The following is a 115,343-nucleotide window of genomic DNA, read 5'->3' on the forward strand; positions in this document are numbered from 1 at the left end:
ATAGCCTTCCTCATATAACTGCTTCGCGCGTTTCAAACAATTATTTAATAATACTTCCCCACCTCGACTTACTGGGTGGAAGTAGATTTGCCAATACATTTGGTAACGACTCATAATAAAGTTTTCTACTGCGTGCATACCACTTTCTTTAATAAGCACTTCATCTTTAGATGGGCGCATTAATCTTAAGATACGTTCCATATCAAACTGGCCATAAGATACACCTGTGAAATATGCATCACGCTGTAAATAATCCATTCTATCTGCATCAATTTGTGATGAGATCATAGAAATCACTAATTTATTCTTATGCGTTTTATTAATTACATCTGCAACTTGTTGCGGAAAATCCTCTGAGACACGCTTTAATACTTCATTTACTTCAGTTGGTCCCGTAATAATCGCTTGTGTAAATGCTTCGTGATCCGTGTTAAAAATTTTTTCGAAACTATGTGAAAATGGTCCATGCCCTAAATCATGTAATAAAGCAGCACATAAAGCTAAAGGTCTGTCATCATTATCCCATGCTTCGCGACCATCAAATGAATCATCAATCAATCTACGTACAATTTCATATACACCGAGCGAATGCCCAAATCTACTATGTTCTGCCGTATGGAATGATAAATATAATGTGCCTAACTGCTTAATACGACGCAAGCGTTGAAATTCTTTCGTCTTAATTAAATCCCAAACCACTTGATCTCTGACATGAATGTACCTATGAATCGGGTCTTTAAAAACTTTTTCTTCAGGTAACTTTTGTGTAGCATAAGTTGTAAATGTCAATGTAGTCCTCCTGTTCATACCCTATACTTTGCAGATCATTTTAATGGCTTACGTAACAACGCTAAGTCCATTGCTTCACCGTACATTACATGTGTGTATGAGCGTACTTTTTCAAAACCTTTTTGTTGGTAGAACGTCATAGCTTCTTCATTTTTATTATCTACTTCTAAATAAACTTCATTATAGTCATCTTTAAAATAATGAATACCTTCGGACAATAGATTAGAACCATAACCATGGTGTTGCCATGATGGGCTCACATAATGTGCAGACAAGAATAATTCAGTACCATAAATAAATATAGCAAAGCCAATAATATTTTCGTCTTCTTCGACTACTAAAAACAATTGATCTTCTAAACGTTTTAGTAAATGTTGTTCATTATATGAAGCAGCCAATAATTCATTTACTGTCTTAGCTGCATAAATATTTAAATACGTATTATACCAAGCTTTTGTTGCTACATCTCTGATGCTGACAACATCTTCTGCAGTTGCTTTTCTTACTTTGTGCATGTTGCTCTCCCCCTATTTAGATAGGTAATAATAGCTACATTATAACATAATTTTAGTATTCAAAATACTTTATCTATCTAGAATAAAAATAGTTTGAACAACATAAATCATTTGCTCAAACTATCTTTAATATATTTACTTTTGGCCTAATGTTTGTTGCCATTCTTGTGCACGTTTTAATGCATAAACGTCCTTTTCAATATCGCCTGGCTTTTCAGCAGTACCAATAATATAACCTGATAACGTTGCGCCAATAAATTCCAAGCTATATTTCACTTGTGTGATACATGGCTTTCCTTTAACTTTCGGGAAATCTCCACCAACGATGATTAATCTAAAATCTTTTTTCGCCATTTCTTCTTTAAAATTTTTATAATTTGGGTCCATTAATGTTTCAGACCAATGATCGAAAAATGCTTTTACTGATGCCGATAAACTGTACCAATACACCGGCGAAGCAATAATAATCGTCTCACTCGCTAATACTTTATCAATAATCTCTTTATAGTCATCATTATATGATTCTATTACCTTATTATCATGTCTTACATCTCTAACTGGATTTAATTGATATTGTGTTAAATCTATCCATTCGTAGTCGTATCCTGCTATGGCCGCTTTAGTTAAATGAGCAGTGTTTCCCTCTGGTCGACTGCCCCCGAATAAAACTGTGATCATAATAATCTCCTTCTACTACTAAATTAATAATATATCTGTTGAGCTTTATAATTATACATTTTGACTATTTAGGTAAACTTAATTAATAATCCTACACTAAATAATGGAATTATTAAACAGAAAAATGAAAATACATTAATAAATTAAATTGTTTGCTCAAAAATAGTACTTTTCCAACATACTATTTATCTATATTTTTAGGTTTAAAGTTTATAAATATAAAAAGTAGATAAACACTACATGGTTCATCTACTTTAATGTTATTATTCTATTGGAAATAACTGTTCTATTTTTTCGATTTCCTCATTTGTTAATTTAAAATCAAGGGTTATTAAATTATCCACGACTTGGTTTGGTCGTTTGGCTCCCGGAATAATAACATCTAATGATGGTTTAGTAAGATAATACGCTAATACAACATGTACTACATCTACTCTATGATTATCAGCAATCACTCTGAGTTGATCTACTTTTTCTAAATTTTCTTGATATCTTTCACCTTGAAACTCTGGATTTTCAGCACGAAGATCATCAAATTTCGTGTTCTCTGTATATTTACCAGCTAATAGACCTGATACTAATGGGAAATATGGAATAAATGTAATATTATTTTCTGAAGTATATTCTAAAATCGCCTCATTTTTACGATTCAATAAATTATATTCCATTTGAACGACATCTACGTATCCATCTTTATTCGCTTCTTTTAATTGTTCTAAGCTGAAATTCGAAACGCCAATTGCTTTTATTTTGCCTTCGTCTTTTAATTCTTTTAAAGCTGCTACGGCTTCATTTTTAGGTGTTGATTCATCTGGAAAATGAATATAATACAAATCAATATAATCTAATTGTAGACGTTTTAAACTTTGTGCCACCTGCTCTTTTAAGAATTGCGGATCATTCGAGACTTGTACATTTCCGTCTTCATCAAAATAATGTGCACCCTTCGTAGCTATCGCAAATTCTTCTCTCGTAAATTCTTTTACTGTCTCCCCGACAAGTTCTTCTGAACGTTCAGGTCCATAGATAAATGCCGTATCTAATAAATTAATATCATTTCTAATTGCTGTACGTACAGTTTCTTTCCCTTGTTCTTCATCTAAATTATTATAAAAGTTATGACCACCTACTGCGTTCGTTCCTAAAGCAATGGGTGATACTTTAACATCTGATTTACCTAATTGTACTTTTTCCGCCAAACTTCTTCAGCTCCTTATATTAAATATGAATCGCGTATTTTAAAATACGCTTTCTATATTTATGCTCGTTAGCCTCGCAATATTATTGAACAACCTTTTGCACGTCTTTATAAATCAATAGCTAAAAACCGGTGTGCAAAGAACCATTAAAATTTAATTGTTTCACTAACTTCATAATTTGTATTTACCCTTTTCAGTTCATTTTATATGTGTTTTCATAAATAAATTGTATTTTTAAACCATTTCATTACTTTTATCAACAAATGAACCAAATATAATACTGTCTTTATAGAATTTATCATGATAATTCTAATATATTAAATAAATTGCTTGGACCAGAACAACACTAATTGCTATAAAAAACACAAAAAACAGCAGTGCAACTTAAATTCATAAGTCTCACCACTGCTCATTCACTTTCAAATATTATCAATATAAACATTGCATCTATATGTTATTTCGCACTTTTTCGCTGTGCGAGTTTCTCTTTCAATTTTCTATCTTGTTCTTCTTTACGACGTTTACGCAACTCATTACGCTGTCTCAAGCGCTCTTCTTCTTCTGGATCTCTTGGTTTTTGTAACTGTTTCATTACTTTTTCCATGAGTTCTTCTTCTGTTAGTGCAGCCAGCGGACGGTTATTAACAAACGCAAATGTTTTTCGTCTGCCTGGCCCACAATAGGATTGACAGCCAATCTCTATTTCAGCTTCAGGGTCTAATTTCGTCAACTTTTTTTCTAATGATTTACAATCCACGCCCTGACAATCATCACAAATCAGAAACTTATTTTGCAACTACACCCTCACCTTTCTAGTAATATACAGAGTCAAAAATCCTATGCTAATTTAATATGTATAGGTGCACGCATTCACATTTTTTGTATTTACAACTCTAATTATTTTACTCTTTTTAGTAAAAATTTCAAGTTTTTAATTATATTGTTTGCCTATTATGACTTGATTCAAGTTGTCTTATAAATAAAAAAGTGAACTTAGTATATGCTTTTATATTCGCATACTAAGTTCACTTCATCGACTTTTAAGTCCACCATAAATCTGGTGCAGGATTTTCTATATTTACTGATTTCAAATTATTTACTGCTTTAGTAAAACCTTCTTCAATCGACATAATCGGATCTTCATGTTCGATACTTACGACATAATCATAGCCATTGATTCTCAATGCGCTAATGATTTCTCCCCATACTTGTGGGTTATGACCATAGCCTACAGTTCTAAATGTCCAAGCACGCGTTTGTACATTGCCATAAGGTTGCATATCCGTTAAACCATACATATTTACATTTTCTTGATCAATGTATGTATCTTTAGCGTGAAAATGGTGAATTGCATTTTCACGACCTAAAATTTTAATTGCAGCAACTGGATCGATACCTTGCCACCACAAATGACTAGGGTCTAAGTTAGCACCAATCGCATCATTTGTCGCTGCTCTTAATTTCAACAATGTATAAGGGGTATGTACTAAAAATCCCGCATGTAGTTCAATTGCGATTTTGACACCTTGTTCTTTTGCGTAATCTGCTGCTTTTTTCCAATATGGAATTAGTTTTTCTTCCCATTGCCATTCTAATATTTCAGAATAGGCTGTTGGCCATGGCGTTACTGGCCAATTAGGATATTTTGCTGTTTCATCCGAACCAGCCACACCTGAAAAAGTATTAACCACTGGCACATTTAATAAAGCCGCTAATTTTATTGTTTTAAACAAAGTATCATGCGCATCTTGTGCATGATCTTGATTTGGTGAAATTGGATTATTGTGACAGCTAAAAGCACTAATGCCTAAACCACGTTGTTGTATTTTTTCTAAATATTCAGCTCTTTTACTTTCATCTTCTAATAATTCATCTAAAGGGCAAAATTGATTACCTGGATTACCTCCAGTACCTAATTCAACCATATCAACACCCGCATCAGCTACATAGTCCAACATTTCTTCAAAAGTCTTATCTTGAAATAATACTGAGAACACACCAATTTTCATAAATTAAACCCTCCTCAAAATTTTAAAACATTACAATCGAATACTATGTCCTTCTGTGCTGCTTTGATATATCGCATCTATTAATATATTAATTTTTTGCGCTTGTTCAGGTTGTACGACTAACGCTTCATGCCCTAGACAACTGTTCACAAAATTAAGTGCTTGTCTCTGGGCTGCAATTTCTTCATCATGTGCTGCATCGGCTTGTTCTGTAAAAAACGTGCCAAACCGTGGTTGGTATATTTCAAAGGGATATAAACTTATGCCACCGTCCACACCTGAAATACTTATATGTTTTGTATCTTCTTTAATATTTGCTGACCAGGAACATTCAAATTGCATCGTTGAATGATTTTCAAAAGTAATGAAGCTCGTGACATGATCATCTACATCAAACGTTTCATGATCAAATTCTCCCCAGTCATTGATTTGATTCGGCGTTTTGCTTAGTCTGTTATATGTTTTACCTAGGACTTCAATGGGTTCAACATCTTTTAATAACCATAATGACAAATCTAACAAGTGACATCCGTAATCGATCAGACTACCGCCACCTTGCAATGTTTTATTCGTAAACACACCCCAACCTGGCACTTTTCTTCTACGTAAGGCTTGTACACGTGTGACAAGCGCATCACCAACCACGCCCTCATCCACAGCATTTTTTGCGGTAATCGCAGCATCCGTAAATCGATAATGATAGCCTATAGCCAATAATTTGTCAGCACGCATAGCAGCTTTAACCATCTGTTCGCATTCTAATTGATTCATCGCCATCGGTTTTTCACAAAACACATGGACACCCGCTTCTAAAGCCGCAATAGAAATTTCTGCATGGAATTTATTTGGTGTGCAAATAGCTACGGCATCAACCTTTTCAAACATAGCTTCATAACTTTCAAACACTGTACCAATTGCGAATCTATCCGCTACTGTTTTTGCCAGTGTTTGATTGACGTCTTGCACTGCCACAATTTCAGCAAGATGACTTAAATTTTGAAATGCAGGAATATGTCTGCCTTGCGCAATACCACCACAACCAATAATCCCGATTTTCAATTTTTCCACATTCTCCATAGTAATCAAACTCCCAACCCTATTTTTCTTTTATTTCTTCTAACGGTTGAGCATTGCCATATTGATGTTTCGGTGTATTGGAATTACATGCCCATTTCACACCATTTTTAATGACTTGTTGGATGTTGGCATTATAATATGTCGGATAACTTTCATGACCTGGTCTGAAATAGAATATTTTGCCATTACCCCTTTTAAAAGTTGCTCCGCTTCTAAAGACCTCTCCGCCTTCAAACCAGCTAATAAAGACTGTTTCATCAGGTGCTGGAATATCAAAATGCTCTCCGTACATTTCTTCTTTTTCTAATTCAAAATATGAATCTAAGCCTTCAGTAATCGGATGTGTCGGATCAACTACCCATAACCTCTCTTTTTCATCTGCTTCTCTCCACTTAAGGTCACAAGTGGTACCCATTAAGTTTTTGAATATTTTCGAGAAATGTCCAGAATGTAACACAACAAGCCCCATGCCATCCAATACACGTTGTTTCACTTTTTCGACAATGACATCTTCAACTTCATCATGAGCTTTATGCCCCCACCAAACTAATACATCTGTGTTTGCTAATACATCATCTGTCAGGCCATGTTCAGGTTCGTCTAGTGTCGCTGTCTTAACTTGGTGTTCAGCCTCTAGAAAAGAAGCTAATGCTTTATGAATGCCTTCTGGATAAACTTTTTTTACTTCAGCACTTTCTTGTTCATGACGAAATTCATTCCAAATTGTAATATTCAATAGTAAGCTCCCCTTTGATTAATGTTTATTTAAGTATACCGCTTTTCCTGTTTTTGCAGATTCATATATCGCTTCTAATATTTGAGTCACTACAAATGCTTCTTTCGGTTTTACGACTGGCTCAGTATCATGAATAATATTATTTATCCAAGCACGTGCTTCTTCTTCAGCTTCATCGATTTTTTCACTTTCATAAAAATCAACACCTGCATTATCTACTTCAATTTGAGATGTATATAAAGTGCCGAATGATTCACCATGGATGCGCAAACCATCTTTCATATCAGCGCCACCATGCGTACCTGACAATGCACATTTCGCTTCATCCACGTCTAATGAATTGAGTGCCCAACTAGATTCTAAGATAATCGTTGCGCCATTACGCATCTTAATAAAGCCAAACGCTGAGTCTTCAACAGTAAATTTATCTGGATCCCATGATCCCCAAGCATTTGCCGCATTGTCTTGTTTACCTAATTTATGAAAAGTAGATCCCATAACAGACTCTGGCTCGTAATTATCCATCATCCATAATGTTAAATCTAAGGCATGTGTACCAATATCAATTAATGGTCCGCCTCCTTGTTTCTCTTCATCTAGGAACACACCCCATGTAGGAACTGCACGACGTCGAATTGCTTGTGCTTTACTATAATAAATATCTCCTAAGTCTCCACGTTGCGTCACCTTCCGTAGATGTTGACTGTCTGCTCTAAATCTATTTTGATAACCAATTGTTAATTTTTTATTATTTTGCTCCGCTGCATCAATCATTTCGCGTGCTTCGTCTGAAGTTTTAGCCATTGGTTTCTCACACATTACATGTTTACCCGCATTTAATGCTGCGACTGTAATATCCTTATGTGTATTATTCGGCGTACACACATGTATGACTTCTATAGATTTATCTTCGAGTAACTGTTTGTAATCTTCATATATTGCAGCATTGTTTATACCATATGTTTCCGCTGCAGATTCAGCTTTCGCTATGTCTATATCGCAAAAAGCGACCATAGTTTCTTCTGAAATTTTTTCTAAACTTGGCAAATGCTTACCATTAGCTATGCCACCGCATCCAATTATTCCAATTTTCACATTCATAAGACTCATCCCTTTATATTAAATTTATCCAACCTTTAAAGTAACCGCTTACAAAATTTCGTATTACATTTAAGCTTTATTTCTTTTAAAAGCTTAATACATTAGTTTCATATTAAAATACAATATTAAAAATACCAATAAATTTGACGTATTTAGATTTTATATATTAACATTAGAATATATTTTTAAATTTCGGAAAATTTTCCAATGAATAGGTGGAATCTGCACATATGGTACTTGATCATCTTATAAATAAACACTTTGAAGAATTAACTGAAAATGATTTACATATCATCAATATCATACGTCAAAATATGGATGACATGTCAGCTATGAAAATTCATGATTTAAGTAAACTGACGCATACTTCCATCTCAACGATTCATAGACTCGTTAAAAAAATGGGGTTTGAAGGCTATAGCAACTTTAAGTTTTACTTAAAAATGGAAAACAACACGCAACCATCACATTTAGCAAACACTGACCCGATTGTCGAAGATGTGCAAAGAACCGTAGAACACCTTGAAATGTTCGACTATAAACTTTTAAACCGTTTATTAGAAGATGCACCTTTCGTCTATATATTCGGTACAGGCATGGCTCAGCAAAATGTGGCTCGGGAAGCCCAACGTCATATGCTTTCTATCTCTAAACGCTCTATTGTAGTTAATGATGAAAATGAATTGCGCTTAGCAATAGATCAAATGTCTCCAGAAGATTTACTTTTCATCATCTCTCTATCTGGTGAAACTAAAAATTTAAAAGAACCTATTCAACTCATTAAATCACGTGAATTGCATTACGTCTCTATCACAACACTACATGACAATTATATTGCCAAAAATGCAGCATTCAATATTTACGTCAACAGTGCGCCAATGCAATTTTTTAATAATACGGAATATTACAGTTTCACTCCATATTATGTGGTTTTTGATTTTATCGCTAGAACATATCACAACTACAAAATTTCCAAATAATGATACAAATTATATGATGTAAAGCAACGATAGTGTTGACTTTACATCATATTTAATTTTGTAGCCTTACGCATCGTGCTTAATAATTTGCTCTGCCGCTTCTCTCACTTGTGGAACCGAAAGCCCTACGATGACTTGCACGTTTTTACCACTTTTCACAAGACCATGCGCGCCACCTACTGTTTTAAAATAATCAGCTTCTTCTACTTTTTCAGGATCTTTAACAGTCACACGTAATCTCGTTGCACAATTTGTTATATCAGCAATATTTTCAGTGCCACCCAAGCCTTCTAAATAAATCGCAGCTTTTGTTTCATATTCGTTTTTATCACTATTTTTTTTATTTTTATTTTCCTTATAATCACGCTTCGTATAGAGCTTAGCATCTATATCATCATCCTTCTCTCTACCTGGCATAGGTATATCCATTTTTAGTATGATAAATCTGAATAAATAATAATAAATGAATATGAATATAATACCTATAATAAATTGAGCAACGTAAGTTCCCCAATGAGAACCAAATAGTGGAATCCAATTGGTTGCTGCAATTTCAATGAAGCCACCACCTAAATTACCTACGAGACCAAACCCATGCATAATTGTTACCATTGTTGCTCCAAGTATAGCGTGGATTAAAAATAGGAACGGTGCTATAAAGATAAACGTAAATTCTAAAGGCTCTGTAATACCTGCAAACACAGCTGTTAAAGTAGCCGCTAGTAATAATGCCCCAACTTCTTTCTTTTTATGTGCTTTTGCTGTTGAATATATCGCAAGTGCTATACCAATTGAACCGAACATTTTAATATTACCTTGTAATAAAAATCCACCACCGGGGAAAATTTCTTTTAGTGGTTTTGTTGTTTGCGAATACTCAGTTAAATGAGAAATCCAGTATGATTTTATACCACCATCGACCACTGCCGGTCCATATTCAAATGGTGTATATATGAAATGATGTAACCCTGTCGGAATTAAAATTCGTTCTAAAAAGTGGAAGAGCCATACGCCCACATAACTTGATGAAGCTAAAAATACTTGTAACGAAGCAATCCATCCTTGAACAATAGGCCATCCCCAACTTGTTAAAAAAGCTAAAGGTATCATAGCAAAAAATGCAATCATGACAACAAACGGCGAACCTTGGAATATTCCTAAAGACTCTGGCAATTTCTTATCATAATATCGATTATGTAACCAAATCGCGATGCCTGAGATGATGAGTGCACCGATAATATTTGTATCTAACGTTTTAATACCTGCAAGTTCCGTAATACCTGTGACTTCTCCAGCATCACCCTTAAAGTCCACGCCAAAAGCAGGTCCCCATGTCGTTAATATGCTATTTATAAAATAATTAAACATCATATAAGTTACTACCGAAGACATTACTGCATGACCAGCTGATTTTTTAGCTAGTGAAATAGGTAAGCCGATAACGAAAATAAGTTCTATATTTTCAAATACAGTCCATCCACCATTTTCAATTAATGACCATATTTGAAACCATAAACCATTAGGATCAGCTAGCTGACCCATAATCGCCTCGTTTTTAAACAGTGTAGCTATACCAATAATAATCCCGAAAAATGGAAATAGTAATACTGGAACAATCATTGCGCCACCAAATCTACGAATTGCATCTCCAAACTTACGTCCGAAATTCATAATAATCACCCTTCTATCACCGCACTATTGTAAGCGCTTTCTTAAGATGATCGTATGCTTTAATCTCAATGAGTTCAATAACATTTGTACATTTAGACAATTGATTTCTACAACTGAATTTATTTCCATTAAGAGGTAAATTTTCCATAGAGTGATATTAGATGTATTCTGACTAACGACTACGTATTATGAGTTGATTAGCAATGGTCGATGGGTTTGGTTTATGGGTTTGGTTTATGGGTCTGGTTGATTCGCAGTTTACTTTTATTCAATTTCAGCAAAAAAAAGACAGTAATGAGCAGGACATATATTTATGCCTCAGCTTCATACTGTTCATTTTCATTATTGACCGTGATATATATTAAACTCCAAAGGTTTTACTTCATTTTCTGACCATTCATCGTAAATGCGTTGTTTATTAATACCTTTATTGATTATCGTGATGCCACAATCTCCACCGCCTGCACCTGATGTTTTGGCAGCACCGCCATATTTTTCAGCTACAGAACACAACACTTTTAAATGCGCAGTTTCAATATCAACTGTCGCTTCTTTATCCATAGATTGAATAATTTCACGGTTGATGCGAATCATTTGTTGCACACCTTTAATATGATTCGTTTTAAAAGCATGTATCAACTTCTCAACACATAAATGAGAGCGTTCCAAGAATTTACCATAAAAGGTAGGGTCTGATTTCAAGCGTTTCACTTCACTCACTAAATGGTGTGATGAAGCTGGTGAGCCAGTCCAACCTATAAGCACTTCCATATTCTCTGGTGGCTGTAATGGTTCGATATGAAGTCCAGGCCAGTTTTTATTCAATACATCATTAACTGACGTATCTTCGATTTGCTGTGATACCCATTCATGATCAAACGTACTATAAGCTAACCAGCCAGTATAAACACTAACAGCAATATCACCACAAGAACTTAAACTCTGTAACTTCATATTTGCAATAACTGCAAGTTTGTAAATATATAAATTAGATAAATGCATACCATAAAATTCATTCAAAGCTTTAACCACTGATACCAAGACAGCTGCACTAGAACCTAAACCATATTTATGCCCATTTGTATCGTCTAAATTACTATCAATTGTTAAATTGAAATGTTTTAAAGGCATATTATTACTTCTTACAAATTGTTCAAAGATTTCAATTGCTGTGATGACATACTTCAATTGTTTAGCCGCATTTAAATCTGAAACTACAATTTTATCTTCACGTCTTTGAAATGTGACTGGTTCATGATGTAAAGTCTTAGAATGTATCGTGCCTTGAGTTGTATTTGAATCTTCAATAGAAGCAGTTACAAAGCGATCTACTGCGATTAATATTGATTTATATCCAGGTTCGACAACTGCGTATTCACCTGCAATGTATAGCTTCCCTGGTGCTTTAACTTGAATCATTTCATCTCTTCCTTACTCAATAATTTCTACGCCTGTACGTGTAATGTCGCTCGCAATGATTTGGTCTTCTTTAAACGATTTATGTAATGCATCAATAACCGCTTGTTTATTTTTCTTTTCTACTAAAATTTTAACATTAGGGCCTGCGTCCATCGTAAAGTAACAAGGATGACCCGCCTTACGACATTGGTCTACGATATCCATCACTAAGTAACTGTCATCGACCATATAAGTGAACGGCGGTTGAGCACCTAAGTTTGTTGCATGCATGCGTAAACCATTGGCTTCAATCACTTCACCTAATTGTTTAAAATCTTTTTGATTTATTGCATGTTTAACTGACGCTATGTCCTCATCCACATGGTCTAACCAATATTGATAAAAACGTGATGTATCACGTGTAAGTGACATACCGGCACGACTTGAAACTTTTTTCGATTTATTATTAATGACTACAAATATCATTGCTAAATCGTCTTCCCAATTATCTGCTTCAACAGGAACACTGTACGATGTCTCATCATCATACCCTTTTTCCCATTCTACAAAACCGCCATAGATACTTCTAGAAGCTGATCCTGACCCCCTACGTGCCAATCTAGATAACGCTTTGCCTGTTAACCCAAGATTCAAAGCTGCATCACAAGCTGCTGCTAATGCCGCATAAGCACTTGCTGAAGATGCTAATCCTGCTGCTGTAGGGACATAATTATCACTTTCAATATAGGCAAACATTGAGGTTTGACTTAAGTCGCGGAACACATCCATAAAACGGTGTATCTTAGCCGCTTCTGCGTCATTGACTGCTTGACCATTCAAAATAAGCGTATCTTTAGTATAGCTTTCATCAAATGTCACTTTAGTTTCAGTATAAAAGCGATCTAATGTAACCGACAAACTATTATTCATCGGAATAATATAAGTTTCATCAGCTTTACCCCAATATTTTATTAGCGCAATATTTGTATGTGCACGTGCTTTACCACTATTAACCAACGTCATTAACCTCCTAAATATTCAATCCATGTGTGATGTGCGCCTAAGTCTTGCGCACTTTCAACAATTTTCTCAGCCACTTCTAAGGTTGAAGCAAGTACAATCATACTACCACCGCGACCGCCGCCAGTTAATTTTCCAGCAATGGCGCCTTGTTGTTTACTTGCCTCAAGTAATGTTTCAATTTTATTATGGCTTACCGTTAATGTACGTAAGCTTTCTTGACACAAATTAAAGATAGAGGCTAATTTTTCGAAGTTATGATGCTCTATAGAGTCACTTGCTTCATATACAAGTTGACCAATATGTTTCACATGTTCTAAGTACGTACTATCTTCTTTACATAAATTATGTACATCTTCAACTGCTTGTTTCGTAGAGCCGAGTACGCCAGTATCAATAACAATCATGTAACCATGCAATTCTAATGGCTTTAATGTCGTTACTTTACCTTGCTTAAACCATACTGGCTTATTCGATACAATCGTTTGTGTATCAATGCCACTTGGTTTACCGTGTGCAATACGTTCCGCCCAATTAGCTTCTTCTATCAACAACTCATCAGATAATGGTTTGTTGAGGTAATCGAAACTTGCACGCACAAAAGCAACCGCCATTGCAGCACTTGAGCCTAGTCCTCTAGATGGTGGTAAGTTTGTATCAATCGAAACTTTTATAGGTGTTTGGATTTCATATTTTTCTACAAAACGAGTAATTACTGCCTTTAAATGTTCAGGTGCATTAATTAACTCACCTTCATATACATCACTTTTAATACATGAAGAAAGAGGTTCTTCTATAGATTCTATTTTCGCTCTCACTTTCCCGGTCGTAAATGGAATCGCTATTGCTGGCTCGCCAAATGTAACAGCATGTTCACCAATTAATATTACTTTTCCATTCGCTTCCCCATATCCTTGTTGTGTCATATTCTCAATCACCTTTAGTATTTTCTTTAGTTTTATATTTTAAGTAAGCTACACATTACAGACAACACTGATTTTAATCATTTCAGAACACCACAATGCATTCTGCTTGAAATTTCCCAGGAAATTCCGTGTTTTAAAGTCTCGTTGTTAGCCAATCTAATATGTCTTTTATCATTATTAATTTGAAAAGACTGCTCGTATTCTATAGGAAAATACTCAACCTTAACTAATTTTACACACATTATTATACATTATCTCATAAATTTTATATTATGCCATACAACTCTAGTCATAGTTACTTGGTTTATTTTTAATTAAATAACAGAAAGTGCTTTTTCAAAAGTTAATACCTGCTACTAATTATAATCAATACTTTTCCATTATAAAACTCTATAGTCTTATATTCAAAAAGTTAACATGATTTTACGGAAATTTATTTAAATTAGTTAGTTTTAAACTACACTTTTCCTATATTACTTATTTAGTTTCTATAATTCAACAATTAGAAAGATTTATGTCAATATTTTTTATATTAACTCTAAAAAAGACCAGAGCCGTTACTTTAATAAAAAAGTACCGTTTCTGGTCTTAATAATGATTTAATCCATTGCTTGATTCATCTTAGCGTTACGTTCAATCATTTTTTCAAAATAACATTCATAGCGTTGCCATTCATCATCTGTTATAGGTTCCATATTTAATCGTCCACCTAAATCTTTAAGCGCGTATAATAACTTAAACATTACGTCTTGAACAGTGATTGCTTTGCCTAATAATGACTCTAATGACGCCATGCATTGTGGATCTATATTTGGATAAGTAAATTTTGTTTCTTCATCCTTTAACGCGCGTTTATAAAAAGACTTCATCATATCGGCGCGTTCACTGCCATCACCTTCTACACAAAGATATACTTGTACAGCAATGCCGCCACGTACTCGCCTTTGTGAAATGCCTGCAAATTTTCGTCCATTAATACTTAAATCAAATTTCCCTGGACAATATGAACGTTCAATTTCGTGTGTTTCAATCTCTACGTCTTCATCTTCAAACATTTTTGAAACCAATAAATACATTACTGTAAAAGCTTCGTCTATTGTAATGTCATGTTTACCTTTAAATAGGAGAGAAATATTGAGTATACCTTGGTCTAAGACGACACCTAGGCCACCTGAATTTCTAACAATCGCATTATAGCCACGTTCTTCAGTAAGATAACGAATACCATCTTGTAAAAAAGGTAGGCGTGAATCATGGATACCTAAAATGATTGTATGTTGGTGTATCCAAGTACGTACAACATTACATGATAAATCTTTGCCAACACTTTCCGAAAATGTATCATCGAATGCAAATGATTGCATAGGCGCTAACCCAGAAGAATGGTCAATATAACGCCAATCTATACCATTAAAGTATTTGCTTGCTAAATCCATTATTGTAATGTTTGCGCAGCAGTGATGATTGATAAATTATACACGTCTTCTGTTGAACAACCACGAGATAAATCATTCACTGGAGAATTAAGTCCTTGTAGTACTGGACCTACTGCATCAAAACTGCCTAAACGTTGTGCAATTTTGTATCCAATATTACCGGCTTCTAAACTTGGGAAGATAAATACATTAGCATTACCTTGTATTTTTGCGTCTGGTGCTTTTTTCTTAGCAACTTCAGGTACGATTGCTGCGTCAAATTGGAATTCACCATCTACAACAACATCTTCAATATTGTCAGTTTCAATTTTCTCTTGCGCTAAGTTCACTGCATTTGCTACTTTTTCAACATCGTCTGATTTTGCAGAGCCTTTTGTTGAAAAACTTAACATTGCTACACGCGGTGTCATGTCAAAGCTTTTAGCAGTTTTTGCACTCTCTACTGCAATTTCAGCTAAGTCTTGTGCTTCAAGTGTTGGATTGATTGCGCAATCGCCGAAGATATATTGTTCTTCTCCTTTAATCATAAAGAAAACGCCAGATGTTTTTGAAACGCCAGGTTTCGTTTTAATAATTTGTAACGCTGGGCGAACTGTATCGCCTGTAGAATGTGCTGCACCGCTGACTAGTCCTTCAGCTTTACCAGTATAAACAAGCATTGTACCAAAGTAGTTTACATTTTTTAGCATTTCTTGTGCTTGTTCTTCAGTCGCTTTACCTTTACGGCGTTCAACGAAAGCAGTTACTAATTCTTGTTTCAATTCACTTGTTTCTGGATCGATAATCTCAATGTTAGTAATATCTAATCCTTTATCATTAGCTAAAGTCTTCACATTAGCTTCATTACCTAATACTACTGGTGTAACATATTCTGTATTTTGTAATTGTGTTGCTGCTGTTAATACGCGTTCATCTTCACCCTCAGGTAATACGATTCTCACATTTTTTCCTGAAAGTTTTTCTTGTAATACATCTAATAAAGACATAGGGGCCTCCTCGAAATTTAAATCTATTTATTTACACTATATAGTATACGTTATTTTTTTATAGAATTCCATGTCACCAATTTGTAATCATTTACTTATGTTTTAACAGTTTCTTTATGGTAGAATTTTATAGTGAAGACATAGAAATTTTCACAAAGGAGCGATTTACAATGCCACAAGTACCAGAAACGTTAGACGGTTGGTATAGTTTACATTTATTATATGCTATTGATTGGACTACTTTACGTTTAGTTCCAGAGGAAGAACGTCAATCTCTCGTGGAAGAATTACAATCGTTTTTAGATAAGCACGAAGAAGCACGCACAAATAATGCAGGAGATCATGCATTTTATAATATTAATGGTCAAAAAGCAGACCTTCTTTTATGGGTATTACGTCCAGAAATGAAAGATTTAAATGCTTTTGAAAATGAATTTAATAAATTGAAAATTACAGATTTCTTAATTCCAACATATTCTTATGTTTCTATCATAGAATTAGGTAATTATCTTGCAGGAAAATCTGATGAAGATCCATATGAAAATCCTCATATTAAACCAAGATTATTCCCAGAATTACCTCGTACTGAATACATTTGTTTCTATCCAATGGATAAACGTCGTGGTGAAACATATAACTGGTATATGTTACCACTTGAAGATAGAAAGAAACTTATGCATGATCATGGCATGATTGGTCGCCAATATGCAGGTAAAATCAAACAATTCATCACTGGATCTGTTGGTTTTGACGATCATGAATGGGGCGTAACACTTTTTGCAGAAGACCCACTTCAATTCAAAAAAATTGTTTATGAAATGAGATTTGATGAAACAACTGCACGCTACGGCGACTTTGGTAGTTTCTTCGTAGGTAATATCATCACAAAAGATGTCTTACAAGATCTATTTTCATTATAAAATACAATAAACGTTTCCGTTCATATTAATGGAATTGTTTAAGACTGTCGGCAAAGTATCTAACTTTGTCGACATTTTTTATACATTTTCATAATTCGTTACTTGTTCTTACTCGCTCTTACTCGCTCTAGATTTCAACATGTTGTTACTTAAGGTTCGGAAGCTTACGCTTGCATAACTCGCTCTAGCATTCAACTAGTCGAATGCAGAGCGAGTAAAAAAAGGCCCACTTGCTATTGAACAAGTGTGCCTGAGTCTGTGTAGTGTGTTTGGGAGAACTTTAATCACTACTTAATTTAATATTAACTGTTAAATATTGTCGCTACTCAATATTTGTCTGAAACAGCTAACTAATATTATTTTAGCCTATTTGCGAAATTTGAAACATATTTAAATTACTTAAATTGTATAAAATGTTATATTTTAAATTTTATAAAGCGTATAAGTTACTTTCTGATTCTTCTAACAATTTTTAAGAGTAAAGTGTTACAATAAAAATTATTAACTCAATAACTTATTCCTATGCTATGAATACAAAAACATAGCTTTAGTTAAATACTTCATTATTGGTGATTAAATGACAATATACAATCAAACAGTTGAAAGTTACGATGAAAGAATGGCGAAAGATGTTATTTTGCTCGCAGGACGTATCCTGTTGGAATCTGGTGCAGAAGGTTCCAGAGTTGAAGATACAATGACTCGAATTGCAACTACATTAGGCTATCCAGAAAGCAATAGTTTCGTAACAAATACAGTAATTAACTTCATGTTACATAACGAATCTTATCCTAGGATTTTCAGGATTAAAACACGAGATACAAATCTTCATCGCATATCAAGAACAAATGGCATATCTAGGCGTCTTGCTTTAGGTGACATTTCACTTGAAGATGCCTTTCAAGAACTGCAAAAAATATATCACGAACAAAGCATTAACCATGATCTAATTTTCAAATTTATAGCTGCCGCTATTATCGCAGCGAGTTTTTTATATCTTCAAGGTGGCATCTTAACAGATGTACTTACTGCTATTTTGGCTGGGTCCTTTGGCTTCATTGTTGTAGAAACGCTTCAAAGAAAACTACATGCTCAATTTATCCCAGAATTTATGGGCGCAATTGTCATCGGCCTCATAACCGTTTCAGGGCATCATTTAATACCCGGTGGTTCGATATCTACTATCATAATAGCTTCAGTGATGCCTATCGTGCCTGGTGTATTAATCACGAATGCCATTCAAGATTTATTCGCCGGTCATATGTTACTATTTACCACTAAATCACTAGAAGCCCTAGTGACTGCTTTTGGTATAGGCGCCGGTGTTGGTACTATACTCATTATTTTTTAGGAGCAATGTCTATGTTTTGGATTTTAAATTTAATATTTAGTTATACTGCTTCCCTTTTCTTTGGTGTGATATTTGATGTACCAAAACGCCTATACAACACAGTTGGTATTGTAGGTGCGTGTGGGTGGATGTTTTATATTTTATTTTATGAAGGTTTTCAATTCCATACTATATATTCTAGTTTCTTTGGAAGTATTGCGTTAGGTATGCTGAGTCACATCATGGCTCGTTATAAAAAGGAACCCGTAATTATATTTATGGTTCCAGGTATTATTCCACTCGTTCCTGGTGGCCTTGCATTCGATGCAACAAAAAACTTAATCTTATTAGAATTTAGTAAAGCCATTAATACAATGCTAGAAGTGACTTTAATTGCTGGTGCTATCGCTTTAGGATTACTTTTTGCTGATCAAATATCAAAGCTTATTGTATCTGGTACGAAAATACGTAAAAAAAGAATTTAAAATGCATGATACTAAATCAAAAACCTGAGAAAAATCATTTGTAATAATGATTTTTCTCAGGTTTTTTGTTACTCGCCATTTCTATAATCAAACCTCTAATAATAAAAGCCCTCCAATATAAACACTTTTAATGTGTCTGTATTGAAGGGCGTATATGAAATTATATAATCCAAGTTTAAATGTTAGAATTACATAATTTTACATGCAAAAAACATGATTATTATTCACAAAAATAACTAGGTGTTCGCTTTATCTGATTTATTTTTATTAATTAAATCTACTATTTCATCTTCTGATTGATTTAAAATAAGTTTACTTAATCTGTCATTATCCATATTTTTCAGTTTTGGATAGCGTACAACAAAGAAAATCAAACCAATGATTAACCAACCGCCTAATGCGATATAAGATGGTGTTGAAAGTGCCGCTGGTGACCCAGGAACTAATAATAATAGTAAGAATACAAATGAAACGATTGAACCTAATATCGCAAATACTTTGTATACAGGTCCGTATGTGTTACTTGATTTATCAAAACTAAAGAGTCTTGCTGCTGATAAACATGTAATAAAATAAGCAATTGATACACCTGTTGAAGACATATCAACAATCCATGTTAATGCAGTACGACCTAGCCACGGTGCAATTAATGTAACAGACACTAAAAAGAAAATTGCAATATAAGGTGTCTTATATTTTTTATGCAATTTACTAAATACAGAAGGCATAATGCCTGAGCGTCCCATTGAGAATAATAAACGGCTTGAACTCATCAAGAATCCATTTAAACCAGTGAATATCCCCATCATAATTGCGATTGCTAGCACTGCTAAACCAATGTAACCAAATGCCTCTTGTGTCACAGCACCTGTTAACCATAAATTACCGTTTAAACTTGTAGATGAGCTACTTAACCAACTTGTGTATAAAATCATTAATACATAAGTAAATGCTGCGGCAAGTAAACTATAAACGATTAATTTAAATGTTTTATTCGGCGCAAAATCAAATTCTTCTGCTGTTTGTGGAATATTATCAAATCCAACATATGCCCATGGCGCTACTGCCACAATCATAATAATGGATGTAAACCAACCTTCTTTTTCATTCGTTAACGGTTGTAAATTTTCAAAAGAGAAGTTATTCCCGAAGAATGAACCGAAAAATAGTAATACGATTGTTATAACCATTGCTACACAGAAATAAAATTGTAGAGATCCTGATACACTTGCACCTTTAATTGCTATAAACATAAAGACAATTAATAATAACGATGCGATAAGAATCTCAGTTATATAAACATCCCATCCTGCAATAGTATATAACTTACCAGTTTCTAATATATCTGGTAGTAAGAACTTAATTAATAAACTAAATGCTGTTGCGTTTAAAGCTACAACACATATATATCCAAAAGTTAAAAACCAGGATGAGAAGAAACTAACGTACCTTCCAAATCCTAAAAAACTAAATGCAAATGCTCCACCTGAAACTGGAAAACGTTCAACTAAAGCACCATAACTTACTGCAATCAGTATCATTAATAATGCACCAATTACAATACCTATCGCTGCAGATATAGGGCCTGATTGACCAATCCAGTCACCAGGTAGGATAAATGCACCCCAACCTATACATGAACCATAGGCTATAGCCCATACAAATTTCTCAGATAAGTTTTGTTTTAAATCTCCTCTATCTATTTGCTTATCATTTTGACTCATAAATAAAATTCACCTCATGGACTGTATTATACCCACAAGATGAATTCTATAACAATTAAAAATTTATAATTTAAATGTTCCGATAATAAGCATTAACCAACCTACTATGAATAAAACCCCACCGATTGGCGTAATTGCGCCAAGGATACGAATTTGAGTTAATGCCAAAATGTATAATGAGCCACTGAAAAAGACAATACCGAAGAACATGAGCCAACCTGCCCAATTCACGTTAATTGAAGTTGTACCACTAATGATACCAAGCGCAAGTATGCCTAAACCATGATACATTTGGTAAGTCGTTGCTTTTTCCCATACTGATAAATATTTTGCTGATAGTTTATTTTCTAAGCCATGTGCACCAAATGCGCCAGTTCCTACTGCCATCATTGTGTTCAATGCACCTAATATAATAAATACTTTCATCATGCTATTTACTTCCCTTCTTAATTAAAAATCAAATATTGAATCTCCATTACCTATTTCATCATCTGTAACCAACTTGTTAGCTGTAAGTGATGTGTCAGAAACGCTATTTTGTGGCGCTGGTTGTGATGTTTTACCGCCCATCGCTCGAATCTCTTCCTCAGATACAGCTGGTTTTTTAGAAGCTGATTGGGTTTTTGAAGTACCATTACTTACTATAGTAGATGTTTGAAATGACGAAGAAACATCATACGTATTATCTTTATAACTTTTATGCTGACTTGTCGACCCTGTAACAAGTGAAGTCAACGTATGAATAGCATAAATATGCTTTTCAAATTCAGCATTATTATTTGCTTCGTCCGCTGCTACTAATTCTTGCTCAATTAACTGTATAACCTTATCTTTTTCCATGTTTATGCCTCACCTTCACACCAATTCACTGGTGCTTTACCATTTTCTTGTAAATACATATTTGTTTGAGAATATGGTTTTGAACCAAAGAAACCACGATAAGCAGATAAAGGACTTGGATGTGGAGACTTAATAATATGATGTTTTGATGTATCTATCAATTTGACTTTTTGTTGTGCGGGTTTTCCCCATAAAATAAACACAACATTTTCTAATTGTTCAGATACTGTTTTAATCACTTCATCTGTGAAAAGTTCCCAGCCAATTTCTTTATGTGAATGTGCTTCACCTTGGCGAACAGTCAGAACTGTATTCAATAACAAAACACCTTCGCGCGCCCAATCTTGTAAATGTGGCGTTGTTCTTTCACAACCTATGTCCTCTTTAAGTTCTTTATACATATTACGCAACGAAGGTGGAAACTTAGCATCTGGTTGTACTGAGAAAGCTAAGCCATGTGCTTGATTCGGTCCGTGATATGGATCTTGACCTAATATGACAACTTTCACTTGTTCAAATGGTGTTAAATCAAATGCTTGATAAACATTCTCTCTATCTGGGTATACAATTTCTGTTGTATATTCTTTTTCTAAAAATTCGTGCATCGCACTAAAGTCATGTCGTGTAGTAATTTCATGAAAAACATCTGACCATTCCATATTCCCTCTCACCTCAGTTTGTATTTTAACATATAAAGTGGTTCTTCTTGTATTCACAAGAATAGAACCACTTATGCATGAACTTCAGCTCAGGTAATCCTTTTAAAATCCACGTGCAAGAAATTATGCGCGTGAAGAAGTAGTTCTTGCGTTAGCAAGTTTAGCGCTACTTATGCAAGTGCCTTAGCACTTGTAAACCTTTAAACCAGCGCAGGCGAACCATTATTTCTACTTTGTATTCACAAGAATAGAACCACTTATGCATGAACTTCAGCTCAGGTAATCCTTTTAAAATCCACGTGCAAGAAATTATGCACGTGAATAAGTAGATCTTATGCATGTAAAGTAGTACTTCTTGCGTTAGCAAGTTTAGCGCTACTTATGCAAGTGCCTTAGCACTTGTAAACCTTTAAACCAGCTCAGGCGAACCATTAATTCTACTTTGTATTCACAAGAATAGAACCACTTATGCAAGTGCATCAGCACTTGTATAACTTTAAACCAGCTCAGGTAACCCTATTTCTCTTCATCAAAAATAAAATTAATCTACCTTATACAAAGTAGTTAAATATTGCTCGCTATTTAAAAGGTCATTATTTAGAATACTCGACAAACGTGGTATGATATGTACAAAAGAAATTTAGGAGTGAAGATTCATGGCATTGAAAAAAACATTAACGATTGCAGGTTCAGACACAAGTGCAGGGGCAGGTATGCAAGCAGATTTAAAAACATTTCAAGAGTTAGAGACATACGGCATTGTTGCTCTGACATCAATCGTTACAATGGATAAAGCGACATGGTCTCATGACGTAACGCCAATTCCATTTGATGTATTTGAGAAACAATTAGAGACAGCAATCTCAATCCACCCAGATGCTGTGAAAACAGGTATGCTCGGTACACAAGAAATAATCAAACGTGCTGGTGAAGCATATGTAGAATCTGGCGCCGACTACTTTGTCGTTGATCCAGTAATGGTCTGTAAAGGCGAAAACGAAGTATTAAATCCTGGCAACACTGACGCAATGATTGAACATTTATTACCTAAAGCAACTGTCGTAACACCAAATTTATTTGAAGCAGGACAACTTGCAAACCTAGGTACTTTAAAATCAATAGATGATATGAAAAAAGCTGCTAAAATCATTCATAAACAAGGCGCACAGCATGTCATTATTAAAGGTGGAAAAGCTTTAGATCAAGATAAATCTTATGACCTTTACTATGATGGTGAACACTTCTACCAATTAACTACTGATATGTTCCAACAAAGCTATAATCATGGTGCAGGCTGTACTTTTGCTGCAGCAACTACTGCGTATTTAGCCAACGGCAAAACACCAAGAGAAGCAGTTATTGCTGCCAAAGCTTTTGTTGCTTCTGCAATTAAAAATGGTTGGAAGATGAATGACTTTGTAGGTCCGGTTGACCACGGTGCATATAACCGTGTTGAACATATTGATGTTGACGTTACAGAAGTTTAAAAACAACGCTATCAATAAAATAAACCAAGTAGAAATTAAATATATTTCTACTTGGTTTTTGTATATTAAATATGCTTTATGATACTGTCACACTCGTTACATAACCATCACTCATATGAAATACGATATAACCTTCGCCTACTTTATACCCATACAAACCATCGGAGCTATTTACTTTGTCCCCATGAAGCGGTGGTTGATATTCAAAGTTTTGTCCAAATTGCACTCTCATATCTTGTAAACTTACTGCATCTTCCGCTATCTCAAATTCTACTGAATTAGCTTTATTACCATTTACTTTTTCAAATTTTTGATCATAAATTACTTTGCTCTCAGAACCTGAATCATATTTACTATTCACTTTAATATCGTTAAAAGTAACATTACCTGCTTTCAATCCATTATAAAATGCTTGATCTAATAAAAAATCTCCACCTTGAGCTGTGTAGCCTTGATACTCATAATAAGGTTGCGTCGTTTCTGCTTGTGCTTCACTTTGTGATATGTCTTCGTTAGCAATGCTTAGGCCTACTGTAGTTCCAAACACAATACTACATGCTACAAAAGTCTTTGCAATTTTTTTCATACATTATCACTCCAAGCTTGAATTTTAAAACACGATACATCTCAGTTACAATTTACACTATGATTCAACAAAGTTCAATTCTAACCCTTTTGCTTCACTCACCATTTTCACATACTTTTTACTTTTTAAATCATATACGACATAAGACCGATACGAAGTTGATACTGAAGACTCATGTATTTTCCAAGTAAATCTATTAGTATATTAAGTGTAGAGAGAAAAAGGAGGGAATCACAGCATGATTATCTACAAACAGGCTTTTGAAAATGGTAACCCAATATATGAAATTAACACTAAAACTTTCAAAACAATTTCTGTTAAATTTGATGAAAATTTCAGCATGAATGAATTATATAAGTTACTCTCTCTACTTGAAAGTGATGTTGATAATATGAAACTAACCTATTAATAACATTTACTTTACACCTAAGACTTTTCAAAATTTAGCTTTAAACAGATTACAGAAGAACATATATGCAATAAACTCCCCTTTAGAAATTAGAAGTTTAAAAAGAATAAAGGCAACATAAGTTGTCCCCTTATGTTGCCTTGACTAACACAACCCTATAAACACTCACCCTATGAGCGGTACACAGTTAGACAAAGATTGTCCCCTTTGTTGTGCTTGGAGAGAATACTCGAAGCAGTTCTAACTTATGTACCGCTCGTTTTTTATACATACAATAACTTAAATTCTTCACACACCATGATTTCTGATTCATCAAAAGGAATACCTAATTCAGCATAATATGATTCGAAAAATTCGATATGTGCTTGGCGCCAATATGCCAATGACTTATCTCCTTCACCTTCAAGATATGCATGATGTTCAGTAACATCATTAAATGGCGTTTGATAAACACGTGTAGTTTCAATGATACATTGCGGGTTTCCTTTTTCATTTAATACAACACTGATATCACCGACTTGTGGTAACGCTTCTTCCTCTACTTTATAAGACGATAATCCACTTGTCGTCGCAGTTTTCATGCCCTTTTTCACTAAATCAGCTAATTCATCTTCGTCAACACCAAAAGACCAAGCATCAAATTGCACACCTTTATATTCAGGAAATGCTTCGATAAAAGATCTCCAATATGTTTCTACTGTCATAGTTATCCTCCTAGTATACTTGTTACTTCACTTATTATTGTATCGTACTCTTTTAAATTAACACAAAAAAGTACTCGCCAATGCATTATATACTCATCATTTGTATACACCTTGAACACCATAACTAATTCAACATTTATATTTTCACAATAAAAATTTTTACATCACCGCTTTGATTAGAAATAACCATTTTTTCGTTTGTTACAAGTTCAGAATTTAAAGATTCATTTATTTCAACCGATGCCATGTATTTCACTTTGTATGCTACCCATGCTAATTTTTTGTTTGTAAGTGCTAGCTGCACAATCAATTGACCAGGCACTATATGTTGATGCACTGGGTTTTGATCATTAATTAAGCCTAAATATTCATTCACTTGTTCTGTTGTTATTTGTATCATACTATAGCTGCTCCAAAAATATTTGTTTAATAGTGATATAGTTTTCACTATTTTTATGTACATCTAATTTAAAAGTATATTTCATAAATGATTTTATTTTCTTCTTCTCTATCATACACATATGCGCTAGATATGTTTCATTCGTTTCAAGCGATTTTGTATGGTCTATTTCTGTTTCTTTCAGCAAAATATTGCGATTAGCATATTGCTGAAACAACTGAAATTCTGGCCATAACTTAGCACAATATAGTGGCGGTACTTTATTTAATGGATATTGATTAAAATATTGATTATAAGCTATGACATCATCTTCATTAAATATGATTTCTTGCTCTTCATGTCCATCTTTCAAACAATAATGCATTGCCCATGCCGCCTCCTATTCCCATAGTAGCAATTGTTCTTTGATATTCATCCATGTAAAACAAGCGCGTCACTAAAGCTGCACCACTTGCACCGTAGGGGTGCCCTGTAGCGATTGCGCCGCCATAAATATTTAATTTCGCATCAGTTAATCCCAACATTTCTTGACTTGCTAACACTTGTGATGCAAAGGCCTCATTCAATTCGACCGCATCAATTTCATCAATAGTATAGTGATTTTTTTCTAGTAGTCTTGTCACTGCTGGTGCAGGACCTATGCCTAAAACATTCGGGTCTACGCCTACAGTTAAGCCATCAGTAAATGCTAACCCGCTATTAAAACCACATGCTTTGGCAGTTTCTTTTTCCATAACCATTAATAACACTGCACCATCATTTTTCATACAACAATTTCCAGCAGTAACTGTGCCTTCAGGTAAGAGTGGTTTCAAACGATTCAGCGTCCGTTCTGTTAACTTTGGTTTAATACTTTCATCTCGCTGAAATGTTTCACCCTTAACTTGCAATGGCATTATTTCTCGGGAAATGATTTGATGTTCATATGCAGCCATTGTTTTTTGATGGCTCATCCATGCATAATAATCTTGTGCCGTTCTTGAAATGTTGTAAGTTTGAGCTACATTTTCAGCCGCTTCAATCATTGAAGGGTCCTGTCTTTCTGGAGCAAATGATGCACGTTCAAAAAACTCTGGTAATTGGGTATCATAAACAGATTGCGGTCGCTTTATTTTCCAAGGTGAACGGCTCGTACTTTCTACACCGCCTGCCATATAAATTGTACCTGCGCCTGCTTGTATCATTCGGCAAGCTTGTAATATCGCTTCTAACCCTGAACCACACTGTCTATCGATAGTTACGCCCGGGATGTGGTGATCTAGTTCTGCTTCAAGTAAGGACTTTCTCGCCAAATTACCTCCATTACCTACGACATTACCTAGAATAACGTCATCAATATTTGACATCACATGGGGGAATGTTTCTTTGAAATGTGTAAATAATGGCTTTATGAGGTGTTCTGGCTCTATATGTTTAAGCTTTCCTCCATATTTGCCAAATGCTGTACGTTTTGCCGCAACAATCACTGCTTCTTTCATTATTTAAGCTCTCCTCCTAAGTAACGTTCCTTCATTTGTCTACGCGCTATTTTCCCACTTTGTGTATAGTACATTTCATCTATTTTAATCAATTTAGATGGTATTTGATATCTTGCCAAATATGATGACAAAAAACTTTTCAAAGATTGATAAGACACATATCGTGTACCTGTATAAAGTAGTACTGCAATCTCTCCGAACTTCGAATGTGGTTCACTCACTATGCACACTTCGTTAAAATATTCATATTCTTGGGCTACACGCTCAATTTCAGTTGGATAAACATTTCGACCACCAATAATCATGCGGTCACTCTGACGTCCGTGCAAATAGAGATATCCGTTATGATCAAGTGATGCAAAATCACCAATTTCCAGCCATTTATCTCGTGAAATATCTTGATTTGCATAACCACTAAACACCATATTACTTTGAATATGTAACACGCCTACACCCTGTTCATCCTGATGTGCCAAGTGTATTTTCACATTTGGAAAAGGTAAACCCACAGAATGATACGGTGCTTCATTATTGTAGTTATAACTTATAAAGCTTGCTTCAGATGTTCCGAAGAACTCTATTAATATAGTTTGCGGCATATATTGTTGAACTTTATTTCTTATTTCCAAAGGTAACTTATCACCTGTAGAAAAAATATAACGCACTGACTCCATTTTAATATTTTCAGCCAAACACGATGTTAACATCGTCGGCACTAAAAACATGGCAACTGTTTCAGATACTTTTTCAATCGTTTGTAATAGCAATGGCGCATCAAATTGACGTTGTCCTATAAACGTTCTGCCACTATACAGCGCATAGATACAAGTATATAAAGACAACGAATGAGATAAAGGTCCAGGTGCAACGAGTATACTAATCGGCGTTCCTAAAAGCTTTTCGTTTTCTTTGTATGAATATAGCCATGATTTTTCATTGCGATAATAAGCTTTTGGTAAGCCTGTCGTTCCTGAAGTAAAACCAACATGTAATAAATCATCATGCCACTTCAATTGATTATTTTTAATATGCTTACTTATTATTTCTTGTTCCTCATTGATTACATAAGAAATCCCATAATGGTTTAGTAATGTGTCTATCTGCGCTTGTGACCATTGAAAATCTAGTATGCATGGAATACAATTTTTCTTTAACAATGCACAATAATAGATGATTGTTTCCATAGGGTCTTTCATTATGACTGCTACAAATTGATGACTAGGAATACGCGCTATATCTTCAAGCACTAATTCGATATTTATTTTTAATTGTTTATAATTGCACTTTAAATCATCAAATTGCAACGCAAGGCTTTGTGGCAGTTCTTGAGCGTGTTGATCAATCTTTTCTAATATTTCCACTTTCATGTCACCCTTTGAATTGTAAACTTTAATATAATATATATTAACATTAATTATAGTTGTTTACCTTTACACAATCACTGATAAATTTTAATCGTGGAGGCTTAGGTCATCTTCTTTCCAATTTCATTGAAAATTAAATGAAACTTTCAATCCAAATCCCATTAGCAGATTAAATTTTCCAGAAATGAAATATCCAAACCCAATTTTTGAAAAATCTGCGTACCAAAAATCCCTCACTGCATTTTGTAGTGAGGGACCTTATTTTTAATAGAACAACTTATTTATAGTTGTTAAAGAAATCTATAGTTAGTGATTTTACTTTTGGTGAAAGTATAAGGACAGCAATAACGTTAGGTATAAGCACAATTGCAAGTGCTAAATCTAACAAATTCCATAGTTGTGTTGCTGCACCCAAAGCACCTACGACTAATGATAATACGTAGACGACTTTCATAATCCAACCACCTGTTAATCCAAATAAGAATTCTGCCATTCTAGAGCCGTAAAAAATCACGACGATGACCGTTGAAAATACGAAAAATACCATCGAAATCGATACAATCATACTTCCAAATTGTCCAAAAGCATCTTCAAACGCTCTGGCTGTGAGCGCTGCAGATTGTGATTTTGCGTCTTCTGCTGTCCAGACACCAGAAACAAGTACAACGAAAGCAGTCGTACTACATACGACAAACGTATCGACTACAATTTCACTGACACTCCAAAAAGCCTGACGTACAGGATGATCCGTTTTAGCAGCTGCATGAGCAATAGGTGATGTACCAAGACCTGCCTCATTAGAATATATGCCTCGCGCGAATCCCCAACGGATGGTAGTTGCGAGCGCTGCACCGAATGTTCCGCCTAATGCTGCACTAGGATTAAACGCTTGTTCAACAACAAGTGCAATAATATTAGGCACTTGAGTGATATTCATTACGACAATAGCAAATCCTAACAAACAATATAAACCTACCATGATTGGCACAATCTTCTCAGTAAATGATGCGATACGTTGAATACCACCAAATACGACTAATGCTGCAAGAATAGCTAGAACGACACCAGTTACACCCATATGTATATTAAATGTATCATGAACAGTCCTTGCAGCCGAATGACCTTGTACCATAATACTTGGAATAAGCTCAAGCATCAGCGCAAAAGCAAAGACGATAGAAAAAATAGCGCCTAACTTTTTATTTTTAAAACCTTTCTTCATATAATATGTAGGTCCACCAACAAATTCGCCCTTTTTATTTTTTCACGATAATGTACACCGAGTACGTTTTCACTGAATTTTAAAGCCATGCCTAGGAATGCAATTACTATCATCCAAAAGACTGCACCTGGTCCACCCATCATAATAGCCGTAGGTACACCAACAATATTCGCAGCGCCTATCGTAGATGATAACGCAGAGGTCAATGCTTGCCTCGGTGTGATTGTACCCTCACCCTTAGGCGTTTTATTGACACTTCCAAAGGTCTGTTTCATCATATAAAAGAAATGTCTAAACTGAATAAATTTCAAGTTTATTGTTAAATATAAACTTGCAACTAATAATAATGTAACTAAAGGAAATCCCCAAAGCCAATCTGAAAAAGCAACGATTTTTTCCATTATATCTCCCCTTTAATAATGTATTAAAATCAAATTGTCATAGATCTACGTGAAAATAGTCTAAAGGTAACTAAACTATTTTTTTATAGTATCCCCTATTTGTTTTATTATTAATCATTAGTTGCCATTTTAAAATTCGTTTTTAGATTCTAATTAACTTTCTTCTATAGTTTTTAAATTTATTATTTTTAATATTAAAATAAATTGTAGTATCAAAGTCTCAATACTCTATACTTTGTTATCAATCAACTGTTTAGCATAGCTATAACACTTACGCTTTAGCTGAGTTTGATTAACAAGTAAACATCAGGGAAAAGGTAACATACAATAAATTTTTATCACGTCTATTTATTGTGCCTTTTTCAAAATAATAACTAGTTTAAAACGACCTTAATGTATTGTAATTCATATAAAAACTTAAACAGTTAGGATGATTAAAATGAAGAAGATTTTAACTATTAACATCATCGTTTCACTTGCAATAATCGCTTTTATAACATGTAAACAATGTATAGATATGACACAAGAAAATAGTATGGAAGATCATAATAGAGTTCATTTAGATTAATTTTAATATACAGAAATAAAAAGAGAGAGGAAACTTAAATTTAGTTTCCTCTCTCTTTTTACTTTTATTAACACTTATATTTGGTTATTCCAAATTTGCGTGGTTTTGTTGCATTGCTTCTTCATCAACTTTTAACTTAGTCATTAAGTCTAAAACAATACTATCTAAAAACACTTGTGATGCTTGTTCAAATAGGCTACCTAGGGGTTGTGCTGAACCTTCAGCATCATATTTCGTCCCTGCCGGTAATTCAATAACTGCATTTGCAAGTTCACCTATCGCTGAAGCCGGGTTTGTCGATAATAATACAACTTCTGCACCAACAGCTTTAGCTTTATCTGCTAATAATCTTAAATGCTCTGTCGAACCTGACCCAGAGATAATAACAAACAAATCATTTTCAGTAATAGACGGCGTCGTAGACTCACCCACAACATGCGCGTATTTGCCTAATTGATTTAAACGCATTGCAAAACTATTTGCTACAAAGCCAGAGCGACCTTTTCCTGCAACAAATATTTGATTCGCTTCAACCACTTGTGTTAAAAACGTTTTTGCTTCACTATCTTTAACGTGTGATAGTGTATGGTCTAATTCATCTAATATTAAACGATAATTTGTAATTTCAGTCATATTATCTGCCTTCAATCGCATCTCTACATTGTTTAGCAGCTTCAACTGGATCGTCAGCGTTAGCAATACCGCCACCAACTACAACCAAGTCTGGTTCTTCTGCTACAACTTCTTTAATTGTATCTGGTTTAATACCACCAATAACAGCTACTTTAGAATTAGAAATAACTGATTTAACTTTACGTAAACTTTCTAAAGGAGATTGACCTTCAGCTTGTAAGTCATAACCAGTATGCACAGCGATATAGTCTGCGCCTAAATCGTCTAATTCTTTAGCACGTTTTTCTAAATCTTGTACTGCAATCATATCTACTAACAATTCTTTACCACTTTTATGTGCTTCTTCAACTGCTGCTTTAATTGATGCATCTTCAGCAACACCTAAAATTGTTATTACGTCTGCACCAAATTTAACTGCTTGGCTTACTTCATAGTCTGCAGCATCCATAATTTTTAAGTCTGCAAGTACTTTTACGCCTTCTATATTATCATTTAAATGTTGAACCGCTGGTAAACCTTCATTAATAACGATTGGTGTACCAATTTCTACGATATCTACATAATCTTTAACTTTATTCGCAAGTTTTGCCGCTTCCTCTTTATTCAATAAATCAATTGCTAATTGTAATTCCAAAATGATCATCCCTTCTTGAATTAAATTATAGAGCCATCGTTGTGACTTAACTTACTATATAATGTTGCACTTAAGCTATTTACCCTTAGTTTTATATATTAAACGAGTAAAATAACACGATAAACACTTGTATATCCTCTACCTAAAATGAATATACCCGTTACCACCTATGTTAATACTATGTTTTATTGTTAAAACTACAGTCATAATAAATTGATTGTTATGCAAATTATATATAAATTTTATTACACTTATGCATTATACTTCTTTTATATCTTTTTAACAGGAATTGGATTCCACCTCTATTTAACTATTAAATTGAGACTTTTTAATATAAATTGAGCAGAGTGATACATTTCTGCTGTGCTTTTTAGTAGAATGAAGAGATAATCAAAATATAAAATACAATTCTTAAATATAAAATACAATTCTTAGATATAAAATTCACTTTTCTGGTAGAAAATGTATACGAGTCGGTTTACACTAAAGTATAGACTTATATCATAGAAATCTATTGTGTTAAGTAAATATAAATAATTGAATTTTGTAATGTTGGGTTTGGAAGCAAGGAGGCAAAATTTTGGAACAAATAAACAATGAGGAAGTACAAGCATTACTTTCTTCATATGAGCATAAACCTGTATACTTACATGTTGAAACAACAAATGGTGCATATGCTGCTCACTTTGACCAACGTGTATTTAATGCGGGAACTTTTTTGAGAAATATTCAAGTGACTTACGAACACGCTCAACTTAAAGGTGGCAACAAAGATCCTTTCCGTGTCGGTCTTAAATTGAAAGATAGCGGTTGGGTCTATGTCCAAGGATTAACACATTATGAAGTGAATGAGAATGGTGAGTTTCTGCTAGCAGGGTTTAACTATGAAGGTCAATTAGCTGCTGCTTTAGAAATTAGTACTCAACCGTTCAAAGCATAAGGAGGGCGTATCATGGCAGAGGAAAGCCAAGTATTAGTAATTTTTCCACATCCAGATGATGAATCATTCTCATCTGCAGGCACATTAGCACGCTATATCGATAATGGAGTTCCAGTCACGTACGCATGTTTGACACTCGGACAAATGGGACGCAATTTAGGCAATCCACCTTTTGCTACGCGTGAGACATTACCAGATATTCGTGAAAAAGAATTAGAAAAAGCAATGGAAGCAATAGGCATAACTGATTTACGTAAAATGGGTTTACGAGATAAAACTGTAGAGTTCGAACCACATGATGAAATGGATGCAATGGTTAAATCCCTCATTGATGAATTACAACCATCTGTCATCATTTCTTTCTATCCGCAGTTTGCTGTTCATCCTGACCATGAAGCTACTGCAGAAGCAGTCGTGAGAACGGTTGGTCGTATGCCAGCATCTGAAAGACCACGTTTACAGCTTGTAGCATTTAGTAATGACGCACATGAAAAATTAGGTGCACCAGACATTCTAAATGAGATCAGTGATTATAAAGAGGTTAAACTACGTACATTCGAAGCACATGCATCTCAAACAGGTCCATTCCTGGAGTCACTTGCAACACCTGACGTACCTGGAGAAGCACACAGTTTCTTAGAAGTAGAACCTTATTGGACTTATAACTTTGAATCTTAAGTGGAGGCAATAGCATGACAGAATTTGACTTATCTACTAGAGAAGGAAGATGGAAGCACTTTGGTTCTGTTGATCCTATCGAAGGTACGAAACCAACTGAAAAAGAAAATATGAAAGACTTACAAAGTACACATAAAGATTTCTTGTTTGAAATCGAAGAGGTAGGTATTAAAAACTTAGTTTACCCAGTACTTGTAGATCGTTTCCAAACTGCTGGAAACTTTAGTTTTTCAACCAGTTTAAATCAAGACGAAAAAGGCATTAATATGAGCCGTATATTAGAAAGTGTCGAAAAGCACTATAATAATGGCATTGAATTAAATTTTGACGCACTTTATCAATTATTACGTAGTTTACAAGTTAGCATGGAACAAAACTCTGCTGGTTTAGATGTCTCAGCTAAATGGTTCTTCGACCGTTATAGCCCAGTCACTCAAATCAAAGCTGTTGGTCATGCCGATGTAACTTATGGTTTAGCGATTGATAAAGATGATGTAACCCGTAAAGAGATTACAATCCAAGCTGCGGTGACTACACTTTGCCCTTGTTCAAAAGAAATTAGCGAGTACTCAGCACACAACCAACGTGGTATTATCACTGTAAAAGCTTTTCTAAATAAAGATGTTGATTTAATAGGTGATTATAAAGAAGTCATTTTAGATGCAATGGAAGCTAATGCAAGCTCTATTTTATATCCTATTCTAAAACGTCCTGATGAGAAAAGTGTTACAGAACACGCTTATGAAAATCCAAGATTTGTAGAAGACCTTATCCGTCTTATCGCTGCAGATTTGGTAGGTTTTGAGTGGCTTGATGGTTTTGAAATAGAATGTCGCAATGAAGAATCTATTCACCAACACGATGCTTTTGCTAAATTAAAATACCATAAATAGTTAAATACAATTTAACTCATACGCTTTATTTATTATAGGAGTACTAATATATATTTATTAGTACTCTTTTTTTGTTCAAAATTTGAATATCTCTAGTAAATGTAATTTCAATTTTTCTAGATTATCTATTTGACGTTATGTTTTTAATTATTAAAAAGTAAAATTTTAAGCGTTACTATTAAATTATTTACTCTAAAATCTAAACTCGCATATTAATTTTAAAATAATGTGTATCAAGAGTTAAATTTTGTTAATGTCCGATATACACTTTTCGTATTAAAATTATTATAGAAGAGATGCTTCTTAGTATATTGGCGTGGTGAAATAAATAATGGATTATGATTTAAAGATATATAATAATAAAACATCCAATTTTAAATGTTTACGTACTAACCATTTTTTAAATATCTATTTCATTTTTGATGGAGCAATTACAATACTAAAAAATAACGACTTTCAACATTATCGTACAGGAGATATATTTTATATTCATGACTATGAATGTATTAATGATATCAACTTTGAAGGCACGTTATTATGTCTATCTATAAAATAATTACTATTATTATAAAATTTTGAATAAGTATGCTCAAAATGAACATAATATAATAGATGAAGATAGTCCCGATTTAAAAACACTTTATAACGACGTCATTTTATCAATGTTAAATCAATCAAACACTAAAGATATAGAACGAAAATTATTATATTTAATTAAAGCGACTTATCTTAATACCATAAATACAACTCCTCGCTCTAAATCTGAACGGAATTTTAAACATATATTGATTAGAGACGTTATTCAATATATTAATAACAACTGTGAAAGAAAATTAATTTGCCAAGATATTGCGCATCAATTTTTTGTAAATAACAGCTTTTTATCGCGTGAATTTTCAGCACTTATGTGTTGTACCTTATCAAACTACATTATTGCTTCAAAAATTCACTTTTCAACATGTGCTTTATTAAATGGTGATACTTTAGATTTTGTATGGAGACAGTATCACTTCCATTCACTTAAAGATTATATATATCATTTCCAAGCAATCAAAGGTGTAAGCCCTTAAGGATTTAATAATAAACAACCTATTATAGAAGGTATTAAAAATTTCAAAATAATACAACAAAGAACAAATAACTTAATGTGGTGATAACATGAATATAATAACTTACGAAGAAAAGAGAAAATTAATTAAAAAAGTAGTAAAACAAAATTTGAACCTTACATTTGCTGAAATAATTATATTGGATAAATTACTTTATATTAACAAAGAAAGTATTGAAGCGGTAGAACTCAAAAGGTTGTTGTATAGTCACAACACACCCATTTCAATACAAATCAACAATCTCATTGAGTTGGGGCTATTAAAAAAATCTAGAGATGCATATGATGAGCGTTGCATTCATTTACATAATATAGACCTACCTAAAATAAAGTCGATTTTAGATCAATATCATACAATCGTAACTTCTATTTTAAAGCCATCAAGCTCAAAATAACATACATAAAAATAACTGTTAGGCCCTATTTAGAAACCTAACAGTTATTTTAGTATAATTTAATCATTTAACTTATTTTAAATGTTCATAAGGACTATTTTTAACAAAAGAAATGATTTGATCTACAAATAATCTAGCACGTAATTGGAATTCTTCATTATCTAAATATAATGTACCATCGTCTAATTTTTTATAATCTGTATCATGCGTAGCAATTTGTGTTGGTACTGCAATACCTAATAATGTACGTACAATTAAACGTAAATGTGATAGCGGTTCTGAACTTACGATGCCTCCACTATTACCAATAAGGCCTACAGGTTTCATTTTGAAATCATCCATAGTTAAATGATCTAAAGCATTTTTTAAAATACCAGAGTATGAACCGTGATAATTCGGAGATCCTAAGACGAAAAAGTCCGCTTCTCTTGCTTTAGCTTGTAATGTACTTAAATTATTTTTATATGTTTCACTTGGACTAGAAGCACCTGAAACATCAAGTTGGTGAATTGGATGTTCTGCAAGATCAAAAATTTCAACTTCAAAATCATGTTCTTCAAAATGCCCTTTTAAATATTGGGATAGCGCTGTTGTATGTGAACCTAATTTCGCACTCCCTACAATGATTAAACCTTTCATAATACACTTCTCCTCATACTAAATTTCATTATTTTCTTTGAGCAATTTCATAATCGCTTTTCCGACGCCACTTTGCTCATTTGTGTCTGTAGCATACTTAGACACTGCTTTTACTTCAGGCGTTGCGTTATCCATCGCTACAGAGTAACCAGCACGCTCTAGCATAGAAATATCATTCATGTTATCACCTATTGCCATAACATTTTCCATATCTATATTAAGACGCTCTGCAATCGTTTCTAACGCGATGCCTTTTTGTGCATCTGAGTGTGTAATTTCAATATTGCCTCTTGAAGAAGAAGAAATTGCAAGACTTTCTGATTGTGCTAGTTTCTCACTTGCACGGTCAATTTTTTCTAAATCACTGTCAAAAGCAAGGATTTTCATAACAATTTCTCCAGGGGTATCTTCAATCTTGTCATAATTATCTACAACTTTTAAAGTACCATTATCAATTCGTTTTTGAATACCAGCTTTAATTTTTTCTACGTCTGCTTTTTGACCAGCTCGTTCTGCAATATCTATATATATTTCTAAATCGCGTTGAGGGTTTTCAGTGTAGATACCTAAGTTTGTATAAACTTGATAATAAATATCTTCCTTATCCATCTCAGTTGTAATTCTATTAATTAACTCACGATTCAATTTAGATGTACTCATGATATTAAAAGATTCATCTCTCACTTCTGCACCATTTAAACAGATGTAAGGCACTTTCAAATCTGTTTGATTTACAGGTGAATTGGCTTCATAAAAAGCACGTCCCGTAGCAATAACTACTGTTATGCCTTGCGATTGTGCATATTGAATCGCCTTAATATTCTCTTCTGATATCTCATGTGCCGCATTTAATAATGTACCATCCATATCTGTTGCAATTAATTTTATCATTAATTTACCTCGTTTCCTTCTATGATCGATAACACAATCTTAATTACACACCATTCTCATTTGCCACAAATTTGTAACACACTCATATTCTACCAAATCTTTAGTGATTTGTATTATCGGCTGTTTGTATGATTTTTTTATTTTTTCTTAAATTTTTAAAAAATGTTTTTAATAATTGGCTACATGCTTCTTCTAATACACCTGTTTGAACCGTTGCACGATGATTAAATCTTGGTTCTTGTAACAGGTCCATGAGACTACCTGCACAGCCACCTTTGGGATCTTTGGCTCCATAAATTACATACGGAATACGGCTCATTACAATCGTTCCAGCACACATCACGCATGGTTCTAGCGTGACATAAAGTCGGCAGTTTTCTAAGCGCCAACTACCGACGACAGCAGCAGCTTTCTGAATTGCAAGATGCTCAGCGTGTGCAGTTGGGTCTTGTGATGATTCTCGCAAATTGTGTGCTCTTGCAATCACTTCATTATCTCGAACAATGACAGCACCAATAGGCACTTCACCAATATCCCCTGCTTTTTTTGCTTCTTCAATCGCAATTTTCATAAAATCTTGGTCAGTTGTCATGTGTCTTACACCTCACATATGGTACAATATTTATTGTCTATTTTAACATTGGAGCGGTAAATATGAAAAAACAATTTATTGCTGTTGAAGGCCCGATTGGTGTCGGAAAGTCTTCTTTAGCGCACAAACTTAGTCAAACTTACAATTACTATGAAGAAAAAGAAATTGTAAATGAAAATCCTTTTTTATCAGATTTCTATGAAGATATTTCTAAATGGAGTTTCCAAACAGAAATGTTCTTTTTATGTAATCGTTACAAACAATTCCAAGATCTTGTTTCAAATGAAAGTGGTATCGTTAGTGATTATCACATTTATAAAAATAAAATTTTCGCACATAATACCTTAACGAGTGCCGAATACAGTAAATTCTCAAGAATTTATGATATTTTAACTGAAGATCTGGAAATGCCCAATATTATCATCTTTTTAGATGCAGAATTAGAAACTTTAAAGGACCGTATAGCACTACGTAACCGCAGTTTTGAACATCAAATTGAGGATGACTACCTACTTAATTTAAAGCGTGATTATAATGCCTATTATAATTCGTTAAAAGCTGACGGAGAACGCGTCATTCGCATCGACACGACACGCCTTGATTTTGTTAAACACAATGATGACTATAATTATATTTTAGAATTAGTGAAGCCACTGATTGGAGGACAAATGCATGAATAAATACGGTATCCCTCAAGATGCTGTGATTACTATCGCTGGTACTGTAGGCGTAGGAAAATCAACATTAACAAAAGCTTTAGCCGAACGCCTGAATTTTAGAACTTCATTTGAAAACGTGGACCATAACCCTTACCTCGATAAGTTTTACAACGACTTTGAGCGTTGGAGTTTCCACTTACAAATTTATTTCTTAGCTGAACGTTTTAAAGAACAAAAACGCATGTTTGAATATGGCGGTGGTTTCATCCAAGACCGTTCGATTTACGAAGATGTCGACATTTTCGCTAAAATGCATGAAGAACAAGGTACAATGAGCCCAGAAGACTTTGAAACATATTCAGAATTATTTAACGCCATGGTCATGACGCCTTATTTCCCTAAACCAGATGTATTGATTTATTTAGAATGTGATTACGATGAAGTCATTGATCGCATTAAACAGCGTGGTCGCCAGATGGAAATGGAAACTGACCCAGAATATTGGCAAAAACTATTCAAACGTTACGACGACTGGATAAGCGAATTTAACGCATGTCCTGTTGTACGTGTGAATATTAATGAATATGATTTACATGAAGATCCAGACTCATTAAACCCAGTCATTGATAAGATTCGTCATATTATTGAGACACATCGTAAAGTAGATCAACGCTAATACAAATAAAGTGTCAACAAAGCATCTGACTTTGTTGGCATTTTTTTGTGCATATTTTTCTTAAATTCCGTTCCGGCTTTTCTATTTATTTCATACTCACTTGCCTAGGACACGGTCTCAGTCTGTAGTCTTTTACTATCGTTTTATTAACTCACCAGGAGTTGGCCAAATCACTGCCATCATTTAAACAAAAATTATCAAGAAGAAAAAACAGCTATAAAAAACAATGGAGTGGGACAATTATTATGTCTCACTCCTTTTTCATTGCTATAACAATGTACTACTCAATATGTCGGCGGTAGATTATTTTTTCAATTTCGTCTTCTGTCACATACTTACTATAATAATGTTCATCTGTTTGATCTAATCCAAATGAACTCGCTTTGTCTTGATCTTCTGTCCCAATATAAAGTTGTTGTTCTGTATCTTGGTATAAATCAAAAACGGCACCTTCATATCTCGCTTCTTGAAATAACGCATAAAGCTCATCAACATCATCTCTCGGGATACGTTTGAAATATAATGTATGCGCTGATTGATTTGCTGTTTGTGCTTCAAAACCATGTTCCAATGCCTTTTCGTCTTCTGTTGCTAGCACCAATTCATTACCAACAATTTCAACTACTTTATAAGTTTCGCCTTTATAATCTGCGTATTTTCCATCAATCATACAATCACCTCTATGTTTATATTAAAGAAAAAAGTCATAATATACGATACGTATATTATGACACAATTTGTGAACTACGCATATTGATTTAATATTCCTAGAACGTCATTCGCGTTATCTACAATATGGTCAGCTTTATTAAGTTCTTGTTCTAATCCTACGCCCGTTAGTACAGCAATCTTAAGGCCTAACTTAGCATTTACACCTGTTTGTATATCATTGGCGGTATCACCCACGATGATTACATCTTGTGGTGATACGTCGTAGTTGTTAAACAAGGGATTAAGCACTTCTGGATTAGGCTTTTCAACTGCATTAGCCTCCGTAGATATGACTACATCAAAGAAATGATCAAATTGAGTTACTTCTAAAAATTGTTCTACGCCTTTTTTAGAATCACTTGTTACTATACCCATTTTATAACCTTGGTTTTGTAGCGTCTCCAACGTTTCATAAATACCTTCTACCAGAACATTTTCTGGCACTCTATTATCAACAAGTGTTTGGCTCCTTTTTTGTGCCCACTTCGAAACGTCCTGACCAGCAATATCACATAACGCTTTGACCATTTCTTCTAAAGCGCCTGAAGCCATTATTGTTCCAGGTTGAATTTCTCCATCTACGATACCTAAATGCTTATATGCTGCATCTATATCATGTATATCGTCCTTGTATGCTTCCATAAAATCGTCGACGAGTTGTAAGCCAATCTTCATCCAACTACCGTCAAAATATATTAACGTGCCATCTTTATCAAATAAAATCCATTTCATCGCTTGAACAGCTCCTATGTAATAACTTCATACTAAATTATATCGCACTTTATTTTAATATAAAGATATAGCGCTAAACAAATAATGAAACTGAGAGAATAATATTATTAAATTCAATGTTTTAGAGAACGTTGAAAAAACATCTCTTTATGTTAATATTATTTCAAAGTTAAGTTAATTTTTTCTTGATATTTAATTTTTATAAAAAGGAAGATGATATATGATATATCTATTCGTAATCATTGTAGTCGCAACGTTAATTGGCATGTTTTTTTTAAAGAGACAAAAGCCTACGTCTCCCAAAAGTTGGCTTAAGGGCATTGGATTAATTATTCTTTCTATCATCATTGTAAATGGCTTTTATCATATAGATGAAATTTTAAACGGTGCTAAGAAAGAGCAAGAAGATATTCAAAATAGACAAAACCCAAAATAAAAAGTATCACTGCAATAATTACAGTGATACCTAAGCTTTCTAAAAGCTCATATTTTTAAATAATTTTCATACATTGATTATAAGACAAGTTTATGGATTTAAATAATCAAGAAAACCTTCTTTGTCACTTTAAGAAGCTTTGTGTCAAAATCGAAGGTTTTAGTAAAAACATAATTATTATTGTGTTTCCTAATTTAAAATTCCTACAATTAAATTATTATGTTAAAATATATAGTATAAAAATTATGTTAAAAGCTTACCAATTTTATTTGGAAATGAAACTAAAGTATAAATTTTTTGAAAAAGGGATGAGAATTATGTTTTGTTCAAACTGTGGAACTAAAGTTGATAATATGTCTAAATTTTGTCCTAACTGCGGTAATGAATTGATTTTAAATAATTCAAATAAAAATTCAAGACAACAATATGAAAATGAATTTAACCGTTATCCAAATTCTAATATTTACACAGGAAATCACCAAAGAAACCCTTGGGAATTATATATAGATGGTTGGAAAAATATTTTTAATTATCAAGGATTGACTTCACGTAGAGGGTTTTGGTGGTTTTATTTATTCTATTTAATATCAATAGTTATTTTAGAATTCTTCTTAGTAGCTGTATATGCTCAAGAGACTTTCTTAGACCAATTATTATTAGCTGTTTTATACTTACCTTTAATTTCAATAAGTGCAAGAAGAATGAGAGATGTTAGCAAATCTATATATTGGGGAGTTATCCCTTTATCTATTCAGTGGTTTGCCCAACCATATATGGTTGGTGATAATGTTAGTACATCGATTCAAGCTTTACTACTTCCTTTTGCTATTGTATTTATAGTATTTGCATGTCAAGATACAAAGACAACTGAAAATAGAATTAGAACTAGCTAAAATATACAAATTAAATAAAGACCAGTAATTTTCTGGTCTTTATTTATAATAAGGTTTTGTTGCATAGTCTGAAAATAAATAATTAATCCATCATTTTAAATTAGTCTTTACTTAACTGAGTAACATGAAATTAATTTCATGGCAAGGCGAAAAGCTGTAGACTTGAAGAGACCTACAGTTCTTTTTATATAAGTCATAAACACACTCAATACCTTTAATTGTGTTTTTAGCGGTATTCAAACTTTTATATCTGTTTTTTCACTTTAATATGACAATGATTTTGTTCAATTAAGTTATTAAGATATTTAGAAGTACAATGGCAATCTTTATTAAGTTTAAAATTTTTAGTCAATTTAAATATAGCTACCTTCATTGAAGGTGCGTGATCGGTAACAATAGTTTGAGGTCTAGCAAATTGTTTGATAAGACGCTTAATAAACGTATAAACTCATTTGTAATCACATTTTTACGAAGCCAACGATAAATAGTTGAATGATGAACGTTAATATCATGCTCTCTCAATATTCCAGATATATCACGATAACTGAGGGCTATCTTAAGTAGTAGTTAACGGCTATAGTAATTACGTCTTAATCGAATTGTTTATATCTGAAATGATTCATATAGTCCCCTTCTTTTTGTTAAAATTATAATATAATTCCAAATTTGCAACAAAACCCATAAAAATATAAAGATCGAGTGGCAATAAAACGATGCAAGCGTAATTTATCATATTTATAAATTGGTGATTGGATATAAAATTATTTGAAATAAGCTCTAATTTTTGTATTTGTATCTAAAAGCACCTCGCACATTAATATGCGAAGTGCTTTTTATATATATTCTAAACTATTATTTGACTTTAATAAGTCTATTCATTTGGGTCAGTTTCAGTGATTTTTCCGTTTTCTTGGTCGATGTATACTGCATCATGTGCGTGACTTGCATTACCTTCACCGTAGTTAACTCTATAAACTCCATTATATTCATCGACTGAATGAATCCAATAATCTTCATAATTCTTGGTAAGATAGGCATCAGCAAGATTTTCAGCTTGATATTTACTATCAACCTCATCATTATCTGAAGTGTCTGAGTCATTTCTCGCAATTTGATCTACATTTTCTATACCAATTACTTTTCCACTTTCATTAACATATACTTTAATAGTGTAACTGTTATGTGCATTATCATCATAAATAACTCCACCTTCGTCAGCCTTCATGGTAGGATCACCGTGGTAATCTTCAAATTGATATATACTAAGATCATCAGGGATTATAAAATATCTAGAAACTGTATTTTTATTATACTGTATTGCTATATTCCCATATTTTTTTGCTGAAATACCTGCTATATTGACGTTACCTTCAGAATTTCCAAATTTATTATCTATTTCAGATTTACTCATTCCTAAATTAACATAACCAAATCCATTTCTACGATCTTGATTCATAAAATTGGTACTAAATGTCTCTGACAAAACGTTAATCGATGGATAATCTTCATCTTCGCTATTATTGGATTCATCGTAACTATTATTGTTAGAATTACTAGAGATAGAATCATCATTGTCTAAAAATAATTTATAAGCCCCGAATAATAAACCGCCTAATAATAATAAAGTTATTAAAATTAATACTATTATCATCACTATTTTTCCAGAATTATTATTTTTTGGAACTTGTGAGTTATAATTTGCACTAGTATAAGTGTGCTCATTAATATTATTTTTTTTAATATCTACATTCTGGCCACATTTATCGCAAAACTTTTGTTCATTCTGTAATCTGTTTCCACAATTATTACAATATTTCAAATATACATCTCCTTTTTATATAGTTATTAATATCTCTTCTTTAATTAAAAACATTATATAGATGTCTCACTACCTAATTTTTGCTAACAATTAAATTTCATTAATTTATATTTTCATTTAAGGATTGTGCTTCTTCTTGTAATATATTTACTTGTTTTAAACCAGCTTTCATTAGTATAAAAACTAACAACCAAATTATTATTGTTAATACTATATATTTAAATGAAAAACTACCAAATAATGAAAAAGAAGTGTCCCAAATACCATGTAATACTACTGATGAAAAGAAAAAAAATAAAAAACGTTTATCTGTAATATTGTTGTATTCAAAATTTTTATTTTCCTTTGTTATAACGATTGCTGCACCAATAATTGCAGACCAGACTAAATGAGTACCAATAGCAGTCCATGCCCTTGTGAATACTACACTAATTATTCCATCACCAAACATTTCAGCATAACTCAATATGTATCCAGCAGATTCAAACATTGCAAAACCGGCCCCAATGGCTCCACCAATTAATAATCCATTCAAAATTTTATTTGTTTTATATTTATTCGTAAAGTAGACAATTATTATAGCTTTTCCAGTTTCTTCCACTAGTCCAACTATCCCTGCATCAAGTATAGTCATAGAACCAAATAAATAATATTCATCACTAAATGTAACAAAGTTATATAAAATCATTGTACTGATTAAAGATAAAACGCCACCTAGAAAAAACATTTTTAAAACTTCAAATAAGCTAATATTTTTAAAAGCATTAGATTCAAAGAAAAAGAACAAACCTGTTAATGGAACTATTAAAGCACCTATAAATATTAAACCAGGTATTGCTAAAGTATTTTCGAATATATCACTTAATACCCATAACGCAGCAAAAGTAACTGCAAACGCTAAAAATACTCTTGAAAACACCCAAGGCTTCCCCCATTCTTCTGATACTTCATCTAAAAGTGGGGTTGTACTACTAGTCCCAGCTATAAATATTTCATCTGATTCATCTTTAGAATGTGACTTGAATACTTCAGAAAACATATCTTTTAAATTTAATTTTAATTTTTCATCACTACCAGCTAATCTGCCTATAGTTTTAGTTGTATTTTCAAACAAATTTTTAGCTTCATATTTAAGATCAATAGTATCCTTTGCTTGTTTTTCTGAGATTTTCTTACTTTGATTAATATTTTTTTTATCATTTTTTAATACTTTCAAACTATGACCACAGTACATACAAAATTTATCTTCACTATCTATTTTTGTTTTACAAATAGGACATTTTTCATTATGTATCTTTGTTTCATTTTTTATATTATTACTTTCTAATCTATGACCGCAATGCATGCAAAACTTATCATTTTTTTGAACATGTCTTTCACAGTTTGTACATATCATAAAATCCCCCCTCTCATATCATTATTAAGTCTATATTATAATAATATATTGCAAAAGAAAATTATATTTTTAATTTAAAACTAAAAATGATTTGTATTAGTTGTGTTTTCAAATTATTCAGAGATTTTTCTAGTCAATATAATATTTCTTTTATAAGCATTTTATACATTGACGATTTAATACACCCTAACCATACAAAAGGAATCAGCATTTTATAAGGACGTTCTATTATTTAATTAGGGTAGGCTCTAAATATACGAAAACACATCTTCTTATGTTATTAAGAAGATGTGTTTTTAAATCAATTAAATTATAAAAATTCATTAAATGTTTCTATAATTAGATGTATATTCAATATACTTAATATGATTGTTAAAACCCAAGCAATAATATTAATCCATGTTTTATTTGTAAATTCTTTTCCCATTATCTTAGGGTTATTTGTTGCTAACGTTAAAGGAATAATACTAAAGGGTAATGCAAGACTTAAAAACACTTGTGTGAAAATTAATAGATCTTCAATTTTAGAAGTACTTGAACCATATAACCATAAACATATGAATACAGGAATCACAGCGATTAATCTAGTAACTAATCTTCTTGCCCATTGAGGAATTTTTATATTCAAAAACCCTTCCATGACAATTTGTCCTGATAATGTGCCAGTAATGGTTGAATTTTGCCCTGAAGCTAGCAAAGCTATGGCAAATAATGTACTCATAACAGCACCACCTATAGCTCCTGCAAAATCTGATTCTTGTAAGGCATTATATAAATCATAAAATCGTCCTAAGTCTTCACCATTACCAAAGAATAGAGCTGCACCTAATATTAAAATTAAACAATTAATAATAAATGCAATTGAAAGTTGTATATGTGAATCAATAATAGCATATTTAATAGCCTCTTTTTTCTTGGCTTTACTTTTACGTATATAGTTACGTGATTGGACAATTGAAGAATGTAAATACAAATTGTGAGGCATGATTGTTGCACCAATGATACCTAAAGCTATGTATAACACACCATTGTTGGTAGCTATTTCTGTACTTGGAATAAAGCCACCTAAAACAGCACTCCATTCTGGAGAAGCAAAGTAAACTTCAAATATAAAGATAAAAAGTACTGTAAAAATTAATACACCTACGATAGCTTCAATCTTTCTAAAACCGAATTTAATAATTACTAGTAAAAGTAAAACATCTAATACAGTAATAGTTACTCCCACTACTAAAGGTATATCAAAAAGTAGATTTAATGCTATCGCACTACCAATGATCTCTGCAATATCTGTAGCCATAATTGCTAATTCTGTAACAATCCAGGATGCTATCGACAACGGCTTATTACTCATGTGTTTAGTTACTTGAGCTAAGTCCATACCACTCGCAATACCTAAACGAGCGCACATACTTTGAAGTAACATGGCTGATAAGCTAGATAATAATATTATAAATAATAATGTATATCCAAATTGTGCTCCTCCTGCCATTGAAGTAATCCAATTACCTGGATCCATATAGCCTACAGCAACAAGAAGTCCAGGGCCTAAATACATTATTAGTTTCTTGATACCATTTGCTTCGCTATCAAAAGAAACTTTTCCATTTATTTCTTCTAAACTTTTCTTCACTTTAAAAATCTCCTCATTGAACATTAAATTTATCAATGAATATTATAGCATAAATTAGGTCAACCTAAAAATTATTTTGCTTATACTTAAACTTTTAGTTGTTTAATTTCTGATGATTTTAATTAATCTTTGCCCATTATTTTAAACGACCTTTTATATTAGACTTCTTATTACCTTTCAGAAAATAAGTTGCTATTGAACCCGTTATTATTCCAACTAAACCAATACCAAAAAACATCAGATAAACACTTGCTTGATATCGCGGTCTAAGGTTTATGATTGAAATATATTCAAAGGAGGTTATATAATATGGGTAAATTTAATAGTTTACAAGACAAAGTTGTAGTTATTGCTGGTGGTGCTAAGAACCTTGGCGGCTTATTAAGTACTACTTACGCTAAAGATGGGGCTAAATTAGTAATCCATTATCATAATGAAAAGTCTTTAGATGATGCTAAAGATACACTTTCAAAAGTTGAAGAACTAGGTGGACAAGGCACATTATTTTCTGGTGATTTAACTAAGGTTAGTAATGTCCAAGCTTTATTCCAACATGCTGAAGAGACGTTTGGAAAAGTTGATATCGCAATAAATACAGTAGGAAAAGTACTTAAAAAACCTATTTCAGAAACGACTGAAGAAGAGTTCGATAGTATGGCAGACATCAATGCAAAGTCAGCTTATTTCTTTATTAAATATGCTGAAAAATCTATGAATGATAATGGTAAAATTATCACTCTAGCGACTGCATTGCTTGCTGCTTATACAGGATTTTATTCAACTTACGCTGGAGGAAAAGCGCCCGTCGAGCATTATACACGCGCAGCATCATCAGAGTTTATGGATAGAGGCATTTCAGTTAACGCGGTGGCTCCTGGACCAATGGATACACCTTTCTTCTACCCTCAAGAAGGCGAAGATGCTGTGGCATTCCATAAATCTCAAGCACTTCATAATCAGCTTACAAATATTGAAGACATCGCACCGATTATCACTTTCTTAACTTTAGATGGTTGGTGGATAAATGGACAAACATTATTTGCAAATGGCGGTTATACGACACGCTAGTTAACTTTAAAGAATAAGGAGGTCATTTTGATATGTATTACTTTTTAGCAATATTTAAAGAAAATGAAACAGATATTAAGATTATTACGGAAGAAAAGGTCATAGATGATAAGAACGTATCTTTGCCAAGTAATAATTACGTTAAATCTTTAGCTGAAGAAATAATTGAGCTATCTCATCAAAATAATTTATTCCATAATGACATTAAACGAATTGGTTTAAAAATAGATGATCCTGAACTCATTGGTTATAACACTGTGGAGTCATTAAAGAGTGATATGGTATCAACATTTGGGTTTGAAGCTATTATCCATAATGACTATGAAGATTTACTAGTTCAACTTATTAAATAGACCAAAAAGGTGACTTTATAAAGTCACCTTTTTTAGGAGGTAAATTATGCAAGTAAAGCAAGTAGCCGATAATTTAGGCATCAGTGAACATACTATTCGATACTATGACAAAGCAGGGCTTTTTCCATTTGTTACCAGAAATAAGAATGGCTATAGAGATTTTTCAGTAGAGGATCTATATTGGATTGAGTTTATAAAATGTATGCGTCAGACACATATGCCTGTATCAAAGTTAAAAGAAATTGCTGAATTGTATCATCAAGGAAGTTCTACCAAAATGAAACGAAAAGATATATTTTTAGAACATCAAAAAAATTTAATAGAACAAAAAAATATTATAGATAAAGGGCTTCAAACATTAGAAGATAAATTTAAATTGCTGGAAAGCGAATAAGTAAAAGTACAGTATTAGAGGGAGGAGAAATGGAGAAAATATAAATTGCTCCTTACACTTTTTATAGTTCTTTAACTTCATATAAAAAATTGCGATTTAGTAGAGAAAATTTATGCCATAGAAAATGAAAATTTCAATATTAATCTTTTACTTTCAAGTATTATTGTACCGACCTTTAGTAATTACATTAATTAATAGATATAAGTATAGCAAAAACACATACATAATATGTATGTGTTTTAATCGTTTCAAAATCAGAATGTGTCTCAATAATGAAGTGTTTTTGAACTAATATTACTAGCTTTATCTAATAATATTAGTTTGATATAGTCAGAGATTAGGTCTTTTGTTAAAGAGAACTTTTAGTTCCCTTCCCTTCCAATAACTCCTGTGCCTTTTTAGGGACGTTATCAGCATCTACCTCTTCATAGGTAATCACTTCATCTTTCTTGTAATAAACTTTTAAATAAGACTCTTTTTCAACTTGGTTTTCAGCTGTAAAAGAGAGTCTTTTTAACTCTCCATTTTCATCAAAACCCGTCATATTATATTTATATCTGGAATAACCTGATTCTTTATATTTCTCACCATCATCAACAATTTTTACATAATATTTAGTTGAACCAATTGTTTGCAATGTCTGTGGCGAACATGCAGTTAATAAGCATATGGCAAATCCTACACTTACAATAAGTAATTTTTTCATAAAAACAATCCTCTCTAATTAACTATAATTCAATTATAATAAAGAAAATAAAAAAGCAACATCGATTTTCCTTACAAAAACCTTTCAAAATTGACACTTTATTAGATAATGATCTTAAGGAGTCCCTTACGAACAACACTAAATTCTTAAAGTGGTAATTTAATAAAAACTCTATTTTCTAATGAATTGACCTGTTCGTATTATAAGATTAACCAGTCATTTCTGCTTAGTCTATTTTTAATAGGTTTTATGGATAAGGTAGCCAAGGTTGGACGGCTTGGCCTATGAGACATCAATATCGTCGGCAATCTTCTCCAACTCCTAATTATAGAAACTCTTTTGAAGGGGGGTGGTAATTAGATATCGTACAACGCTACTTTATTAGTATTTCATACTATTAGTCTTTTTAAGTTGAAAGAGAGAAGGAAGCTTTATGCTATTTCAATTATTAATAGATTTTAAGATTGAAAATATATCTATATATATTCATAAAATAGACCTTTTTGAAAAAAGTCAATTAATCATTTCAAAATCAAATTCTTTCTTAATAATGATTGTTATACTATTTAATTCTTTAACTAAAGTTCTTAAAATCATCTTTAAAATATAAGAGTCTTAAACTATTTATAATTACAAGAATTGTGCTGCCTTCATGTCCTATAACACCAAGAGGTAAATTAATTAATTGAAGAATATTGGTGAAAATCAATATTACTATAATGCTTAATGAAAAAATAATATTTTCTTTAACAATTTTTTTTAACTTTAATGATAGGCTTATTGAAAAAGGGATTTGAATTAAATCATTTTGCATAAGAATTGCGTCTGAAGTTTCCATTGAAATATCTGTACCATTTCCCATTGAAAATCCGACATCAGCAATTGCAAGAGCTGGCGCATCATTAATCCCATCTCCAACCACAGCTATAGTTTCATATTCATTTTTAATTTTTTTTGCAATTTCCGCTTTTTCTTGAGGAAGTTTATTTGCATAAACTTCTTTAATTCCAATAGTTCTTGCAACTTCATTTGCTGTTTGAAAATTATCCCCTGTAACCATAATTGTGTGTATATTCATTTTATTCAACTTAGAAATAGCATCTATAGTATCATCTTTAATTTGATCTGATAGTGAAAAATAAGCTTCTAACTTATTATCTTTAGAGACATAGACTTGTGTTGAAACTGGGGGAATGCTATTTATTTTTTGTTGTATATCTAAATCCAATACCCTGTTTGTGACAAATTCCAATTTACCAATGCGCCATTCATGATTATTATAATAAACTTGTAATCCTTTTCCTGTGATATTATTTACATAATCAAGAGGTATTATGTCAACGTCATTTAAATGTTTTACAAGTGCTTGAGCTATAGGGTGTGTTGCTTCGTTTTCTGCTGATTTTAATATTTTTTTTAATTCTTTTTGTTCGACATTAGACATATAAAATGATTCCTGAACAGTAGGCTGTCCTATTGTTAGTGTTCCTGTTTTATCAAATATTATTGCTTTAACTTGATTGAGTACATCTATTGCATTTCCGCTTTTAAATAGCATATTTCGTCTTGTAGCACGACTGATTGCAGATAATGTTGCGGGAGTAGCGCTTGCAATAAGTGCACATGGCGATGCAACAGTCAATAAAACCATGCCCCTATAAAAAGCTTGTTCCCAACTCCAATTCAATATAGATGGAGTCAATAAGATAAATAATGGCACACCAAGAAGTATTATTTTGACATAAATACTTTCTATATTTTCTATAAAACTTGCAGTATGTGAAGGAGAAGACTGAGCTTCATCGACAAGTCGAATTATTTTTGAAAACAATGTATTATCGATATTTTTTGTAACTTGCATCTCAAAAGTTTCACCTTCGTTGAGCGTCCCTCCGGTTAAATTTTCCTTGTTCTTTTTTTCAATAGGAATAGATTCTCCAGTTATAGCCGATTCATTAATGACAGCATATTCAGAAGTTAATTCACCATCTATAGGAATAGTTTCTCCCTTTGGCACTTGAACAAACATACCTACTTCCAACTCTTGTGTGGAAATAATATCAATTGTCCCATCTGTACTTATACGTCTAGCGAGATCTGGTGTGATTTTTAAAAGTTCAGTCATTGTATTTTTTGTTTTTTCTTCAGCCATCTTTTCCATTGTTTCAGCTAAGGAGAATATAAATATCAACAAAGCTGCTTCCATCCAATAACCAATTACTGACGCACCAATTGCAGCTAAAATCATTAATAAATCAACATTGAAATGTTTGTCTTTAATTAATTCATTCAACCCTTCTTTTGCACTTAAGAATCCTCCAATGATAAAAGCTAATAAATAAATTTTGATAGAATAAGTAAATAAATCTAATGAGTTTAAAATAATTCCTACTAAAATTAAAAATGCACATATTATAGTATTGATTAGTGCAGCATGTTGTTTATACTTTCTAAACATATAAAGCCTCCCCAACAAATTATAATAAATCTAAATTACAATATAATATAGATTATAATTATTATAATCTATATTACCATATAAATCCCTTTTAATCTAATTTAAATACCGTTATCAAAGGATATTCATTCTCATTTGAGGATTGAAAATATTAGTAACATTATACTATTTCGTAAAATTTAAAATATATTTTTTTATAAATGATAAAAAGCAGAACTATTGTCTATAAAGACATAGCTCTGCTTTTTTAAAATTTTTACTTTTCTAAACCATTGGTTAAAACATCTAAATTATACTCTAAATATTTAAGATAAGTATCAGCTACACCACCTTTTTTACTAATTTCATGGTTCTGTTGCAAAGTTGAATTTATAGTATAATTTTAACAAAAAGGAGTCTTCTGTATGAACTATTTCAGATATAAACAATTTAACAAGGATGTTATCACTGTAGCCGTTGGCTACTATCTAAGATATGCATTGAGTTATCGTGATATATCTGAAATATTAAGGGAACGTGGTGTAAACGTTCATCATTCAACGGTCTACCGTTGGGTTCAAGAATATGCCCCAATTTTGTATCAAATTTGGAAAAAAAGCATAAAAAAGCTTATTACAAATGGCGTATTGATGAGACGTACATCAAAATAAAAGGAAAATGGAGCTATTTATATCGTGCCATTGATGCAGAGGGACATACATTAGATATTTGGTTGCGTAAGCAACGAGATAATCATTCAGCATATGCGTTTATCAAACGTCTCATTAAACAATTTGGTAAACCTCAAAAGGTAATTACAGATCAGGCACCTTCAACGAAGGCAGCAATGGCTAAAGTAATTAAAGCTTTTAAACTTAAACCTGACTGTCATTGTACATCGAAATATCTGAATAACCTCATTGAGCAAGATCACCGTCATATTAAAGTAAGAAAGACAAGGTATCAAAGTATCAATACAGCAAAGAATACTTTAAAAGGTATTGAATGTATTTACGCTCTATATAAAAAGAACCGCAGGTCTCTTCAGATCTACGGATTTTCGCCATGCCACGAAATTAGCATCATGCTAGCAAGTTAAGCGAACACTGACATGATAAATTAGTGGTTAGCTATACTTTTTTACTTTGCAACAGAACCATTTTTTATATAGGTTAAATATATATCAATTAGACGCAGTGTACAATTACTATAAATTGAAAAAATAAACCCTTTTAATCGTGTTCATTAAAATTATGTAATAGACGTATTATCTTAAAATGTTGGTTGTAATTTTATCAATAATGTCTGTTAAGTCGTTTGGAGTTTCTTGTTTACATTTATCAATCTTTTCTTGAAGTACGTCTAAAACAGCGTTACTAAAAATACCAAAAGTAATAGTAACTTGTAACAAATAACATGTTACTATTACAATAATAAAGAGTTTAATAGATGTCAGTTGTAACTATTCGTATTAGTTATTGGACTTTTTGATGTACCAACTATAAATTATTATCCAATTTTTTCAAGATACTAATTCATGTTATTTAGGGTGTGTGAGAAAGGGCGCTTAAAATGATAGTCGGATATGCAAGATTTTCGATCATATATCAGAATTTAGATAGACAAATCGAAAACCTACAATCTTTTGGTGCTGAAAGAATATTCACAGAAAACAATCGAGCAAATCGATTGAAAATAGACCTGTTTTTTTAAAAGTATTAAGTTTTATACTCATGGGAGATTGTTTAGTTGTAGAATCCATCGACTGATTAGGTAGGAATTATGATGAGTTTATTCAAACGGTTAACTATTTAAAGGAAAAAGAAGTTCAATTCATGATTACAAGCTTGCCCATGATGAATGAAGCAATTGGGAACCCATCATTAGATAAGTTCATGAAGGATTTAATTATTCAAATTTTAGCAATGATTTCTGAACAAGAAAGAAATGAAAGCAAGCGTCGACAAGCACAAGGAATTAAAGTAGCAAAAGAAAAAGGAGTATATAAAGGCAGACCTGTACTTTATTCTCCCAATGCTAAAGATCCCCAAAAGCGTTTAGTCTATCACCGCGTTATAGAAATGCTGGAACGAGGAATTTCTATTAGTGAGGCGAAATAATCTAACTAGGCGGTTGTATTTAAAAAAGTTTTAATAAATCACTTGCTTGATATCGCGGTCTAAGGTTTATGATTGAAATATATTCAAAGGAGGTTATATAATATGGGTAAATTTGATCATTTATGAATATTAAAATATTATTACAAATACGGTTCTAATTCTTTTGTTATCTCATTATACATATTAAATATTTTTTTAGACAAATCATCAAAATCGTTTTCAATTTTCAGCATATCTTCTTCTGAAATATCTATCCATTCACCTCTGTGTCCATATTTATTTCCATAAGACCTAAATTTAAAATGTACTTCATCTTTTAGAAAAATTTTATGATCTTCAACAATACGTATATATTCTGATAAACTTTGTAACATATTATCTACATTATGCTGAACAGATTTATTTAAATATTTCTTTAAAGGGTCTTGTTCACCATAATATTCACAAAATTTATTAAGATCTAAAATTGAAAAAATGGATATATAAGAATTGTTTTCATAGTTTTTTTAATTATATTTTTTACTTTTACTAAATCTTCTCTTTGTTTTTTGTATAATTCAATATCTCTGTTACTTTTTTCTATTAAAAAATCCACTTTAGAATGGGTATTTTTTACCCAACCACCACTCCAATTTTTTTATTATCAATAAGTGTTTTATATACCACATTTTTTAAATTATCTAGATTATTAATGTCCATTTTAGCGTATTGTTTTAGAATTTTATCTTTAAATAATTTATACTTATCTTTATTGTTTTTTTCAAAAATATCTAACCCTGAATACTCGCCTTGTTTTTTATATAAATAAGCATCAGATAAAACAAAAATGTATGTTGGTATTCCTTTTATTTGTGCATAATTATATTCTTTTTCAATGTAACTAATATTTTCATCACTTGCTAAAGTACCATATCTACCACCTAATAAAAGAACAAACACATCTGATTCATCTATCCAATGTTTTATAATGTTCCATTGTTCAACATTTTCTCCGGTAAACAATTCCATACCAGCAGGTATATTACTACTTTCTATAACACTTTCTACAACTTTTTGTCTTTCATCAATTAAATCAATATATGTTGAAGATATAAAGATTTGATGTTTTATTTCGGACATACTTTGTCTCCTAACTAGTTTACATAATCGATGATTATCAGAAGTACAAAATAGACTCCTTTATGCATAAGGAGTCTATTAATCGTTTCAAAATGAAATGTTGTTTTAATAAAGAACGATATTGATTCTACAAAAAAGTCACTATTGTTTAGTATATTTGAAAAGTTTTAAATCATCAGTTATCCTAGCCTCTCCATATTTTCTGAAACCTAAAGATTCGTAAAAATAGTGGTTTTTAAAGTTTTTATGAGGTGTATATACAGTCCAATATTTTTCTTTCGATAATATATTAAACATTTTTCTTACTATATTTTTGCCTATTCCCTTACCTTGTTGTTTCTCATGTACAAATAATTTATATAGATGATATCTATCCCTTGCTTCTTTTACTTCAATTACTCCAATAATTTTATTTTGAGCTACAATTGTAAAATGATGATTTTGTATAATCCCCAATTTTATATCGTCTATATTCTCGCAATATGGACTCGTTTCATCGTCTTGATAAAACATATAATCATCTTTAAAACATTGTTTTTGTAATTTTAGAATTACTTCAGCATCATTTAAACTTGAATCTTTTAAAGTAACATCCATTTTTAATATATCTCCTTTATAAATTATGATTCAATTTCTACTTTAATAGTATTTGTTATTTCTTTATAGCTCATAATGAAAAACACAACACTAATAAGTGAAATAATAGATAAAATGCTAAATAGTTCTATACTATTATTAATTTTATCTAATAACACTCCACCAATAAGTGGCGCTAAAAGTGCGCCTATTTTTTGTAGACCTGCTAGTGAATAATAACTACCTTTATAATCTTTTTCAGATATTTGGTCAATTCTTATATCAATCATCGTAAATACTAACATCTCGCCCAAGGTAAATAAGATCATAGCGGTAGCTTGAAATACAAAATTGCTTAATGTTCCCATAAAAAACAAACCTATTGGCATTAAAGTACTACCGGCTATGATAGCTGTTTTAATTGAGGTTATTTGACTAAATTTAAAAACAAAATATTGGCAAGTTAAAACTGTAATACCATTAACAGATAATAGAAGCGCAAATAATTTAGAAGCCTCTACTTGTGAGTTATCTATAGCAAAAAATTGCGGCAGTATACTAGTCATTACATTGTAGCCGAATACAAATAATATTTGGCCAATGATTAACAATAAAAAAGCCCTATTCTTTAGAGCAATTAAAATTAAAACTATAAAAGTACTTTTTTGCGTCATAGTTGAGGTTTTAAAATTGTTTCTTTCTTTTAAAAAAGCATAAGTAAATATAGCGGTATTTATAAAGTAAGCAATAACGATAATATTGCATATTACACCTACACCTAAATGTTGTATCTGCGTAGATAATAATGGCGCTAAAACTGCAGATATATTGATAATAAAGTATCTTATATTGAATACTAAATGCTTATGAGTTTGATCAACAAGCTTAGCAATCATCATTTTGTATGTAGGGGATAATAAACTATTTCCTATACTATTTATAATAGAGAATAATATAAATCCTGGAAAATGATTAATTAAAGGGAACACTGCAAAACTTAAGGTTGCTAAAAATAAGCCTATGTAGATAATCATACTTTTATTTGTCTTATCGATAAATGGAGCTGCGAAAAAACTCATAAATAAAGCTGTAATAGCAAACATAGAAATAATGATTCCGATTTGAAACCCACTAAAATGAAAATTCTTAGATAAGTATATCGATAGAAATGGAATGATTAGAAAAAAGCTAAATCTTTCTAAAAAAGTAGCAATTAATAGTGTGTAAATAATATTGGGTAACTTCACCTTATCCTCCTTATAAATAATGTAGTGATTATCGTACTATTTTTTATAAGTTAAGAATAGTATTTTTTCTGAATTTTCAAATATATTTTAGGGTTTTTCCGATTGAGTATATAGCTCTTCTTGATAGATGTGACACATTAACCTTCCCTTTTATTAAAATATTATGAAAGCGCGATAAGTGTCAGGTTCTTGTCATAATGCTGTCGTTCAACTGTCGTGGTCATTTTTTGAATAAGACGGTATACTAATTTTATGAATAAATCATTAGTAGCAAAAATCAGAAAAAGTAAGTCTTTAACACAAGAAGGTTTAGCAGAAAAAGCGCACGTAACAGTTAGAACAATTCAAAGAATAGAGGCAGGTGAAGATGTGAGTAGTGAAACTTTAAGAAGTGTGTCTAACGCTTTAGATGTAACTGTAAGTGAATTGTTCGAATCTGTAGAATCTCATGAAAAGGAGATTGAGTTAATGGAATATTCTCAAGAACAACAAAGACAACTCAACCAAAGAAAATATGAAATGAACGCTATAAGACTGGTGGCTTGGGGTTTTGCGTTTATGATTTTAGCGATATCATTTCTATATGTTGATAATGATGATGTAGTAACTAAATCTATTCGTTTATTTGTATGGATATTTCTCTTATGTTTACTCATAGGTGGACTGAATTACTTTATCAATGTATTTATATCTAAAAAATTAGATACTAAATATCCGATGACAATTGGGTTACATAACAAAAGAAATAAACAAAATGAACCCATTCAAAATGTATGGCAATTACTTGCTAAAAGATGGTGGATTATATTTCCTATTGGCGGGTTCTTAAGTTGGCTTATCCCTCATTTAATGGGTAAGTAGCGTTTACATTTTTAAAGGATCTTCGACAACTGATCTTTTATGAATACTTAGGATTTATAAAAGATGGAGAACTTAAATTATTTAAATATGTTAGTTAATCTAATATTAAGTAATCAGGGTCCAGTAAAATATAATCGATGATTACCATATCTTATATTAAAAGCCTCCTTATTCAATAAGGAGGCTTTTAATCGTTACTTTTCTTTATATCTATAAATTAATAAAAATTCTCTTAATAATATATCATTTAAATTCACAATGATTTATTATTGAATTGTCATAATTTTCTATAAAATGAAAATGTATAGATATGATACAACGAACGCAGTATAGATAATGTACCTAAAGCATATAGAGACTAACTATGATTATGAATTTATCAAATATTCCCTTGTAATAATAGGATAGAGTTACAAGGAAATTCACAAATTTATTAGGAGGTATTATATGAATTACGAATATCATTGTGATACAAAAATAATAATGGGCCCTGGTAAATCAAAGGATTTACCAGAAATCATCTCGGAGTATATAAATATAGGTGAGACTGTAATGGTGGTGACGGATTCTGGTATTAAAGATGCAGGATTAGTTGACCCAATAGAAATGAATTTGAAAAATTCAGGTTATAAAGTGATATCTTATAATGAAATATCTCCCAATCCAAGAGATACAGAGTGTTTAAAAGGTGCATCACTTTATCAATCAACAAACGCATCAGCTGTTATTGCAGTAGGAGGCGGTAGCCCAATGGATACAGCCAAAGCTATTGCCTTACTTGGTCCAAATGGAGGTTCACCTGAAGAATATAATAATGGTGAGAGAAAATATGCCAATATATCCCCTGTTATTTGTGTTCCAACAACTGCTGGGACAGGTTCTGAAGTAACACGGTCTTCAGTAATTACATTAGAAGAATCACATACGAAAATTACACTTAAAAGCCCTTTACTTAGACCAACAATTGCTGTTCTGGATCCCGAACTTACCTTAAGTGTGCCAAAATCTATAACTGCAGCAACTGGAGTAGATGCATTAGTTCATGCAATTGAAGGCTATACATGCACTGTGACAAACCCAATCTCACAAGCAATGGGAAAAAGTGCGATGTCTATTATCGTTGACTACCTACCGAAAGTATATCAAGATGGAAAAAATCTAGATGCCCGGTATAAAATGCAAGAAGGCAGTCTCTTAGCAGGCCTATGCTTTGGATCTGCTGATGTTGCAAGCGTCCATTGCTTATCAGAAGCATTAAGTAGCTTATATGACACACCGCATGGCGTTGCGAACGCAATATTTTTACCCCATGTAGTAAAATTTAATGCTGTTGAAAATAAGCCACTTCATGCTGAAATTAGCAAAATCATGCAGTTTGCAAAGCAGAATGACACTGATGAAATAGCAATTGAAAAGTTGATTAAAGGGTTATATACATTAACAAACGACTTAGGAATCCCATCGTTGAAAGAGTTAGGATACGTTAAAACAGAACATTTTGAACAAATGGCTAATCTAGCTAAACAAAATAATTCAACACCAAGTAATGTCAGACCAATAACTGAAAAAGATTATTTAGTTATTTTAAAAGAAGCCTATTAAAAAAGAAGTTCCTTAATCGCTTTAAATATTACTCAGCTTGATATAAATAATTGGAGTTTAATTGTCCTTAATTTTTATAACTATCAAAAACTGTGGATTAAAAAGCAAAATAAAAATCACCCTATGCTGAGTAACGCCAGGGATACATTGTACTTCCTTATCTTCTTTACATAATAAATGAATTATCAGAAGTAAAAAATAGACTCCTTATTCATAAAGGAGTCTATTTATTGTTTCATAATCAAATTTTGTAATAATAACAATGATTATAGGAACTAGAATTGTATATGTTTTAAAGATTCTTATTACACCGAATTTTTAAGACATATTTACTTATTTATTTTTTATTGTTATCTTATAATAGAGTTTTAAAATATAAATATAGGAATTTTAAATATGTATAAAAAATAATTGTTATGTCACTTTATTTTTTGGTTGTACTTACAACCATTTTTAATTCTAATGGTAGTGCTGAGACATCAGATAATCAGCTCTCTCAAGATGACTTAGAAAAAATTAATCTGAATGACGTCACTAATCTTGATTCAACATTATCAAATTTGGGGTTAAGTAAAGATACTTTATTAGATAACAATAATAGAGTGAAAGGTGAAAAATCTGGTTTTATAAATGCAAAAGATAAGAATGGTGTGTATTATAACTTTTATCTAAACGAAAACACTATAGAATATTATAGTATTCAAACAAAAAAAGATAATGGAAATGCCACATTTGAACTCTATGATTTAAATAAGAATAGACTTTTAAATTCAGAAGTAAAGAAAAATGGAGAATTAATAAAAGAACAAACAGAAGATCAAAGTACAAATGGTGTTACTAGAGAAGCTGGCATAAATAAAGCTGCTTTTAAATGGGCTTGTATCTTTTCTAGTTACGTAGCTTGTGTAGGTGTTGCTGGCGCTGCTGGAGCAGGTGGTGCATTAGTTAGTGGACCATTTGGTGCTGCTGCAGGATTTGCTGGTGGAGCTGCTTGTAGATATATATTCCAAACAGCTGTTGATAAATATGGAAGTAAAGAAAAAGCATGTAGTGTGCTTGGATAAGTGAGAGTGATATGATGAGTAATTTGAAAGAGTCATTAAATGGTATGGGTTGGTTGGACTTAATATTTTTAGTACCAATGTTTTTATTATTTTCATACTTACCTGCACCTAACCTTGTAAGCATATTATTAAATATAATCATTGTAATTTTCTTTTCTTTTGGATTAGCATTTTCAACACATTTGATATGGAATTACATAAAAAAAGATCGAGATTAATAATCTCGATCTTTTTTTTGTAATTTTAGTTCACTTTCATATTCCACATACAAAGGATTACTTTTTAATTTTAAAGAGGGAGCAAACTTTTAAAGTTACATTAATTCCAATGCGTATTTTTGGAGTCAGTACATTAGTTTCAAACCATTTATTACATATAATCGGCAAATCTATCTCTAAAACGCATATGTAGGATTGATCCTAAACTAAAGATTAGAAGACAAAGGAAGATATTATACAATGCTAGTTCCCAATGCGTAATAAAATACCATTCGTGATGCAATATGGCTGCCCTATATCCTCCAGCTAAGAAGTATATTGGATTATATTGCATGACTGTCCCAACTATTTGGTTATTTGGTAAATAGAGTATAGAAGAGACGAAAAATATCATTCTCATTAAAGCTTGTAGAATTAAATGTATGTCTCTAATTAACATACTTAATGTTGATGCTAATAATGCTATAGCGTTGGTTAAAACTAACGCATAAAACAAATATATAAATAATTGTAAAGTATATATAGATGGCTTATATCCTCCAATGAAACAAACACTCATAACAATTACTAGTAGGAAAATATGACCATAGAATTTACTAAAAACGACATAACTAGGAATAATAGAAAGTGGGAAATTCATTTTAGCTACTTGATTAAATTTTGAAGTAATGGACTTACTACCCTCTAGCACACCTTCATTTACGAAAAACCACATACTAATACCAACAATCAGCCAATATATAAATGGGACGCCCTCCATTATCTTATTGCTTCTTAGAGCTAAACCAAAAATAAACCAAAAAACCGCAATTTGCATGGTGGGGTTAATTAATTCCCACGCCATTCCTAAATAATTCTTTTTGTTAGAAATTCTTAATTGAAATTCGGCTAATCTTCTTATTAAATATAAATTTTTCAATTGTTCTTTTAATACAAACCATATTGAATTCATTTAAACATATCACTCTTTCTAAATATAACGTCGATTTTACAAACAAATTAAATATTGATATATTTAATTTTAAATATAATTTTATGAAAAATATTTGTTGTTTATAATAATTATTTTATTAATTTTAAATTCTCTAATCATGTTTTTTAGCATTACTAAACTTTACAATAACTTAATAAAAGACACAACTATTTAAATATATAAAATAAATAATAGGTAGGTAAAAAAATGAGTATCGCTGTTAATATTCAAAATGTAAGTAAAGAATATCGAATTTATCGTAATAATAAAGAACTTTTTTTAAACTTTTCTATTTTAATATTGTGTTATTTAAAACATCTCTCAATGCTTCTACCATCTCATATTTTTTCTCTGTTGTGAATGAAACGTGGTTCCCTGGTACAGTAACATAAGGTTTATCTAGCTTTTCAGCAAGTACCCGAGCTGTTCTCGCATAATAAGCATCTTTACTGTCTGCGCCAGCCATAAATACGAGGGGCAAATTGTCTTTTTTTATTTTTTCTAAATCTGGTGTTTCACTCGAAATATGGGCATATTCATGTGCAAAAAAATATTCAAGCGAGTTTGCAATCATCCCATCTTTATCATCAATTACATCGTTTTCGCTTCCTGCAGGATTAAAACCAACAAGTGAGTTACTGAATTCTTTCATTGCAGCAAAAGGTCCCTTTTCTTTATAAGTGTTATAAACGAAATCAACATATTCATCCCACTTCTCAGCATCTGGTAAAACTTTCATAATCGCTGGTTCATGTAAAAACCCACCAGCAATAACCTCCGGATAATCTTCAATGAGTTTCAAACCAATAGCGGCCCCACCACTGTTCGCAAATAACAATACTTTTTCAATTTTCATATCACGAACGATAGCAAGGGCATCTCTAGCCTCTTGTGACACATCAAGATCTGCATTAAAATCTCCAGTACTTCTAGAATTGCATCTTCTATCGTAACGTACGACAGTATATTCGTCAGACAAAATAGAAGATAAATCGGAGTAAGTATCTGCATCACCACCAAATCCTACTATAGTTAATAGAATAGGACCTTTCCCTTTTACATCATAAAATATTTCTGCGCCTTCGGTAACTACACTTTTTGTATATGACATTTTAACCAGCTCCTGTTCAAATTTAACTCAAATTTATTTTAGCCTTTATATATACTCCTAAACAATATGCATTGTATCTACAATTGTTTAAAAATATACACTAAACCTATAAATGTTTAGTAACGTACAATTTCATCTAAAAATCCACAAAAATAAATAGCACCCTAAAACAATGTTTGGGTGCTCTACTTTAAGTGATTCATTCAATATTTGTTCTACTTAGTGGGAATAAAGCAAAGACACTTTGGTTGAATAAATCACAGAATATTAATTTAATGCATTTCATATGTTTTAACTTTTTATTTTTGCTAAAATTTAGTCAATAGCGTTAAGGAGGAATGAAATACATGTTCATAGCACAAGCCAATTTTACAGCTTCTTTAGAAGATAGAGCGATTTTGGATAACAAAATAAGCCATGCTAAAGATGATTTTTCAGGATATGATGGTTTAATAGACGTAGAAATTTGGAAAAACGAAACAAAATCTAAAATTTCATACTCTATCGTATCGAAATGGAATGAAAAAAAGGATTTCCAAGCATGGGTGTCACGTCCAGCACATGTTGAAGAACATAAAAATATGCGCAAGGAAGAAAAAGAAAATACTAAACCTACAAGTATTGAAAAACAAATAAAACAATTTGAGTTACTAGATATATAAAATATAATCGATAATTATCACGATAATTATCATAAGAGACACTTCTTTTAAAAAGAAGTGTCTCAGAGTGCCGACACAGTTTCTGACTGTGTCGGCATTTTTTGCACGTTTTCTTAGGACCAGATTCTGTAGTATTAGTATAGTGCTTTATTAACTGTTCAGAAATAAATATGAAGTGCTTTCTATATCCGTATTAATTTCTAGTAATCACTTACTACGTATAGTAGAAACTATCTTATATTTAATTTTCATTATTTAAAAAGTATATTTATCCCCATCGTTTGGTACTTTAAGTTGTGAAGAAAATTGTTTTTCTTTTGCGAATTGCTTTAAATACTCTCTTGAAAGGTTCCAATGATTTACAGCTTCCATATGAACAACGATGATCTCAGATGATGGCATTAATTTAGCAACTTCATAAATATCATTTTCATCCATAACCAACGAACCGCCTTCATTAAATTGGTTATCTCCACCATTAACAACTATGATTTCAGGGTTATAAGTTTTTAAAGTTTTTTCAACTTCTTCATACCAAACTGTATCGCCAGCAATGTATAATGATTTTTCATTATCCTGTTGAAATATCAAACCACACACTTTACCTGCAATTTTCACTATATCACCACGACCGTGTTGACCTGGTGTTTTAATCACTTGGATATCTCCGATTTGATTTGTATCTTCTAAAGCTTCAACATCTGTGAACCCAACATTTTTTACTTCTTCAGCATCTTCACTGTTCTGTGTGTAAATTTTAATATCTATTCTGTAAGTTATACAAATATTTAAGTTTTATTTTTTTATTCTCAATAATTATAAGTAGACATGTTAAGAAGAGACTGCTTTTTTCTGTTATGTTCCCTTCAAAGTAGACACTTAAAAAGTGAAATCTTTGGAGGGTCTTTTTTATGTCTCGTAAACTTTAAGTTGAAAAACATTAGCAAGAAGTAAGCTCGATTTTAAAAAGGTAGCTCTTAATCATTTAATATATCATTAAGCTTTTCAGAGAATATTGGTGTATACAAATATCGGTAACCCTTTTGTGTTGGATGGGCATCATCTGCCATCATCGTTTTATCATCTTTAGCTAGTTTATTTATTATCTTGTCTCCCCATACATCAATAATATGGATATCCCATTTATTTTTTATTTCTAATAGTTTCTTAATCAAAAATTCCTAATAAGGGTCTTTATCACGTATACAAGTATAAAATACAATAGGACAACCCCAATTTTCTTTAATATATGAAATAATAAATTCGATGGCACCTATGATTGTTTCCGTATCAAAATCATTAATACTATAAGATTCACTGATTGATCCTATAGGCTTGTTGAATCTTGCGTCATTTGTAGATAACTGACATACAAAGGCATTTAATTTGTTATCTGTAGAAACATTGCTTTTTAATCTTTCTACATAACTTGATTTTTGTTTACCAGCTAGTGTTGTACCTGATTGAGCTTCTTTAATTGTATCCACACCATATTCTTTATTTAAAAATGCTACAAATGAATTACCTTTAGCTGCAGCACCATAAGTAATTGAAGAACCTAAAAACAATATTCTTTTATTATTCAAATTACTGTTTTTATCTAAATAACTTTCATTTGGTCCAAATTCATCTTTGTTACCTTTAATTATATTCGGTGTATTTTTGATTAAAGAGATTAATGTGCTTGTCGTCTGCATAATTGTTCTGAGTTTGTTCATCTATATGCCTCCTATTTATCCTGCTATTGTTCTTGAATTTCCTTTTCTATTACTTTGTCGTTAATTTCTACTGAATGCACTAGCTACTTTCTTCGTAGAAAAAACACCTCCGCATAAATTCATTTTAAGATGAATTCAGCGAAAGTGTCTTTGTTTTACTGCCACTCATTGGAGTCCGTTCACATCACCAAATAATATACACATATACCGGTCTCGGTAGTCAGTAATTTCCGACCCTGTTTCTGCACCAATAACTCATACTTTTTATTTTGTACAAAAATAATAAATCCATTCGCTATATTAAGCACATATGTAAATCCTACACAAGTAGCGTTAATATCAAGCACTCCTGCATTTTTTATCTAGTTTAGCTAATACATATGAACCCTGTGCAGTTATTTTGGCAATTTACTTTATTAATAAGTACCCATGATAGCATCTTTGACTTTTTCTTTGTAAAAGTTTTTAATTTTTAAATTTTCGTCCTCTGTGAAAGATTTAGTATCTAATGCCTCTAAATTTTGTTTCACTTGTGTCACATTTCTAAACCCTGGATTAATACAAGATATTTCTTTAGCATCTAAAATCCATCTTAATGCTGTACTTGCCATGGAAGAACGACCTTCTTTAATCCATGTTAGTTGATCGGATAATTCGACCCCTTTTTGAAAACCTAGTCCAGAAAATGTTTCACCTACATTAAAAGCTTCGCCATTTTCATTAAATTTACGATGATCATCTTCAGCAAATTGAGTTTTCGTTGTAAATTTTCCTGTCAACAATCCACTTGCAAGTGGCACTCTCGTAATGATGCCTACACCTTGTTGGTAAGCTTTAGGAATTAATTCCTCTAATGGTTTTTGGCGGAACATATTAAAAATAACCTGCAAGCTTGCTACATTAGGATATTCTAAACATATTAAACCTTCTTCAACTGACTCAACACTCACCCCATAATGTCTTATGAGACCTTCTTCTTTTAATTGGTCTAATACGTCAAAGACACTACCCTCTTTTAAAATTTCAGTAGCAGGGCAATGGATTTGAAACAAATCAATTGTATCTCTGTTTAATCGACGAAGACTATCTTCACAGTATGACTTTACCGTTTCATAACTATAATTTTGTGGGTCAGCAATATCCCCTTGTCGACAGAATTTTGTTGCAATATAAATTTCATCTTCTTTGCCAGCAGTCGCCTTAGCTAATAATTCTTCACTATGACCATCTCCATAAACATCAGCTGTATCAAAGAAATTCACGCCTTGATCAATTGCATATTCTAAAGCACTTAATGCATCTTCATCATTTGTTTCACCCCATGCACCACCTATTGCCCATGTACCAAAACTAACTTCACTGATCATCATACCTGTATTACCTAACTCGCGATATTTCATAAAATTTTCCTCCCCTTAAAATAAAAAAATAGTTCACCATCTCTATTTATATGCTTAATTTCATTTTTGTATAATTCTATGTTTTACACATGTTCTTTACCCTTTATTAGTAAAAGTAATAAGCATTAACTATTATTTTATATCTTTGTATAAATTAAAGTTATATTGTATTTTTTAAAGTATGATACATTAAATTTTGAAAAACAGACAATATAATTTGAATTACTAGATATATAAAATACAAAAGGCGCTTCTTTTAAAAGAAGCGCCTTTTGTATTTTATTAATATCTTGGTACAACGACTCTCCAACCTTGTGGGTCTTCAAGTTTACCACTTTGGATACCAGTGTAGTTGTTATATAAATCTTGCGTGATTTTACCAGTTTCATTGTTATTAATTACAATTTCAGTTTCGCCATATTTCAATTGTCCTACTGGAGAAATGACTGCTGCTGTACCTGTACCGAATACTTCAGTTAACTCACCTTTATTATGTGATTCAATCAATTCATCAATTGATACACGACGTTCTTCTACTTCATAGCCTAAATTGCCAGCTAATTCAATGACTGTTTTACGTGTAATACCAGGTAAAATACTACCGTTTAATTCTGGCGTTACAAGTTTGCCATTCTCTACGAAGAAGATGTTCATACTACCTACTTCTTCTACATATTTTTGCTCTACACCATCTAACCAAAGCACTTGGTCATAACCTTGTGCAGAAGCATTTGTTTGTGCTAATAAACTTGCCGCATAGTTTCCTGCGACTTTAGCGTGACCTACGCCACCACGAACGGCACGTACATATTCATCTTCTACATAAATCTTAGTTGGGCTTAATGACTCGCCACCATAATAAGAGCCTGATGGTGATAAAATGATAAGTAATTTATAAGAGTATGAAGGACGTACGCCTAATATACCTTCAGTCGCGAAAACGTATGGTCGTATGTAAAGTGATTGACCTTCACCCTCTGGTACCCAGTCACGTTCGATATCTACTAATTGTTTTAGACCTTCTAATACAACTTCTTCATCAACTTTCGGCATATCTAAACGAGATAAAGAGTCATTAATACGTTTAAAGTTCTCAGATGGACGGAACAAATCAACTTCGCCATCATGTTTATATGCTTTTAAGCCTTCAAATACAGCTTGCCCATAATGAAGTGCTTGAGCTGCTGGAGAAAGTTCAATTGGACCATAAGGCACAATCTTTAAATCATGCCATCCTTGATCAATATCGTAGTCGAAACTTAACATATAATCTGTGAAGTATTTTCCAAAACCTAAACCACTTGGATCCGGTTTTTCTTTAAGTGTTTCTCGTTGTACAAATTCAATTTTTTCTGACATGATTTTTCCTCCTAATGTTATTTCCTTGAGTATTACTTTAAATTATACCAATCCACAGGGCACTGTTCAATAATTTTCAAATAATTTAAAATATACTAAAAATGCACACTACTTACTTTCAAAAGTATTTTGTGATTAATAATATCCCAATATGTCTATAAAGCACTCGTATATCAACAATACCTATGCAAATATTGATGAATAATTTTTGTTTTAAAAAATGGCAGAGATTTGGGTCTACTCTTGCGTAAAAGCACTAAGCGAAGACTACAAGCTTAAAGCCCCCACTACTGTATGAGTGAGGGCTTTAAATTAGATTATCTTACTGTTTCTTTATCTTCTATAGCCTTTAACATCGTTTGAGTCATTTTAGTTAAATCATATTGTGGATTGAATCCCCATTCTGCACGTGCACAGCTAACATCTATACTGTTTGGCCAACTATTCGCGATAGACTGTCTTATTGGGTCTACATCATATTCTAATTGAAACTCAGGATAAAATTCTTGAATTGCTTCTTTCACCATTTCTGGTTCAATACTCATTGCACTTAAGTTATATGCATTACGATTAATTAATTTAACGCCGTCCGCTTCCATAAGTTGAATAATGGCATCTATGGCATCTTCCATATACATCATATCCATATATGTGTCTTTTTCGATAAAGCTAGTATAACGACCTTCTCTCACAGCTTTGAAATAAATATCTACCGCATAGTCTGTCGTACCGCCACCTGGTTCTTTTATGTGAGAAACTAAACCTGGGAATCTCACACTACGTATATCGACACCAAATTTATCGAAATAGTACTGACATAATAACTCTCCAGCAACTTTATTCACTCCATACATAGACGTTGGTCGTTGAATCGTCACTTGTGGTGTATTCACTTTAGGTGTTGAAGGTCCAAATGCGCCAATTGAACTTGGTGTAAAGAATTGCAAGTTGTGTTCACGTGCTGTTTCTAAAGCGTTCATTAAACCACCCATATTTAAATCCCAAGCAAATAATGGATTTTTTTCAGCAACGCCTGACAATAATGCTGCCATATGCATCATTGTGTCTGGCTTAAATGTCTCAACTAACTCAAACATACACGCTCTATCAGTAACATCTAATATTTCAAACGGCCCATCTACAATCGCTGAATCTGCTTCTGGTTGTTTAATATCTGTAGCTAAAACATTATCATTTCCATATAACATTCTACATTTCACTACGAGTTCGGTTCCAATTTGTCCTAAAGCACCTGTAATCATAATTTTTTTCATATTTCTATCTCCCCTTGTGCATTACAGAAACTGTAATGTTTTTCTCGTGCGTACACAATCCTTATTTTCAACTAAATTATACAATAAAAGCGCTTTATCGTATACATTGAGTGTACATTTTTTAAATGTTTTAGTATTTTAAATTTAAAACACACTCATTCAAACGTAAAAAACCCCCTTGCTACCATTAATAGCTAGGGGGTTAATGCACCAACATACTAAACTTTTGCCAATTTAGTTTTAACACCTTAGACTATATTATTGGATTGAACACACAGTATAATTGAGTTCCGTTCATTAGCTATGCAAACATAATGTTTAATACCCTGTTAATATAGATATTTTGATCATCTATACCACTTTCACAAAATTCATCTCAATAACAAGTACTTTAATGTATATTTTGAACAATAACTGATATTATTAATAAATAAATATGCAGTGAGAGGGATGACATAATGACTTATTTAATCATTATTTTATTCGCTGTTTTAATCATGTCATTAGTTTTAAGTTATTTTTGTTTTAAAGAAAGTAAAGCTGAAATTGACCAAAGTAAACAAGCGAAGCGTAGCGAAAACGAAAGAATAGGCGTAAAGCAACAGTCACATAAAGTACTAACCCTAGCCATCGTGTTACTTGTTTTCAGTGTACTCGTTTTAATAGGTATTATTTGGATTCTAATAGCAATGTAGATTCATTTATAAAAATTTAAAATGATTTAAATTTACAAATATATTTAAAAAGACGACCTTTTAGTTATAAGATCGTCTTTTTTGTATGCGATAAGCAGCTTTTTTACTTGTCATTTTCTAGTTTTATTTGCGCTTCGATAACTTCATTTTTACTATCAAAATCATAATTTTGAGAATTGAGCGGTTTCCCCGTTTCTACAATACTTTTTATACTTTCCATATGGAATTGCCAACCTGCAAAATCTATGATGATGTGTGGAAATTCAAATGGTAAATATTCAATAAATGTTAGTTCCGTTTGTTGAACTTTGTTATTTAATTCAAACTTCACATTCCCAATATCCCATGTAAAGCCAATCGTCTTATTTTCTTCAAGATGTGTGATTGTCATTTCTAAATCGTCTTCTTCCTCTAAATGGAAGTACATTTTTCCATTCACTTCTCTTTTTTCAAATGACAATTGTGGAAACCATTGCTGTATTCCTTCAGTAGTACTCAAATAATTAAATATCGTTTCCTTATCTCCATCTATATCTATTTGCAATGTTTGATAAACGCCTTGTCCATCTTTTGAATATTGTGTTTCCATATTTAAAGTTCTCCTCTCAATTCAAATATTATCTAGGAAAAATTTAAATTCTTAATTCTTCATGCTAATTTACCTAGACTCATTTAATACGTTTTACCCTTTTTCGTTATAAACTATTACTAATTCACATATATTTATTATGTGTCTCAACCAAATTTAATATGAGTAAAAAACTGAAATGACGCTATCCATGACCATTTAATTAGCTGCAATAGAGAATTAAATTTACCTATATTTTTCTCTTCACTCCCTTCTTTAATGCATCTTTTGCGTTTTCAAATTTCTCATTATTTTAAATTTTTCAATTTTTTTGTATAAATGTTTGTAAATTTCTATTTATTTATATACACTTAGTGAAATACTGGTGAGAGTATGTACTCTATTTTCAACTTATTCAGTAAAAGAAAGTTAGGTGTATATGGAAAAAGATAAGAAAAAGATGTTGAACAAAATGGTAAAACCTTTCGCAAAAACTAACTACACAAAAAGTACAATACAAATTATAAATACATTACTTCCTCTTATTGCAATTTTAGTAGTAAGCGGACTTTTATATAATGTGCATTGGTCATTAGCAATTATTAGTAGTATATTCGCGTCTATATTTTTAATTAGAACATTCATCATTTTTCACGATGCTTGTCACGGATCATATTTAAAAAAACAAAAGCACAATGATTTACTCGGAAACGCAACTGGTTTCCTTACGCTGTTTCCTTACAGAAAATGGCGTAGAGAACATTTAATTCACCATGCTGGTAGCGGTAATTTAGAAAAACGTGGTATCGGTGATATCTGGGTTATGACAGTAGAAGAATATACAGAAGCATCTAAATTCCAACGTTTAACGTATAGAATTTATCGTAACCCACTTGTGATGTTTGTATTAGGACCGTTCTTCTTAGTATTTATTTCTAATCGCTTTAATTCTAAAGACGCTAAAAAGAAAGAACGTATCAATACTTGGATGAACAACATTTTATTATTAGTCGTATACGGTGGTCTAATTTATCTATTAGGCGTAGGTCATTTCTTTGCAGTATTTGCACCAATGATCTTCATTGCTGGCATGTTAGGTATTTGGTTATTTTACATCCAACATACATTTGAAGATTCTTATTTCGAAGAAGCTTCTGAATGGGACTATGTAAAAGCAGCAATTGATGGTAGTTCGTACTATAAATTACCAAAAGTACTACATTGGGTTACAGGAAACATAGGTTATCATCATGTACATCATTTGAATCCTAGAATTCCTAACTACTCTTTAGAGGAAACACATGAAACTGTTACACCTCTACATCATGCAACATCTATTACGCTTAGAGAAAGTCTGACATCATTAAAATTCAAATTATATGATAAAAGTCATAAACGCTTTATCACTTTTAAAGAATTTTCACTTAGAAATAAACAACCATCATAAACACTTAATATTCAAACAAACAACAAAGGAGAAGTGCTTGTTAACCCAAGCACTTCTCCTTTTTCTATTTTGAAACTTCAATTTTAGTTAACTCATGCTATGTTTAATCTTTTTAATGTCCTCTGGTGTTGTTTGACAACATCCCCCTATAATTTGAACACCTTCCATTAACCACTTCGGAACTTGTTCAATAATTTCATCACTGTTAGCATCATTTTCCCATTTTTTGCTATCCGCATTATAATGAGAACCTCCATTAGGATACAACGCAATTGTCTGACTCAAACTAGCTAATCCTTTGTCTAATGATCGATTGATTCCTTTAACTGAAGAACAGTTAATACCAAAAATCGGAATAATAGTGCCCTTCTGTTTAATATAATCAATTAGTTTCTCGAATTCTGTTCCATCTGATAAATTTCCTGTGTCATCGACAGTTACAGAGATCCAAAATGTTTGTTCTTCGGTATAACTCGGTATAATATTTTCTATAATTGCTTGAATCTCTTCAAAATTAGGAACAGTTTCAAACACAAAATCATTTATCCCCCTTGAAATCAAAGCGTTTATGCGTTGTTCATGAAATTTAAAATAGGCTTCTCGACTTATTACATAATTCCCTGTATATTCTGAGCCGTCGCTTAAATATGCGCCATATGGACCCAAACTACCTACAACCACTTGATTATTATTTGTTGCATCCATAACTTGCTCTACCGCTATTGTAAAAAGGTCATCAATTTCCTCATTCTGCATTCCTATATCTGTAAATGTTTGATAACTTGCTTGATATGTACTTGTTAAAATAATGTCGGCACCTGCATTTGTAAAATCTTGATGGGCTTGCTTTATTTTAATTGGTTGATGTCTAAGTACTTCACTAGACCATAACGAAGAATTCAAATCACAACCAGCTTGTTCTAATGTAGTTGCTAGTCCGCCATCTAAGACAATTAGAGATTGTGTTTTCACTTTTTCTAACAGTCTCATCTATACTCCTCTTTTCTTATTAAATTTAACAAAATAATAAATTAACGCAATCGCTGCAAATGGTAGCCCGAAATAAAGTGCAGGTGCTTGATTAGGATCAAAAAGCATTCCAACACAAGAAATTAAGCATAATATAAACCCAATAATTGGAATCGATTGGTGTACTTTTAAGCTTCGGTCAATTTTTTTAGCATTAAAATATGCAATACAGATACTCATCCACACGATAACAACTGCTAAACCAGCAATTGAAACTAGAATTACATATAATGTATCTGCTACATACACGCTAGAAAATAAAGCCAATAAGCCACCAATCATGCTAAATAATGTTGCATTCACTGGCATATGATGTTTATTTAGCTTTCCAAACCATTTAGGAAACACACCTTCATTCGACAAACTCCAAATCATTCTGCTCGCAGCATATAACCCTGAATTAGCTGCAGATAACAAAGCTGTTATAATCACTAAATTCATAATGTCACCCGCATAAGGGATTCCCATTTTTTGAAAAATAACAACAAATGGACTTTCTAATGACTTACCTTGATAACTTGGTATTAAAATAGAAATAATAACCATTGTACCTATAAAAAAGACAATAAGACGCCATAACGTTGCTCTAATCGCTTTGGGTATTACTTTTTCAGGATTCTCTGTTTCACCAGCAGCAATGCCGATTAATTCAGTGCCACTAAATGCATAATTCACAGCTAGCATTGTTAAAAACACAGAACCTATACCATTAGGAAAAGTAGGATTCGTATATCTATCAGCAATTGTGTTTAAACCTTCATAACCATCGTAGTGAATAAATCCGATAATTACCAAAAGACCTAAAATAATAAATACGATAATCGCAATAACTTTTACTAAAGAAAAATAAAATTCAACTTCTGCATAAAACCGTGTCGATATAATATTAAATAATAAAATTAATATAATTGCAATCGTAGCAAAAATATAAACGGGGGTTTCAGGCATCCATTTCTGCATCAAAATACCCACTGCTGTAAATTCAGAACCTAATGCTACGGTCCAAGTTAACCAATAAAACCATGCTACGATATATCCAACAGATGGATGAATGTAAAGACTTGCATATGTATGAAATCCACCTGTAACAGGATGTTTGATCGCTAATTGCCCTAGACATAACATAACGAGATAAACTAAAATTGAGCCAATTAAATAAGATAGTACCGTTCCAAATGGACCTGCTTGTTGCAAAGTATATCCAGAACTTAAAAATAATCCTGTTCCAATAACACCACCAAAGCTAAGTAACATAAGATGACGTTGTTTCATTGCACGTTTAAATGATGGTTGTTCCATTAATGTTCTCCTTATCTTCAAGTTCTACACTTTTTAAATATAATTATTCATTCTATTAATTTCTGAAAATTTAGTCAATGTATTTTTTTCTCAATTCACTTCCCGCTCATATATTGTCTTTAATGATTCTTTCGTTTTCAAAGAAAATTTCATCTATTTATTCACTGAATTTTCAAACTTTTATAAAAATTCAATCTCTAGTATTGATTTTCAGTCGTAAAGTCTATAACATTTATAGATAAGTAAGTACAAATATTATAAGTAATAGATAGAGGGGAAAATATAATGACAGAACATAATGACTTAGTGAAATCTACCCAAGAAATTACAAAAGAAGCATTACATAAATTAGGCTTTGACGATGGCATGTATGATTTAATCAAAGAACCTTTAAGAATACTAGAAGTCCGTATACCCGTCCGCATGGATGATGGTACTGTTAAAACTTTTACCGGTTACCGTGCGCAACATAATCATTCTGTTGGTCCTACTAAAGGTGGCGTACGTTTCCATCCTGATGTAAATAAAGAAGAAGTTAAGGCACTTGCAATGTGGATGACGATGAAATGTGGTATTACTAACTTACCATTTGGTGGCGGTAAAGGCGGCGTCATCTGTGACCCACGTCAAATGAGTAATCAAGAGCTTGAAAATCTATCTCGTGGTTTTGTTAGAGCTATATCACAATTCGTAGGTCCTGCGAGTGATATCCCAGCACCAGATGTTTATACTAATCCACAAATCATGTCTTGGATGATGGATGAATACAGTAAAATTAATCGTTCAAATGCTTTTGCCTTCATCACTGGCAAACCACTCTCTTTAGGTGGTTCAGAAGGTCGTAACCGTGCCACTGCGCTTGGTGCTGTAATTACTATTGAAGAAGCAACAAAACGTAGAAACATTGATATCAAGGGGTCTCGTGTTGCGATTCAAGGATTTGGTAACGCTGGTAGTTTTATTGCCAAAATCTTACATGATATGGGAGCAAAAATTGTAGCTATTTCTGAAAGTTATGGCGCTTTACATGATCCAGATGGTTTAGATGTTGACGAGCTTGTAGAGCTTAAAGAAAAACATGGCCATGTTACACACTTATTTGAGGGCGTCATCCCTAATAAAGAATTATTTGAAGTCGACTGTGATATTCTTATCCCAGCTGCATTATCAAATCAAATTACTGAAGAAAACGCACATGACATTAAAGCAAGCATCGTTGCAGAAGCAGCGAATGGTCCTACGACAAAAGAAGCGACACGTATATTAACAGAACGTGGTGTGTTACTTATACCTGATGTACTTGCGAGTGCTGGTGGTGTAACTGTTTCTTACTTCGAATGGGTTCAAAATAATCAAGGCTATTATTGGTCTGAAGAAGAAATAAACAGTCTACTCCGTGAAAAAATGGTAGAAGCATTCAATAAAATCTATGACTTAGCTGAAAGTAGAAAATTGGATATGCGTTTAGCTTCCTATGTTGTAGGTATCAAACGTACAGCTGAAGCTACACGTTTCCGTGGTTGGGCATAAATTATCACAATATATCAATGTAATAAACATTGTCTTTTCAAAAGCTACACCTTCATTGGTGTGGCTTTTTATTATTATATTTATCTATACAGCTTTCAACAAACCTTCCTAATCCTTTTCATCCACCCTTTCATCTTCATAATCTAATAAAAATTTATAAATAATCCTCTAATTTATATATATTTCGAATTATTAAATCAGCGAATTTTCTGATTTATTTGAAAAATAAAAAAATACTCTATATAATTATCTACAATAAAGGGGAGGATATAAATTATGAAAAATAACATTTATGGGAATACACCATGTTTTTTAAATAGTAAAAATTTAAATCAATCAAATACTTTAGATACAGATGTAATTGTATATGGAGTACCTTTTGAAGGCGAAAGCACTTGGGGAGATTATACAGGTGTAGAACTTGGTCCAAAGCAAATTAGACTGTCCTCTGCACGTTACAGTCAATATCTACCAGAACTAAACCACATTGATATTAGTGAACACTTATCTATGGGGGACGTCGGTGATGTGCCATTTGTCGCTCATGACAATAAAGAAAGCTATGACAACATTACAGATTTCACTAAAAAACTATGGGAAAGCGAAAAATTCTTAGTTGGCTTTGGCGGCGAACACGGTGTCACTTATCCTATTCTTAAATCATTAACAGAAACTGGTAAAAAAGTCGGCATCATTCATTTAGATGCACATTATGATAATATGCCAGATTATGAGGGTGAAGCTTATGCCCGTAATACACCTTTCATGAGACTTTATGAAACAGACGGTGTACGTAACGAAAGCATTATTCACACTGGTATTCACGGTCCTAGAAATCATCCATCAACAGGACGTTACGCTGAAGAAGCTGGTGCCGTAACGATAACAATCAATGATATCCGTGAATCAAATAATATAAAACAGTTTGCCCGTGACATCTACGCTCAAGCAAGTGCCGATGTAGATGTCGTATATTTAACAATATGTAGTGACGTATTGGATTTTGCTTATAATCCAGGTGGTCCTGTCGATGGTAATGGTCTAACGTCCTATGAATTATTAACGATGATTCACGAATTTGGTGCGCTCGGCCTATGTGGTATGGATTATGTAGAAGTTTATCCTATGAAAGATGCCAATCAGAATTCTGCCCATTTCGTTTCTACAGCAGTATTATATGTACTTGCTGGCCACGTCGCTTATTTAAATAAATTAAAATAATCTGAGGAGTGGTTAAATGTTTAAACACGCGGGTAAGATTTTACGATCGCTTGGCCCTGGTATGATTATCACTGCTTCATTCATTGGCCCTGGTACAGTAACAACCATGACTCAAGGTGGCGCAGGATTTGGCTATAGTTTACTATGGGCAGTTGTCTTTTCAATCATCGCCACGATCGTGTTACAAGAAATGATTATTCGTTTATCTCTCGTTACACGTGAAGGCTTAGGTGAAGCAATTCAAGATTTATTTTCTAATAAAATTGGTAAGCTAATCATCGTGTGGTTCACACTCATTGCTGTAACCATTGGGTGTGCTGCCTATATTAGTGGTGACTTGATTGGTACCTCACTTGGGGCATCTTACTTACTTAATTTACCTGAGAATTGGGTTGCTCCAGTTATCGGCGTTATTATATTACTCATTGGATTATTTGGTAACTATAAATTTTTAGAAAAAGTTATGCTTGTACTTATGGTTATCATGGGCGCAATATTTATCACTACGATGATTGTTATAAAACCAGATGTTATGGGCATTTTAAAAGGTGCCTTCATTCCAACAATACCAGATGGTTCTATTCTTACTGTTATCGCTCTAATCGGTACAACCGTTGTGCCATATAACTTTTTTATCCACTCAACAGCTGTACACGAACGTTTTAATGGTGTTAAGGAGTTGAAATTTGCACGTTGGGATACAATTATTTCAATTACTGTCGGTGGTGTGATTTCTGCTGCAATATTAATTTCAGCAGCCACTTTAATTAAAGGTGAAGAAGTATCAAGTGTCATTCAACTTGCTGGACCGTTAGAACCTGTTCTTGGCGATGCTGCACCTATAGTGATTAGTGTTGGGTTATTCGCTGCAGGTCTGTCATCAGCCATTGCTTCTCCAACGGGTGCCGCTGCAACAATTAGTAGTCTACTCGGTTGGAAAGGCGGCATGCAAAGCAAGAAATACAAACTTGTCTTTGTTGTGATTATCATTATTGGAATTATTACTTCAGCACTTGGTTTTGAACCGCTTCAAGTCTTACTTATTGCGCAAGCGTTAAATGGTATGATTTTACCTATTATTGCAATACTTATCTTTATTATTATTAATAAGAAAAATCTAATGGGCCGCTTTGTAAATACACTTTGGCTCAATATTATCGGAGGACTCGTTGTTTTAACCGTTTCCTTCTTAGGTATCTATAGTTTTATCGATGCTATAACAAGTTTCATTTCAGGCTAAATTTATTTATAACAATAACCCAGATGTAACGTATCATCACTGATATATTACTTCTGGGTTATTTTAATTAAACATTTAATTCTCTTACATCAATTTTGCAACATCACGCATAATGCTCGCTTTTTTATAGCCATGTAAGTCATGCAGTGATTGATATGCGTTAAATAACTTTTTATAGATTTCCACTTTATCCGGTTGAGGTTCAACAGTATATAATACGGGTTCTTTCATTGCTTCGACCGCCTCACTAAAGTCCGTATGCGCCCCACCACATATTGCGCCTAAAATAGCTGCGCCAATTGCTGGTGCATATTCGCTATCAATAACCGTCACTCGTTTGTTCAGCACGTTCGCATAGATATCCATGAGTAATGTATTCTTTTTAGGAATACCACCACAAGCAAATACATGATCCACTTCCATATGCCATCCTTCATACTGTTGCATAATCATTTTAGTACCAAATGCGGTTGCCTCCATGTACGCACGATAAATTTCTTCATGTTTCGTATGTAATCCCATGCCAAATAAGCAACCTTTCAAATTACTATCACTAAGTACACTTCTATTGCCGTTGTGCCAATCTAATGCGATAAGTCCACTTTCGCCAGGGTATAGTTTAGCGGCCTTTTCATTTAATAATTCAAAAATTGAAATATCGCGTAACTTCGCCTCTTTGACATCATCATACGGCGTTTGTTTCGCCACGTACTCAAATAAGTCACCTACAGCAGTTTGTCCTGCCTCGTATGCATAAAGTTCTGGAATAATGGCACCTTTAACTGAACCAGAAATACCAGGCACCTTATGTTGTTCTTTATTAAGCATTAAATGACATGGACTTGTGCCCATAACCATAGTCATTTCTTTATCTCTTTCTGAACCTATCCCTAATAAGCTTGCATGTGCATCTATAATAAATGGACTAACTTGCGTTTCTGGTGAAAGTCCCAGTTTATCTGCCATTGTCTGACTAACCTTACCTACAGTTTCACCTATATTAACGACCGGTGCTTCCACTTTCTCTCTTACAATAGTAGATAAATCATTATCTACTTTATCAAACAAATCATAATGGAATCCTGTGTCCGCTTCCCAAAACGATTTAAACCCTAAGCCACAATTTGATCTGACGTTTTGATCAGTGAGTCGATTGACAATCCAGTCCCCCGCCTCCATGATATACGCACTCTCAGCTATCACTTCAGGCGCCTTATTGTTTACTTCCATAATCTTAGGTATCATCCACTCACTACTCACATTAAAGCCATAAAAGCCTAACCAACGATTCTTCTCTTCAAGTGCAGTCTTAAATAATACATCTGCCTCGTCTTGCGCACCATGATGCTTCCATAATTTAACGTAAGCGTGTGGATTATCTTTAAATCCTTCCTTATTATGAATAGGCTCCATATTTCCATCCACAAATACCACAGTTGACGATGTAAAATCTATACCGATACCGACAATTTCGTTTGGCGCAATTTGTGTTTTTGCTAAAATAGCTGGAATGCCTTCTTCAATGACTTCCATATAATCATTCGCATTTTGTAATGCATAACTTTGAGGTAGTTTTTGACCATCAAGTTCTCCTTCTATCGTGCCATGTGTATATGTTTTAATAAATTGCTCTACAATTTCACCATTCTCTGTATTTATAAGAAAGGCTCTACCTGAACCTGTTCCAAAATCTATCCCTATACTGTAAGCCATACTTTAACCCTCCAGATCTTCCCATACGAAAGAAAGCGCTTTCTTAAATCATAATTAAGATTCTCTAAAAATACAAGGGAGCGGGATAGAAATCATAATTTGATTTCGTTTGCCCGCCCCCATAATACTCACTATTATAATCACATTAAAACATTTTAAAACGTTTCAACTTCATTAAACTGTGATAAATAAAGTTGTTTATAGTGTCCATTTTGTTGCATTAATACTTCGTGACTACCTTCTTCTAAGATTTCGCCATCTTTGATAAAGATAATACGGTCTACGTCTTTAATTGTTGATAAACGATGCGCAATAATGAGCGATGTTCTATTTTCAGACAGCTTTTTAAATGCCAATTGAATTTTATTTTCTGTTTCTATATCTAACGCACTTGTAGCTTCATCTAAAATAATAATAGACGGGTCTTTTAAAAACATTCTAGCGATGGAAATACGCTGTTTCTGTCCACCAGATAATTTCGTACCTCTTTCACCTACGAGTGTATCCAAACCAAAGGGTAAGTCTTCGATAAATGTTTCTAATTGCGCATTTCTAACTGCGTCCCATATTGCAGTTTCGTTAGCTTCTAAATGGCCATATACAATATTATCTCTTAAAGTACCAGAGAAGAGGAATACATCTTGCTGTACGACACCAATTTCTGCACGTAGTGATGCTAACTGAATCGATTTGATGCTTTGGCCATTAATTAAGATATCACCGTCATCTACTTCATAAAATCTCGGCAATAAAGAACTGATTGTCGTTTTACCACTACCACTCGGTCCAACCAATGCAATCTTCTCACCATGCTGAATATCTAAATTTAGTTTTTTTAGAATTGGTGTTTCGCCATATCCAAATGTTACATCTTTATATTGAATCGTCTTAGGATCACTCGGCATTTGAATCGCATCTGGTGCATCCTGTATTTCTGGAGTAATGCTTAATATTTCGCTAAAGTTTTTAAATCCTGCAATTGCTTTTGGAAATAGCTCTATAATCATATTAATTTGTTGTAATGGTTTAAAGAGTACATTCGTAATCATGATAAATGCAACGATACCACCATAAGATAAATCACCATTCAACACAAAATAACTTCCTACTACTAACACAATAATTAATGTCAGATTTTGGGCAATATGACTAATTGTAATATTCCAAGACATATAATTATATGCTTTTAATTTTGTAGCTCTAAAATTATCGTTTATATTTCTAAATTTCGTTTGCTCATGTTTTTCATTTGTAAAGGCCTGTACAAGTCTTATGCCCCCCACATTATCTGCGATTAATTCATTAAAACGTGACACATTTGTAAATAGGTTCTTAAATGCACGAGACATTTTTTGACTGAAAAAAATAGCCAAGATAAAAACAATAGGCACCACACAAAACGTAATGAGTGCTAATTTCACATCAATCGTTAACATGATGACAAATGCACCAATCAGCGTCATGATAGATAAAAATACATCTTCGGGACCATGATGGGCAGCCTCACCAATATCCATCAAATCATTCGTCAGTCGACCAATGAGCTTTCCAGATTTTTGGTTATCAAAATACTTAAAATTCAATTTCTGAATATGACTATATAAATCATTACGCATATCATGTATATGCCTAAATCACCATTAATGAATGTATAAAAGCCTATTAAATCAACGTTTTATATTCTCACACGTGCCATTATTTTTAGTTTTTCCATTCCATTATGTCACAATTATGTCATGACAAAACTTATAAGGAATCACTTTAATCAATGTTTATTTTGTGTAAAAAACCTCTGTCTTTTAATTTTTGTTGAGCGTTACCAACGTCTACAAATCTTCCATCTTCAAATTTAATGTATCCTTCTGCAATTAAACCATCTACTACTAATGTCATATCTTCATCGGTATATTTAGATCCCATTAACGAATAGTTTAAGCTATCAAAAGTACGATTATTAGAAAGAAATAATGAACCACATATATTTTCAACAGAACCTTTTTCTAATTCATTTAACCAACCCATTAATAATTCCCCCTTATCTTTAATACCCCAATTATACACTAAATTATAAAATATTACTCATAACTAAAAGCTATCAAAAATACCAATATCTATAGTTATATGTTATAATAAACTTGTCTTTGAATTTCAATTGGCATATTTCCTATAATAATGTGATTTGTGAGATTTCATTTATTTGTGGAGAATGACCTTTGATTAGTTCCCACCACTAGGCTTATCACCTAGTGGTTTTTTGTGTATCAATATCCACTTTATCATTTCTCGATGCAATACAGACGCTCTCACAGAACGGAAAAATACCCCTACCCTGAATTAAGGTAGAGGTTGGCGAAAGATTGAAAATCTCTATTTTGATTTTACCACTTTTACTATACTAAGAAAATGCTTTAGCAAATATAGTTAGCGTTTGATTTCTTCCATCATCATTAGTTACTGAATGAATATTATAATCTTTATTTCCCCACTTGATACGTTGTGTAGTGTCTATGCCTTCACGGTAACGAATAATAAAGCGTGTAGGTTGCTCACTAGCAGTCACACCTTCGTAATTGTATTCAGAACCTTTTAACGTCTTAATGTCTGCCCACGGACGACCTATAATTTCTTCTCCATTTGCACCGGGAAGTGGTCCACTGCTTACTTCTTTATATACTTTAATCCTGTTATTAAAATGATATGCCATTTGTTTCACCTCACTTATATATTTTCGACGTCGAAAGATTTGAAATTCGTGTACGTACATGAATTTGTTTTGTCGACAAAACATTTGCGACGACGTCGTCGTATTTTACTCGCATGCGAGTAATTTGAAATTCTGATACGTACCATAATTTTACATACGGACTTTTTTGTCCGTTTGCCGTTACTTTTTTGAGCAATAGTACGCGCCCTTTTTTGACCGTGTACTTTTACATATTGGTTAAACTTTTTTGTCCGACCAAAACTAATAATTGAGCCGTGTGATTCCTTAACTTTAAGGACTCTGAATATCGAAGCGCTTCTACATTTTAACCGAGCCAAATACGGACTCGTTAATTCAGACAATCCAAATGTAGATTCTCTATCAAAGCCCAAATTTGGACTCTGAAGTCGTGTTTCGCTACATCGCCCTCAAGAATTGCTCGTAACTATCAAACAATCCTACATAAGCATCTAACATGGACGCTGTGCCATCTATTCTACGTTTTGGTGATTGATTCTTAATAGGTACGATGTTTCCGTTCCTATCTGTTTCTACACCTGTATTAGTCAAGCACCACTTCAATATTGGATTATTATTATAATTGATTTTATGCTTCTCTAAATCTGCGCCCATATTCTGCATTGGTAAACTTAATGTTTTAGCCCCTTGTGGTGTACGAACCAATTTAAAACCGTATGCTTCCATTTCATCTACCCAATACCTAGCCGAATAGTTATCGTAATATATCCACAGTGGCGTAATATCAAAGTCATTTAACATTTCTAGGAACCAGTCTGTGATGTCGCTGTAGTCGATTGTATTGCCACTACATAGCCTTAATAATCCCTGTTCATGCCATTTGTCATACGGTATCTTATCCTCGTCTACACGCTTTCTGAGGTTGTCCTCAGGCAACCAATACATTTGATGAACGTATCTTATTTCAGTTTCAGGGTCTATAAATAATAATGTGGCACAACTTAAATCTGTAGTGATTGAAAGGTCTGCTCCTCCAATCGCATAAGTACCTGCAAAGTCTTTAATATCAAATGTACTTTCGTTATTGATAGCTTCAAACGTAAGCCATGCACTATTGGTTACTTCACGTATATTGAAATCTTTTGTTAAGATACCCGTTAAGTCATTAGGATTATTCTTGGCACGTGCCACCTTGCGCTCTAAGTCATCAACTTTTTTAGATACACCTAATGCAGGATTGGACTTTTGCCATCTATCAGGCATTTTATATTCTGCCTTATGATCTAACTCATACATAATAGGCAAGAAATTATCATCTTCAAAATTACCATCTACCACATTACAAGCGTACTCGTACAAGTCATCAAATATTGTGCCACGATGTGTGCCTGCTGTTGTAATCATGATTAGTAAAGGCTGTGTACGTGCTGACTGTGACTGTTTCATTACTTCGTATAAATTTCTATCTTGGATTGAGTGCAATTCGTCAATAACCACAAGATGAGCATTAAGCCCATCAAGTGAGTTAGAATTTTTACCTAACGATTGCATCTTACTGAAATTGTGAGCGAAATATAAATCACTCTTACGCTTACGAATATTTTTATTTAAATCAGGGCTTTGCTTAATCATTTCATGTGCTTGGTCGAATAGTATATTTGCTTGGTCACGCTTAGATGCCACAGAATACACTTCTGCGCCACTTTCACCGTCTGCAATCATCATGTACAATGCAATTGCGCTCAACATAGTTGTCTTACCATTCTTACGACCGACAAAGAAAAATGATTCAGTGTAACGCCTGTAGCCTGTTTCTTTATCCACAAATCCAAAGAGAGCCGAAATGTAGGCTTTCTGGAATAAGTCTAATATCAAAGGCTTACCAGCTAACTCACCTTTTGAGTGCCTACAAAACATTTCTATAAATTGTATTGCTCGATTCGATTTAGCTTCATCAAATTTGTATTTCGGGTGGTCTTTCATATCCTGAACGAGTTTCTGATATTGTTTCTTAACTCTATTTGAAACAGTAATATTACCACTTTCTATTTCTTGGTAATACTGTTCAATGTAGTTGTTTGATCCGTTTAGTTCAGCTGAATCAAACGGTGTATTTTCATTAGGCATTGCTTACAAAGTCCATAAATTTATCGGATTCATCAGACTGTTCAGGTAGTAAGGATAAGAGTTGTTTTAGTGTTGCGTTGTACTTCGTCACAGTGGCATTGTAAGACTTCATAGCAGGGTTTTCTTTGAGATACTCTTGTTCTCCCTGTTTGAATATATACGTGGCACCATGAAGCTGTACGGTAGCTTTAAGCTCGTCCATTGTTTCTTTCATGAATGTTAATTCTTCCAGTAGATCATATGCCACTGGTTTATTGATGTTTTCTTCTTGGTCAATTTGTGCTTTAAAATCTTCTAAGTTAATTGATTTATATAATTTTTTCATATAATTCTCCTTTTAGTATACTTTTTATACCTTTAAATATTCTAAATATCGTGTGGAGGAGAAATTAACTCCCCACCTCGTTCCCCGAGCTACCTTTTTCAAAAATTAAAAGTGGGGGGACTAAATATTTTCATAAAATTAATTTTTATTTTTATAAATTATTTCTTTGTTAAGTTTCCATTACTATCAAACTTTAAATCTTCACGAGTTGCTGACACTTGGAAATGCTCTCTGTTATGGCAGTCTTGACATAATGCTTCGAGATTATCCCAATTCAAAGTTACCATTGGATCATTCGCATTGGATTGATTCAACCAAACTTTATGATGGCAAATTGTCGCAAGTCCTCCACATCGTTCGCATATAAAATGCTGTGACGACATATAACCGTATCTGCACTTCTCCCACTTACTGGACTTGTAAAAGGATTCGTTTATACTCCTAGCCATCGTATGAGCGTCCTAATGCTGTTAATGATACCAATAAGCCATCTATTGTACGTTTAAGCCTCATACTGTCCTGTGTCTGTGGGTCGAACCATAACTGCAATATAAACTTAGCTGTTGTTTGTGCTAATGGATTCGATAGTTCTCCATCGTCCCAATCTTTACCAGTCGTTAAGTATAAGTAGTCTGGTATCGATTCTATCAATGGCGTTATAATATCATCATTGTAATCACCATCTATACGCAAAGCATTGCGCCCTTCTTCTATTGTTATAATCATGTACTCACTCCTTATAAGAAAGGACACCAGCTTTAACTGATGCCCTAACTGTTATATATTAGACTTCTGGTGTAGCTGCTGCTAACTTAACAAATGCTTCATCTACTAATGGCTTACAATCTGCAATAGCCATTGCTCTAAAGTCAATCAAGCCACTACGGAATGATGATTCAGTTGATTTCTCTAATGCAATGCCTTGTGGTAAGTTAAAGCCTGCATATTGGAAGTTACCTAATAGAATCGTGCCATCTTCGATATGGTCATCTAGGATTACCTCTTTGCCGAAGATATAGCCAACACTTTCATTTTGAGCATCTTGGATAAATATTGGGCGTTGGTTTGCGTCCATCACACCGTATACAGTGTTATATAAAGTTGCGTTACTCATAGCAAATTTAGCACCTGCATTATATCCACGTTGCATTAACGCTAATGCTTTTGTGAAGTCTGTATATGCACCTGTAAGCTCTACAGTGTTTGATGTGTCCCATGTGATACCAGTTAAGATGCCTTGACCTTGTTCTGTACCTGTACCGTTCACAAGTGCATAGTCGATTGTTTCCACGACTGCTTGCGTTAATTCTTGAACAAGATATTGTTCAAATGCTGAAATACTCATTGTTTGAGCTTTCACACTGATTGAGAATACTTTTACAATCTCATTGCCTTCAAATTGAATATTCACAGTATCAGGGCGTTCTGCTTGTACTTCTTGCCCCTCAACGTGCCAGTTAGCCATTGATGACGGTGTACCAATTGGGATACGAATCTTAGTCGGAATATTAAAGTTGCGTACATGTGAAATTAATCCACCTTGTTTACGTGCTTTAGAAATTACTTCATTTAACGTTTGTTCTGGTAAAACTGCGCTTGAATTACTTGAAGATGCAAAACCTTCGGCACGTGTTTCAACCTCTTGTGCTGTATTAAATGCACGTTGTTCGATATTTGATAAGTCTTGTCCTAACATTGTTTTAAAGAATGCTGAACGATATTCGTTAGATTCAAAAATAGTATCCTTATTGATTTCTTGCTGTCCTCTGATTTGTCCACCTGTAATTGGGTTGTATGAACGATTTTCCACGTTGCCATCTCCTTTACCTTCATTATTTCCTTTATCTTGAATATTTGCTTTAGCTTGGTTTAAGCCTTCGATTTCTACATTTAATTTTGTAACATCTGCATCAGGGTCATTCTCGATTGTGCCTTTAATTTCCCCTGCACGTGATTCGATTTCTTCTAAACTTGAGTTTCTATAATGGTTAAATGCTTCTTGTACTGTATTAAAAGTCATATTATTTAATCTCCTTTGTAAATAACTTATTTAAGTTAATTTTTGCTTGGTTAATTTGTTGCTGTCTGATTTCTGCATCTTGTATTTGATTTCGAGCTTCTACAGATGTTTCTGAATAAGCAGGAAAGTTTACTACAGAAAACTCTAATACTTTATCAATTTTAGTTATCGTGCGTGTTCGTCTTTCAACATCGTATTGACTGCCGTCTGATACAGTGAATCCGAATGACACGCCACCTAAATCACCACGTTTGATAGATTCATATACGGAACGTGCTTCACTAGTGTTTGCCAACCTAGCCCTAAAATGCATACCTGCATCATCTTTCCATATATCCATCGTTTTCGGTGATTTAGCTAATGGTAGACGATTAACATCATGTGACACTAAAAGACGTGTGTCATTGAATTTCAATCCGTCCAGCGCATTACGTTTCACAACTTCGGTATAACTGCCATTTGGTGTATTAATAAGTGCAGGTTTATCAAATACAATTGCTGTACCTTCAAGAATCATTTCATCATCTGAATTGGTTTCTGCTTGTATTTCTGCTGATCTAATTTCCTTCATCGGTGTTATCCCCCTTATCTCCCATTTGGTAATTCTTAGCTAGCGTCTTTTCAATATAATTAAGTGACTGTATACGTTCGTCCCCATCTTCTACATTAGGTAAGTTGAGTAAATCCAACGCTTGGTTAATCGTGAGTACGCCCAACGGTAACAATTCTTTAATAACATTCGTTTTCGATTTATTACTTGCATACTGTAATTTAGATGATTCAAATACAATACGATTCGCAAACGCCTTTTCACGTTCACTAAATATCTTTTCAGTTAATTCTGATGATATTTGTATCGCAAAAGGTTCGACGATAGACTCGAAAAATGCTTGCCATTGGTCTTCGTTATAGTTACCAGTCACAATTGATTCATTAATACCGAGATAGTCGTATATCTTTTGTTTAACTGCATCTACCTGTGACGTGTCTATTTGCACATCTGATACATTTAACGGTTGGTAATCCATTGACTGATCTATTGGCACCACGCCGCCATTATTAGCCATTGAAAAATAATTATTCATAAATTCTTCTTTAGCTTCTTTTAACTTACTTGGACTTAATGCTTGGTTGTATTTCACAATGCCACGTATTTGAGCCGAGTTTTTAATTGCTTCTTGCAGACCTTGATTTTGCGTATGTGCCAATTCTAAGGCTCCCATAATCGCATCGTTACTATCGCCTAGTAGCTCGTTACTGTTAAAGTGTCGGCGTAATATTGCCACCTCTGATATATGGAAGTGAACAATCTTACCTTCTTTGAACAGACATTTGATATATACTTCGCCTGCACCATCTACCACAAACTCAACACTATTCGGTGTAAGTGGGTATAGCCCCGATAAGTTACCTCGATTATCCTTTTGTACTAATATAAAAGCGTTATTGTATAAAAAGTATTGTGTTGTAATCTTGTACAAGAAATCGTAACCACTCATATATGGATTCGGTCTATCTTGTAATAATCTATTTAATTTAGAATTTTTCGTTTCATTTTTAGAATTATCAATCACATGCTTACCACTTAACTTAGCAACGTGTCGTGCGATTGCATCTACTGCTGAACGGTATATATCATTGTCATATGCTTGTCCTGTAAACGATGATAGTGATTGAAAACCACCACTCAACATTTCAAAATTCTTCGTCTGTTGTTCCTTATATTGTTCTAGTCCTAGCATTTTATCTATCCATTTCGGCACTTGCTCACCTACTTTTATTAATTTTTATACTTGATATACTTTTTATACTTATATTCATCTATATTATACCACATCAGGGTATACAATTCCATGTTTGTCAAGGGTTTATACCCTATTTAGATATAAAATGTCTTGAATATCTTTAAATGTCGAAGCGCTTCTACATTTGAGATTAAATTTAGTGTTATTTATTTAAATGGTACTCTTTTTCTAATCAATAATTCTTCATTTCTTTCCCCTCTTTTTCCGTAAGTTTTGAAAGTGTACTTTTTAAAATATCGTGTATTTTTTTGAGTTTCAGTCCATAAACAAACTGGAACGTTTATTGTGTCAGCAATTTTTATCACACTGTTCATTAGTTGCTTACCATGACCTTTTTTGTTTGAATGTAAAGCATCTACTTCTATCATTAGTGGAACATTAAAACATTCAGCGTGATTCTCGTTAGGTCTACGCAAATTAAACGCTATAGTCCCTTTAAAATCTTTTGTAAATAGTTGTATGGTTTTACCAAGCGGCAAAATATAGAAATCATTATCTGCTAATTTTAACAGTTCTAAAATAAAATTAGAGTCGATTTTTTTGGAACTATTCACTAATATTTTTAATAAACCAGATTTAAATGTTTCTTGGTTAACCTCCACATTGTTTTTAAAATTATTATTTTTAACCATACGTTCAAAGATATTATGTTCAATTTCAGTTATAGTCATATTAAAATCTCCCTTTTTATATCTTGTAGCATTTTAACGCTACAAAGCTACAATCACGCTACATCTCTAAGCCCTTTCACATCAACGTTTACAGCGTTTTTCGTAGCGAAACTACAAATTTCTATACTCGCTCAATATATTTATATATATTTTGTTACTATAAATATATTCATTTGATAAAAAACTACGCTACAGCTACAATAATCCTTTAACCTGTTGGTGTGACTGACTTCAAGCGTGTAGCGCATGTGTAGTTTTTGTAGAATTACCTTCATTTTTCGCTACATTTTATTATTTTTTCTTAAATCCAGCTCTAACAACTTCTTTACCACTAATGATATATCGAACTGATTTTTTCCAAACAACGCCTAACTCATTCTCGATTAATGTTCTGAAATCAGATTTATCTATTGGGTTTCTTACATAATTACTACTACACCATGCTTTATAGTCTGTGTATGTGTCTGTGTCTGGTGTGTTTAAAAAGTAGTTTAAATCTCGATTTTCTAGGTACTCGCTCAACGGATTGTTATTATCTTTAAACGTTTCCATAGTTCTATCTGAACGCTCATTTTTAGTGATACGTGATCCAGAACGTTGTAACATTTCGGCTAGTGTGTCGATAGCTAATTTCAATACGTACTCTTTAGCACTTTCACTATAAATTTTATTAGTACTTTCAGAAACAGATAATCTTTCTTCATCTTTAAAACTGTGTTCAAATGGTATAATGTGCAAACGTTTATTTATTTGTTGGCCACTTTCTTTAAATTTAGGATAGTGATTACTCGCAATTATAAAAGGTGTTTGCATTCGGACAGAACGGCTACCTTTACCCTTTTCTTCTATTTCGAGATATCCTCCAGTAACGGCAGCTTTGATATTTCCACTGTCCTCAATTTCAATATTTGGTAAATCATCAACAATATTTGCCATTTTTCCGTATACACTTGAACCTGCAAAATTATTATTTGCTAAACGTTGTGGGCTAACTGATGATATTTGACCTCCAGAATCAAAAGTCGCACTTATCATATGTTGTACAGTTGATTTCCCGTTATCTGCCACAGTACCCAATAGATACAGTATTTGGTCGATAAGCAATTCTGGATATAATACCTGCGCAAACATTTCGTGAATGTTTTTGATGGTTTCTTCATGCTCACACGACACTTTATTTATAGTTTGATCTATAAATTCATCGTAAGCATCTGGATTATATGCTGTCGGTAGTTTGTCGATAATAAAAATGTCTGGTGTAAATTCTTTAAATGCTTTCGTTTTATAGTGAATTAGTCCATTTTTAGCAGCTACATAATTAGAATTAACTTCAGTTTGAATTTTGCAAGTATCAATAATATAGTTACGTACTTCCTTCACTGCGTTATCTTTTAATATTTCTAAACTTCTGATAATCTCACGTGTTTTACGCCCAGTTTTATCTATTTCATAAATACCACTTTGAGGATTATAGATATAAATTTCACCGTCAGCGTCTGGATATCTTACAAATTTATATTCTTGTAACACGTATTCAGCCATAACTGTATGAGCGAACGTTGGTTTTCTGTTTGTGTCACCTTCTGGATAAATCCACCATGATTTCTTTTTGATTACTCGTGATTTAACTAAATTTATTTTGAAATCATCTGTTAATTTTTTATACACTTCATTTTGATTACTAATAGCTTTATCCAGTTCTAATTTCCCCCACGTTGTACTACCACGCTTACTATCCCATTTATCAGTTAAGTTATTATAGTCTGTGAATATACGTTCCATCTGTACCTTATCTTTACCAGTATAGAAAGCCAAATAGTGTAGTAAACTTTGTACTGCTTCGCTAGAGCTATCAAAATGTTTTTCAAAATGCCCCTTTAACAAATCACTAATTTTATCTTTAGATTTAGATTTCAACATGATATTTAACACTTCTTCATCAGATAAATTACTTTTATGATTAGGGTCATATGTGATTGTATTTTGCGATTCTTCCATTTTAAAATATCTTTCAACAATATTATTAATAGTTTCTTGCTCATCACAAATTTCGCTTTGTCCGATGGTATGACCTGTAACTGTCATAAATCTACTTGAATCATATAATTCAATATCTAAATCTTTACGTTTCTTTTTGCGTTTATCTGGCAATACACCTTTAAAGAAACAATGTAGCCCTGTTCCACTAGGCGACAACTCACAATAGGTTAATTCAGTCATTTCTATTGCTAGATCAGTTTGTAATTGACCTGTATCAGGATTGACTGCATCATCTATATCCAAACAAATGTAATTATCATCATCACTTAATACAAAACCTATGCCATTATATTGTTCGTCACTATCACAAAGTGAAATGACATCTTGAAATTCGAGCCATGTATTAGCATTTGTAGAGCTTGCTTTATGACCTTCTGTGCTATATGGGACTTTACTATATACTTGTTGTTTTTCTATCCATTCAGCTCGCCACAGTACCCATTTATCAAGTTGTTTCAATTCTTCTGGTATTTCTTCTTCGTTTACTTCTATAATTTTATCTAATGTTGTTATAGCCACATAAAGCCCCCTTTTTTTCTAAATTTGTAGATACATAACGTAATTTTTGCTATAATTGAAATACATAAAGTTTCTTTAACATTCATTTCTTACGCGTTATCTGATTCAGTCGCCAAACTTTCATCAGTAGCGCTTTTTTCTTGCTTAATATTAATTTGAATATCATCGTGCATGTTCTCAATATCTCTTCTAATAGCTAGTAACGTGCTTTCAATTACATAATTTTGCTTAATGTTGTTATTAATAGCTTGGTGATATATAGGCTCGTTATTTCTGACTGCATACTCTCTTTCATCTTCCAATTCTGATGATTCCATTCCGATATAGTCGAGAACGCTCTGAACCTTATTTCTCAAATCTGCGAACCCAACACTTTCTTGTACTTTTTCTGAATAATTCATCTTATTTTTCCTCCAATAATTGTTTTCTAATTTTTCTATCGTTAAACCATTCTGTTATAGCCCATGATGTAAACGCTAGTGGTGTGTATAAAGCCAAACTATTAAATATATCCTCCGTCACATAACCTACTGCAAATGATGTCAATGAGCTTGCTATAATTAAGCTATTAAATAATTTCATTTTGTATTCACCTTCTTTAAACTTTTTAAATCGTTGTTAGTAATATCCATCTGCGAAGTAATGTGATCCATGAAATCATCTACATCAGACTTCTTAAAACGGTATGTGCTACCTACACGAAAATATTTCATTCCGTTTTTGATTAGCAAATCATCAATAGTTGGTTTTGATAAATTAAGATATTTGGATAATTCGTTATAGGTCATAAAGTATTTCTCTTTTGCCAATTCTTCTACACGTTCATCAATTGCTTGCTGTAGCAACTCACGTGCTTCATCTTCATCAATGCCGATATTAAACATGTGTTACGCCTCCTTTTGTTCAAATTCGAATAGTTCTTTTATTTCGACATCTAATACATTTGAAATCTTTTTCGCTAATTTTGCGCTCGGATTACGTTTACCATTCATTATTAAACTCATGTATGAAAGGCTCACATCAGTTTCGATTGCTAATTGCGAAAGATTATAACCTTTTAAAAACATGACTTTCTTTAAATAATGGTATTTAATATAGATACTCATTTTTTATACCTCCAATCTAACTGAATTGCATTCATTCAAAAAATTGAATATTTGAAGGATTGCTTTACAAATATAATTAAACCACATAAATAAAATAAGTGCAAGTTTTTTTCAATATTTGTGGATTTTTGTAAAGAAAACATTCATAATGATGTAAGAGGTGAGGAAATGATTATATGTACTTTAAACAAATTAATGGAAGAAAATAATAAAACTCAAAGCGAGGTAGCTTCTAAAACTGGTATCACTCGACCTACATTACTGTCTTTAATAAGAAATGATAACCAAAGCATACGATATGAAACTATTAACCAATTATGTAATTTCTTTGATATTGATATGAGTGAATTGCTAGTGTATTCGCCTGTAGAAGTTAAATTTAAAAATGTTTTATTACAAAAAATACCAGTGACAACTAACCATAAAATTACAAGTGAAAATTCGAGTGTTATAGTTTCATTAATATATGAAATAGGCGGTTTAGAATTTGAATTTGATACCAATCTTAGTGTTACTAAAACAAGTAATTCTCTTCAAAATTCTGGGAAATTCTTTTTTAACATTTTGATATTTGAAGATGAATATAACTCTTTGGTATCTAAGGGATTTAATAAAGATTTTGTGAAAACTTATAACGATTCCATTGGTTTAGAAAATTTAATAAAAGAAAAATTAAGTAAAGCAAATCTTGATACTGATTTTAAAATCAAACATTATGAAGTTGAGATGAACACTTTAAAACGTAAAGAAAAAGAATTTGACGATTTGTTCGAAGAATTAAAATCTCTAGTTGATACAATTCCATTTGAAGATAAAGATAAAGAAGAAATGTTAAAAAAAATAAACGATATAAAACATACGAATACTAATTCTAAAGGTGATTAAATGGCAAGCTATGACCAACTCAATAATAAATTATGGCGTTACCGTATATCATTAGGTAAAAGCCCTGTAACTGGTAAATATGAATATATATCTAAGACTGGATTTAAACGCAAATCAGATGCAAAGAATGCTGCTGAATTAGTTGAGAGACAAATAAGAAACGGTGAGTATATCGCACCGTCCACTCATACGTTCAACTATGTAGCTGATGAATGGATTAAACACTATAGTAGAGATGCAAAAGTAAGTAGTGTGAGGGTACGTGAGAAGGCTATACACCACGCTAAAAAGCTATTTGGTAACAGAAGTATACAAACGATAACTAAGCGTGACTATCAAGCGTTTGTGGACGATATAAGCGCTCGATTTAGTAAAAATTATGTAGCTAGTATTGTAAGCTCAACTAACCTTATATTTAAGTATGCGTTGGATATGAAGATAATTGCTAAGTCGCCTATTGAGGGAATTAAGAGGGCTAAATTTAAGCCTACTGTTGAGGATTTAGAACAGAATAGCTTACAACAAAAGTTTCTTGAAAAAGATGAATTATTTAAATTTCTAAGCGTTGCTAAGCACCACCACAAGCCACTGAATAGCTTTGAAGTGTTCGTAAGTCTTGCATATCTCGGATTACGTGCTGGTGAATTACTGGCGCTTAAATGGTCTGATATTGATTATGAAGAAAGTACAGTGAGTATCACAAAGACTTATTACAATCCAAACAATAATAAGAAAAAATATCAGATACTTACACCAAAAACAGAATCATCAATCGGTAAAATTTCAATAGATCCTAACGTTATTAAGTTGCTTCAAGATTATAAATTGAATGTGCAAGACAAATGGAAAAATGAGCTGTACGTGGATAATGACTTCATATTCACAGACAATAACGGCTATCCTCTTGTTTTTAAGAAGTTGTCACAGTGGATTCAGGCGATTATGTCACAGACTAATATTAATAAGAATATTACGACTCACTCGTTCAGATATAGCCATTGTAGCCTTTTAATTGAAGCAGGTGTACATATCAAAGAGATTCAGGAACGGTTGCGTCATAAGGATATACAAACAACTATGAACATCTATGCAAGTATCACAAAATCATACAAAAAAGACGCTTCCCAAAGATTTAGTAACCTCATGGAAAACGTCTCGAAAGAATTATTTTAAAATTTTTATGTCAAAATTATGTCATTAAAAAATACTAAGTGCCTTCAAATCAACGTTTGAGGGCTGTTTTACATCATTACGCATATCACGCTCTATATTCGTACCTAACTTATGTCCCCAATATGTCACGATAAATTTAAGTACCGCTACAATTCCAAAGACAAACAGCAATGCAATTCCAAAAATCACTATGAGATTCCATTGATTAGTAGGTAATAAACGGTCAATATATATACTTGTAATAAGCGGGAAAATTAATTCCAACAAACCTACAACAATTGCCGAACCAAAATCTAAGAAAAACAAACCTTTATATGGTTTGTAATAGCTAAAAAATGCTTTCACAACACCCCACCTATTCTATAATTCAATATTTTATTTATTCTTTACATATACTTTATATTATGGAGTAATTGATATGGATTATCAATAACATTCAAATCATATTTTTGACATTTTAAAAAGTGAATTTATAACACTTAAATAAATTTTCATTTCATTCCTTTTCATCTTTACCATATAAAATAGCAACAAAAAATAAACTCCTTAACCAATGTTGAATTAAGGAGTTTATTTTAAAATTTATATCTATTCTATACGCCAGAATAAGACGAGAAGCCGCCATCTACAGGAACGACAATACCTGTAACGAAGCCACTTAATTCTTTATCCATCAACCAATAAAGTGTGCCTAGAATATCTTCTGGTACACCGAAACGATTCATTGGTGTTTGTGAGAGAATTTTTGAAGCACGTTCTGAATAAGAACCATCTTCATTTCTAAGTAAAGCTTTATTTTGAGCTGTTTCAAAGAATCCAGGTGCAATTGCATTCACTCGAATGTGACCGGCAAAGTACGTACTCAACCATTGCGTAAAGTTACTTACAGATGCTTTTGCACCACTGTATGCTGGAATCTTAGTCAGTGGTGTAAATGCGTTCATTGATGAAATATTAATAATTGTACCTGCCTCAGATGAAACGACATCTTTACCAAATACTTGAGACGGTAAAAATGTACCTGTGTAATTTAATTTAAATTCTTTATCAATACCATCTTCTGTTAAATCAAAGAACGTTTTATCACCCTGTTCATCATACATTTCATCATTTGTTGTGGCATTCGGGTTATTACCACCTGCGCCATTAATCAGAATTGTAACTGCACCAAATGTATCGTTATATTTAAGTTTCGCTTGTGTTAAAGCATCTTTATCTAACACATTTGCCACTAATGCGACTGTTTGTTGTCTTTCTTTATCAATTTCATCTTGTAACTCAACAATTTTATCTTCAGAACGTCCTAAAATACCAACGTTGGCACCTTTTTCTACAAGTCCTTTGACGAACGTTGATCCAATAACACCTGTTGCACCAGTGATTACTACATTGACTCCTTCAAATTGTCTTGACATCATTTGCTCACTCCTTCAATTAAACCATTAATATAAGTTGCGCCTAATGCTCTATCGAACAATCCATAACCCGCTTTACCTGTTTCGCCCCAAATCATACGTCCGTGATCTGGTCTGATTGTGCCCTTGAAGTTAATATCTTGCAGTGCTTCTACAACAGCTTTCATATCAACGGAGCCGTTTTTAGATAAATGACCTGTTTCCAAGAATGAATGTGAATCTAGTCGTTTCACGTTACGCATATGCACGAAATGGATATGCGCGCCAAACGTTCTAATCATGCTTGGTAAATCATTTTCTGCTAATGAACCTAAAGATCCAGTACAGAAACAAATACCATTATTTTTACTATCATTTATAGAAAGTAAACGTTCATAGCTATCTTTATTTTTAATGATACGTGGAATACCAAATATAGGCCATGGTGGATCATCCGGATGTATCGCCAGATCAATGTCATGTTCGATTGCAGTTGGTAATACACCATCTAAGAAGTACTTCAAGTTCTCCCACAATTGCTCATCCGATATTTCACGATAAGATGTAATTAAATGATTCATTTCTTCTCTCGAATAACTTTCGTCCCAACCTGGTAAGTTTAAATCGGTCGTTAATGGATCAATATCTTTTAACTGATCATGTTTATAAATCAACGTATTAGAACCATCAGATAATTCATAGTCTAATTGTGAACGTGTCCAATCAAAGACAGGCATAAAGTTATATGTCACTGTCTTAACACCATTTTCAGCTAAATTCACTAATGATGTCTTATAATTTTCAATCAGTTCATCACGTTTATCTGTACCTAATTTAATTTCTTCACTTACAGGTAAACTTTCAACGACTTCAAATTTCAATCCTGCCGCTTCGATTGTTTGTTTTAATTTTGCGATTCTTTCTGTTGTCCAAACCTCACCTACAGGTACATCATAAATTGCAGAAACGATATGCTTCATGTCTGGAATTTGTTTAATGTTCTCTAATGTAACTGGATCATCTTCACCGTACCAACGAAATGATAATTCCATCGTTATACCTCCTTAACGCCTTCTATTTTGAATAAATTCACTGCATTGTTATAGCAAATATCTTTTAACATTTGTTCAATTGTTGCATCTGATAAGGCAATCTCACCTTTTTCAATCTTGTCTCCTAAGAAATTACATAAAATTCTTCTGAAATACTCATGGCGTGTATAAGAAATCATGCTACGTGAATCTGTCAGCATACCTACAAATTTAGCTAATAAGCCGACGTTCGCATAATCTACTAAGTGCTGTTCCATGCCTTCTTTCGTGTCATTAAACCACCATGCAGCACCTAATTGCACTTTATGCTCGCTGTTAGTAAAGTTACCTGCAGTAGCTTGAACCATAAGATGATCATTACCATTATTAGGATAAATAATCGTATCTGATAGGGCATTGTGTTGTTCAAGGTGATCTAGCATCGCGTTCAATGTTTTAGCGCTTAGTTGTTCACCTACACTATCGAACCCACTGTCAGTACCTGCGACTTCTAACATTTTCGAATTATTATTTCTAGTTGGTCCTAAATGGAATTGTACGACCCAATTTAATTCGTTATATACTTTACTAATTTCAGTTAGAATGTAACCCGCTAATTCGTATTGTTGCGTTTCAGAAACTGCTTCACCCTTCAACATGGATTCATAGATTGCCGTAGCTTCTTCTGTTCTCGCATACATTAATGGTGCTTTTTCAAAACTTTGGTCAGAACTTCTTGCACCTTGTCTATTAAAATAATGAACACGTGTTTTAAGTGCTTCGATATAACTGCTTAAAACTTTAATTTCACCGTCAATCGTTTGATCAAGCTGCTTAATCTTGTCTTTAACCGTTGTTTCACTTAAGAATACGTAACTATCTGGTCTGAACGTAGGAATCACTTTAAATGTTACTTTTTTATCTTGATTTAATAATTTGTGATATTCCAAATCGTCACATGGGTCATCCGTTGTACAAACTACAGCTACGTTACTTTGTTTAATTAAGTTTTGAGGTGTATGTGATGATTTCGCTAATTTACGATTTAAAGATTTATATAGCTTTTTAACATTCACTTTATCTAAATCAGCTTCTTCGTTAAAATAGCGTTTTAATTCAAGTGAACACCAGTGATACATTGGGTTAACGATTGAATAAGGCAACATGTTCATAAATGCTTCAAATTTATCGAAATCATCTGCATCACCAGTAATTAATCCTTCTTCTATACCGTATGCTCTCATTAAGCGCCATTTGTAATGATCTCCGGCTAACCACAATTGCGTAATGTTTTCATAGTTCTTATTTTCATAAATTTCTTTTGGGTCTAAGTGACAGTGAAAATCATAAATTGGTAGATCTTTAACCTTTTGATATAACTTTACTGCTGTTTTATTATTTAATAAAAAATTGTCATTAATTAATGCCATGTTATTGCCCCTTTTCTATAATCCTAATAATTTAGGAAGGAATAATGAAATTTGCGGAATGAACGTTACGATTAACAATAAAATAATGAGTGCGATAAAGTAAGGCACTAAATATTTGAATACTGATTCCACACGAACACCGCCGACACTCGCACCAACAAATAATGCACTACCAACTGGTGGCGTGATATTACCTATACATAAATTAAATGCAATTAAGATACCAAAGTGAATTGGATCTAAACCTAAAACTTCTGAAATAGGTAAGAAGATCGGTGTGAAAATCAATACTGCTGGTGTTATATCCATAAATGTTCCGATGACTAATAAAATTACGTTCATCATCAGTAGTAAAATGATTGGATTATCTGTCATTGATAGAATGCCATTTGAAATGGCTTCAGGTAGTCCTGTATAACTCATTACGAGTGAAAATAGTGCAGAAGCTGTAATCAAGAACAGAATCATACCACTAATTTCTGCCGTTTCTTTGATGACGTTAGGTATTTGTTTGAGTGTCAGACTTTTATATATTAGTGATAACACTGTAGCGTATAACACTGCTACTGCTGCACCTTCTGTTGCTGTGAATATACCTGACACAATCCCGCCAATGACTACGATAATTAAAAATAGACTTGGCAAAGCATCTAATGTTAAAAATAATTTATCTTTCCAACTAATGCGTTCAGATACTCTGTAACCTTGTTTCTTCGCCATAACATAAGCCACGATCATACAAGCAACGCCCCATAAGATACCTGGTATATAGCCTGCGATAAATAGTGCTGCTATTGAGGTGCCACCACTCACAAGTGAATACACAATCAATAGTGAACTTGGTGGAATCAATAAACCAGATGGCGCAGATGCTATATTTGCCGCTGCAGAGTATTCTTTTTTATAGCCTTGTTTTTCTTCCATTGGTCCCATGATGCGTCCCATTGCGGCCGCCGCAGCGACACTAGAACCAGAAATAGAACCAAATAGCATATTACCTACAATATTCGTATGTGCCAGTGAGCCAGGTAATCTACCTACTAACACTTTGGCAAAGTTCACTAATCTAAAGGCGATACCACCGTTATTCATAATAATACCTGCCAAGACGAATAACGGAATGGCAAGCATTGTAAAATCATCAATGCCCGTAACCATACGCTGTGCTGCCGTTATAATCGTTACATCGAATGGTAATATCATTAATAACGTTATGATAGAACTCAAAATAATAGCCAATGCGATAGGCAAGCCGAATATCAAGAAAGCGAAGAATGTGATGAACAATACTAAACCTGCTGCAAGTGTCATACACGCTCACCCCCGTCTTCTTGATTGGCTTCTTTAACTGCTTCAAGTTCTCCTTTATCTAACAAGTTATATATTGCGTAGAAAATGATAAAGATGCCCGAAACAGGTAATGCGCCGTACATCGCTGCCATAGATAAGCCAGTAGATGGTGCAATTTGTGACCATGTTAAATTCACAACTTCATAGCCACCCCAAATCATGAGTACGAGTGCTACGATAATGATTATGACGTCTGAAGCCTTTTCCATAATAAGTTGTATTTTTTCAGGAAATCTTTCTCGAATAAATAAAATGGCTATATGTTGTTTTACACCAAATACATAACTGGCACTGAGCAAACCAAACCAAATCAATAAGAATCTAACGATTTCTTCACTCATTGTACTTGGACTATTCAAGATAAAGCGTGTAGCAACTTGATAAACGGATAATATAACCATTACAAAAAGTGCAATACCGGCTAACGTGAGGAGGAGTTTATCAATGATCTTTTTTGCTTTCTTCATAAAGCTGCTCCTCCTTCTCGATTAGTTTATAATCATCTTTTGTATCTGGGTTCTCTTTAAATTCATCTTGTAGAGGCTGAGAAGCTTTTTTGAAAGAAGATTTATCTACGTTATGGAATTTCACACCCATGTCTTCTTTGGCTTTCTTTTTAGCCTCTTTCACTTCTTTATCCCAAATTACTTCATGTTTTTCAGTAGAATAAGCTGCTGCATCTTTCAACCATTTCTGCTGTTGTTTCGTTAAGTCATCATACGAGTCTTTGTTCATAATCAAGATATCTGGAACAATTGCGTGTTCCGTATAATGATAATTTTTAGCAACTTCACCGTGGTTGTTTGTTGTGAGTGAAGTTTCATTATTCTCAGCTGCATCAATCACACCCGATTGTATCACTGTATATACTTCACCGTAATCCATTGGTGTCGGTGTGCCGCCTAATAACTTAATTAAATCAACACTCGTTTTACTTGGTTGAACTCTTATTTTCATACCTTCTAAGTCACTATTATCTTCAATTTTTTTATCTTTCGTGTATATATTACGCACGCCAGCGTCATAGTATGTGACCCCTAGAAACCCCTTATCTCCAGTGGATTTGAAAAACGCATCTTGTACTTCTTTTTTTTTCATAACATGACGATAATTCTCTTCTGATTCAAATAGATATGGCATGTTAAACAATGAATATGTTGGAGAAAAGCTTTCCAATGCAGCCGATGACACTTTAGTCATTTGTATTGCATTGGTCTGCGTCATTTCAATTGCTTCACGTTCACTACCTAATTGACCATTGGGATAAATGTTAACTTTAAGTTGACCATGAGATGTTTCTTCTAATCTTTATTTAAAAATATCAAGTGATTTATGAACCGGATGGCTCGTCGGTTGATTATGCGCTAACATAATTTCTTTTTGCTTCCCTTCCGCATTAACATAACTATGAGGAAGTGATAAAGCTAACATTCCCGCTATAAAGAATGCGCTTACAAATAGTGTTAAAAATTTTTTCATATATCTCTTATGCCCCTTTGTTTAAGGTTCTATCGACTAAGCCCACCGAAATGAGAGGATAAATTATGCACATCGCTTTCTTCTACACTTAATGCATCCTCGTTTGTCGTATGTTGTAAGACTGAACATTTCGTCGCAAAATCTATAGTCTCGTCTAATTGCCAATTACGAATCATTCCATGTAAGACACCAGCCATAAATGCATCACCGGCTCCAATGCGATTCAATACCGTATATTGATAAGCTTGGCCTTCAATATAGCTTTGTTGCGATAATATAATACCTTGTAATGTACTTTGCTCAATATCTCTATTACTGGAAGCCATTACTGGTATCTCATATTGTGATTGAATCGTTTCAGCACATGTCTTCATATCATCTTCTTCAGAATTTGTCTCAAGTAAATGCGTCGCATCCTTTTTACCAAAGAAGAGTACGTCAACAAGTGGCAGTATCGACTTGATTACTGGTACGGCTTCTTCTTTAGACCACAAGTTACTTCTGAAATTAATATCAAATATGATTTTAACGCCTTGTTGCTTTAATTTAGATAGTGCATCAACGATATGTTGTCGTACTGCTGTATTAACTGCCAATGTAATACCAGTCAATACAAAGTAATCACCACTTTGTATTGGCAAGTCATCGATGACGCTTGACCCATATTCTGCGAAAGTTGAATGTTCGCGATCATAGATGACTTTACCACTTCGGAAGTCAAAGCTCTCTTCCATATAATATGTGCCTATTCTACCGTCTTGTTGTTTCAAAAATGTTGTACCTACTTGTGTCTGATACAGCTTTTTCATAGCTAAATTGCCTAATGCATGTTGTGGTAATACCGTTAACATTTCAGTAGCGTGCCCAAATTGAGATAAGGTCACGAGCGCATTTAATTCTGCACCTCCAACATTAACACCAAAGGTATTGGCATCTTTCAGTTGTTTGTAATCAGGTGGAGTATAGCGTAGTAATACTTCTCCAAATCCAAATACCGTCATAGTTATACCTCTCTTTTTAGTTCAGAAATATATTGCACTAAAGCTTCTTGTCCTTGTTGTTGATAAATTTTTGTAATTTCACTGCCAATGCCTACTGCAAAACTACCTGCGTCTAACCATTCTTTTTGATTATCTTTACCCACGCCACCAGTTGGAACAACCTCAATTTGTGGTAATGGACCTTTGAAATCTTTGATAGATTTAGGTGAAAATTGTGTTGCTGGGAATAGTTTCAATACTTTACAACCATAGCGTAACGATTCAACCATTTCTTTAACCGTCATGCATCCTGGAATATAAGGAACGTCATACAAGTTAGCGATTTTAGCTGTTTCCTTATCAAAAGATGGACTTACAATAAATTTAGCACCGTTTAAAATCGCTGTACGTGCCGATACACTATCAAGTACAGTACCTGCACCAATGAGCGCATCTTCTCTCTTAGATAATTCAGCAATAATTTCTATCGCATTTGGTGTCGTTAACGTTACTTCGATAATATTAAGCCCTTGTTCTATAATTAGATTCGAAATATCTAAAAACGTCTCTGGGTTGTCTGTACGCATTACTGCAATGTGTTGACCTTCTTGAATATACTTCATCGTATCTCTTGAATTCATCTTTACATCTCCTTATAAATTTCATCTTTTGTGTTTGACCTCTGAAAAATAACAACGTTGTTATTAAGATTCAAAAAAATATTCTAACGCTTATCTCTATGGTATAATTAATTCTAACTTAAATCAATCTATTTCAAGGAGAACTTTTATGGCTGTAACTTTAAAAGACGTTGCCGAAGCCTGTGGTGTCAGTTATTCCACGGTCAGTAAAGCATTAAAAAATTCCCAACTCGTTAAACCAAAAACAAAACAAATGATTCAACAAAAAGCGCTTGAAATGAATTACATACCTAATCATTCGGCCCGAGCACTCGTTTCTAAAAGAAGTGGCACGATTGGATTAATTTGGCCTTCTGTAGATCGTGTTGCTGTGACCCATCTCATTTCAGAAATTAATAGAGCCATTAAATCACTCGGTTATGTCATGTTTGTTTCAATCGATGACGTTGCGGCCGCTTCAAAGAAATTTGTTGAATTTGGCTGTGATGGTATCGTTATCTTTGATGAAGGTGACAATTCAAACTTACCGCCTGAAATTTATAATAACGTTCCGGTGGTCGCATATGGTGTAGACAGAGACATTCCCTACCCGATTATCAATGTCAATCATGCAGAAGCGATGATTATGGCCATCAATGCCTTATTAGAACAAGGTATCCAAACGATTGATTACATAGGCGATATTAATACAAACGACGCCCGTCAAATCGCTAAAAAAGATGCAATTACTAATTATTGCAATGCACAAAACATCACCTATCGTATTATCGATTCTAATGGATTGAACGCGATAGAAGCAGAAGCATCCGTGAAGCAACATTTGAAAACTGACACGCTTTCTCCTGGCGTGATTTGCGGAAGTTACGATATTACTGTAGGGACGATTAATGCCATTGGACCTGAGAATCAACCAATGATTTACTCTTACGATAATATTCCACAAATTAAAAAATTAGATTATCCTGTCAATGCTATCGGTGTTCCTACATCTGAAATCGCTCAACAAATCGTGACTACATTAGATAAAGTTATTAAAAATGAACCAACCGATGCAGCATATCATTTACATCCATCATTACAGAATAATATTTAATACATGCAAATTTCATTAAATTAACAAAGCGACCCTAGCTACATTGGACAGTGTAGTCAGGGTCGCTCTTGTTTGAGAGATATTTATCTAGAGGGTTATTACTTTTAATATTACTTCAACTGAAGCATAAGCTTTCTTAAATATATGAAGGCATCTAGCAAGTGATTTTTATAATCTAGGAATGCCATTACCAAATTGCATTGTGCCTGTCTTGTTGTCTGTTATACAACATCGCGTACACCTATCACTTTATAATGTAATGACATGCTACTTGCTAAAATGCCGTTAATATAACGCGCGCTTTATATATTGCTTGCAAGTCACGTGTTACAACACATCTTGTTTGTACAGAAAAAAGTTAACCAATATTTAGAGAGATAGGGGTTGTTTTCAGTTTTTTAATGGGAGAACTGATGAATTTTATTGGTTTTAACTATAATTCTAAAACACGCAACTGTGCAAGCATTGGTTAACATACGATACATTTGTATCTATATTACAAATGTATCACGTATCTAATCCTACTTTCATCTCTGATTAGTAAGTTATGATTACCATCTTTATAAAATTTGAGGACTCCCTTAGTTATCTTCTGCCGTTATGAGTCCTGAGTTGAATTATCATTTATTATAAAAGCTATCATATATTGATTGTACGTGGATATTCATACATATTGAAAACTCAACTTATAACCATTTCGCAATGATCAGTTAATCAGTACTCATAACCCTCTACAACTTCTATTATATTACGCCTTTATCTATGATTAAAATACATAGTTGGAATATTTGACATTCCTTAGTGGAATACTTCAACTTTGATGACACTTTTTTATTTCAAATCCTTTAAAAAATTAATCCATTCATGCGTAACGTGATTCATATAACTTTCTTTCTTCCATATAACACCTAAATTCCACGCTACATCAGCACCACTTATTTCAATGCCGACAACACCATCATTTAAGATATTGACGATACTTTCAGGTAATATACTCACGCCAATACCATCACGAATCATATTTTCTATAAAAGTAATTTGAGACATTTTAGCTACTGTTTTAGGATGAAATCCTACTTTTCTACAGCTTTCTATAATTTGATCTTTCAGGTAATAGTCATCATGAAACATAATAAAGCTCTCATCTTTCAAATCACCTAAATAGATAGATGATTGTTGGGCTAACTCAGAATTTTTATCAACGATAAGTAATAACTTCTCCTTATATAGAGGTACCGCATGATAGATATCCTCATCCACTGGTAAAGTTGTAATACCGACGTCAATTTCATCGTTGTTCAAATAAAATTCGACCGCTTTCCCGCCGCCTTCAATGACTTCATATGTCACATTAGGATACTGGGAATGAAACTGGTTTAAACTTTCCGTAAACAACCTGACATTCATAATTGCCGATATGCCGATGCGGATATGACCTCTTTCTAAATTCGTGACGTCGCCCATTTCTAATGATAAATCATCTAAGACTGCTAATGCTTCAACACACTTATCATAAAAAATCTGTCCTATATCCGTTAGAATAATATGTTTTTTTCTTCTATCAAACAAAGTAATATCAAATTCGTTTTCAATGCTTTTAATATTTTTACTAATTGTAGACTGTGCGATATATAAATGTTCTGAAGCTTGTGTCATTCCACCATTTCTCACAACTTCTACAAAATATTTCATTTGTTTTATTTCCATATTCTGCTCCTCTGAATAGCCCTATCATCATTTTATTAACTTAGCGTAATTGCGCAATTGCTTCTTCAGCAGCATCTGCAATCACTTTATCATCTGGCTGACCATCTTTGTCATCTTGTTTTGTATAAATTGCAAGAATGATTGGCTTTTTATGTTTATCTGGATAGATAAATGCTAAATCATTACGCGTAGCATATGTTAAGCCCTGACCACTTTTATCTCCAACGATATAGTTGTCTGGTACACCTGCTTTAATTAAACTATCGCCTGTTTCATTTTCAATCATAACTTGTTTCAGTAAATCTAAATTCCCGTCACTTATTTGGTCACTTGTTAAAATTGTATTTAATGTCTGTGCTGCAGCTCTAGGTGTTGTAGTATCGGCTGTACTATTTGGATCATAAAGATTTAACTCCGGTTCTAAGCGTTGTGGATTAGAAATATTGTCACCCAATTGCTTCAACTCATGTTTAAAGCCTTTAACGCCACCAAGTTCTTCCATTATTTTATTATTAGCCGTATTATCACTTTGTAACATAGATGCTTTAATTAAATCTTTAAGCGTCATCTGTTTGCCTATGTAATTTTCAGTTACCGGTGAATATTCTACAATATCTGCTTCATTAATTGTTATTTTTTTATTTAAATCTTTATCTGAATAATTATTTAATAACACACCGCTCGCGATGGCTTTAAAAGTAGAAGCAAATGCAAACCGTTCATTCGCATTGTGTTGAACTTTTTTACCATTCTCAGTATTAATACCATATACCCCAACTGTTGTATTATTATCTTTTTCTATTTTATCAAATTCATTCGCTGATACCGTACCATTGCTCATCATGAAAAATAATGCACTAAACACTAAACCCCAAAAAACTTTTTTCATAACTATCCATCTCCCCTTAATTTAAATATACCCTTATGCTTATGCTAACTATAATTATTATATTACAAAAATACAATTATTTATAAATCCCTAAATTTTTGCTTCTACAATAAAAACCCCTCATTGTCATAATCACTAACAATGAGGAGTGAACGAGTCATACTTTATAATAACTGTAACTCATTATTCTGTATGGCTATTGGCTTATAGTCATTTCCATTAAATTATCTTTTGTATCAAAGAACGCTGTGTAGCTGCCTTCATTTGTTTTATATTTTACAAACGTGCCATCCTCGTTACCAAGTTTTCCTTCTTCAGTTATTTCATTAGAACTGTGTGCATCTTTAAACGTATCCTTTGAAACTGAATCTGGTTTAGTGAAGAAAGTTGTTTGAACAACTTCATCATCTTTATTAAATGATGCTGTTGTATCATAAGTTGTTTCGTTATATTCAACTTTAGAGTCTGCTTTTGGATCTACTTTATAGCCATCGATTGAGACATTATCATATTTTAACGCTCTTACAAAGTTGTAATCTTGTGTAAATGAAGCATCATATGTTGTATAACCTTCGTAGTTATACCATGGTGTTTCAGCTTTTAATTCTACACCACTCGCACTACTTTCAGTGTTGGCACCGCTAGCGCCACCTTCACCGTGCCCCCATTTCTGTACTTGCTCTGACTGCGCTTTGACTTCTTGATTATTACTCGTTATATACGCTGCGGAAGAACCTACGACAAGTGTTGATACTATGACTGTTGAAGATAGTAACTTTACTACTTTATTCATAATAAATCACTCCTATTTTGTAGTTTCCTTTTTGGCAAGTGTAATTATTCACCTTCATCATACTCCAAATCATGTTAATTGCAAGGATTTTCTCTTTTATATATTAAAATTATTATCAGAATTAAATTAGATTTTTTAACTTAAGCAGTTGAAATTTTACCAGTATATGATTTAAACATGTATAGTGAATATATGATTATGAAATTAGAAAGGATGATTTTTTATGGTACATATCTTACAAGTCGATTTTCCTTTAGATGGTCCGTTTGGAGATGAAATGGCACGACAATTCGAGGATTTAGCAAAATCGATTAATGATGAACCAGAATTTTTATGGAAAATTTGGACCGAGAACGAAACAGCAAAAGAAGCAGGTGGTATTTACGCCTTCGACAGTAAAGCGCATGCTGAAAGTTACTTAAATATGCATAGCGAACGACTCAACACTATGGGAGTTACGGAAATCAACGCCAAAATATTCACTATAAATGAAGGATTAACACAGATTACAAACGGTCGTGTTGAGTAGATTTTTGACAATAGCGTATTAAAAATACCCCAGCAATAGCATCACCTAAAAAGTGTGCGTATTGTTGGGGGATTTTGTGTAAACTTTAAAATTTCCTGGGTAATCACTTTAATACATCTTTGCCATTTCTTCTGTAAATGTTTGGTAAGTTATCTCATTCTTAGATAATCGTGCTACTAACATATACATTTGTTCATTCTTTGTATATTCTTTTTTATATAATAAATGATCCGCTTTCTTTTCATCTGGTAACGGGTCTTTAATGTTGTCACCTTGTGAAAATGCTGCATAATATCGCATACCGAATAAGCGCTGTGACTGGGCATCGATATGAATCTCATCAGGATTGGCTGTTAAACCTTGTGCCGTTACATAGAAACAGTTATCTTTTGCTTCTGCTACAGTTGTAATCACTTCATTAATTTGAGTGTATTCTGATGCACTTTGACCAAATGCTGCTTTGCCTAAGAAGTCTCCTAGCAAGCCCATTACGAATGGCAGTTGAGGTGCATTAAGCGCTTGTCTAAAATGATCCACAACTTGATTTAACTTAATTTCGTAGTCAAGATGCTTACCCTCTAAACTATCACTTTCACCTTGATGCCATAATATACCGATAAGTTCACTGCTTTCCATCGCAAATTCAGCTTCAGAAATCGCATGTCGTGTTAACACTTGATCCTCTGACCAATCATCAATCGTTGTACCACCATCTGCACACGGGATTAAGCCAATTGTTTCATCTGGATGATCATCTAACCACAATTTAGCAAACGATGCTGCGGGGCCAATACCTGCAACAGAACGATCACTATGTATCGGCTCGTCCATCATTTGCCATCTACCATTTTTCAACACTTGAATGCGCTCATCTACGATTGGCTTCACGCTATCGATAAAGCCACGCCCGGCCATATTAGACTGCCCTATAAGTAAAATTGATTTCATATAAATTTCCCTTTCCGATTTTGGAATGTATGTACTATTAGTCATAAATATCATACCTTAAGTGTGAGTATTTATAAATTAATTTAATGATTCAATGATTTTATAAACTCATCTTTACTAATAGACCCAGCTTGTTGCAACTGTAATTGCAGTCGATCCTCTAAGTTTGATTTGTCTTCTATTACCTGTTTTAATGTATTACTTAAAGTTTCAGGGATTGCTTCATCAAATAGGTTGGCATCTGAAGTAACATCTTTATTATGGGCAGTTGTATTGTATCCTAATATTAATAAATTATAGTCAAATGCTGCACGAACTGCGTCTAGTATTTCAGAACCTTTATTTATATCTAAATAAATATCACATTGTTTATATAGAGAAATAAATTTTTCCCTTTTAGCATTTGGATATAAATTTACATTTGAATATTTATTCAAATGTAACAATTTCATAGACATTTCAGTTTTTGCCGCAACATGAAAGAATATATTGGGGTAATCTTGCACCATTTTTTCTAAATGCGGTAATTGATCAGAATTTGTTAATGTTAAAACCTTATTAGTATAATTATTGGATTTAACGAATTTATAAACATAACCAGATTGGAAGATTCGATTATGATATTTTTCATCAATTAAGTCTATTACATTTTGGTAAGCAGACTGACTTGGTATAATAATTTTATAAGATTTCTTCCCCTTTTCAAGCACATTTTCCATATGTTTAATAATATCATTTGTAATATCGCCTTGCCAAAAAATACTGTCGTTTCCTGAATTAGGCAATCCATTAAGGACTGCTGCAGGAACTAAAAATGAATTAATCAAAAAATCTTCAGTTTCAACTTGTGTAACATTAAGATAAAATTTAACAAACTGAATTTTAGAGTGGAAAAAGTATTCTTTATCATTCCAAAATAACATAATGTCATTTGTCACAAAATTCTCTACCATGAATTCTTCATTAGCATGGTTGAAATATCTTTTTAAAATTCTTCTTTGTGAATTCGCATCTAAAATTACTTGTGCATACTTCTTTCCTTGTTTATTGTAATAATCTATATATTGTGTATGTCCACGTTTATTCAACCATTCGACACGTTCAACAATTCTCTGTTTATAATTCTTTTTATAAATAATTCTTGCCTTAATTTCATCTGAGTTTTTGATGAATGCACCATTATTATTACCTTCTATCTTCCAAAATCTCGGTATTTTCACTTCATTAAAAAATAATGGGCGTGAGATTGTTTCATGGCTACCGGCGAAAAAGTTATACGGTGTTAGTACATCATCTGGTAAAAACCCATTCTCTTCTATAACAATTGTTTTTCTCTGTATACCAGCATGTTTGAACGATTTAAACAGCACAATTGCTTTTTTATCAAAAACTCCAAATAAATTAATCATACAACACCTCGTTAATTAAGTTATTCCATTTTTGTATTACAACAGTTTGCGTGAATTTATCTGCGATTTTATAGGACACTTCGTGAAATTGGCTAATATCACTTTCAAAAAATCGAACAATATTATTAGCTATATGATTTATAATATCGTCTTCAGCTTGTTCATTTAAATCAATAGGTATTAAATAACCATTTTTTGATTTCTGATAAATGTCGGGTTCCCATAATTAACATCAAATCCGATTATACCTAAACCTGAGCCTATCGCTTCCATTAAAGTTAAACCAAAGCCTTCACTCGTAGATCCTGATAGAAACAGCTCATAGTCTTTATACACTTGATTTAAATTCACATGTCCTTTTAATTTGATATAGTCCCATGCATTATTCGTTTTAATCAAATCTGTTAATATTTGTTTTTGACCGCCTTCTCCATATATATCAAATGTAATTTGAGGAACTGATTTTTTAGCCTTCAACACAGCTTTTACTAACCAATCAACATGCTTTTCATGAGCTAATCTTGAAGCTGTAATAATTGAATAAGATTTTCTTTGATTAGGTTTAATTAAAGTATTCAAGCTACCAACAGGAATAGTATATATCTTGGGAACTTTATGATAATATTTTTTAAATTGCTCAGTTAACAGCCTATTTTGAATATCAGTCGCTGTAATAAAGAAGTCAATTTCATTTTCATTCATAAAAACATATTCATAATGATTATTCCATAGAATATAAGTTGAATTTGTTGATGACTGATTATAATGCTCAGCATGGATGACTATGCCTAAGTGCGCTTCACCTTTGTTTTGAATAATTGTTTGTCCGACATTTTTAGAACGGTCAACTATTATTATATCTTTACTAGTTAACTCTAGACTCTCTAAGAAATACGCTATAAATTCTTGCTTTGTATATAAGACTTTATTTTCAAAAACAAACATACTTTCATCATCGTTCACATATTCATTATATGCTATCGAGCCGTCCTCATTATAAAACGATCTCATATAGAGTTTCGCAACATTATCCTCTGGAGCGAAGTGTTCTGACAGTACACGAACATATGTGAAATAATCTCTTTTAAGCAGCTTTCCATTTGAATAGTACTCCACTCTGTCGACAACTTCGTTATCTTCATATTTCAAATAACAGACTGCATAATTTTTGTTGTTATTATAATATAATCGTCTCGTTTTGCCACTATTTTCGATCTTTGTTACTTCAGAATGCAATTGTTCTATTATTTCATCTATTGTGACACTTGTAGATGCTATTTTCACATTTGTAAAATATTGATATAACCACACTATTTCCTCATCATAAAAACCAATATTTTCAGTTAAAGTTTGAATATTCTCTTTATCAGTAAAATCTAAAAAAACAAACTTAACTTTTTGGCTACAACTTCTTAATAACTGAGCTCTGTAAAATTGTGCATATTCAACACCACTACTCGCCCACCCAATTCCTAAATTAATATTATAAATAGTCACCTTCGCACCTCATTATAATTTACCTTTATATTAAATAAATACTTTCATTAAATTTATTATTATTAAAAGAACTAAAATAAATGTGGAAATAAACTGAAGTGTTAAAAATTGCTTTTTCTCTTTTTTTGGTTCTTTTTCAACATCGTAATCACTTAATTCTTGTTCGATTTCTTGATTCATTCTATCTAAAACATTATTTCCTATTTCATTGTTACTCATATTGATACCTTCTTACTTTTTTATGATTAGTTAATTTATTTTCATTTTTTCAATTAGCTTGGAGTTTCACATTTTCTGACTAATTCAGTTGTGTTTATAACTTATATCGTTGTATTATTTTCAATCTTCAACATACGTTATTACGTAAATTTACTTTTTACCAATAACTGACTTTTGGTCAGTTACTAATAAAAATTGTAACTCTTAATAATTTCGATTCTATTGCCATTGAACATTCCATCATAGAATATATCTTGCATACTTTTTGAAGATGTAATATAAAACAAGGTTAATATAATAATTTTATCTTATTTTTTAATCTTTTAATTATTCTTGGAAATGCTGATTTGAAATTCCGTTAATACCGTCTGTTATCATTGTTATATAAGACGCTAACACCTTGCCATTGCTGCTACAATCATTTTCTAAAATGTCTTCTTTTATATAAAAATCAATAATACCTAAAATCATTTTTGCTTTAAAAACTGATACTTCTGATTCATCATTAAATAATTTCATAGCAATTATCTTTCTGAAAGGTTTATAACCTGTACGCACACCATTCATTACTGCACTTTCACTAGATGCTTCTATCAATCGATTTATCAACACGCTTTTTCCGACTGTAAAATTAATAAAAACATTAAATAAATCTCGAATGATTTCCTCTGTCTCCTTTTTATCATCCAAGTAGTTTATTTCGTATTCCATTGCATTTATCATTCTCATTCCAATAATATCTATTAATTGACCTTTATGTTCAAAATGGTAATAAAAAGTCCCTTTACCTAGTCCAGCCTCTTTACAAATATCAGCAATTTTTAATGAATAATATCCTTTTTCAATCAATAATTTCTGGCCTGTTTCTATAATTAAATCTCTTGTTTCCAATTTTTTAATTTCCTTTCTATACAGATTTTATATAATAATATAATTTATTCAATAGTTTTATTTATAAGCAAAACATCAAAATTCTTTCTCTACGCAAAACAGTTATAAAACCAGAATTTATAGAGTATTTATATACTATACAACATAAAGTACAATTATAGAAATTTAAAAAAAACGATAATTATAACTATTAATCAAAAATTAAGGGATTAGAAACTCTTTTACCAACCATATTTATTTTCCATAATTTTGACATATTCAAAATAAATACTGCTATCCAAAATACTATTTTAAAAGCAAATATAAACTGCATTTTAACTTTACGCAATAAAAAGCCAATCTCATTTTCAAATTATGAGATCAGCTCATTATTAACCGAAACTGATCTAGCTACTTGGTATTTTATGATTAAATAAATTATTAGCTAATTAATTGGTTTCAGTATTTTTTCTTCTTCGTTTTCTTAACAGAGCCATTCCTAAGAGAGCAGTTACAACAGCAATCAAACCATTATTTTTATTATTGCTCCCAGTATCTGGTAATTCTTTGTCTTCCGTTTTTTTGTCATCTATCTCTTCATATGTTTTATTCTTATGTCTTTCATCATTTGATTCACTTTCACTTAATGACTCACTTTCACTAATTGACTCGCTCTCACTCAATGATTCACTTTCGCTTAATGACTCACTCTCACTTAACGATTCACTTTCGCTCAATGACTCACTTTCGCTGATTGATTCGCTCTCACTTAACGACTCACTTTCACTTAATGACTCACTTTCACTCAATGATTCGCTTTCGCTTATCGACTCGCTCTCGCTTAATGATTCACTCTCACTTAATGATTCACTCTCACTTAATGACTCACTTTCGCTAATTGATTCGCTCTCGCTTAATGACTCGCTCTCACTCAATGACTCACTCTCGCTTAATGACTCGCTTTCGCTTAATGACTCGCTTTCGCTTAATGACTCACTTTCACTTATTGATTCGCTCTCACTTAACGACTCACTTTCACTTAATGACTCACTTTCACTTAATGACTCACTTTCACTTATTGATTCACTTTCGCTTAATGACTCACTCTCACTCAATGACTCTGAATCACTTATTGACGTACTTTCACTCAATGATTCGCTTTCGCTGATCGACTCGCTCTCGCTTAATGACTCACTTTAGCTAATTGATTCACTCTCGCTCACTGACTCCGAGTCACTTATTGATTCACTTTCGCTGATTGATTCGCTCT

General features: G+C 32.8%; 121 protein-coding genes and 5 pseudogenes (2 of these 126 cut by a window edge). 35 read left to right on the forward strand and 91 right to left on the reverse strand.

Going from position 1 to position 115,343, the window contains the following annotated elements; genetic code table 11:
- The 9 genes from NSR03_RS09900 to NSR03_RS09940 form a co-directional block, all read right to left on the reverse strand.
- Positions 1–807, reverse strand: the 5' portion of a protein-coding gene (locus NSR03_RS09900; protein WP_172457955.1) for an HD domain-containing protein. Its footprint begins 510 nt before the window's first position; only the first 807 of its 1,317 coding nucleotides appear in the window; the start codon lies at positions 805–807; its stop codon lies beyond the left edge, outside the window.
- 17 nt (positions 808–824) lie between these two features.
- Positions 825–1,304: a GNAT family N-acetyltransferase gene (locus tag NSR03_RS09905; RefSeq protein WP_021339592.1), complete on the reverse strand. Its 480-nt coding sequence runs from the start codon at positions 1,302–1,304 to the stop codon at positions 825–827.
- A 135-nt stretch (positions 1,305–1,439) separates the two neighbouring features.
- Entirely contained in the window at positions 1,440–1,982 is a 543-nt protein-coding gene (locus NSR03_RS09910) for a flavodoxin family protein (RefSeq protein ID WP_002508428.1), read from the reverse strand.
- 263 nt (positions 1,983–2,245) lie between these two features.
- On the reverse strand, positions 2,246–3,181 hold the full coding sequence (locus NSR03_RS09915) for an aldo/keto reductase (RefSeq protein WP_021339591.1): 936 nt from the start codon (positions 3,179–3,181) through the stop codon (positions 2,246–2,248).
- Between the two features lie 454 nt (positions 3,182–3,635).
- The gene (locus tag NSR03_RS09920; protein WP_002508430.1) at positions 3,636–3,977 is read right to left on the reverse strand and encodes a DUF1450 domain-containing protein; all 342 of its coding nucleotides are present in this window, start codon (positions 3,975–3,977) and stop codon (positions 3,636–3,638) included.
- A 244-nt stretch (positions 3,978–4,221) separates the two neighbouring features.
- Positions 4,222–5,190, reverse strand: coding sequence for a sugar phosphate isomerase/epimerase family protein (locus NSR03_RS09925; protein ID WP_021339590.1), 969 nt, complete (start codon positions 5,188–5,190; stop codon positions 4,222–4,224).
- Between the two features lie 30 nt (positions 5,191–5,220).
- A complete protein-coding gene (locus NSR03_RS09930; protein WP_031266058.1) occupies positions 5,221–6,258 on the reverse strand; it encodes a Gfo/Idh/MocA family protein in 1,038 nt (345 codons plus the stop codon).
- A 28-nt stretch (positions 6,259–6,286) separates the two neighbouring features.
- The gene (locus tag NSR03_RS09935) at positions 6,287–7,003 is read right to left on the reverse strand and encodes a ThuA domain-containing protein (protein WP_021339588.1); all 717 of its coding nucleotides are present in this window, start codon (positions 7,001–7,003) and stop codon (positions 6,287–6,289) included.
- A gap of 18 nt (positions 7,004–7,021) precedes the next feature.
- A complete protein-coding gene (locus NSR03_RS09940; protein ID WP_340719219.1) occupies positions 7,022–8,104 on the reverse strand; it encodes a Gfo/Idh/MocA family protein in 1,083 nt (360 codons plus the stop codon).
- A gap of 230 nt (positions 8,105–8,334) precedes the next feature.
- On the opposite strand from NSR03_RS09940, the gene NSR03_RS09945 reads away from it, so the two are divergent.
- The gene (locus NSR03_RS09945; protein ID WP_002508435.1) at positions 8,335–9,084 is read left to right on the forward strand and encodes a MurR/RpiR family transcriptional regulator; all 750 of its coding nucleotides are present in this window, start codon (positions 8,335–8,337) and stop codon (positions 9,082–9,084) included.
- A gap of 66 nt (positions 9,085–9,150) precedes the next feature.
- Here the strand turns inward: NSR03_RS09945 and NSR03_RS09950 are convergent, their stop codons facing one another.
- The 6 genes from NSR03_RS09950 to pta form a co-directional block, all read right to left on the reverse strand.
- Positions 9,151–10,755 (reverse strand): alpha-glucoside-specific PTS transporter subunit IIBC, encoded by a 1,605-nt coding sequence (locus tag NSR03_RS09950; RefSeq protein ID WP_002508436.1) that lies wholly within the window; start codon positions 10,753–10,755, stop codon positions 9,151–9,153.
- A 342-nt stretch (positions 10,756–11,097) separates the two neighbouring features.
- The gene (locus NSR03_RS09955) at positions 11,098–12,174 is read right to left on the reverse strand and encodes a phosphomevalonate kinase (RefSeq protein ID WP_069820612.1); all 1,077 of its coding nucleotides are present in this window, start codon (positions 12,172–12,174) and stop codon (positions 11,098–11,100) included.
- A gap of 12 nt (positions 12,175–12,186) precedes the next feature.
- Positions 12,187–13,170, reverse strand: a complete 984-nt coding sequence (mvaD, locus tag NSR03_RS09960; RefSeq protein WP_037553093.1) for a diphosphomevalonate decarboxylase — start codon at positions 13,168–13,170, stop codon at positions 12,187–12,189.
- A 5-nt stretch (positions 13,171–13,175) separates the two neighbouring features.
- On the reverse strand, positions 13,176–14,099 hold the full coding sequence (gene mvk, locus NSR03_RS09965) for a mevalonate kinase (RefSeq protein ID WP_021339584.1): 924 nt from the start codon (positions 14,097–14,099) through the stop codon (positions 13,176–13,178).
- Positions 14,100–14,698: 599 nt separating this feature from the next.
- Positions 14,699–15,535: a lipoate--protein ligase family protein gene (locus NSR03_RS09970; RefSeq protein WP_069820611.1), complete on the reverse strand. Its 837-nt coding sequence runs from the start codon at positions 15,533–15,535 to the stop codon at positions 14,699–14,701.
- A complete protein-coding gene (pta, locus tag NSR03_RS09975; protein WP_069820610.1) occupies positions 15,535–16,521 on the reverse strand; it encodes a phosphate acetyltransferase in 987 nt (328 codons plus the stop codon). Before pta ends, NSR03_RS09970 begins: the two co-directional genes overlap by 1 nt.
- Positions 16,522–16,691: 170 nt before the next feature.
- Here pta and hemQ point away from each other — a divergent pair, with 170 nt between their 5' ends.
- The 3 genes from hemQ to NSR03_RS09990 all read left to right on the forward strand — a co-directional run bounded on the left by hemQ (position 16,692) and on the right by NSR03_RS09990 (position 19,256).
- The gene (hemQ, locus tag NSR03_RS09980; RefSeq protein ID WP_002508442.1) at positions 16,692–17,441 is read left to right on the forward strand and encodes a hydrogen peroxide-dependent heme synthase; all 750 of its coding nucleotides are present in this window, start codon (positions 16,692–16,694) and stop codon (positions 17,439–17,441) included.
- Positions 17,442–18,024: 583 nt separating this feature from the next.
- Positions 18,025–18,792 carry a threonine/serine exporter family protein gene (locus NSR03_RS09985; RefSeq protein WP_172457968.1) on the forward strand — a complete coding sequence of 256 codons (768 nt, stop codon included), beginning with the start codon at positions 18,025–18,027 and terminating at the stop codon, positions 18,790–18,792.
- Between the two features lie 11 nt (positions 18,793–18,803).
- Positions 18,804–19,256 (forward strand): threonine/serine exporter family protein, encoded by a 453-nt coding sequence (locus tag NSR03_RS09990; protein ID WP_002508444.1) that lies wholly within the window; start codon positions 18,804–18,806, stop codon positions 19,254–19,256.
- 236 nt (positions 19,257–19,492) lie between these two features.
- Here NSR03_RS09990 and NSR03_RS09995 read toward each other — a convergent pair whose 3' ends face one another.
- The 4 genes from NSR03_RS09995 to NSR03_RS10010 form a co-directional block, all read right to left on the reverse strand.
- On the reverse strand, positions 19,493–20,980 hold the full coding sequence (locus NSR03_RS09995; protein WP_021339580.1) for an APC family permease: 1,488 nt from the start codon (positions 20,978–20,980) through the stop codon (positions 19,493–19,495).
- Between the two features lie 63 nt (positions 20,981–21,043).
- On the reverse strand, positions 21,044–21,406 hold the full coding sequence (locus NSR03_RS10000) for a DUF423 domain-containing protein (RefSeq protein WP_002508446.1): 363 nt from the start codon (positions 21,404–21,406) through the stop codon (positions 21,044–21,046).
- A 24-nt stretch (positions 21,407–21,430) separates the two neighbouring features.
- Complete coding sequence (locus NSR03_RS10005; RefSeq protein ID WP_021339579.1) at positions 21,431–21,820, reverse strand: DUF5327 family protein; 390 nt, start codon at positions 21,818–21,820, stop codon at positions 21,431–21,433.
- Positions 21,821–21,822: 2 nt separating this feature from the next.
- A complete protein-coding gene (locus NSR03_RS10010; protein WP_256092537.1) occupies positions 21,823–22,491 on the reverse strand; it encodes a uracil-DNA glycosylase in 669 nt (222 codons plus the stop codon).
- A 644-nt stretch (positions 22,492–23,135) separates the two neighbouring features.
- On the opposite strand from NSR03_RS10010, the gene thiD reads away from it, so the two are divergent.
- On the forward strand, positions 23,136–23,966 hold the full coding sequence (gene thiD / locus NSR03_RS10015) for a bifunctional hydroxymethylpyrimidine kinase/phosphomethylpyrimidine kinase (RefSeq protein ID WP_021339577.1): 831 nt from the start codon (positions 23,136–23,138) through the stop codon (positions 23,964–23,966).
- A gap of 76 nt (positions 23,967–24,042) precedes the next feature.
- Here the strand turns inward: thiD and isaB (NSR03_RS10020) are convergent, their stop codons facing one another.
- Positions 24,043–24,552, reverse strand: coding sequence for an immunodominant staphylococcal antigen IsaB family protein (isaB, locus tag NSR03_RS10020; protein ID WP_069812730.1), 510 nt, complete (start codon positions 24,550–24,552; stop codon positions 24,043–24,045).
- Positions 24,553–24,790: 238 nt separating this feature from the next.
- On the opposite strand from isaB (NSR03_RS10020), the gene vraX reads away from it, so the two are divergent.
- On the forward strand, positions 24,791–24,961 hold the full coding sequence (vraX, locus tag NSR03_RS10025; RefSeq protein ID WP_165349549.1) for a C1q-binding complement inhibitor VraX: 171 nt from the start codon (positions 24,791–24,793) through the stop codon (positions 24,959–24,961).
- Positions 24,962–25,224: 263 nt separating this feature from the next.
- Here the strand turns inward: vraX and NSR03_RS10030 are convergent, their stop codons facing one another.
- The 6 genes and pseudogenes from NSR03_RS10030 to NSR03_RS10055 all read right to left on the reverse strand — a co-directional run bounded on the left by NSR03_RS10030 (position 25,225) and on the right by NSR03_RS10055 (position 30,530).
- Entirely contained in the window at positions 25,225–25,665 is a 441-nt protein-coding gene (locus NSR03_RS10030; protein WP_021339574.1) for an ASCH domain-containing protein, read from the reverse strand.
- A gap of 136 nt (positions 25,666–25,801) precedes the next feature.
- Positions 25,802–26,065: a hypothetical protein gene (locus NSR03_RS10035; protein ID WP_021339573.1), complete on the reverse strand. Its 264-nt coding sequence runs from the start codon at positions 26,063–26,065 to the stop codon at positions 25,802–25,804.
- 1 nt (position 26,066) lies between these two features.
- Complete coding sequence (locus tag NSR03_RS10040; protein ID WP_021339572.1) at positions 26,067–26,429, reverse strand: hypothetical protein; 363 nt, start codon at positions 26,427–26,429, stop codon at positions 26,067–26,069.
- A complete protein-coding gene (locus NSR03_RS10045) occupies positions 26,401–27,543 on the reverse strand; it encodes a thiolase family protein (protein ID WP_069820609.1) in 1,143 nt (380 codons plus the stop codon). The genes NSR03_RS10040 and NSR03_RS10045 overlap by 29 nt, the downstream gene beginning before the upstream one ends.
- On the reverse strand, positions 27,543–28,904 hold the full coding sequence (locus NSR03_RS10050; protein ID WP_021339570.1) for an AMP-binding protein: 1,362 nt from the start codon (positions 28,902–28,904) through the stop codon (positions 27,543–27,545). Before NSR03_RS10050 ends, NSR03_RS10045 begins: the two co-directional genes overlap by 1 nt.
- A gap of 280 nt (positions 28,905–29,184) precedes the next feature.
- Positions 29,185–30,530: pseudogene (locus tag NSR03_RS10055) on the reverse strand (alanine/glycine:cation symporter family protein).
- A gap of 439 nt (positions 30,531–30,969) precedes the next feature.
- Here NSR03_RS10055 and NSR03_RS10060 point away from each other — a divergent pair.
- Positions 30,970–31,098 carry a hypothetical protein gene (locus tag NSR03_RS10060; protein WP_002508459.1) on the forward strand — a complete coding sequence of 43 codons (129 nt, stop codon included), beginning with the start codon at positions 30,970–30,972 and terminating at the stop codon, positions 31,096–31,098.
- Between the two features lie 84 nt (positions 31,099–31,182).
- On the opposite strand, the gene hxlB is transcribed toward NSR03_RS10060, so the two are convergent.
- Both hxlB and hxlA read right to left on the reverse strand, forming a co-directional pair.
- Complete coding sequence (hxlB, locus tag NSR03_RS10065; protein WP_069812734.1) at positions 31,183–31,731, reverse strand: 6-phospho-3-hexuloisomerase; 549 nt, start codon at positions 31,729–31,731, stop codon at positions 31,183–31,185.
- Position 31,732: 1 nt separating this feature from the next.
- Positions 31,733–32,365, reverse strand: coding sequence for a 3-hexulose-6-phosphate synthase (gene hxlA / locus NSR03_RS10070; RefSeq protein WP_021339567.1), 633 nt, complete (start codon positions 32,363–32,365; stop codon positions 31,733–31,735).
- A gap of 577 nt (positions 32,366–32,942) precedes the next feature.
- Here hxlA and NSR03_RS10075 point away from each other — a divergent pair.
- The 5 genes from NSR03_RS10075 (at position 32,943) to NSR03_RS10095 (ending at position 36,379) form a co-directional block, all read left to right on the forward strand.
- Positions 32,943–33,305, forward strand: coding sequence for a YojF family protein (locus tag NSR03_RS10075; protein WP_162492976.1), 363 nt, complete (start codon positions 32,943–32,945; stop codon positions 33,303–33,305).
- Between the two features lie 12 nt (positions 33,306–33,317).
- Positions 33,318–33,983 carry a bacillithiol biosynthesis deacetylase BshB2 gene (gene bshB2 / locus NSR03_RS10080; RefSeq protein WP_021339566.1) on the forward strand — a complete coding sequence of 222 codons (666 nt, stop codon included), beginning with the start codon at positions 33,318–33,320 and terminating at the stop codon, positions 33,981–33,983.
- Positions 33,984–33,997: 14 nt separating this feature from the next.
- Positions 33,998–34,876 (forward strand): GTP cyclohydrolase FolE2, encoded by an 879-nt coding sequence (folE2, locus tag NSR03_RS10085; protein ID WP_021339565.1) that lies wholly within the window; start codon positions 33,998–34,000, stop codon positions 34,874–34,876.
- A gap of 575 nt (positions 34,877–35,451) precedes the next feature.
- Positions 35,452–35,946, forward strand: coding sequence for a hypothetical protein (locus NSR03_RS10090; protein WP_226957239.1), 495 nt, complete (start codon positions 35,452–35,454; stop codon positions 35,944–35,946).
- 88 nt (positions 35,947–36,034) lie between these two features.
- Positions 36,035–36,379, forward strand: a complete 345-nt coding sequence (locus NSR03_RS10095) for a MarR family transcriptional regulator (protein WP_002508466.1) — start codon at positions 36,035–36,037, stop codon at positions 36,377–36,379.
- A gap of 72 nt (positions 36,380–36,451) precedes the next feature.
- Here the strand turns inward: NSR03_RS10095 and NSR03_RS10100 are convergent, their stop codons facing one another.
- The 3 genes from NSR03_RS10100 to tadA form a co-directional block, all read right to left on the reverse strand.
- The gene (locus NSR03_RS10100) at positions 36,452–37,018 is read right to left on the reverse strand and encodes an NADPH-dependent FMN reductase (RefSeq protein WP_002508467.1); all 567 of its coding nucleotides are present in this window, start codon (positions 37,016–37,018) and stop codon (positions 36,452–36,454) included.
- A gap of 18 nt (positions 37,019–37,036) precedes the next feature.
- Positions 37,037–37,909, reverse strand: coding sequence for a Cof-type HAD-IIB family hydrolase (locus tag NSR03_RS10105; protein WP_002508468.1), 873 nt, complete (start codon positions 37,907–37,909; stop codon positions 37,037–37,039).
- A gap of 100 nt (positions 37,910–38,009) precedes the next feature.
- Positions 38,010–38,501, reverse strand: a complete 492-nt coding sequence (gene tadA, locus NSR03_RS10110) for a tRNA adenosine(34) deaminase TadA (protein ID WP_064783146.1) — start codon at positions 38,499–38,501, stop codon at positions 38,010–38,012.
- Positions 38,502–38,563: 62 nt separating this feature from the next.
- Here tadA and NSR03_RS10115 point away from each other — a divergent pair, with 62 nt between their 5' ends.
- Both NSR03_RS10115 and NSR03_RS10120 read left to right on the forward strand, forming a co-directional pair.
- Positions 38,564–39,181, forward strand: coding sequence for a deoxynucleoside kinase (locus NSR03_RS10115; RefSeq protein WP_021339561.1), 618 nt, complete (start codon positions 38,564–38,566; stop codon positions 39,179–39,181).
- Positions 39,174–39,836: a deoxynucleoside kinase gene (locus NSR03_RS10120; RefSeq protein ID WP_021339560.1), complete on the forward strand. Its 663-nt coding sequence runs from the start codon at positions 39,174–39,176 to the stop codon at positions 39,834–39,836. Before NSR03_RS10115 ends, NSR03_RS10120 begins: the two co-directional genes overlap by 8 nt.
- Before the next feature lie 280 nt (positions 39,837–40,116).
- Here NSR03_RS10120 and NSR03_RS10125 read toward each other — a convergent pair whose 3' ends face one another.
- Together NSR03_RS10125 and NSR03_RS10130 are read right to left on the reverse strand one after the other, a co-directional pair.
- Positions 40,117–40,506: a hypothetical protein gene (locus NSR03_RS10125; RefSeq protein ID WP_021339559.1), complete on the reverse strand. Its 390-nt coding sequence runs from the start codon at positions 40,504–40,506 to the stop codon at positions 40,117–40,119.
- Between the two features lie 74 nt (positions 40,507–40,580).
- Complete coding sequence (locus tag NSR03_RS10130) at positions 40,581–41,279, reverse strand: HAD family hydrolase (RefSeq protein ID WP_021339558.1); 699 nt, start codon at positions 41,277–41,279, stop codon at positions 40,581–40,583.
- Between the two features lie 220 nt (positions 41,280–41,499).
- On the opposite strand from NSR03_RS10130, the gene NSR03_RS10135 reads away from it, so the two are divergent.
- Together NSR03_RS10135 and NSR03_RS10140 are read left to right on the forward strand one after the other, a co-directional pair.
- Complete coding sequence (locus NSR03_RS10135) at positions 41,500–41,715, forward strand: hypothetical protein (protein ID WP_002508474.1); 216 nt, start codon at positions 41,500–41,502, stop codon at positions 41,713–41,715.
- A 92-nt stretch (positions 41,716–41,807) separates the two neighbouring features.
- On the forward strand, positions 41,808–42,608 hold the full coding sequence (locus tag NSR03_RS10140) for a DUF805 domain-containing protein (RefSeq protein WP_251469426.1): 801 nt from the start codon (positions 41,808–41,810) through the stop codon (positions 42,606–42,608).
- Between the two features lie 111 nt (positions 42,609–42,719).
- Here the strand turns inward: NSR03_RS10140 and NSR03_RS10145 are convergent.
- The 4 genes and pseudogenes from NSR03_RS10145 to NSR03_RS10160 all read right to left on the reverse strand — a co-directional run bounded on the left by NSR03_RS10145 (position 42,720) and on the right by NSR03_RS10160 (position 47,480).
- Positions 42,720–43,192 (reverse strand): annotated as a pseudogene (locus tag NSR03_RS10145) (DDE-type integrase/transposase/recombinase).
- A 287-nt stretch (positions 43,193–43,479) separates the two neighbouring features.
- Positions 43,480–44,259: a hypothetical protein gene (locus NSR03_RS10150; RefSeq protein ID WP_141714479.1), complete on the reverse strand. Its 780-nt coding sequence runs from the start codon at positions 44,257–44,259 to the stop codon at positions 43,480–43,482.
- Between the two features lie 268 nt (positions 44,260–44,527).
- The gene (locus tag NSR03_RS10155) at positions 44,528–45,823 is read right to left on the reverse strand and encodes a PrsW family glutamic-type intramembrane protease (RefSeq protein ID WP_069820607.1); all 1,296 of its coding nucleotides are present in this window, start codon (positions 45,821–45,823) and stop codon (positions 44,528–44,530) included.
- 310 nt (positions 45,824–46,133) lie between these two features.
- Entirely contained in the window at positions 46,134–47,480 is a 1,347-nt protein-coding gene (locus tag NSR03_RS10160) for an Nramp family divalent metal transporter (protein WP_240789070.1), read from the reverse strand.
- Between the two features lie 285 nt (positions 47,481–47,765).
- On the opposite strand from NSR03_RS10160, the gene NSR03_RS10165 reads away from it, so the two are divergent.
- The 3 genes from NSR03_RS10165 to NSR03_RS10175 are packed head-to-tail and all read left to right on the forward strand — an operon-like array spanning position 47,766 to position 49,271.
- A complete protein-coding gene (locus NSR03_RS10165) occupies positions 47,766–48,524 on the forward strand; it encodes an SDR family oxidoreductase (RefSeq protein WP_002512597.1) in 759 nt (252 codons plus the stop codon).
- Between the two features lie 32 nt (positions 48,525–48,556).
- Positions 48,557–48,877, forward strand: coding sequence for a hypothetical protein (locus NSR03_RS10170; protein WP_002508641.1), 321 nt, complete (start codon positions 48,557–48,559; stop codon positions 48,875–48,877).
- A 46-nt stretch (positions 48,878–48,923) separates the two neighbouring features.
- The gene (locus tag NSR03_RS10175) at positions 48,924–49,271 is read left to right on the forward strand and encodes a MerR family transcriptional regulator (RefSeq protein ID WP_002508642.1); all 348 of its coding nucleotides are present in this window, start codon (positions 48,924–48,926) and stop codon (positions 49,269–49,271) included.
- 349 nt (positions 49,272–49,620) lie between these two features.
- On the opposite strand, the gene NSR03_RS10180 is transcribed toward NSR03_RS10175, so the two are convergent.
- Both NSR03_RS10180 and NSR03_RS10185 read right to left on the reverse strand, forming a co-directional pair.
- Positions 49,621–49,977 (reverse strand): YxeA family protein, encoded by a 357-nt coding sequence (locus NSR03_RS10180; RefSeq protein WP_002512599.1) that lies wholly within the window; start codon positions 49,975–49,977, stop codon positions 49,621–49,623.
- Between the two features lie 574 nt (positions 49,978–50,551).
- Positions 50,552–52,435 carry a heavy metal translocating P-type ATPase gene (locus NSR03_RS10185; protein ID WP_002512600.1) on the reverse strand — a complete coding sequence of 628 codons (1,884 nt, stop codon included), beginning with the start codon at positions 52,433–52,435 and terminating at the stop codon, positions 50,552–50,554.
- Positions 52,436–52,839: 404 nt separating this feature from the next.
- On the opposite strand from NSR03_RS10185, the gene NSR03_RS10190 reads away from it, so the two are divergent.
- Both NSR03_RS10190 and NSR03_RS10195 read left to right on the forward strand, forming a co-directional pair.
- A protein-coding gene (locus tag NSR03_RS10190) for an IS6-like element IS257 family transposase (RefSeq protein WP_230456631.1) occupies positions 52,840–53,513 on the forward strand; the annotation gives its coding sequence in 2 pieces (ribosomal slippage) (positions 52,840–53,026 and positions 53,026–53,513; 675 coding nt in all).
- Between the two features lie 473 nt (positions 53,514–53,986).
- Positions 53,987–54,534 (forward strand): annotated as a pseudogene (locus NSR03_RS10195) (recombinase family protein).
- Positions 54,535–54,674: 140 nt separating this feature from the next.
- On the opposite strand, the gene NSR03_RS10200 reads toward NSR03_RS10195, so the two are convergent.
- From NSR03_RS10200 to NSR03_RS10215, 4 genes are all read right to left on the reverse strand, one after another.
- A complete protein-coding gene (locus tag NSR03_RS10200) occupies positions 54,675–54,908 on the reverse strand; it encodes a hypothetical protein (protein WP_002512602.1) in 234 nt (77 codons plus the stop codon).
- Positions 54,909–55,146: 238 nt separating this feature from the next.
- Positions 55,147–55,653: a DUF4062 domain-containing protein gene (locus NSR03_RS10205; protein ID WP_002512604.1), complete on the reverse strand. Its 507-nt coding sequence runs from the start codon at positions 55,651–55,653 to the stop codon at positions 55,147–55,149.
- 141 nt (positions 55,654–55,794) lie between these two features.
- Positions 55,795–56,250, reverse strand: coding sequence for a GNAT family N-acetyltransferase (locus NSR03_RS10210; RefSeq protein ID WP_069821227.1), 456 nt, complete (start codon positions 56,248–56,250; stop codon positions 55,795–55,797).
- A gap of 23 nt (positions 56,251–56,273) precedes the next feature.
- On the reverse strand, positions 56,274–57,476 hold the full coding sequence (locus tag NSR03_RS10215; RefSeq protein WP_069821226.1) for an MFS transporter: 1,203 nt from the start codon (positions 57,474–57,476) through the stop codon (positions 56,274–56,276).
- 252 nt (positions 57,477–57,728) lie between these two features.
- Here NSR03_RS10215 and NSR03_RS10220 point away from each other — a divergent pair, with 252 nt between their 5' ends.
- From NSR03_RS10220 to NSR03_RS10235, 4 genes are all read left to right on the forward strand, one after another.
- A complete protein-coding gene (locus tag NSR03_RS10220; protein WP_069821225.1) occupies positions 57,729–58,337 on the forward strand; it encodes a helix-turn-helix domain-containing protein in 609 nt (202 codons plus the stop codon).
- Positions 58,338–58,784: 447 nt separating this feature from the next.
- Complete coding sequence (locus tag NSR03_RS10225) at positions 58,785–59,939, forward strand: iron-containing alcohol dehydrogenase (RefSeq protein ID WP_069821224.1); 1,155 nt, start codon at positions 58,785–58,787, stop codon at positions 59,937–59,939.
- Between the two features lie 416 nt (positions 59,940–60,355).
- A complete protein-coding gene (locus tag NSR03_RS10230) occupies positions 60,356–61,003 on the forward strand; it encodes a hypothetical protein (RefSeq protein WP_251469418.1) in 648 nt (215 codons plus the stop codon).
- Positions 61,004–61,017: 14 nt separating this feature from the next.
- Positions 61,018–61,221: a DUF6007 family protein gene (locus NSR03_RS10235; RefSeq protein ID WP_069821228.1), complete on the forward strand. Its 204-nt coding sequence runs from the start codon at positions 61,018–61,020 to the stop codon at positions 61,219–61,221.
- 151 nt (positions 61,222–61,372) lie between these two features.
- Here NSR03_RS10235 and NSR03_RS10240 read toward each other — a convergent pair whose 3' ends face one another.
- Complete coding sequence (locus NSR03_RS10240; protein ID WP_069821223.1) at positions 61,373–62,173, reverse strand: ABC transporter permease; 801 nt, start codon at positions 62,171–62,173, stop codon at positions 61,373–61,375.
- Between the two features lie 310 nt (positions 62,174–62,483).
- The gene (locus NSR03_RS10245) at positions 62,484–63,305 is read right to left on the reverse strand and encodes an alpha/beta fold hydrolase (protein WP_069821018.1); all 822 of its coding nucleotides are present in this window, start codon (positions 63,303–63,305) and stop codon (positions 62,484–62,486) included.
- Between the two features lie 347 nt (positions 63,306–63,652).
- On the opposite strand from NSR03_RS10245, the gene NSR03_RS10250 reads away from it, so the two are divergent.
- Complete coding sequence (locus tag NSR03_RS10250) at positions 63,653–63,967, forward strand: antibiotic biosynthesis monooxygenase family protein (RefSeq protein ID WP_002508476.1); 315 nt, start codon at positions 63,653–63,655, stop codon at positions 63,965–63,967.
- Positions 63,968–64,222: 255 nt separating this feature from the next.
- Here NSR03_RS10250 and NSR03_RS10255 read toward each other — a convergent pair whose 3' ends face one another.
- The 7 genes from NSR03_RS10255 to NSR03_RS10285 all read right to left on the reverse strand — a co-directional run bounded on the left by NSR03_RS10255 (position 64,223) and on the right by NSR03_RS10285 (position 69,718).
- Positions 64,223–64,753 (reverse strand): MBL fold metallo-hydrolase, encoded by a 531-nt coding sequence (locus NSR03_RS10255; RefSeq protein ID WP_338009708.1) that lies wholly within the window; start codon positions 64,751–64,753, stop codon positions 64,223–64,225.
- 191 nt (positions 64,754–64,944) lie between these two features.
- Positions 64,945–65,142 carry an SGNH/GDSL hydrolase family protein gene (locus NSR03_RS10260; RefSeq protein ID WP_226957238.1) on the reverse strand — a complete coding sequence of 66 codons (198 nt, stop codon included), beginning with the start codon at positions 65,140–65,142 and terminating at the stop codon, positions 64,945–64,947.
- Between the two features lie 6 nt (positions 65,143–65,148).
- Positions 65,149–65,685, reverse strand: a complete 537-nt coding sequence (locus NSR03_RS10265; protein WP_251469413.1) for an SGNH/GDSL hydrolase family protein — start codon at positions 65,683–65,685, stop codon at positions 65,149–65,151.
- A gap of 165 nt (positions 65,686–65,850) precedes the next feature.
- Positions 65,851–65,937: a hypothetical protein gene (locus NSR03_RS14475; RefSeq protein WP_081332209.1), complete on the reverse strand. Its 87-nt coding sequence runs from the start codon at positions 65,935–65,937 to the stop codon at positions 65,851–65,853.
- A 164-nt stretch (positions 65,938–66,101) separates the two neighbouring features.
- Entirely contained in the window at positions 66,102–67,085 is a 984-nt protein-coding gene (locus NSR03_RS10275; RefSeq protein WP_002508479.1) for an aldo/keto reductase, read from the reverse strand.
- Positions 67,086–67,367: 282 nt separating this feature from the next.
- Complete coding sequence (locus NSR03_RS10280; RefSeq protein WP_002508480.1) at positions 67,368–68,444, reverse strand: branched-chain amino acid aminotransferase; 1,077 nt, start codon at positions 68,442–68,444, stop codon at positions 67,368–67,370.
- A 317-nt stretch (positions 68,445–68,761) separates the two neighbouring features.
- Positions 68,762–69,718: an NAD-dependent epimerase/dehydratase family protein gene (locus tag NSR03_RS10285; protein ID WP_069821019.1), complete on the reverse strand. Its 957-nt coding sequence runs from the start codon at positions 69,716–69,718 to the stop codon at positions 68,762–68,764.
- A 458-nt stretch (positions 69,719–70,176) separates the two neighbouring features.
- Between NSR03_RS10285 and NSR03_RS10290 the strand changes: the two genes are divergently transcribed.
- A complete protein-coding gene (locus NSR03_RS10290; protein WP_002511796.1) occupies positions 70,177–70,413 on the forward strand; it encodes a hypothetical protein in 237 nt (78 codons plus the stop codon).
- Between the two features lie 103 nt (positions 70,414–70,516).
- Here NSR03_RS10290 and NSR03_RS10295 read toward each other — a convergent pair whose 3' ends face one another.
- Positions 70,517–71,002: an SRPBCC domain-containing protein gene (locus NSR03_RS10295; RefSeq protein ID WP_002508484.1), complete on the reverse strand. Its 486-nt coding sequence runs from the start codon at positions 71,000–71,002 to the stop codon at positions 70,517–70,519.
- Between the two features lie 418 nt (positions 71,003–71,420).
- Between NSR03_RS10295 and NSR03_RS10300 the strand changes: the two genes are divergently transcribed.
- A complete protein-coding gene (locus NSR03_RS10300) occupies positions 71,421–72,428 on the forward strand; it encodes a fatty acid desaturase (RefSeq protein WP_069821020.1) in 1,008 nt (335 codons plus the stop codon).
- Positions 72,429–72,515: 87 nt separating this feature from the next.
- On the opposite strand, the gene mmuM is transcribed toward NSR03_RS10300, so the two are convergent.
- Positions 72,516–73,418 carry a homocysteine S-methyltransferase gene (gene mmuM, locus NSR03_RS10305; RefSeq protein ID WP_069821021.1) on the reverse strand — a complete coding sequence of 301 codons (903 nt, stop codon included), beginning with the start codon at positions 73,416–73,418 and terminating at the stop codon, positions 72,516–72,518.
- Positions 73,419–74,756, reverse strand: a complete 1,338-nt coding sequence (locus NSR03_RS10310) for an amino acid permease (protein WP_002508487.1) — start codon at positions 74,754–74,756, stop codon at positions 73,419–73,421.
- 285 nt (positions 74,757–75,041) lie between these two features.
- Between NSR03_RS10310 and NSR03_RS10315 the strand changes: the two genes are divergently transcribed.
- The 3 genes from NSR03_RS10315 (at position 75,042) to NSR03_RS10325 (ending at position 78,747) form a co-directional block, all read left to right on the forward strand.
- Positions 75,042–76,286, forward strand: a complete 1,245-nt coding sequence (locus NSR03_RS10315) for a Glu/Leu/Phe/Val family dehydrogenase (protein ID WP_069821022.1) — start codon at positions 75,042–75,044, stop codon at positions 76,284–76,286.
- 276 nt (positions 76,287–76,562) lie between these two features.
- Complete coding sequence (locus NSR03_RS10320) at positions 76,563–77,507, forward strand: agmatinase family protein (RefSeq protein WP_002508489.1); 945 nt, start codon at positions 76,563–76,565, stop codon at positions 77,505–77,507.
- 16 nt (positions 77,508–77,523) lie between these two features.
- Positions 77,524–78,747: an Nramp family divalent metal transporter gene (locus NSR03_RS10325; RefSeq protein WP_002508490.1), complete on the forward strand. Its 1,224-nt coding sequence runs from the start codon at positions 77,524–77,526 to the stop codon at positions 78,745–78,747.
- Positions 78,748–78,831: 84 nt separating this feature from the next.
- On the opposite strand, the gene NSR03_RS10330 is transcribed toward NSR03_RS10325, so the two are convergent.
- From NSR03_RS10330 to NSR03_RS10410, 17 genes are all read right to left on the reverse strand, one after another.
- Positions 78,832–80,460 (reverse strand): ribulokinase, encoded by a 1,629-nt coding sequence (locus NSR03_RS10330; protein ID WP_069821023.1) that lies wholly within the window; start codon positions 80,458–80,460, stop codon positions 78,832–78,834.
- A 155-nt stretch (positions 80,461–80,615) separates the two neighbouring features.
- Entirely contained in the window at positions 80,616–82,076 is a 1,461-nt protein-coding gene (locus NSR03_RS10335; RefSeq protein ID WP_069821035.1) for an ABC transporter ATP-binding protein, read from the reverse strand.
- Positions 82,077–82,221: 145 nt separating this feature from the next.
- Entirely contained in the window at positions 82,222–82,482 is a 261-nt protein-coding gene (locus tag NSR03_RS10340; RefSeq protein ID WP_340719220.1) for a hypothetical protein, read from the reverse strand.
- 373 nt (positions 82,483–82,855) lie between these two features.
- Positions 82,856–83,164, reverse strand: a complete 309-nt coding sequence (locus tag NSR03_RS10345) for a phage head closure protein (RefSeq protein WP_340719200.1) — start codon at positions 83,162–83,164, stop codon at positions 82,856–82,858.
- A 417-nt stretch (positions 83,165–83,581) separates the two neighbouring features.
- Positions 83,582–85,270 carry a terminase large subunit gene (locus NSR03_RS10350; protein ID WP_340719201.1) on the reverse strand — a complete coding sequence of 563 codons (1,689 nt, stop codon included), beginning with the start codon at positions 85,268–85,270 and terminating at the stop codon, positions 83,582–83,584.
- A complete protein-coding gene (locus tag NSR03_RS10355; protein ID WP_340719202.1) occupies positions 85,263–85,595 on the reverse strand; it encodes a hypothetical protein in 333 nt (110 codons plus the stop codon). Before NSR03_RS10355 ends, NSR03_RS10350 begins: the two co-directional genes overlap by 8 nt.
- A 158-nt stretch (positions 85,596–85,753) precedes the next feature.
- Positions 85,754–85,978 (reverse strand): HNH endonuclease, encoded by a 225-nt coding sequence (locus tag NSR03_RS10360; protein ID WP_261701502.1) that lies wholly within the window; start codon positions 85,976–85,978, stop codon positions 85,754–85,756.
- 58 nt (positions 85,979–86,036) lie between these two features.
- Positions 86,037–86,321, reverse strand: coding sequence for a head-tail connector protein (locus tag NSR03_RS10365; protein WP_340719203.1), 285 nt, complete (start codon positions 86,319–86,321; stop codon positions 86,037–86,039).
- A 58-nt stretch (positions 86,322–86,379) separates the two neighbouring features.
- Positions 86,380–87,615 (reverse strand): phage major capsid protein, encoded by a 1,236-nt coding sequence (locus tag NSR03_RS10370; RefSeq protein WP_340719221.1) that lies wholly within the window; start codon positions 87,613–87,615, stop codon positions 86,380–86,382.
- A 1-nt stretch (position 87,616) separates the two neighbouring features.
- Positions 87,617–88,186 (reverse strand): HK97 family phage prohead protease, encoded by a 570-nt coding sequence (locus NSR03_RS10375; RefSeq protein WP_193018574.1) that lies wholly within the window; start codon positions 88,184–88,186, stop codon positions 87,617–87,619.
- On the reverse strand, positions 88,173–89,378 hold the full coding sequence (locus NSR03_RS10380; RefSeq protein WP_340719205.1) for a phage portal protein: 1,206 nt from the start codon (positions 89,376–89,378) through the stop codon (positions 88,173–88,175). Before NSR03_RS10380 ends, NSR03_RS10375 begins: the two co-directional genes overlap by 14 nt.
- A 188-nt stretch (positions 89,379–89,566) precedes the next feature.
- Complete coding sequence (locus tag NSR03_RS10385) at positions 89,567–90,091, reverse strand: hypothetical protein (RefSeq protein ID WP_340719222.1); 525 nt, start codon at positions 90,089–90,091, stop codon at positions 89,567–89,569.
- Between the two features lie 291 nt (positions 90,092–90,382).
- On the reverse strand, positions 90,383–92,650 hold the full coding sequence (locus NSR03_RS10390) for a phage/plasmid primase, P4 family (protein ID WP_340719223.1): 2,268 nt from the start codon (positions 92,648–92,650) through the stop codon (positions 90,383–90,385).
- An 89-nt stretch (positions 92,651–92,739) separates the two neighbouring features.
- Positions 92,740–93,051, reverse strand: coding sequence for a hypothetical protein (locus NSR03_RS10395; protein ID WP_340719224.1), 312 nt, complete (start codon positions 93,049–93,051; stop codon positions 92,740–92,742).
- Position 93,052: 1 nt separating this feature from the next.
- Positions 93,053–93,232: a hypothetical protein gene (locus tag NSR03_RS10400; RefSeq protein WP_340719225.1), complete on the reverse strand. Its 180-nt coding sequence runs from the start codon at positions 93,230–93,232 to the stop codon at positions 93,053–93,055.
- A complete protein-coding gene (locus NSR03_RS10405; RefSeq protein WP_340719226.1) occupies positions 93,229–93,534 on the reverse strand; it encodes a helix-turn-helix domain-containing protein in 306 nt (101 codons plus the stop codon). The genes NSR03_RS10400 and NSR03_RS10405 overlap by 4 nt, the downstream gene beginning before the upstream one ends.
- A 3-nt stretch (positions 93,535–93,537) precedes the next feature.
- Entirely contained in the window at positions 93,538–93,756 is a 219-nt protein-coding gene (locus tag NSR03_RS10410) for a helix-turn-helix domain-containing protein (protein WP_285324408.1), read from the reverse strand.
- Positions 93,757–93,951: 195 nt separating this feature from the next.
- Between NSR03_RS10410 and NSR03_RS10415 the strand changes: the two genes are divergently transcribed.
- Entirely contained in the window at positions 93,952–94,641 is a 690-nt protein-coding gene (locus NSR03_RS10415) for a helix-turn-helix domain-containing protein (protein ID WP_340719227.1), read from the forward strand.
- Complete coding sequence (locus NSR03_RS10420; protein WP_340719228.1) at positions 94,642–95,814, forward strand: tyrosine-type recombinase/integrase; 1,173 nt, start codon at positions 94,642–94,644, stop codon at positions 95,812–95,814. It abuts the gene before it with no gap.
- A 24-nt stretch (positions 95,815–95,838) separates the two neighbouring features.
- Here the strand turns inward: NSR03_RS10420 and NSR03_RS10425 are convergent, their stop codons facing one another.
- The 9 genes and pseudogenes from NSR03_RS10425 to eda form a co-directional block, all read right to left on the reverse strand.
- The gene (locus NSR03_RS10425) at positions 95,839–96,159 is read right to left on the reverse strand and encodes an ABC transporter transmembrane domain-containing protein (RefSeq protein WP_261698074.1); all 321 of its coding nucleotides are present in this window, start codon (positions 96,157–96,159) and stop codon (positions 95,839–95,841) included.
- A gap of 248 nt (positions 96,160–96,407) precedes the next feature.
- On the reverse strand, positions 96,408–97,229 hold the full coding sequence (locus tag NSR03_RS10430) for an SDR family oxidoreductase (protein WP_069821036.1): 822 nt from the start codon (positions 97,227–97,229) through the stop codon (positions 96,408–96,410).
- Positions 97,229–98,260 (reverse strand): mannonate dehydratase, encoded by a 1,032-nt coding sequence (uxuA, locus tag NSR03_RS10435; protein WP_002511377.1) that lies wholly within the window; start codon positions 98,258–98,260, stop codon positions 97,229–97,231. Before uxuA ends, NSR03_RS10430 begins: the two co-directional genes overlap by 1 nt.
- A 2-nt stretch (positions 98,261–98,262) precedes the next feature.
- Positions 98,263–99,669: a glucuronate isomerase gene (uxaC, locus tag NSR03_RS10440; protein ID WP_069821024.1), complete on the reverse strand. Its 1,407-nt coding sequence runs from the start codon at positions 99,667–99,669 to the stop codon at positions 98,263–98,265.
- Between the two features lie 15 nt (positions 99,670–99,684).
- A complete protein-coding gene (locus tag NSR03_RS10445; RefSeq protein WP_002508524.1) occupies positions 99,685–100,980 on the reverse strand; it encodes a TRAP transporter large permease in 1,296 nt (431 codons plus the stop codon).
- Positions 100,977–101,486 carry a TRAP transporter small permease gene (locus NSR03_RS10450; RefSeq protein WP_002508525.1) on the reverse strand — a complete coding sequence of 170 codons (510 nt, stop codon included), beginning with the start codon at positions 101,484–101,486 and terminating at the stop codon, positions 100,977–100,979. The genes NSR03_RS10445 and NSR03_RS10450 overlap by 4 nt, the downstream gene beginning before the upstream one ends.
- Positions 101,461–102,498 (reverse strand): annotated as a pseudogene (locus NSR03_RS10455) (TRAP transporter substrate-binding protein). The gene NSR03_RS10450 and the pseudogene NSR03_RS10455 overlap by 26 nt, the downstream one beginning before the upstream one ends.
- A gap of 29 nt (positions 102,499–102,527) precedes the next feature.
- The gene (locus tag NSR03_RS10465) at positions 102,528–103,499 is read right to left on the reverse strand and encodes a sugar kinase (protein WP_069821025.1); all 972 of its coding nucleotides are present in this window, start codon (positions 103,497–103,499) and stop codon (positions 102,528–102,530) included.
- Positions 103,500–103,501: 2 nt separating this feature from the next.
- Positions 103,502–104,119, reverse strand: a complete 618-nt coding sequence (eda, locus tag NSR03_RS10470; protein ID WP_069821026.1) for a bifunctional 4-hydroxy-2-oxoglutarate aldolase/2-dehydro-3-deoxy-phosphogluconate aldolase — start codon at positions 104,117–104,119, stop codon at positions 103,502–103,504.
- 148 nt (positions 104,120–104,267) lie between these two features.
- On the opposite strand from eda, the gene NSR03_RS10475 reads away from it, so the two are divergent.
- A complete protein-coding gene (locus tag NSR03_RS10475) occupies positions 104,268–105,212 on the forward strand; it encodes a LacI family DNA-binding transcriptional regulator (RefSeq protein WP_046465030.1) in 945 nt (314 codons plus the stop codon).
- Positions 105,213–106,043: 831 nt separating this feature from the next.
- On the opposite strand, the gene cidR is transcribed toward NSR03_RS10475, so the two are convergent.
- The 3 genes from cidR to isaB (NSR03_RS10490) form a co-directional block, all read right to left on the reverse strand.
- A complete protein-coding gene (gene cidR / locus NSR03_RS10480; RefSeq protein ID WP_002508530.1) occupies positions 106,044–106,919 on the reverse strand; it encodes a cidABC operon transcriptional activator CidR in 876 nt (291 codons plus the stop codon).
- A gap of 40 nt (positions 106,920–106,959) precedes the next feature.
- Complete coding sequence (gene bla / locus NSR03_RS10485; protein WP_069821027.1) at positions 106,960–107,808, reverse strand: class A beta-lactamase; 849 nt, start codon at positions 107,806–107,808, stop codon at positions 106,960–106,962.
- A 196-nt stretch (positions 107,809–108,004) separates the two neighbouring features.
- Positions 108,005–108,601, reverse strand: a complete 597-nt coding sequence (gene isaB / locus NSR03_RS10490) for an immunodominant staphylococcal antigen IsaB family protein (protein WP_069821028.1) — start codon at positions 108,599–108,601, stop codon at positions 108,005–108,007.
- A gap of 223 nt (positions 108,602–108,824) precedes the next feature.
- On the opposite strand from isaB (NSR03_RS10490), the gene NSR03_RS10495 reads away from it, so the two are divergent.
- Positions 108,825–109,130 carry a monooxygenase gene (locus NSR03_RS10495; RefSeq protein WP_069821029.1) on the forward strand — a complete coding sequence of 102 codons (306 nt, stop codon included), beginning with the start codon at positions 108,825–108,827 and terminating at the stop codon, positions 109,128–109,130.
- A gap of 108 nt (positions 109,131–109,238) precedes the next feature.
- On the opposite strand, the gene NSR03_RS10500 is transcribed toward NSR03_RS10495, so the two are convergent.
- The 7 genes and pseudogenes from NSR03_RS10500 to NSR03_RS10530 form a co-directional block, all read right to left on the reverse strand.
- Positions 109,239–110,078 carry a sialate O-acetylesterase gene (locus NSR03_RS10500; protein ID WP_069821030.1) on the reverse strand — a complete coding sequence of 280 codons (840 nt, stop codon included), beginning with the start codon at positions 110,076–110,078 and terminating at the stop codon, positions 109,239–109,241.
- An 83-nt stretch (positions 110,079–110,161) separates the two neighbouring features.
- A complete protein-coding gene (gene gtfB, locus NSR03_RS10505; protein WP_069821031.1) occupies positions 110,162–111,487 on the reverse strand; it encodes an accessory Sec system glycosylation chaperone GtfB in 1,326 nt (441 codons plus the stop codon).
- A pseudogene (gene gtfA / locus NSR03_RS10510) lies at positions 111,480–112,984 on the reverse strand (accessory Sec system glycosyltransferase GtfA). Before gtfA ends, gtfB begins: the two are co-directional and overlap by 8 nt.
- 30 nt (positions 112,985–113,014) lie before the next feature.
- Positions 113,015–113,203: a hypothetical protein gene (locus NSR03_RS10515; RefSeq protein WP_069821032.1), complete on the reverse strand. Its 189-nt coding sequence runs from the start codon at positions 113,201–113,203 to the stop codon at positions 113,015–113,017.
- A gap of 327 nt (positions 113,204–113,530) precedes the next feature.
- Positions 113,531–114,094 carry a TetR/AcrR family transcriptional regulator gene (locus tag NSR03_RS10520; protein ID WP_069821033.1) on the reverse strand — a complete coding sequence of 188 codons (564 nt, stop codon included), beginning with the start codon at positions 114,092–114,094 and terminating at the stop codon, positions 113,531–113,533.
- A 428-nt stretch (positions 114,095–114,522) separates the two neighbouring features.
- Entirely contained in the window at positions 114,523–115,224 is a 702-nt protein-coding gene (locus NSR03_RS10525) for an LPXTG cell wall anchor domain-containing protein (RefSeq protein WP_340719230.1), read from the reverse strand.
- Between the two features lie 45 nt (positions 115,225–115,269).
- A protein-coding gene (locus tag NSR03_RS10530; RefSeq protein WP_340719231.1) for a fibrinogen-binding adhesin SdrG C-terminal domain-containing protein crosses the window boundary here: on the reverse strand, positions 115,270–115,343 show its end. The gene runs 1,555 nt beyond the window's last position; only the last 74 of its 1,629 coding nucleotides appear in the window; its start codon lies off the right edge, out of view; its stop codon occupies positions 115,270–115,272.

Origin of the sequence: Staphylococcus sp. FSL W8-1207 (genome assembly GCF_038003745.1) — a bacterium.
In the GTDB taxonomy this organism is placed as follows: domain Bacteria; phylum Bacillota; class Bacilli; order Staphylococcales; family Staphylococcaceae; genus Staphylococcus; species Staphylococcus equorum.

Coding starts and splice junctions, on each gene's coding strand:
- mvk (WP_021339584.1), bottom strand. CDS start 14,099: ATGACACAACAAGGATATGGGGAAGCGAATGGAAAAGTAATATTAATT.
- NSR03_RS10170 (WP_002508641.1), top strand. CDS start 48,557: ATGTATTACTTTTTAGCAATATTTAAAGAAAATGAAACAGATATTAAG.
- NSR03_RS10395 (WP_340719224.1), bottom strand. CDS start 93,051: ATGAATTATTCAGAAAAAGTACAAGAAAGTGTTGGGTTCGCAGATTTG.
- eda (WP_069821026.1), bottom strand. CDS start 104,119: ATGAATTCAAGAGATACGATGAAGTATATTCAAGAAGGTCAACACATT.
- NSR03_RS10035 (WP_021339573.1), bottom strand. CDS start 26,065: ATGATACAAATAACAACAGAACAAGTGAATGAATATTTAGGCTTAATT.
- NSR03_RS09925 (WP_021339590.1), bottom strand. CDS start 5,190: ATGAAAATTGGTGTGTTCTCAGTATTATTTCAAGATAAGACTTTTGAA.
- NSR03_RS10115 (WP_021339561.1), top strand. CDS start 38,564: ATGAAAAAACAATTTATTGCTGTTGAAGGCCCGATTGGTGTCGGAAAG.
- NSR03_RS09995 (WP_021339580.1), bottom strand. CDS start 20,980: ATGAGTCAAAATGATAAGCAAATAGATAGAGGAGATTTAAAACAAAAC.
- NSR03_RS10300 (WP_069821020.1), top strand. CDS start 71,421: ATGGAAAAAGATAAGAAAAAGATGTTGAACAAAATGGTAAAACCTTTC.
- NSR03_RS09910 (WP_002508428.1), bottom strand. CDS start 1,982: ATGATCACAGTTTTATTCGGGGGCAGTCGACCAGAGGGAAACACTGCT.
- NSR03_RS10105 (WP_002508468.1), bottom strand. CDS start 37,909: ATGATAAAATTAATTGCAACAGATATGGATGGTACATTATTAAATGCG.
- uxuA (WP_002511377.1), bottom strand. CDS start 98,260: ATGGAATTATCATTTCGTTGGTACGGTGAAGATGATCCAGTTACATTA.
- NSR03_RS10430 (WP_069821036.1), bottom strand. CDS start 97,229: ATGTCAAGACAATTTGAAGGAGTCAATGTAGTAATCACTGGTGCAACA.
- NSR03_RS10335 (WP_069821035.1), bottom strand. CDS start 82,076: ATGCGTAATGATTTATATAGTCATATTCAGAAATTGAATTTTAAGTAT.
- NSR03_RS10290 (WP_002511796.1), top strand. CDS start 70,177: ATGACTTATTTAATCATTATTTTATTCGCTGTTTTAATCATGTCATTA.
- NSR03_RS10125 (WP_021339559.1), bottom strand. CDS start 40,506: ATGATTGATGGAAAATACGCAGATTATAAAGGCGAAACTTATAAAGTA.
- isaB (WP_069812730.1), bottom strand. CDS start 24,552: ATGAAAAAAATTGCAAAGACTTTTGTAGCATGTAGTATTGTGTTTGGA.
- NSR03_RS10185 (WP_002512600.1), bottom strand. CDS start 52,435: ATGTTTAGAAAGTATAAACAACATGCTGCACTAATCAATACTATAATA.
- tadA (WP_064783146.1), bottom strand. CDS start 38,501: ATGACAACTGACCAAGATTTTATGAAAATTGCGATTGAAGAAGCAAAA.
- NSR03_RS10410 (WP_285324408.1), bottom strand. CDS start 93,756: ATGAGTATCTATATTAAATACCATTATTTAAAGAAAGTCATGTTTTTA.
- NSR03_RS09955 (WP_069820612.1), bottom strand. CDS start 12,174: ATGATTCAAGTTAAAGCACCAGGGAAGCTATACATTGCAGGTGAATAC.
- NSR03_RS10345 (WP_340719200.1), bottom strand. CDS start 83,164: ATGGCATATCATTTTAATAACAGGATTAAAGTATATAAAGAAGTAAGC.
- NSR03_RS10475 (WP_046465030.1), top strand. CDS start 104,268: ATGGCTGTAACTTTAAAAGACGTTGCCGAAGCCTGTGGTGTCAGTTAT.
- NSR03_RS10450 (WP_002508525.1), bottom strand. CDS start 101,486: ATGAAGAAAGCAAAAAAGATCATTGATAAACTCCTCCTCACGTTAGCC.
- bla (WP_069821027.1), bottom strand. CDS start 107,808: ATGAAAAAAGTTTTTTGGGGTTTAGTGTTTAGTGCATTATTTTTCATG.
- NSR03_RS10400 (WP_340719225.1), bottom strand. CDS start 93,232: ATGAAATTATTTAATAGCTTAATTATAGCAAGCTCATTGACATCATTT.
- NSR03_RS10350 (WP_340719201.1), bottom strand. CDS start 85,270: ATGCCTAATGAAAATACACCGTTTGATTCAGCTGAACTAAACGGATCA.
- NSR03_RS10295 (WP_002508484.1), bottom strand. CDS start 71,002: ATGGAAACACAATATTCAAAAGATGGACAAGGCGTTTATCAAACATTG.
- NSR03_RS10165 (WP_002512597.1), top strand. CDS start 47,766: ATGGGTAAATTTAATAGTTTACAAGACAAAGTTGTAGTTATTGCTGGT.
- NSR03_RS09950 (WP_002508436.1), bottom strand. CDS start 10,755: ATGAATTTCGGACGTAAGTTTGGAGATGCAATTCGTAGATTTGGTGGC.
- NSR03_RS10230 (WP_251469418.1), top strand. CDS start 60,356: ATGTCACTTTATTTTTTGGTTGTACTTACAACCATTTTTAATTCTAAT.
- NSR03_RS10360 (WP_261701502.1), bottom strand. CDS start 85,978: ATGTCGTCACAGCATTTTATATGCGAACGATGTGGAGGACTTGCGACA.
- NSR03_RS10175 (WP_002508642.1), top strand. CDS start 48,924: ATGCAAGTAAAGCAAGTAGCCGATAATTTAGGCATCAGTGAACATACT.
- NSR03_RS10060 (WP_002508459.1), top strand. CDS start 30,970: ATGAAGAAGATTTTAACTATTAACATCATCGTTTCACTTGCAATAATC.
- NSR03_RS10220 (WP_069821225.1), top strand. CDS start 57,729: ATGAATAAATCATTAGTAGCAAAAATCAGAAAAAGTAAGTCTTTAACA.
- NSR03_RS10245 (WP_069821018.1), bottom strand. CDS start 63,305: ATGTCATATACAAAAAGTGTAGTTACCGAAGGCGCAGAAATATTTTAT.
- NSR03_RS10500 (WP_069821030.1), bottom strand. CDS start 110,078: ATGAAATCAATTTTACTTATAGGGCAGTCTAATATGGCCGGGCGTGGC.
- folE2 (WP_021339565.1), top strand. CDS start 33,998: ATGACAGAATTTGACTTATCTACTAGAGAAGGAAGATGGAAGCACTTT.
- NSR03_RS10100 (WP_002508467.1), bottom strand. CDS start 37,018: ATGAAAGGTTTAATCATTGTAGGGAGTGCGAAATTAGGTTCACATACA.
- NSR03_RS10275 (WP_002508479.1), bottom strand. CDS start 67,085: ATGAAATATCGCGAGTTAGGTAATACAGGTATGATGATCAGTGAAGTT.
- mmuM (WP_069821021.1), bottom strand. CDS start 73,418: ATGAGACTGTTAGAAAAAGTGAAAACACAATCTCTAATTGTCTTAGAT.
- NSR03_RS10415 (WP_340719227.1), top strand. CDS start 93,952: ATGGAAGAAAATAATAAAACTCAAAGCGAGGTAGCTTCTAAAACTGGT.
- NSR03_RS10045 (WP_069820609.1), bottom strand. CDS start 27,543: ATGAAAGAAGCAGTGATTGTTGCGGCAAAACGTACAGCATTTGGCAAA.
- uxaC (WP_069821024.1), bottom strand. CDS start 99,669: ATGGCATTAATTAATGACAATTTTTTATTAAATAATAAAACAGCAGTA.
- bshB2 (WP_021339566.1), top strand. CDS start 33,318: ATGGCAGAGGAAAGCCAAGTATTAGTAATTTTTCCACATCCAGATGAT.
- thiD (WP_021339577.1), top strand. CDS start 23,136: ATGGCATTGAAAAAAACATTAACGATTGCAGGTTCAGACACAAGTGCA.
- NSR03_RS10370 (WP_340719221.1), bottom strand. CDS start 87,615: ATGACTTTTAATACAGTACAAGAAGCATTTAACCATTATAGAAACTCA.
- NSR03_RS10225 (WP_069821224.1), top strand. CDS start 58,785: ATGAATTACGAATATCATTGTGATACAAAAATAATAATGGGCCCTGGT.
- NSR03_RS10325 (WP_002508490.1), top strand. CDS start 77,524: ATGTTTAAACACGCGGGTAAGATTTTACGATCGCTTGGCCCTGGTATG.
- NSR03_RS10155 (WP_069820607.1), bottom strand. CDS start 45,823: ATGATATGTACAAACTGTGAAAGACATGTTCAAAAAAATGATAAGTTT.
- NSR03_RS10405 (WP_340719226.1), bottom strand. CDS start 93,534: ATGTTTAATATCGGCATTGATGAAGATGAAGCACGTGAGTTGCTACAG.
- NSR03_RS10160 (WP_240789070.1), bottom strand. CDS start 47,480: ATGTTCAATGAGGAGATTTTTAAAGTGAAGAAAAGTTTAGAAGAAATA.
- NSR03_RS10445 (WP_002508524.1), bottom strand. CDS start 100,980: ATGACACTTGCAGCAGGTTTAGTATTGTTCATCACATTCTTCGCTTTC.
- NSR03_RS10235 (WP_069821228.1), top strand. CDS start 61,018: ATGAGTAATTTGAAAGAGTCATTAAATGGTATGGGTTGGTTGGACTTA.
- NSR03_RS10515 (WP_069821032.1), bottom strand. CDS start 113,203: ATGAGTAACAATGAAATAGGAAATAATGTTTTAGATAGAATGAATCAA.
- NSR03_RS10320 (WP_002508489.1), top strand. CDS start 76,563: ATGAAAAATAACATTTATGGGAATACACCATGTTTTTTAAATAGTAAA.
- NSR03_RS10420 (WP_340719228.1), top strand. CDS start 94,642: ATGGCAAGCTATGACCAACTCAATAATAAATTATGGCGTTACCGTATA.
- NSR03_RS10120 (WP_021339560.1), top strand. CDS start 39,174: ATGAATAAATACGGTATCCCTCAAGATGCTGTGATTACTATCGCTGGT.
- NSR03_RS09990 (WP_002508444.1), top strand. CDS start 18,804: ATGTTTTGGATTTTAAATTTAATATTTAGTTATACTGCTTCCCTTTTC.
- hxlB (WP_069812734.1), bottom strand. CDS start 31,731: ATGACTGAAATTACAAATTATCGTTTAATATTAGATGAATTAGACCAT.
- NSR03_RS10095 (WP_002508466.1), top strand. CDS start 36,035: ATGAATATAATAACTTACGAAGAAAAGAGAAAATTAATTAAAAAAGTA.
- NSR03_RS10250 (WP_002508476.1), top strand. CDS start 63,653: ATGTTCATAGCACAAGCCAATTTTACAGCTTCTTTAGAAGATAGAGCG.
- cidR (WP_002508530.1), bottom strand. CDS start 106,919: ATGGAAATAAAACAAATGAAATATTTTGTAGAAGTTGTGAGAAATGGT.
- NSR03_RS10465 (WP_069821025.1), bottom strand. CDS start 103,499: ATGACGGTATTTGGATTTGGAGAAGTATTACTACGCTATACTCCACCT.
- NSR03_RS10365 (WP_340719203.1), bottom strand. CDS start 86,321: ATGATTATAACAATAGAAGAAGGGCGCAATGCTTTGCGTATAGATGGT.
- NSR03_RS10315 (WP_069821022.1), top strand. CDS start 75,042: ATGACAGAACATAATGACTTAGTGAAATCTACCCAAGAAATTACAAAA.
- NSR03_RS09945 (WP_002508435.1), top strand. CDS start 8,335: ATGGTACTTGATCATCTTATAAATAAACACTTTGAAGAATTAACTGAA.
- NSR03_RS10385 (WP_340719222.1), bottom strand. CDS start 90,091: ATGACTATAACTGAAATTGAACATAATATCTTTGAACGTATGGTTAAA.
- NSR03_RS10355 (WP_340719202.1), bottom strand. CDS start 85,595: ATGAAAAAATTATATAAATCAATTAACTTAGAAGATTTTAAAGCACAA.
- NSR03_RS09970 (WP_069820611.1), bottom strand. CDS start 15,535: ATGGATTTAGCAAGCAAATACTTTAATGGTATAGATTGGCGTTATATT.
- NSR03_RS09940 (WP_340719219.1), bottom strand. CDS start 8,104: ATGAATGTGAAAATTGGAATAATTGGATGCGGTGGCATAGCTAATGGT.
- hemQ (WP_002508442.1), top strand. CDS start 16,692: ATGCCACAAGTACCAGAAACGTTAGACGGTTGGTATAGTTTACATTTA.
- gtfB (WP_069821031.1), bottom strand. CDS start 111,487: ATGATTAATTTATTTGGAGTTTTTGATAAAAAAGCAATTGTGCTGTTT.
- NSR03_RS10040 (WP_021339572.1), bottom strand. CDS start 26,429: ATGCATTATTGTTTGAAAGATGGACATGAAGAGCAAGAAATCATATTT.
- NSR03_RS10265 (WP_251469413.1), bottom strand. CDS start 65,685: ATGAACAAACTCAGAACAATTATGCAGACGACAAGCACATTAATCTCT.
- NSR03_RS10135 (WP_002508474.1), top strand. CDS start 41,500: ATGATATATCTATTCGTAATCATTGTAGTCGCAACGTTAATTGGCATG.
- NSR03_RS10205 (WP_002512604.1), bottom strand. CDS start 55,653: ATGTCCGAAATAAAACATCAAATCTTTATATCTTCAACATATATTGAT.
- NSR03_RS10330 (WP_069821023.1), bottom strand. CDS start 80,460: ATGGCTTACAGTATAGGGATAGATTTTGGAACAGGTTCAGGTAGAGCC.
- pta (WP_069820610.1), bottom strand. CDS start 16,521: ATGTCTTTATTAGATGTATTACAAGAAAAACTTTCAGGAAAAAATGTG.
- NSR03_RS09905 (WP_021339592.1), bottom strand. CDS start 1,304: ATGCACAAAGTAAGAAAAGCAACTGCAGAAGATGTTGTCAGCATCAGA.
- NSR03_RS10495 (WP_069821029.1), top strand. CDS start 108,825: ATGGTACATATCTTACAAGTCGATTTTCCTTTAGATGGTCCGTTTGGA.
- NSR03_RS10130 (WP_021339558.1), bottom strand. CDS start 41,279: ATGAAATGGATTTTATTTGATAAAGATGGCACGTTAATATATTTTGAC.
- vraX (WP_165349549.1), top strand. CDS start 24,791: ATGATTATCTACAAACAGGCTTTTGAAAATGGTAACCCAATATATGAA.
- NSR03_RS10200 (WP_002512602.1), bottom strand. CDS start 54,908: ATGTTACAAAGTTTATCAGAATATATACGTATTGTTGAAGATCATAAA.
- NSR03_RS10000 (WP_002508446.1), bottom strand. CDS start 21,406: ATGAAAGTATTTATTATATTAGGTGCATTGAACACAATGATGGCAGTA.
- isaB (WP_069821028.1), bottom strand. CDS start 108,601: ATGAATAAAGTAGTAAAGTTACTATCTTCAACAGTCATAGTATCAACA.
- NSR03_RS10140 (WP_251469426.1), top strand. CDS start 41,808: ATGGATTTAAATAATCAAGAAAACCTTCTTTGTCACTTTAAGAAGCTT.
- NSR03_RS10375 (WP_193018574.1), bottom strand. CDS start 88,186: ATGAAGGAAATTAGATCAGCAGAAATACAAGCAGAAACCAATTCAGAT.
- NSR03_RS10030 (WP_021339574.1), bottom strand. CDS start 25,665: ATGACAGTAGAAACATATTGGAGATCTTTTATCGAAGCATTTCCTGAA.
- NSR03_RS10005 (WP_021339579.1), bottom strand. CDS start 21,820: ATGGAAAAAGATAAGGTTATACAGTTAATTGAGCAAGAATTAGTAGCA.
- NSR03_RS10210 (WP_069821227.1), bottom strand. CDS start 56,250: ATGGATGTTACTTTAAAAGATTCAAGTTTAAATGATGCTGAAGTAATT.
- NSR03_RS10180 (WP_002512599.1), bottom strand. CDS start 49,977: ATGAAAAAATTACTTATTGTAAGTGTAGGATTTGCCATATGCTTATTA.
- NSR03_RS10340 (WP_340719220.1), bottom strand. CDS start 82,482: ATGGGTTGGTTAAATGAATTAGAAAAAGGTTCTGTTGAAAATATATGT.
- NSR03_RS10240 (WP_069821223.1), bottom strand. CDS start 62,173: ATGAATTCAATATGGTTTGTATTAAAAGAACAATTGAAAAATTTATAT.
- NSR03_RS10310 (WP_002508487.1), bottom strand. CDS start 74,756: ATGGAACAACCATCATTTAAACGTGCAATGAAACAACGTCATCTTATG.
- NSR03_RS10280 (WP_002508480.1), bottom strand. CDS start 68,444: ATGTCAGAAAAAATTGAATTTGTACAACGAGAAACACTTAAAGAAAAA.
- NSR03_RS10150 (WP_141714479.1), bottom strand. CDS start 44,259: ATGATAATAGTATTAATTTTAATAACTTTATTATTATTAGGCGGTTTA.
- NSR03_RS10285 (WP_069821019.1), bottom strand. CDS start 69,718: ATGAAAAAAATTATGATTACAGGTGCTTTAGGACAAATTGGAACCGAA.